Source organism: Phenylobacterium sp., assembly GCF_019636135.1.
Classification (GTDB): domain Bacteria; phylum Pseudomonadota; class Alphaproteobacteria; order Caulobacterales; family Caulobacteraceae; genus Phenylobacterium.
In genome coordinates this window covers 56,652-147,547 of the sequence record NZ_JAHBYD010000009.1, presented here as the reverse complement: position 1 = coordinate 147,547, position 90,896 = coordinate 56,652, and the positions used below count along the sequence as shown (strand labels likewise).

86 protein-coding genes and 1 pseudogene are annotated in these 90,896 nt (G+C 70.4%); 49 read left to right on the top strand and 38 right to left on the bottom strand.

Features of this window, described 5'->3' with window-relative positions:
* Window positions 1-733, top strand: a 733-nt coding sequence (locus KF737_RS08675; protein ID WP_296453090.1) for a DUF2155 domain-containing protein, incomplete at its 5' end; no start/stop codon positions are given.
* A gap of 11 nt (window positions 734-744) precedes the next feature.
* Here KF737_RS08675 and aat read toward each other — a convergent pair.
* Window positions 745-1,320: pseudogene (aat, locus tag KF737_RS08670) on the bottom strand (leucyl/phenylalanyl-tRNA--protein transferase); the annotation flags it as partial.
* Between the two features lie 116 nt (window positions 1,321-1,436).
* Here aat and KF737_RS08665 point away from each other — a divergent pair.
* From KF737_RS08665 to KF737_RS08645, 5 genes are read left to right on the top strand one after another with little or no spacing between them, the layout of a single operon-like run.
* A complete protein-coding gene (locus KF737_RS08665; RefSeq protein WP_296453088.1) occupies window positions 1,437-2,636 on the top strand; it encodes a glycosyltransferase in 1,200 nt (399 codons plus the stop codon).
* A 1-nt stretch (window position 2,637) separates the two neighbouring features.
* Window positions 2,638-3,135 (top strand): PepSY domain-containing protein, encoded by a 498-nt coding sequence (locus KF737_RS08660; protein WP_296453085.1) that lies wholly within the window; start codon window positions 2,638-2,640, stop codon window positions 3,133-3,135.
* A gap of 9 nt (window positions 3,136-3,144) precedes the next feature.
* Window positions 3,145-3,819 (top strand): response regulator transcription factor, encoded by a 675-nt coding sequence (locus tag KF737_RS08655; RefSeq protein WP_296453082.1) that lies wholly within the window; start codon window positions 3,145-3,147, stop codon window positions 3,817-3,819.
* The gene (locus KF737_RS08650; protein WP_296453079.1) at window positions 3,816-5,171 is read left to right on the top strand and encodes an ATP-binding protein; all 1,356 of its coding nucleotides are present in this window, start codon (window positions 3,816-3,818) and stop codon (window positions 5,169-5,171) included. The genes KF737_RS08655 and KF737_RS08650 overlap by 4 nt, the downstream gene beginning before the upstream one ends.
* 54 nt (window positions 5,172-5,225) lie before the next feature.
* Complete coding sequence (locus KF737_RS08645; RefSeq protein ID WP_367273220.1) at window positions 5,226-6,881, top strand: Na/Pi cotransporter family protein; 1,656 nt, start codon at window positions 5,226-5,228, stop codon at window positions 6,879-6,881.
* On the opposite strand, the gene KF737_RS08640 is transcribed toward KF737_RS08645, so the two are convergent.
* The 4 genes from KF737_RS08640 to aroQ all read right to left on the bottom strand — a co-directional run bounded on the left by KF737_RS08640 (window position 6,882) and on the right by aroQ (window position 9,588).
* Window positions 6,882-7,058, bottom strand: coding sequence for a hypothetical protein (locus KF737_RS08640; RefSeq protein WP_296453076.1), 177 nt, complete (start codon window positions 7,056-7,058; stop codon window positions 6,882-6,884).
* A gap of 211 nt (window positions 7,059-7,269) precedes the next feature.
* Entirely contained in the window at window positions 7,270-8,616 is a 1,347-nt protein-coding gene (gene accC, locus KF737_RS08635; protein ID WP_296453074.1) for an acetyl-CoA carboxylase biotin carboxylase subunit, read from the bottom strand.
* Window positions 8,617-8,620: 4 nt separating this feature from the next.
* The gene (gene accB / locus KF737_RS08630; protein WP_296453071.1) at window positions 8,621-9,103 is read right to left on the bottom strand and encodes an acetyl-CoA carboxylase biotin carboxyl carrier protein; all 483 of its coding nucleotides are present in this window, start codon (window positions 9,101-9,103) and stop codon (window positions 8,621-8,623) included.
* 47 nt (window positions 9,104-9,150) lie between these two features.
* A complete protein-coding gene (aroQ, locus tag KF737_RS08625; protein ID WP_296453067.1) occupies window positions 9,151-9,588 on the bottom strand; it encodes a type II 3-dehydroquinate dehydratase in 438 nt (145 codons plus the stop codon).
* A 259-nt stretch (window positions 9,589-9,847) separates the two neighbouring features.
* Here aroQ and thiS point away from each other — a divergent pair, with 259 nt between their 5' ends.
* From thiS to KF737_RS08610, 3 genes are all read left to right on the top strand, one after another.
* Window positions 9,848-10,048 carry a sulfur carrier protein ThiS gene (gene thiS / locus KF737_RS08620; protein WP_296453064.1) on the top strand — a complete coding sequence of 67 codons (201 nt, stop codon included), beginning with the start codon at window positions 9,848-9,850 and terminating at the stop codon, window positions 10,046-10,048.
* Window position 10,049: 1 nt separating this feature from the next.
* Entirely contained in the window at window positions 10,050-10,841 is a 792-nt protein-coding gene (locus tag KF737_RS08615; protein ID WP_296453061.1) for a thiazole synthase, read from the top strand.
* A 252-nt stretch (window positions 10,842-11,093) separates the two neighbouring features.
* A complete protein-coding gene (locus KF737_RS08610) occupies window positions 11,094-13,121 on the top strand; it encodes a TonB-dependent receptor (protein WP_296453058.1) in 2,028 nt (675 codons plus the stop codon).
* Between the two features lie 201 nt (window positions 13,122-13,322).
* Here the strand turns inward: KF737_RS08610 and KF737_RS08605 are convergent, their stop codons facing one another.
* On the bottom strand, window positions 13,323-14,726 hold the full coding sequence (locus KF737_RS08605) for an aldehyde dehydrogenase family protein (protein WP_296453055.1): 1,404 nt from the start codon (window positions 14,724-14,726) through the stop codon (window positions 13,323-13,325).
* A gap of 56 nt (window positions 14,727-14,782) precedes the next feature.
* Complete coding sequence (locus tag KF737_RS08600; protein WP_296453052.1) at window positions 14,783-16,279, bottom strand: NAD(P)/FAD-dependent oxidoreductase; 1,497 nt, start codon at window positions 16,277-16,279, stop codon at window positions 14,783-14,785.
* A gap of 120 nt (window positions 16,280-16,399) precedes the next feature.
* Between KF737_RS08600 and KF737_RS08595 the strand changes: the two genes are divergently transcribed.
* Both KF737_RS08595 and KF737_RS08590 read left to right on the top strand, forming a co-directional pair.
* Window positions 16,400-16,756 (top strand): hypothetical protein, encoded by a 357-nt coding sequence (locus tag KF737_RS08595; protein ID WP_296453050.1) that lies wholly within the window; start codon window positions 16,400-16,402, stop codon window positions 16,754-16,756.
* 3 nt (window positions 16,757-16,759) lie between these two features.
* Entirely contained in the window at window positions 16,760-17,275 is a 516-nt protein-coding gene (locus KF737_RS08590) for a putative toxin-antitoxin system toxin component, PIN family (RefSeq protein ID WP_296453046.1), read from the top strand.
* Window positions 17,276-17,487: 212 nt separating this feature from the next.
* Here KF737_RS08590 and KF737_RS08585 read toward each other — a convergent pair whose 3' ends face one another.
* Genes KF737_RS08585 through KF737_RS08575 form a run of 3 tightly spaced genes read right to left on the bottom strand, consistent with a single transcriptional unit; the run spans window position 17,488 to window position 22,395 of the window.
* Complete coding sequence (locus KF737_RS08585) at window positions 17,488-18,216, bottom strand: DsbA family protein (RefSeq protein WP_296453044.1); 729 nt, start codon at window positions 18,214-18,216, stop codon at window positions 17,488-17,490.
* Window positions 18,217-18,249: 33 nt separating this feature from the next.
* Entirely contained in the window at window positions 18,250-19,641 is a 1,392-nt protein-coding gene (locus KF737_RS08580; RefSeq protein WP_296453039.1) for a M48 family metalloprotease, read from the bottom strand.
* A 54-nt stretch (window positions 19,642-19,695) separates the two neighbouring features.
* Complete coding sequence (locus KF737_RS08575) at window positions 19,696-22,395, bottom strand: ribonuclease E/G (protein WP_296453037.1); 2,700 nt, start codon at window positions 22,393-22,395, stop codon at window positions 19,696-19,698.
* Between the two features lie 445 nt (window positions 22,396-22,840).
* Here KF737_RS08575 and KF737_RS08570 point away from each other — a divergent pair, with 445 nt between their 5' ends.
* The 3 genes from KF737_RS08570 (at window position 22,841) to prfB (ending at window position 27,825) form a co-directional block, all read left to right on the top strand.
* A complete protein-coding gene (locus KF737_RS08570; protein WP_296453035.1) occupies window positions 22,841-24,070 on the top strand; it encodes an N-acetylmuramoyl-L-alanine amidase in 1,230 nt (409 codons plus the stop codon).
* An 84-nt stretch (window positions 24,071-24,154) separates the two neighbouring features.
* Window positions 24,155-26,602, top strand: coding sequence for a penicillin-binding protein 1A (locus tag KF737_RS08565; RefSeq protein WP_367273219.1), 2,448 nt, complete (start codon window positions 24,155-24,157; stop codon window positions 26,600-26,602).
* Window positions 26,603-26,711: 109 nt separating this feature from the next.
* Window positions 26,712-27,825 (top strand): peptide chain release factor 2 gene (gene prfB / locus KF737_RS08560; protein WP_296453031.1). Its coding sequence is split into 2 segments (ribosomal slippage): window positions 26,712-26,780 and window positions 26,782-27,825, totalling 1,113 coding nucleotides; the frame shifts between segments, so codons are not numbered across the junction.
* A 154-nt stretch (window positions 27,826-27,979) separates the two neighbouring features.
* Here the strand turns inward: prfB and KF737_RS08555 are convergent.
* The 4 genes from KF737_RS08555 to tyrS form a co-directional block, all read right to left on the bottom strand.
* Window positions 27,980-28,396 carry a polymer-forming cytoskeletal protein gene (locus KF737_RS08555; protein ID WP_296453029.1) on the bottom strand — a complete coding sequence of 139 codons (417 nt, stop codon included), beginning with the start codon at window positions 28,394-28,396 and terminating at the stop codon, window positions 27,980-27,982.
* Window positions 28,377-29,531: a M23 family metallopeptidase gene (locus KF737_RS08550; RefSeq protein WP_296453026.1), complete on the bottom strand. Its 1,155-nt coding sequence runs from the start codon at window positions 29,529-29,531 to the stop codon at window positions 28,377-28,379. The genes KF737_RS08555 and KF737_RS08550 overlap by 20 nt, the downstream gene beginning before the upstream one ends.
* Before the next feature lie 99 nt (window positions 29,532-29,630).
* Window positions 29,631-30,092 carry a peroxiredoxin gene (locus KF737_RS08545; protein ID WP_296453024.1) on the bottom strand — a complete coding sequence of 154 codons (462 nt, stop codon included), beginning with the start codon at window positions 30,090-30,092 and terminating at the stop codon, window positions 29,631-29,633.
* Window positions 30,093-30,250: 158 nt separating this feature from the next.
* Entirely contained in the window at window positions 30,251-31,507 is a 1,257-nt protein-coding gene (gene tyrS, locus KF737_RS08540) for a tyrosine--tRNA ligase (protein ID WP_296453021.1), read from the bottom strand.
* Window positions 31,508-31,739: 232 nt separating this feature from the next.
* On the opposite strand from tyrS, the gene KF737_RS08535 reads away from it, so the two are divergent.
* The 6 genes from KF737_RS08535 (at window position 31,740) to KF737_RS08510 (ending at window position 39,516) form a co-directional block, all read left to right on the top strand.
* Complete coding sequence (locus KF737_RS08535) at window positions 31,740-32,864, top strand: anhydro-N-acetylmuramic acid kinase (protein WP_296453018.1); 1,125 nt, start codon at window positions 31,740-31,742, stop codon at window positions 32,862-32,864.
* 230 nt (window positions 32,865-33,094) lie between these two features.
* Window positions 33,095-34,912, top strand: a complete 1,818-nt coding sequence (locus KF737_RS08530) for an NAD(P)/FAD-dependent oxidoreductase (RefSeq protein WP_296453016.1) — start codon at window positions 33,095-33,097, stop codon at window positions 34,910-34,912.
* A 288-nt stretch (window positions 34,913-35,200) separates the two neighbouring features.
* Window positions 35,201-36,751: a DUF4173 domain-containing protein gene (locus KF737_RS08525; RefSeq protein ID WP_296453013.1), complete on the top strand. Its 1,551-nt coding sequence runs from the start codon at window positions 35,201-35,203 to the stop codon at window positions 36,749-36,751.
* Window positions 36,748-37,461 carry a response regulator transcription factor gene (locus KF737_RS08520; protein ID WP_296453009.1) on the top strand — a complete coding sequence of 238 codons (714 nt, stop codon included), beginning with the start codon at window positions 36,748-36,750 and terminating at the stop codon, window positions 37,459-37,461. Before KF737_RS08525 ends, KF737_RS08520 begins: the two co-directional genes overlap by 4 nt.
* 7 nt (window positions 37,462-37,468) lie before the next feature.
* On the top strand, window positions 37,469-39,046 hold the full coding sequence (locus KF737_RS08515; RefSeq protein WP_296453006.1) for a HAMP domain-containing sensor histidine kinase: 1,578 nt from the start codon (window positions 37,469-37,471) through the stop codon (window positions 39,044-39,046).
* 269 nt (window positions 39,047-39,315) lie between these two features.
* Window positions 39,316-39,516, top strand: a complete 201-nt coding sequence (locus KF737_RS08510; protein ID WP_296453005.1) for a hypothetical protein — start codon at window positions 39,316-39,318, stop codon at window positions 39,514-39,516.
* Window positions 39,517-39,570: 54 nt separating this feature from the next.
* On the opposite strand, the gene KF737_RS08505 is transcribed toward KF737_RS08510, so the two are convergent.
* Window positions 39,571-40,221, bottom strand: a complete 651-nt coding sequence (locus tag KF737_RS08505) for an alpha/beta hydrolase (protein WP_296453001.1) — start codon at window positions 40,219-40,221, stop codon at window positions 39,571-39,573.
* Window positions 40,222-40,384: 163 nt separating this feature from the next.
* Between KF737_RS08505 and KF737_RS08500 the strand changes: the two genes are divergently transcribed.
* The 10 genes from KF737_RS08500 to KF737_RS08455 all read left to right on the top strand — a co-directional run bounded on the left by KF737_RS08500 (window position 40,385) and on the right by KF737_RS08455 (window position 48,135).
* Complete coding sequence (locus tag KF737_RS08500; RefSeq protein WP_296452997.1) at window positions 40,385-40,816, top strand: Rrf2 family transcriptional regulator; 432 nt, start codon at window positions 40,385-40,387, stop codon at window positions 40,814-40,816.
* A complete protein-coding gene (locus tag KF737_RS08495) occupies window positions 40,813-41,940 on the top strand; it encodes a cysteine desulfurase family protein (protein ID WP_296452995.1) in 1,128 nt (375 codons plus the stop codon). Before KF737_RS08500 ends, KF737_RS08495 begins: the two co-directional genes overlap by 4 nt.
* Window positions 41,940-43,409 carry a Fe-S cluster assembly protein SufB gene (gene sufB / locus KF737_RS08490; RefSeq protein ID WP_296452992.1) on the top strand — a complete coding sequence of 490 codons (1,470 nt, stop codon included), beginning with the start codon at window positions 41,940-41,942 and terminating at the stop codon, window positions 43,407-43,409. Before KF737_RS08495 ends, sufB begins: the two co-directional genes overlap by 1 nt.
* Window positions 43,406-43,810 (top strand): hypothetical protein, encoded by a 405-nt coding sequence (locus KF737_RS08485; RefSeq protein ID WP_296452988.1) that lies wholly within the window; start codon window positions 43,406-43,408, stop codon window positions 43,808-43,810. The genes sufB and KF737_RS08485 overlap by 4 nt, the downstream gene beginning before the upstream one ends.
* A 2-nt stretch (window positions 43,811-43,812) precedes the next feature.
* On the top strand, window positions 43,813-44,562 hold the full coding sequence (gene sufC, locus KF737_RS08480; protein ID WP_296452985.1) for a Fe-S cluster assembly ATPase SufC: 750 nt from the start codon (window positions 43,813-43,815) through the stop codon (window positions 44,560-44,562).
* A 208-nt stretch (window positions 44,563-44,770) separates the two neighbouring features.
* Window positions 44,771-45,793 carry a Fe-S cluster assembly protein SufD gene (gene sufD, locus KF737_RS08475; RefSeq protein WP_296452983.1) on the top strand — a complete coding sequence of 341 codons (1,023 nt, stop codon included), beginning with the start codon at window positions 44,771-44,773 and terminating at the stop codon, window positions 45,791-45,793.
* A gap of 2 nt (window positions 45,794-45,795) precedes the next feature.
* A complete protein-coding gene (locus KF737_RS08470; RefSeq protein WP_296452977.1) occupies window positions 45,796-47,010 on the top strand; it encodes an aminotransferase class V-fold PLP-dependent enzyme in 1,215 nt (404 codons plus the stop codon).
* Window positions 47,011-47,023: 13 nt separating this feature from the next.
* The gene (locus tag KF737_RS08465) at window positions 47,024-47,386 is read left to right on the top strand and encodes an SUF system Fe-S cluster assembly protein (protein ID WP_296452974.1); all 363 of its coding nucleotides are present in this window, start codon (window positions 47,024-47,026) and stop codon (window positions 47,384-47,386) included.
* Window positions 47,386-47,781: an iron-sulfur cluster assembly accessory protein gene (locus tag KF737_RS08460; RefSeq protein WP_296452971.1), complete on the top strand. Its 396-nt coding sequence runs from the start codon at window positions 47,386-47,388 to the stop codon at window positions 47,779-47,781. Before KF737_RS08465 ends, KF737_RS08460 begins: the two co-directional genes overlap by 1 nt.
* Before the next feature lie 75 nt (window positions 47,782-47,856).
* The gene (locus KF737_RS08455; protein ID WP_296452968.1) at window positions 47,857-48,135 is read left to right on the top strand and encodes a 2TM domain-containing protein; all 279 of its coding nucleotides are present in this window, start codon (window positions 47,857-47,859) and stop codon (window positions 48,133-48,135) included.
* Window positions 48,136-48,311: 176 nt separating this feature from the next.
* Here the strand turns inward: KF737_RS08455 and KF737_RS08450 are convergent, their stop codons facing one another.
* The 7 genes from KF737_RS08450 to parE form a co-directional block, all read right to left on the bottom strand.
* On the bottom strand, window positions 48,312-48,983 hold the full coding sequence (locus tag KF737_RS08450; RefSeq protein WP_296452967.1) for a glutathione S-transferase: 672 nt from the start codon (window positions 48,981-48,983) through the stop codon (window positions 48,312-48,314).
* 65 nt (window positions 48,984-49,048) lie between these two features.
* Entirely contained in the window at window positions 49,049-49,855 is an 807-nt protein-coding gene (locus KF737_RS08445) for an enoyl-CoA hydratase/isomerase (RefSeq protein ID WP_296452965.1), read from the bottom strand.
* An 82-nt stretch (window positions 49,856-49,937) separates the two neighbouring features.
* On the bottom strand, window positions 49,938-50,993 hold the full coding sequence (locus KF737_RS08440) for a GGDEF domain-containing protein (RefSeq protein WP_296452963.1): 1,056 nt from the start codon (window positions 50,991-50,993) through the stop codon (window positions 49,938-49,940).
* A 49-nt stretch (window positions 50,994-51,042) separates the two neighbouring features.
* Entirely contained in the window at window positions 51,043-52,614 is a 1,572-nt protein-coding gene (locus KF737_RS08435) for a DEAD/DEAH box helicase (protein ID WP_296452960.1), read from the bottom strand.
* Between the two features lie 105 nt (window positions 52,615-52,719).
* A complete protein-coding gene (locus KF737_RS08430; protein WP_296452957.1) occupies window positions 52,720-53,016 on the bottom strand; it encodes a type II toxin-antitoxin system RelE/ParE family toxin in 297 nt (98 codons plus the stop codon).
* Between the two features lie 31 nt (window positions 53,017-53,047).
* Window positions 53,048-53,287: a type II toxin-antitoxin system ParD family antitoxin gene (locus tag KF737_RS08425; RefSeq protein ID WP_296452955.1), complete on the bottom strand. Its 240-nt coding sequence runs from the start codon at window positions 53,285-53,287 to the stop codon at window positions 53,048-53,050.
* A 44-nt stretch (window positions 53,288-53,331) separates the two neighbouring features.
* A complete protein-coding gene (parE, locus tag KF737_RS08420; protein WP_296452951.1) occupies window positions 53,332-55,404 on the bottom strand; it encodes a DNA topoisomerase IV subunit B in 2,073 nt (690 codons plus the stop codon).
* A gap of 91 nt (window positions 55,405-55,495) precedes the next feature.
* Between parE and KF737_RS08415 the strand changes: the two genes are divergently transcribed.
* Entirely contained in the window at window positions 55,496-56,401 is a 906-nt protein-coding gene (locus tag KF737_RS08415; RefSeq protein WP_296452948.1) for an alpha/beta hydrolase, read from the top strand.
* 4 nt (window positions 56,402-56,405) lie between these two features.
* Here KF737_RS08415 and KF737_RS08410 read toward each other — a convergent pair whose 3' ends face one another.
* From KF737_RS08410 to KF737_RS08400, 3 genes are all read right to left on the bottom strand, one after another.
* Window positions 56,406-58,337: a peptidase M61 gene (locus KF737_RS08410; protein ID WP_296452945.1), complete on the bottom strand. Its 1,932-nt coding sequence runs from the start codon at window positions 58,335-58,337 to the stop codon at window positions 56,406-56,408.
* 158 nt (window positions 58,338-58,495) lie between these two features.
* A complete protein-coding gene (gene glnA / locus KF737_RS08405; RefSeq protein ID WP_296452941.1) occupies window positions 58,496-59,905 on the bottom strand; it encodes a type I glutamate--ammonia ligase in 1,410 nt (469 codons plus the stop codon).
* 37 nt (window positions 59,906-59,942) lie between these two features.
* Window positions 59,943-60,281, bottom strand: a complete 339-nt coding sequence (locus KF737_RS08400; RefSeq protein ID WP_296452938.1) for a P-II family nitrogen regulator — start codon at window positions 60,279-60,281, stop codon at window positions 59,943-59,945.
* A 238-nt stretch (window positions 60,282-60,519) separates the two neighbouring features.
* Between KF737_RS08400 and KF737_RS08395 the strand changes: the two genes are divergently transcribed.
* Together KF737_RS08395 and KF737_RS08390 are read left to right on the top strand one after the other, a co-directional pair.
* The gene (locus KF737_RS08395) at window positions 60,520-62,061 is read left to right on the top strand and encodes an acetyl-CoA acetyltransferase (protein WP_296452933.1); all 1,542 of its coding nucleotides are present in this window, start codon (window positions 60,520-60,522) and stop codon (window positions 62,059-62,061) included.
* On the top strand, window positions 62,061-62,630 hold the full coding sequence (locus KF737_RS08390) for a histidine phosphatase family protein (RefSeq protein ID WP_296452929.1): 570 nt from the start codon (window positions 62,061-62,063) through the stop codon (window positions 62,628-62,630). The genes KF737_RS08395 and KF737_RS08390 overlap by 1 nt, the downstream gene beginning before the upstream one ends.
* Window positions 62,631-62,633: 3 nt before the next feature.
* On the opposite strand, the gene KF737_RS08385 is transcribed toward KF737_RS08390, so the two are convergent.
* Together KF737_RS08385 and KF737_RS08380 are read right to left on the bottom strand one after the other, a co-directional pair.
* Window positions 62,634-62,942: a type II toxin-antitoxin system RelE/ParE family toxin gene (locus KF737_RS08385; RefSeq protein WP_296452927.1), complete on the bottom strand. Its 309-nt coding sequence runs from the start codon at window positions 62,940-62,942 to the stop codon at window positions 62,634-62,636.
* Between the two features lie 10 nt (window positions 62,943-62,952).
* Entirely contained in the window at window positions 62,953-63,165 is a 213-nt protein-coding gene (locus KF737_RS08380; RefSeq protein WP_296452924.1) for a hypothetical protein, read from the bottom strand.
* Window positions 63,166-63,224: 59 nt separating this feature from the next.
* Here KF737_RS08380 and KF737_RS08375 point away from each other — a divergent pair, with 59 nt between their 5' ends.
* Entirely contained in the window at window positions 63,225-64,670 is a 1,446-nt protein-coding gene (locus KF737_RS08375; RefSeq protein ID WP_296452922.1) for an NAD(P)H-hydrate dehydratase, read from the top strand.
* Between the two features lie 5 nt (window positions 64,671-64,675).
* Here the strand turns inward: KF737_RS08375 and KF737_RS08370 are convergent, their stop codons facing one another.
* The gene (locus tag KF737_RS08370) at window positions 64,676-65,506 is read right to left on the bottom strand and encodes an HAD family hydrolase (protein ID WP_296452919.1); all 831 of its coding nucleotides are present in this window, start codon (window positions 65,504-65,506) and stop codon (window positions 64,676-64,678) included.
* Window positions 65,507-65,795: 289 nt separating this feature from the next.
* Window positions 65,796-66,839 (bottom strand): lysylphosphatidylglycerol synthase domain-containing protein, encoded by a 1,044-nt coding sequence (locus KF737_RS08365; RefSeq protein ID WP_296452875.1) that lies wholly within the window; start codon window positions 66,837-66,839, stop codon window positions 65,796-65,798.
* A 115-nt stretch (window positions 66,840-66,954) separates the two neighbouring features.
* On the opposite strand from KF737_RS08365, the gene KF737_RS08360 reads away from it, so the two are divergent.
* The gene (locus KF737_RS08360; protein WP_296452873.1) at window positions 66,955-67,467 is read left to right on the top strand and encodes a BON domain-containing protein; all 513 of its coding nucleotides are present in this window, start codon (window positions 66,955-66,957) and stop codon (window positions 67,465-67,467) included.
* Here the strand turns inward: KF737_RS08360 and KF737_RS08355 are convergent.
* Entirely contained in the window at window positions 67,464-67,880 is a 417-nt protein-coding gene (locus KF737_RS08355; RefSeq protein ID WP_296452870.1) for a hypothetical protein, read from the bottom strand. The two genes, KF737_RS08360 and KF737_RS08355, sit on opposite strands and share 4 nt — an antisense overlap.
* 68 nt (window positions 67,881-67,948) lie before the next feature.
* On the opposite strand from KF737_RS08355, the gene KF737_RS08350 reads away from it, so the two are divergent.
* Complete coding sequence (locus tag KF737_RS08350; protein ID WP_296452867.1) at window positions 67,949-68,266, top strand: polyhydroxyalkanoic acid system family protein; 318 nt, start codon at window positions 67,949-67,951, stop codon at window positions 68,264-68,266.
* A gap of 94 nt (window positions 68,267-68,360) precedes the next feature.
* Window positions 68,361-68,645, top strand: a complete 285-nt coding sequence (locus tag KF737_RS08345) for a hypothetical protein (protein WP_296452864.1) — start codon at window positions 68,361-68,363, stop codon at window positions 68,643-68,645.
* Window positions 68,646-68,714: 69 nt separating this feature from the next.
* Here KF737_RS08345 and KF737_RS08340 read toward each other — a convergent pair whose 3' ends face one another.
* A complete protein-coding gene (locus tag KF737_RS08340) occupies window positions 68,715-70,589 on the bottom strand; it encodes an ABC-F family ATP-binding cassette domain-containing protein (RefSeq protein WP_296452861.1) in 1,875 nt (624 codons plus the stop codon).
* A 156-nt stretch (window positions 70,590-70,745) separates the two neighbouring features.
* Between KF737_RS08340 and ndk the strand changes: the two genes are divergently transcribed.
* The 3 genes from ndk to KF737_RS08325 all read left to right on the top strand — a co-directional run bounded on the left by ndk (window position 70,746) and on the right by KF737_RS08325 (window position 72,407).
* Window positions 70,746-71,165 (top strand): nucleoside-diphosphate kinase, encoded by a 420-nt coding sequence (gene ndk / locus KF737_RS08335; RefSeq protein ID WP_296452857.1) that lies wholly within the window; start codon window positions 70,746-70,748, stop codon window positions 71,163-71,165.
* Between the two features lie 74 nt (window positions 71,166-71,239).
* A complete protein-coding gene (locus KF737_RS08330) occupies window positions 71,240-71,611 on the top strand; it encodes a DUF6481 family protein (RefSeq protein WP_296452854.1) in 372 nt (123 codons plus the stop codon).
* Between the two features lie 199 nt (window positions 71,612-71,810).
* Complete coding sequence (locus tag KF737_RS08325; protein ID WP_296452850.1) at window positions 71,811-72,407, top strand: sulfotransferase family protein; 597 nt, start codon at window positions 71,811-71,813, stop codon at window positions 72,405-72,407.
* A 13-nt stretch (window positions 72,408-72,420) separates the two neighbouring features.
* On the opposite strand, the gene KF737_RS08320 is transcribed toward KF737_RS08325, so the two are convergent.
* The 3 genes from KF737_RS08320 to nthA are packed head-to-tail and all read right to left on the bottom strand — an operon-like array spanning window position 72,421 to window position 74,007.
* Window positions 72,421-72,756, bottom strand: a complete 336-nt coding sequence (locus KF737_RS08320) for a nitrile hydratase accessory protein (protein ID WP_296452848.1) — start codon at window positions 72,754-72,756, stop codon at window positions 72,421-72,423.
* The gene (gene nthB / locus KF737_RS08315; protein WP_296452846.1) at window positions 72,743-73,393 is read right to left on the bottom strand and encodes a nitrile hydratase subunit beta; all 651 of its coding nucleotides are present in this window, start codon (window positions 73,391-73,393) and stop codon (window positions 72,743-72,745) included. The genes KF737_RS08320 and nthB overlap by 14 nt, the downstream gene beginning before the upstream one ends.
* Complete coding sequence (gene nthA, locus KF737_RS08310) at window positions 73,390-74,007, bottom strand: nitrile hydratase subunit alpha (RefSeq protein ID WP_296452843.1); 618 nt, start codon at window positions 74,005-74,007, stop codon at window positions 73,390-73,392. The genes nthB and nthA overlap by 4 nt, the downstream gene beginning before the upstream one ends.
* 98 nt (window positions 74,008-74,105) lie before the next feature.
* Between nthA and KF737_RS08305 the strand changes: the two genes are divergently transcribed.
* A complete protein-coding gene (locus tag KF737_RS08305) occupies window positions 74,106-74,744 on the top strand; it encodes a DsbA family protein (RefSeq protein ID WP_296452840.1) in 639 nt (212 codons plus the stop codon).
* A 70-nt stretch (window positions 74,745-74,814) separates the two neighbouring features.
* On the opposite strand, the gene KF737_RS08300 is transcribed toward KF737_RS08305, so the two are convergent.
* Entirely contained in the window at window positions 74,815-76,062 is a 1,248-nt protein-coding gene (locus KF737_RS08300; protein WP_296452835.1) for a glutamate carboxypeptidase, read from the bottom strand.
* Window positions 76,063-76,340: 278 nt separating this feature from the next.
* On the opposite strand from KF737_RS08300, the gene KF737_RS08295 reads away from it, so the two are divergent.
* From KF737_RS08295 to KF737_RS08285, 3 genes are all read left to right on the top strand, one after another.
* A complete protein-coding gene (locus tag KF737_RS08295) occupies window positions 76,341-81,014 on the top strand; it encodes a Calx-beta domain-containing protein (RefSeq protein ID WP_296452832.1) in 4,674 nt (1,557 codons plus the stop codon).
* 111 nt (window positions 81,015-81,125) lie between these two features.
* Window positions 81,126-81,746 carry an ATP-dependent Clp protease proteolytic subunit gene (locus tag KF737_RS08290; protein ID WP_296452829.1) on the top strand — a complete coding sequence of 207 codons (621 nt, stop codon included), beginning with the start codon at window positions 81,126-81,128 and terminating at the stop codon, window positions 81,744-81,746.
* Between the two features lie 360 nt (window positions 81,747-82,106).
* Window positions 82,107-83,060 carry a glycosyltransferase gene (locus tag KF737_RS08285; protein WP_296452826.1) on the top strand — a complete coding sequence of 318 codons (954 nt, stop codon included), beginning with the start codon at window positions 82,107-82,109 and terminating at the stop codon, window positions 83,058-83,060.
* Here KF737_RS08285 and KF737_RS08280 read toward each other — a convergent pair.
* Window positions 83,057-83,308, bottom strand: a complete 252-nt coding sequence (locus KF737_RS08280; RefSeq protein WP_296452824.1) for a hypothetical protein — start codon at window positions 83,306-83,308, stop codon at window positions 83,057-83,059. The genes KF737_RS08285 and KF737_RS08280 overlap by 4 nt on opposite strands.
* 11 nt (window positions 83,309-83,319) lie before the next feature.
* Complete coding sequence (locus tag KF737_RS08275; protein WP_296452821.1) at window positions 83,320-83,985, bottom strand: HAD-IB family hydrolase; 666 nt, start codon at window positions 83,983-83,985, stop codon at window positions 83,320-83,322.
* A 222-nt stretch (window positions 83,986-84,207) separates the two neighbouring features.
* Here KF737_RS08275 and clpX point away from each other — a divergent pair, with 222 nt between their 5' ends.
* The 4 genes from clpX (at window position 84,208) to KF737_RS08255 (ending at window position 87,175) form a co-directional block, all read left to right on the top strand.
* Window positions 84,208-85,470, top strand: a complete 1,263-nt coding sequence (gene clpX / locus KF737_RS08270; protein WP_296452817.1) for an ATP-dependent Clp protease ATP-binding subunit ClpX — start codon at window positions 84,208-84,210, stop codon at window positions 85,468-85,470.
* Between the two features lie 14 nt (window positions 85,471-85,484).
* Window positions 85,485-85,952, top strand: a complete 468-nt coding sequence (locus KF737_RS08265; protein WP_296452814.1) for a hypothetical protein — start codon at window positions 85,485-85,487, stop codon at window positions 85,950-85,952.
* A gap of 403 nt (window positions 85,953-86,355) precedes the next feature.
* Window positions 86,356-86,730, top strand: a complete 375-nt coding sequence (locus KF737_RS08260; protein ID WP_296453102.1) for a GreA/GreB family elongation factor — start codon at window positions 86,356-86,358, stop codon at window positions 86,728-86,730.
* A 58-nt stretch (window positions 86,731-86,788) separates the two neighbouring features.
* Window positions 86,789-87,175, top strand: a complete 387-nt coding sequence (locus KF737_RS08255; RefSeq protein ID WP_296452811.1) for a VOC family protein — start codon at window positions 86,789-86,791, stop codon at window positions 87,173-87,175.
* Between the two features lie 136 nt (window positions 87,176-87,311).
* On the opposite strand, the gene KF737_RS08250 is transcribed toward KF737_RS08255, so the two are convergent.
* Window positions 87,312-88,094, bottom strand: a complete 783-nt coding sequence (locus KF737_RS08250) for a methyltransferase (protein ID WP_296452808.1) — start codon at window positions 88,092-88,094, stop codon at window positions 87,312-87,314.
* 352 nt (window positions 88,095-88,446) lie between these two features.
* Here KF737_RS08250 and lon point away from each other — a divergent pair, with 352 nt between their 5' ends.
* Window positions 88,447-90,843 (top strand): endopeptidase La, encoded by a 2,397-nt coding sequence (lon, locus tag KF737_RS08245; protein WP_296452805.1) that lies wholly within the window; start codon window positions 88,447-88,449, stop codon window positions 90,841-90,843.
* Window positions 90,844-90,896: the final 53 nt, after the last annotated feature.

Below are 90,896 nucleotides of genomic sequence, written 5' to 3'. Positions count from 1 at the left end.
GGGCGGCGAGTTCCTCGATCACCTGGTAGCCGTTGCGAGGCTCCTCGGCGATCAGGAGCAGTGCGGCCAGGCGGACGTCGCCACGGGGACGGCGCCCGCGCCGGCCCCCGCCGCGCCGGTCGAGGCCAAGGACGTGGCGCCTGCCGCAGCGCCCAAGGAACAGGTGGCCGAGAAGCCCGCCGCCGCGCCGATCCGCCGCGCCCGCTACGACATCGCCGTGCTGCAGGCGCTGGACAAGGTCACGGCCGAGACGCTCCGCTTCGAGGCCCGCGTCGGCGCCCCGGTGCGCTGGAAGGGGCTCGTCTTCACGGTCAGCGCCTGCGAACGCTCGGCGCCGGACGAGGCCATCGAGGACTCGATCGCCTACGTGACCGTCGACTCCCAGCCGCGGCCGCAGCCGGGCCGGCCGACGCCCGCGCCGAAGCAGGCGTTCAAGGGCTGGATGTACGCCTCGTCGCCGGGCCTGCACCCGCTCGAACACGCGACCTACGACGCCTGGGCGATCAGTTGCAGGGCCAGCGCGCCCGCGCCGGCCGCCGCGCCCGCGCCTTCGCGGCCGCCCCCCGCCAGGGCGCCTGAGGCGGCGGAGCCCAAGGTGCTCGACCTGCCGCCGGCCAAGGCCGTGCCGCCGGTGAAGGCCGCCCCGTCGCCCGCGACGCCCCCGCCCGCGGTCACGCCGGCGCCGAAGGCCGAGCCGGCCCCCAAGGCCGAGCCCGCCGCGCCCGTCACGTAGAAGCTGGCGCTCGTCTCCATCGCCGCCGCCAGTCGCCGGTGATACTCGGCGCGCGCGATCTCCTGCGCGCCGAACCGGCCCAGGTGGTCGGTCATGAACTGGGTGTCGAGCAGCCGGAAGCCGCCCGCGATCAGCCGTGACACCAGGTGGACCAGCGCCACCTTCGAGGCGTCGGTGCGCCGCGAGAACATGCTCTCGCCGAAGAAGGCGCCCCGCAGCGACACGCCGTAGAGCCCGCCCACCAGCGCTCCGTCCTGCCAGCACTCCACGGAATGCCCGTGCCCGATCTCGTGGAGTTGCAGGTAGAGCTGCTCGATGGGCCGGTTGATCCACGTCTCCGTCCGGCCCGGACCCGACGCGGCGCAGGCCAGCACGACCTCGTGGAACGCGGTGTTCACCCGAACCTCGAACCGGTCCGAGCGCACCGTCCGCGCCAGCCGCCGCGACACGTGGAAGGCGTCGAGCGGGATCACGCCCCGCCGCTCGGGGTCGATCAGGAAGACGCGGGCGTCCTCCCGCGCATCGGCCATCGGAAAGACGCCGCGCGCATAGCAGTCGAGCAGGTCACGGGCGTCGAACGCGGACATGGCCCCACGTCTAGCGCCGCGGCCGGAGCCGCCGCTAGCCCGCGGTTCGGCCGAACATGGGCAAAAGCAAATGTTCCGGCGAAGCGGCCGCCATCCGCGCCCGGCAGGCTTGGCCCATGCATGCATCCGGTCCTGTCGTCCTGTTCGCCGGCGGTCTCGCGGGCGACGGTGTCGCGCGCAACACCGTCCACCTCGCCAACGCGTTGGCGCGGCGCGGCGTGCCGGTGGAGATCATCTGCCTGAAGGGCGGCGCGCTGGCGGCCGAACTGCGCGGGCCGACGGTGACCTGCCTCGGCCGGGGCCGCGGCCCGCGGGCGCTGGCGCTCGCGGCGGCCGTGCCCGCGCTGCACAGGCGCCTGAAGGCGCTGGAGCCCTCGGTCGTCCTCTCGATGGGAAATCACGGGCACCTGGCCTGCTGGGGCGCGCTGCGGGGCCTTCCGGACACGCCGCGGCTCTACCGGATCAGCAACGACCCGGCGCACGGCGGCGCGGCGCAACGCGCGCTGCGGGAGCTGGGGCTGAGCGTCGTGGCCGCCGACGCGACCCGGCTGGTCTGCGTCTCCGCCGGGATCGCCGCCGCCGAGCCGTTCCGCCGCGCCCGGCGCGACGGGCGGGTGCGGGTGCTGCCGAACGGCGTCGACGCCGACGCGATCCGGGAGCGCGCCGCGCGGCCCGCCCGCCATCCCTGGCTCGCCGACGGCCGGCCCTACCTGGTGGCCGTGGGACGGCTGCATCGGCAGAAGAACTACGAGGGCCTGATCGACGCCCTGGCGCTGGCGCGCCGCGAGCGCCCGGACCTGCGCCTCCTGGTGCTGGGCGGCGGCCCCGCCGGGCTGCGCCGCGCCCTGGAGGCGCGCGCCGAGGCCGCGGGGGTTTCCGGCGCCGTCCGGTTCGAGGGGGAGGTGGCCAACCCGTTCCCGCTGGTCGCGGCGGCCCGGGCCTACGTCCTGCCGTCGCTCTGGGAAGGCGCGTCGAACAGCCTGCTGGAAGCCATGGCGTGCGGCGTCCCGATCGTCGCGTCCCGCACCGCCGGCGCCGCCGCCGACGTGCTCGAAGGCGGCCGGCATGGCGTCCTCGTCGATCCCGCCGCGCCTGCGGACCTGGCCCGCGCGATCCTGCGCCAGGCCGACCCGGCGACGTGCATCCCGCCCGGCGGACGGGCCGCGGCCTTTCGGCTCGACGCCATGCTGGCCCGCCTCTGCGCCGTCGTCGCCAGCGCGCGGCTGCTGCATGACGAAAACCAAATGCTGGCCGAACGCCCGCGCCATCTCGCCCGGCTATCCCAGGCGGCGCGGGGGCAAAGCACGGAGTACTGACATGAAGATCCGCACAGCTCTCATCGGCGCCGCCGCCGCGCTCCTGGCCATGCCGGCCGTGGGCCAGGTGGTCCGCCCGAGGGTCACGCTGGCCCAGGCCGTCGCGACCGCGGAGTCCCAACTGGGGGCCCGCGCCTACGACGCCGAGTTCGACATGGACCTGGGCGACATGGTCTACGAGATCAGCCTGGTGAAGGACGGCAAGCCCGTGGAGGCCCTCGTCGACGCCACGACGGGCCGCCTGGTGCGCCAGTCCAGGCCCCTGAAGGCGCGCCTGCCGATCGTCGGCGACCACCTGAAGGCCGCCCAGACCGCGCCGCGCACCCTCAGCCAGACCATCGCCATGGTCGAGGAGGCCACCAAGGGCAAGGTCGCCGAGATCGGGCTGGAGCGCCGCGGCGGGCGGCACTACTACGAGGTCGAGCTGGTCGGCGCCGAGGATCGCGAAGTCCTCGTCGACGTCCGCACAGGGGCCATCACGCCGCTGATCGGAGACTAGTCTGACGCCATGCACGTGCTGGTCGTGGAGGATGACGAGCGGGTCGCGGGCCATGTGGTGAAGGGCCTGAAGGGCGAAGGCTGGCTGGTCGACCACGTGGCCGACGGCAAGAAGGCGCTCTTCCAGGTCGCCGCCGAGGCCTACGACGTCATCGTCCTCGACCGCATGCTGCCCAACGTCGACGGGCTGAAGATCCTGCAGACCATGCGGGCGTCGGGAGACGGCACGCCGGTGCTGATCCTCTCCGCGCTCGGCGACGTCGACAACCGCGTGAAGGGCCTGCGCGCGGGCGGCGACGACTATCTCGCCAAGCCCTTCGCCATCTCCGAACTGATCGCCCGTGTCGAGGTCCTGGGCCGCCGCAAGGCCCAGCCGGTGCAGGAGACGACCGAACTCGGCCTCGCCGACCTGCAGATGAACCTGCTCACCCGCACGGTCACCCGCCGCGGCCAGCCCATCGAGCTCACCACCCGCGAGTTCGCGCTGCTGGAGCACCTGTTGCGCAACGCGGGCCGCGTGGTCAGCCGCTCCATGCTGCTGGAGGCGGTCTGGGACTACAACTTCGATCCCCAGACCAACATCATCGACCAGCACGTCAGCCGCCTGCGCGCCAAGATCGACAAGGACTTCGAGCCGCCGCTCCTGCAGACGGTCCGCGGCATGGGCTACAGCCTGCGCGCATGAACCTCCGCCGCGTGCTGAAGAGCCTGACGCTCCGGCTCACCCTGGTCTACATGGCGCTCTTCACCGGGTCGGTCGGCCTGATGCTGGGCGTGACCTATGTCGCCGGCGTCTGGCGGCCCCTGCAGGAGGTCGAGGCCGCGATCCGGGCGGACAGCGCGCGGCTGGCCGCGATCTACGCCACCCAGGGGCGCGACCCCCTGATCCGGGCGCTCGAGGCGCGCGTGGCGGCGGCGAAGGGGCGGTTGCCCTATCATGTGCTCATCGCGCCGGGCGGCGCCGTGGTGGCGGCCAACCTCCAGGACTGGCCGGAGATCCATGCCGGCGAGTGGATCCGCTACGAGTTCGGCACCTACGCCACCGGAACCGAGGAGGAGCACGAGGCCGTCGTGCGCGACCTGGCGCTGCCCGGCGGCTACCGCCTGCTGATCGGCCTCGACACCGAGGACCTGGACGAGCGCGAGGACCTGATCTTCGAGGCCCTGTCCTGGGGCGCGGGCATGAGCCTGGTGCTGGGCCTCATGGGCGGCCTGATCATGACCTACGCCGTCTCGCACCGGCTGGAACGGATCAACCGCGCCGCCCGCGCCGTCATCGCCGGCGACCTCTCGGGCCGCGTCGAGCTGCACGGCAGCGACGACGACTTCGACCAGCTCTCGGCCACGCTCAACGAGATGCTGGCGCGCATCGAGGGCCTCGTCGCCTCCATCAGCCGCGTCTCGGACAACATCGCCCACGAGCTGCGCACGCCGCTGACGCGCCTGCGCGCGGAGCTGGAGGAGCTGTCGGTCGCCGACGATCCGGAGGAGGTCCGCGTGCGGACCGGCGCGGCCCTCGACGAGGCGGCGCGGCTCCAGTCGATGTTCGAGGCCCTGCTGCGCATCGCCCGCCTGCAGGGCGGTCGCCGCGACGGCGATGCGCCGGTCGACGTCTCGCGGCTGCTCGCGGACGCCCTGGACCTGCACCAGCCCGCCGCCGAGGACCGCAGCCTGGGCTTTGCGGCGCACATCGATCCGGGCCTGGCCGTCCAGGGCGACCGCGACCTGATCTTCCAGATGGTCAGCAACCTGCTCGACAACGCGATCAAGTTCACCCCGCAGGGCGGCGCCGTCCGCCTCGAAGGCCGGCGTCGTGGCGGCGCCGTCGAGATCGTCGTCTCCGACACCGGGCCGGGCGTTCCGGCCGACGAGCGGTCCCGCGTGCTGGAGCGCTTCTACCGGCGCGCCGGCGACGAGGTGGCGGGCTTCGGGCTGGGCCTGAGCCTCGTGTCGGCCGCCGCCGAACGGCACGGCGCCACGCTGCATCTCGAAGACGCCGACCCGGGACTGCGCGTCGTGGTTCGATTCCCGACTTGATGTGGCGGCCCGCCGGCCGCCTTATGTCCGGCCCCCGGATGGAGGCCTTCCGCCATAGACACCACGCTGGTCATCCTCGAACTCGCCGGCTTCGCCGCGCTGCTGATGTGGGGCGTCCACATGGTGCAGACCGGCGTGCAGCGGACGTTCGGGCCGCGGCTCAGGCGCTTCCTGGCGGGCGCGCTGCGCAACCGGGTCCGCGCGTTCGGCGCCGGCGCCGCGGTGACCGTCGCGCTGCAGAGCAGCACGGCGACCGCCCTGATGCTGACCGCCTTCACCGCGGGCGGGCTCGTCGAGCTGGCTCCGGCCCTGGCGGTGATGCTGGGCGCCAACGTGGGCTCCAGCCTGGTCGTCCAGGCGCTTTCGTTCGATATCGCGATCCTGGCGCCGATGCTCGTGCTGGCCGGGGTCGTGCTCTGGCGGCGCGGCCGCGAGGCCTGGCACGACTTCGGCCGGGTCCTGATCGGCCTCGGTCTCGTGCTGACCGCCCTGCACCAGTTCCTTCAGTTGCTGGAGCCGCTGGTGGCCCAGCCGGGCGCCGGCGAGATGCTGCGCATGCTGGGCCAGTACATCCCGCTCGTGGTCGTCGCCGCGGCGGTGCTGACCTGGGCGGCGCATTCGTCGGTCGTGACGGTCCTGCTCGCCATGTCGCTGGCGTCGAAGGGCGTCGTGGGCGTCGAGGTGGGCGTGGCCCTGGTCCTGGGCGCGAACCTGGGCTCGGCGATCAATCCGATGCTGGAAGGCGACGTCGGCTCCAACCCGGCCAATCGCCGCCTGCCGCTGGGCAACCTCCTGAACCGGCTGGCGGGCCTGGCGCTGGTGCTCGGCTTCTTCGCCCATGTCGCGCCGTGGGTCGCGAGGCTGGGTCCCGACCCGGCGCGCGCGCTCGCCAACTTCCACACGTTGTTCAACCTGGCGCTCGCGCTGACCTTCCTGCCGTGGCTGAAGCCCTACGCCGAGATGATCCGGCGTCTCCTGCCCAGCCCTGCCGCCGAGGCGAAGCCGGGCGCGCCGATCTACCTCGACCCGGCGTCGCGCGAGACGCCGCAGGTCGCGCTGGCCCTGGCGACGCGTGAGGGCCTCCGCATGGCCGACACCATCGAGGGCATGCTGAAGGGCCTGCGTGAGGCCCTGCAGTCCGACAGCCGCGAGCCGATCACCACCACCCGCCAGTTGGACGACGTGCTCGACGGCCTCAACAGCGCCATCAAGGGCTTCGTCCTCGGCCTGCCGCACGAGCGGCTCTCGCCCGCGGACCTGGAGCGTCAGACGGAGGTGCTGACCTTCGCCACCAACCTGGAGCACGCCGGCGACCTGATCGCCAACGACCTGCTGAGCGTCGCCCGGCGCCGTCAGGCCCGCGGCGTGTCGTTCTCGGAGGAGGGCGAGGCCGAGCTGGTGCGGCTGGTCGACCGGCTCATCGGCAATGCGCGGCTCGCCGGCTCGCTGTTCCTGAACCGGGACCCCGCCACGGCCCGCTCGCTGGTCGCGGAGAAGGACGCCTTCCGCGAGATCGAGACCGAGGCGGTGGCCGCCCACTTCGCCCGCCTTCGCTCCGGAAACGCCCGCACCGTCGAGACCAGCTCGCTGCACCTCGACGCGCTGCGCGACCTCAAGCGCATCAACTCCCACCTCGTGGAGGCCTCGGCCTACCCGATCCTGCGCACCGGCGGCGAGCTGCTGCCCAGCCGGCTCAGGACCGTGAAGTGATCAGCCGGCCGCGATGAGGTCCAGCACCTCGGCGGTCGCACGCACGTCGCCGAAGCTGCGGTAGACGGTCGTCAGCGCCGTCGTCGCCGGCTCCAGCCGCTCGAACGCATGCAGCCGCCCACGGCGCTCAAGCTGCCGCTGATACTCGCGCTCGGGAATCCGCCAGTCGTGCTGCATCCGGCGAGTGGGCGTGATTCGCGCGGCGGCCGTCCACTCACCGGTTGTCATCCCGGTTTCGCCGCAGGCGAAGACCGGGACCCAACCGTCCGGTGCTCTGAGGTTGTTATCTGGCCCCGCCCGCCAGGGCCGGCCCCCAACCATCGACGCGCCGGCGGGTTGGGTCCCGGTCTTTCGCTGCGCGAAAACCGGGATGACATGGGTTGGGTGGCTAGCTGCCTTGGCTCGCCATCCAGCGTTCCAGCCAGTGGATGTCGTAGTCGCCCTTCAGGATGTCGGGCTGGTGCAGCAGGTCCTGGAAGAGCGGGATGTTGGTGTCGATGCCCCCCACCACGATCTCGCCCAGGCAGCGGTTCAGGCGCGCGATGCACTCGGCCCGGTCGCGGCCGTGGACGATCAGCTTTCCGATCAGGCTGTCGTAGTAGGGCGGGATCGAATAGCCGGCGTAGAGCGCGCTATCCATCCGCACGCCCAGGCCGCCGGGTGCGTGGTAGTCGGTGACCAGGCCCGGCGAGGGGGCGAAGGTCTTCGGGTTCTCGGCGTTCACGCGGCACTCGATGGCGTGGCCCTCGAAGACCACCTCCGACTGCGTGAACGACAGCGGCAGGCCGGCGGCGATGCGGATCTGCTCGCGCACCAGGTCGATGCCGGTGATGGCCTCGGTGACCGGGTGCTCGACCTGGAGGCGGGTGTTCATCTCGATGAAGAAGAACTCGCCGTTCTCGTACAGGAACTCGATGGTGCCGACGCCCAGGTAGCCGATGGCCTTCACCGCATCGACCACGATCTTGCCGATCCTCGCCCGCGCGGCGGCGTCGATGGCGGGCGAGGGGGCCTCCTCCAGCACCTTCTGGTGGCGGCGCTGCAGCGAGCAGTCGCGCTCGCCCAGGTGGACGACGTTGCCGTGGCTGTCGGCCACCACCTGCAGCTCGATGTGGCGCGGGGTCTGGAGGTAGCGCTCCATGTAGACTGCGTCGTCGCCGAACGCGGCCTTGGCCTCGCTGCGGGCCGTCTGCACGGCCTCGACGAGGTCGGCCTCGGTCCTGGCCACCTTCATGCCGCGCCCGCCGCCGCCGGCGGCCGCCTTGATCAGGACGGGGAAGCCGATCTCCTTGGCGGCCGCGTAGGCCTCCTCCTCGGCGGTCACCGCGCCGTCCGAGCCGGGCACGACCGGGATGCCGGCGGCCTTCACCGCCTGCTTGGCGGTGATCTTGTCGCCCATCATGCGGATGTGCTCGGGCTTCGGGCCGATGAAGGTGAAGCCGTGGGCGTTCACGATCTCGGCGAAGCGGGCGTTCTCCGAGAGGAAGCCGTAGCCCGGATGCACGGCCTGGGCGCCGGTGATCTCGCAGGCGGCGATGATCGCCGGGATGTGCAGGTAGCTCTTGGCCGCGGGCGGCGGGCCGATGCAGACGCTCTCGTCGGCAAGTCGAACCCACATAGCGGATGAATCCGCCTCGGAATGCACGGCGACGGTGGCGATGCCCATCTCCTTGCACGCGCGATGGACCCGCAGCGCGATCTCGCCCCGGTTGGCGATCAGGATCTTGTCGAACATCGGCCTACTCGATGATGGCGAGCGGCTCGCCGAACTCCACGGGTTGGGCGTCGTCGACCAGGATCTCCACGATCTTGCCGCCGCGCGGGGCCGGGATCGGGTTCATGGTCTTCATGGCTTCCACGATGAAGAGCGTCTGGCCGGCCTCCACCGTGTCGCCCACCTTCACGAAGGGCGCGGAGGTCGGGTTCGGTTGCAGGTAGACGGTGCCCACCATCGGCGACTTCACCTCCTCGCCGGCCGCGCGGGCCGGGGCGGCGGCGGCAGGCGCGGCGGCCGGGGCCGGTGCGGGGGCCGCAGCGGCGGCCGGGGCAGGCGCGTAGTGAACCGGCGCGGCGGCGGCCGTCGCCTGCTTGGCGACGCGGATCTTCAGTTCGCCCTGTTCGACTTCGATCTCGGTCAGCCCGGTCTCGGTGAGGATGTCCGCCAGCTTGCGCACGAGGCGTGCGTCGAACGGATCGGCGGGCGCCTTCGAAGAGGTCGGCATGGGTGTTCGGCCCTTATCCTTCAAGAAACGGGGTCTTTCGGTCTGGTCTAGCGGGCGAGGCCCGCGGCGGCCTCGACGGCCAGTTCATAGCTCGCCGCCCCGAACCCGGAGACGACTCCGGTCGCGGCCAGCGACACATAGGTCTTCCTGCGGAACGCCTCGCGCGCGGCAGGGTTCGAGAGGTGGCACTCCACGATGGGAATGCTCAGCATCTTCAGCGCATCCAGGATGGCGATGGAGGTGTGCCCGTACGCCGCCGGGTTCAGGACCAGCGCCGAAGCCTTCCCGCGCGCCTCCTGGATCCAGTCGACCAGCTCGCCCTCGTGGTTGGACTGCCGGAACACGACCTCGAAGCCCCTGGCCTTCGCACGCGCCTCGCAAAGGGCCCGCACGTCGTCCAGGGTCTGATGTCCGTAAATCTCCGGCTCGCGGGTCCCGAGCAGATTGAGGTTCGGGCCGCTCAGCACATAGATCGGTTTCGGCATTGAGCTCCGCCGTCGATTCCGGCGCCCTTTTAGCCACCCAGCGCCGCACCCACAAGGACAGCGGCCCCATTCCCGCTCATCCCCATACCCGCTTATCCCCCATTTCCCGCTCATCCCCGCGCATGCGGGGACCCAGGCTTGCTTGAGGACCAAGACAACCGCTCCGAAGGATAGTCTGGGTCCCCGCATGCGCGGGGATGAGCGGGGGAGGGGGAGCGGCGCCCTTGTTTTCCCTCGCCGCCAGCCCCACAACCGCGCCATGCGACTGACCGTCAACGGAGAGAGCCGGAGCTTCGAGGGCGTCCGCGACGTGGCCGGCCTCGTGGCGGCGCTCGGGCTCAACACGAAGAAGGTGGCCGTCGAGCGGAATCTGGAGATCGTGCCGCGGTCGGTCTATGCCTCCACTCCGCTCGCCGACGGCGACCGGATCGAGATCGTGGCTTTCATCGGAGGCGGCTGACGTGGACGGCGCGACCCACACCCAAGACGATGCCTGGACCGTCGCCGGCCGCACCTTCCGCTCGCGCCTGATCGTGGGCACGGGCAAGTACAAGGACTACGGCCAGAACGCCGCCGCCGCGAAGGCGGCGGGCGCCGAGATCGTCACGGTGGCGCTGCGCCGCGTGAACCTCAGCGACACCGGCGCGCCCATGCTCTCCGACTACGTGAAGGAAGACGAGTTCACCTACCTGCCCAACACCGCCGGCTGCTACACCGGCGAGGACGCCGTGCGCCTCTTGCGCCTGGCCCGCGAGGCCGGCGGCTGGAGCCTGGTGAAGCTGGAGGTGCTCTCGCAGACGCCGCACCTGCTGCCCGACATGGAAGAGACGCTCAGGGCGCTGAAGCTGCTGATCGCCGACGGCTTCGACGTGATGGTCTACTGCTCGGACGACCCGGTCTATGCGAAGAAGCTGGAGGACGCGGGCGCCGCCGCGATCATGCCGGCCGCCGCGCCGATCGGCTCGGGCCGCGGCATCCAGAACACGCTGAACCTCGGCCTCATCATCGAACAGGCCAAGGTCCCGGTGCTGGTCGACGCCGGCGTCGGCACGGCCTCGGACGCCGTGGTGGCCATGGAACTCGGCTGCGACGCGGTGCTGATGAACACCGCCATCGCCGAGGCCAGGGACCCGATCCGCATGGCCACGGCCATGAAGCACGCCGTCATCGCCGGCCGCGAAGCCTACCTCGCCGGCCGCATGGCCAAGCGCCTGTACGCCGACCCGTCCTCGCCGCTGTCTGGGCTGATCTGACCTTCCCTCCCTTAATGGGGAGGGACAGGCCGCGAAGCGGCCAGGGTGGGGCAGTGTGGTGCGTGAACGCCGAGGGCGGGGATGATCCAGGCTTCCCCACCCTGCCCGCCGTCGGGCTGTCCCTCCCCATTAAGGGAGGGAAGGGGCCGTTACGTTATCCTGTAACGCACCCTGAAACCGTTCCGTACTCCCGCGTCCGCCGCCGGCTCGGGCACGACCCGCCCCGTCGTTCGGGAAAGGGCCGCCGGTTCCATGCGTCACGTCTGTCTCGCCGCGCTCGCCGTCTTCGGCGCGGGCCTCGCCTGCGCGCCTGCGCTCGCCGCCGAGGAGGAAGCCGTCGCCACGGCGGACGACGCCACCGGCGTGCAGGAGGTGGTCGTGTTCGGCCGCGGCGAGGCCAAGATCGGCGTCGCCCACGCCGCCAGCGAGGGCACGATCGCCGGCGCCGACATGCTGGTGCGCCCGCTGCTGAAGCCGGCCGAGCTGGTCGAGGCCGTGCCCGGCCTGATCGCCGCCCAGCACTCGGGCTCAGGCAAGGCCAACCAGTACTTCCTGCGCGGCTTCAACCTCGACCACGGCACGGACTTCACGACCTACATCGACGACGTGCAGATGAACTTCCGCACGCACGGCCACGGCCAGGGCTACCTCGACCTCAACGGCCTGATCCCCGAGGTCGTCAACCGCGAGGACTACCGCAAGGGGCCATACCGCGCCGACGGCGGCGACTTCGCCCTGGCCGGGGCGATCTACATGAGCACCATCGACGGCTACGACCGGCCGTGGGCCGCCGGCGAGGCGGGCTCGTTCGGCTACGGACGCCTGGCGGCCGGCGGCAGCGTGGGCGACGAGGCGGGCGGCCGGTTCACCCTGGTCGCCGAGGGCAAGGTCTACGACGGCCGCTGGCAGGAGGGCGAGCATCTGCGCCACTACGCGGCCTTCGCCAAGTACGCCCGCGACATCCCGCTGGGCCACCTGGAGCTGACGGCGCACGGCTACCACGGGACCTGGCGGCCGACCGAGCAGATCCCCGAGCGGATCGTGGGTTCGGCGGTCTGTAAGAGCGTCTTCTGCTCGCCCGACCCGACCGCGACCGGCGAGACCGACCGCCTGGTGGTGGGCGCCAGGCTGACGGGCGAGGGCTGGAAGGCCAACGTCTACGGCCAGGCCTACGACTGGGACATGTACTCGAACCCGACCTACGCCAACGCCGACGGCACGAGCGCCCAGATCCACCAGTTCGACCGCCGCGTGATCCTCGGCCTGCGCGCCGAGCGGACCTGGACGGTGAGCCCGCAGCTCCAGCTCCGGGCCGGGACCGAGATCCGCTACGACGACATCGGCAAGGTCGGCGTCCAGCAGACCTCGGCGCGCGCCTTCGTCAGCTCGTTCGGCCTCTACAAGGTCAAGGAGGCGTCCGCCGCCCTCTACGGCGAGGCGACCTGGGAGCCGCTCGACGGCCTGCGGGTCATCGGCGGCCTGCGCGGCGACTGGTACCACGCCGACGTCGCGGCCCGCGATGCGGCCGCCGCCGCCATCGGGACGGGCAAGGCCGGCGACGGCGTCGTCTCGCCGAAGATCGACGTGGCCTACAAGCTCGCCGACAACGTCGAGCTCTACGCCGACTGGGGCCGCGGCTTCCACTCCAACGACGTGCGCGGGCGCTTCACGGCGACACCCGTGCCGATCCTGGTGAAGGGGACCGGCCAGGAGGTCGGCGCCCGCTTCCAGCTCGGCCGGCTGACGCTCACCACCAACTACTGGAAGCTGAAGGTGGGCAGCGAGCTCAGGTTCGTGGGCGACTCCAACGCCGTGGAGCCCACCGGCGCGAGCCGCCGGCGGGGCTACGACGTCGTGGCCTTCTGGCGGCCGGTGGAATGGCTCGCCGTCGACGGGAGCTGGTCGGCCAGCCACGCCCGCTACGACAACGGCGACCACATCCCGAACGCCTTCGAGAACTCGGGCTCGGTCGGCGTCAGCTACGTCTCGGACGCGTGGAAGGCCAGTGTGCGCGTGCGCCACCTGGGGCCGTCGCCGCTGATCGAGGACAATTCGGTGCGCGACAAGGGCTCCACCGTCGTCAACCTGCGCGGCGCCCGCGTGTTCGCCGATTTCGAGGTCTACGGCGAGCTGCTGAACGTCCTCGACAGCCGCGACAAGGACATCGCCTACTACTACGAGAGCTTCATCCCGGCCTTCGACGCCGCCCCGGTCGAAGGCCGCTTGAGCCGCGTGGTCGAGCCGCGCACGGTGCGTGTGGGCGCGACCTACCGCTTCTGAAACGGGGCTGTAACGGCGCCGGAACCGTTCCGTACTCCCGCGCCGCCGCGTTGCGTCCGATGCTGCCCGCGCGTCGCAGCCGGTCCCCCAAGGCCACCGCGGCGTCGGGTCCCCGCGTCGCCCGCGCAGGGATCCACGATTGGCGGGCGGCGGTCCCCTTGCAGGGTCGCCGCCCGCGATTTTTCCCGTGTCGCCCGGCGCTTAGCGCGCCATGTTCAGCACCTGGACCTGGGTGAACTCCTTCAGGCCCTCCTCGCCTAGTTCGGAGCCGACGCCCGAGAACTTGGCGCCGCCGAAGGGCAGGTGGGGCTGCAGGTCGGCGTGCTTGTTCACCCACACCGAGCCCGACTCCATCTGCTCGGCCAGGCCCCAGGCCCTCTCGCTGTCCTTGGCCCAGATCGAGCCGCCCAGGCCGTAGATCGAGGCGTTGGCGCGCCGCACGGCCTCGGCCGGGTCGGAGTACTTGATCACCGGCATCACCGGGCCGAACTGCTCCTCGTCGACCAGCTTGGCCCCGTCGGCGATGTCGCGCACCACGGTGGGCTGGATGAAGTAGCCCTTGTCGCCCTTGCGCCCGCCGCCGGCGATGACCTTGCCGTCCTTCCTGGCGCTCTCGATGAAGCCCATCACCTTCTCGAACTGCTGCTTGTTCTGCAGCGGGCCCATCTGGGTGCCCTGTTCCAGGCCGTCGCCGACCACCATCTCGCCCGCGAGCCGCGCGAACTCGTCGCACATGGCGTCGTACATGCTCTCATGCACGTAGATGCGCTTGGCCGCGATGCAGACCTGGCCGGCGTTCTGCATGGCCGCGCCGAATACCTTGGGCGCGGTCTCCTTGACGTTGACGTCGTCCAGCACGATCAGCGCGTCGTTGCCGCCCAGCTCCAGCGAGACGCGCTTCAGCGCATCGGCGGCCGAGGCCATCACCTTCTTCCCGGTCTCGGTGGAGCCGGTGAAGCTGATCTTGCGGATGCCCGGGTGCCTGGTCATCTCGCCGCCCAGGTCGTTGGCGTCGGCGATGACGTTCACCACGCCCGGCGGGACGATGTCCTTGATGATCTCGCCCAGCTTCAGCGCGGTCAGCGGCGTGGTCGCCGCGGGCTTCACGATCACCGTGTTGCCGGCGAGCAGGGCCGCCGGGACCTTGAAGGCCATCAGGATCATCGGGAAGTTCCAGGGGATGATGCAGCCCACCACGCCCAGCGGCTTGCGGCGCACCTCCACCCGGCCCGCGTCGTCGTCCTGCACGACGCGCGCGTCGAGGTTCAGGCTCGCGAAGTAGCGGAAGAAGGCCGAGGCGCCGAACACCTCGCCGGTGGCGTCGGCCAGCGGCTTGCCCTGTTCCTGGGTGAGCAGGCGGGCGAGGTCGGCCAGGTTGGCCTGGATCGCGTCGGCGATCTTCACCAGCACCGCGCGGCGCTCGTCGATCGAGGTGGCGCTCCAGGCGGGGAAGGCGGCCTGGGCCGCGGCCACGGCCTGGTCGAGCTGGCCCTTCGAGGCGCGGGCGCAGGAGGCCACGGGGTCTTCGGTCGCCGGATTGACGACGTCCATCTGCGCGTCGCCGTCCACCAGCTTGCCGCCGATCAGGAGCTTGTAGTCGGACATGGGGATCCTCCCGGGATTATGTCGGGAGGAACACGACGCCCTTTACGCGAGGGGCGTCAAGCCGCGGCGCGCACCCGCTGCTCGTCGGCGGCGACGTCGAGGCCCAGCGCCTCGAACAGCGGCCGGCGATCGGGGCCCGGCTTGGGCGCGTAGAGGTCGGCGTTCCTGGCCTTCCCGCGGGCCCAGACGCGCAGGATCTTGATCAGGTTCGCCGGCCGCTTCAGCCACGCCTGCGGATGCTCCAGCATGTGGAAGCCCTTCAGGAACGCGCGCATCAGGTCGAGGTCGGTGCGCATGGCGATGGCGACGCCGTCCTCCATGAAGCTCTTCACCAGCCTGCCGCGCAGCGACGGCCTGGCCTGCGGCAGGAGGGCGGCGCGGGCGCGCCTGATCGCCGAACGGTCGGCCTGGCGCATGACGTCGTAGTAGGGCCGCAGCTCCCGCTCCACCCCGGCGCGGTAGTGCAGCAGGCGCGCTGCGGGATCGGCGCTGTGGCTGAGGGCGTCCAGCAGCAGGTGCGCCGAGACCGCCGCGAACGAGCAGCCGCGGCCGTAGAGCGGGTTCGTCCGCACCAGGCTGTCGCCCACGGCGAAGAAGCCCAGCGCCGCGGGCTTCCCTTGGGGCGCCAGCTCGCGCCAGCGGCTTTCGAGCTGGCCCATGCCGAAGACGCGGCTGGTGGGCCGGGCGCGCTCGGGGTCGATCCAGGGCACGAGGCCGGGCAGTTGCCGGCACGCCGCGTCGAACACCTCGGGGTCGACCAGGGCCTTGCGCAGCTCCTCCTCGACCTCGGGGGCGCACAGCGTGATCGAGAAGCAGCCGTTGTCGCCCGGGAAGACGCCGAACTTCAGGAAGCCCAGGTCGCCCGTGGCCGAGTTGCGCGTGCGCGGCGGCTCTGACTGGCCTTCCAGCAGGCGGTAGTGGCGGGTGAAGTAGATGATCCCGCAGGCCTCCGAACTCTCCGGGACCGGCGCGCCGGCGGCGGCGAGCTGCTCGTAGGCCTGGCTGGTGCGGCCCGTGGCGTCGACCACGATGTCGGCGGCGAGCTCGGTCCCGTCCTCCAGCGTCACGCCCGTCACGCGCGGCGGCGCGCCCGGCTGGATGATCAGGTCCTTCACGAAGGTCTGCGGCCGCATGGCGACGTTCGCCAGCCCCTCGGCGTAGAGGCGCATCACCAGCTCCAGCGTGGTGCGCCGGCTGGTCAGGATCGCGAGGTCGCGGTCGATGGGGGCGGGGACGTAGCCCTTCTTCAGGCTCTCGGGCAGGCCGCCCTCGAAGCCCAGCTCGCGCACGCCCTCGGCCATCAGGGCCTCCAGCAGCGCCGGGTGGCGGTCGCGGACCAGGGTGCGCAGGCGCGCCAGGAAGGCGTGGCTGTGGCGCAGGTGGCCCACGCCGCGGCGCTGCCAGTCCTCGAAGGCCGCGTCGGCCCCGCCGGCGGGCGGCGGCGGATCGCGGTCCAGCACCGTGACCTCGCGCTCCGGCCCGGCCAGCGCCATGGCGGTCCACAGCCCCGCCATCCCCGCGCCGATCACCAGCACACGTTCGACCATAGCCATCCCCGTCGTTTTACGCAGTCTAGCAGACGTCGGCGTTGACGTCGGGGAGCCCGCCCGCGCGCGCCGTCGCGTTGCGGAAACCTGCCCGTTGGAGTATCTCTGGATTCCAGAGGAATTCCGATGGCTGGACGCACCATCTCGGCCTATGCCGACGAACAGACCTACAGGCAGGTCTCCGAACTGGCGAAGGCCGAGGATCGGTCCACGGCGCAGATCGCCACGGCCGCGCTTCGCCTCTACATGCGGCTCCCGAGGCGGGCGCACGACGCCCTGCGCCGCCTGGAGGCGGCAGGACCTGACGCCGTGGAGGCCGCGGCCTGGGCGGCGGGCCGGGCGCTGCTCGATCAGCAGTACGAACAGGCGATCGCCCGTGGCTTGCGCGAGGGGGGCTTGCACGATGGCGGCCATGCCCCACGCGACCTCGACGAGGAGGCGTCGCTCCGGGAAGCGGCCGACCTGATTCGCAAGACCCCCTGAACGGTGCGGGTCTGCCTCGACCTGAACGTCTGGGTGGCCGACATCCTGGCGCGCCGGGACGGCCGCAGCGGCTCGGCGTCCCAGCTCATCACCGGCGCCGTGCGCGGCGTGGAGCCGGGCGTCGCGCTGCAACTCGTCGTGTCCTGGGGCATGCTCGACCGGCTGGAAGCCGTGCTCACGGCGCAACTGCGCTTTCCGCCGTCGACCGCCCGCGACCTGGTCGACGCCATCGCCAGCTACGCGGAGCAGGGTCCGTCGCTGACGCTCGGCGGCGTGGGCGTGATCCCCATCCACGATCGCGAGGATCGCCACGTGCTCGAAACCGCCTGGGCAGGGCGCGCAGACGCGCTCGTCACCCAGGACTTCGGCGGCTTCCTGTCGGCCGACGCCGAGGTGCTGGAGGACGGTCGGCTGGCGAGGCTCTCGCGCGGCGGACACGTCCTGCACCTCGCCCATCCCTTCCGCTTCGCGGCCTGGCTCCGCGGTGAGGCGATCGCTCCTCTCCCCTTGGGGGAGTAAGGCCAGCCGGCTGGCGTGGCCCGCGCCGCAGGCGCGCTATTCCCACCACCAAGAACACGAAGGTCACCAAGGCCCTGCAGATGACCGCAGCGCGTCCTTGGTGACCTTCGTGTTCTTGGTGGTCGCATCAACACGGCGCTGCCGCGCCATCGAGGCTGCGAGGTTTGCGCGACCTGTCATCCGGCAGACTACGCGCGCCACCTTCTGCCGCCTCAGGTCGGACGCTTCAGGTCCTTGGCGCGGGCGGCTTCGATGGCGGCGCGGACGCCCTGGATGTCGGCGCCGTGGATCACCTGGTCGCCCACGACGAAGGCCGGGGTGCCGTCGATCTGGAGCTGGGCGGCGAGTTCGCGCGCGTCGTCCATCTGCCGGGTGATCTCGGGCGACTCGGCGGCGCGCCGCGCGGCGGCCGGGTCGAGCCCGACCGAGACGAGGCTGCGGTCGATGGCGGCGGCGTCCAGCGGCTTCTGGGCCAACAGCGAGGCGTAGAGCGGCAGGGCCTTGCCCTTGGCGTCGGCGGTCAGCGCGATCCTGCCGGCCTGGATCGAGTAAGGGGTCTGGAAGGCGAACTGCTTCAGCACCAGCCGGACGTCCGGGTTCTCCTGCGCCAGCTTCACCACCTCGGGCGCGACCAGCTTGCAGTAGCCGCAGTTGAAGTCGAAGAACTCGGTGACCGTGATCGTGCCGGCGGGGTTCACCACCACGTCGCGCGGATCGTTCTCGATCTGGCGGCGGAGCTTGGCGATGGCGTCCTTCGACGCGGTCAGCGCCGCCTGCTGCTTCTTCTCCTGCAGCTTGCCGATCGCTTCCTCCAGCACCTCGGGGTGCGTCAGGAGATAGGCGCGGACCTTGGCGCCGAAGGCGGCGTCATCGGCCTTCTGGCAGGAACTCAAGGCGAGGGCGGCCGCGGCGATCGCGGCGAGGGGGGCGAGGCGTTTCATCGGGGGTCCAGATAGGTCGGCGCAGCCGGAGGCTCAACGCGTATTGCCGGCGATGGAGCCTTCACGGCCCAGTTGGCGGAGATCCTCGCGGGTGGGCTCGGCCGCCAGCACGATGTCGGTGGCGCGCCGCCAGTCGGGCGTGCCGCGGGTCAGCATCTCGCGGGCGCGCATGGCGAAGACGCGGGCCTGCTGCTTGTCGCCGATGTTGTAGTTGTATTCGGCGGTCGCCAGGCGGGCGAGGCCGTCCTCGCCCAGCTTGTCGTAGGCCTCGGCCAGCAGGCGCCAGGCGACGGCGTTGTCGTCCTCGCGGGTGAGGGCGCGCTTCAGCTCGGCCACGCCCTCGTTGACCTTCTTCTTGTCGTCGAGCGCGATCAGGGTCTGGCCGAGGTTGATGCGCAGGAGCGGCGCGTCGGGTTTCAGGGCCACGGATTTGCGCTGGGGCTCCTCGGCCTCGGCCGTGCGGCCGAACTCGAACAGGATCTGGCCCTTCAACTCCCAGAGGTACGGATTGTCCGGCTGTTCGACGAGCAGCGCGTCGACCAGCTTCAGCGCCCGGTCAGGCTCCTTGAGCTGGTAGTAGGCGATCGCGCGGGCGTAGCGGCTGGGGTAGTCGGTGGCCTTCTCGTCGTACTTGGTGATCGAGATCTGCGGGTTGATGAACCCGTCCAGCTTGGCCTTCATGATCGCGTGCTCGGCCATCGCATCCGGGCTGTCGGTCTTGTTGTAGTTCGGCTGGACCTCGACGCGCCGGCGCAGCGCCTCGATGCGGTCGGACGAGATGGGGTGGCTGCGGAAGTAGCCGTAGCGCCGCGCCTCGTCGAAGACCTCCTGGTAGCGGAAGTTGTCGAAGAAGTCGGCGAGGCCGCGGCCCGACAGGCCGGCTTTGTCGAGCAGGGTGGCCCCCGCCTGGTCGGCGCGGCTCTCCTGCTCGCGGCTGTAGCCCAGGAAGCCCAGCGTGCCGAAATAGCTGGCGCTGGAGGCCAGGCCCGCGGCGGCGTCCGGCGCGCCGGCGATGGCGGCCAGCACGCCCAGGCCCATCGTCAGCAGGAACGGCTTCATGCCGGCGCGGCTCATGTCGCCCGAGCGGGCCGAGTGACCCGCGGCCAGGTGTCCGACCTCGTGGGCGATGACGCCCTGGAGTTCGTTCGGGACCTTGGATTCCAGGATCAGGCCGGTGTTGAAGCCCATCACCCGCGGGGCCGCGAAGGCGTTCAGGTCCTTCGACCCCACCAGCACGATCTCGACATTCTTCGGGTCGATGCCGGCGGCGCGCAGGATGGGGTCGGAGTCGCGGGCGAGGATCTCCTCGATCTCGGTGTCGCGGATCAGGCTCTGGGCGGCGGCCTGGCCGGCGGCGAGGGTCGCGCTCGCCGCCACGGCGACGGCGAGCGCGAGACCTGAAACCGACCGGAATGGGGAGACCATGTGCAACTCTCTTGAAGTCCCGAGGTCCCCCATGACCTGCCGAAGCCTAACCCCTTAGCCCCGACGCCACCATCCCTTGCGCGGAGCTGCCGCAGGGCCGCTGATCTCGTTGGGATCGGGGGCCTTGGGCGCGGGCGGCGGCGCCGGTTCCGGCTCGGGCGCGGCGGCCGCCACGGGCTCGGGTTCGGGCGCGGCTTCCGCCACCGCTTCGGCCGCCGGCTCTGCGGCGGCCTTCCTGCTGCGCGAGCGCTTCGGCTTGGCCGGGGGCGCTTCGGGCTCGGCGGCGACGGGCTCGGGCGCAGGCTCGGGCTCCGGCGCAGGCTCGGGGGCCAGGGCGACCGGGTCCGGCGCGCTCACGGCCTCGGCGGCGGCCGCCACCTCCTCGCCGCCACGGCCACGGCCGCGACCGCGGCCACGACGGGCGCGCTTCGGCTTCTCCTCGGCCTCGGGCAGCTCGACCCAGATGTCCTCGTCGCCGTCGCGCGCCACGGCCGGCGACGGAGCGGGGGCGGCGGCTTCGGCCTGGGGCTGCGGCGCCTCGGCGGCCGGCGGCGCGCCCTGGGTGAACGGCTTCAGGTCCTCCGCCGGGTCGTACCAGACGAACGGGTCGTCGCCGTAGGGGACCCAGGGGCGGACCCACGAGAAGGCGTCGGTCGGCCGGAAGTCGTCGCGCATCCGGCGTCCGCCACGGCGGCCCCGGCGACGGCGGCGGCTGTCGCGGTCCTCGTCGCTCTCGGCGCGGGCCGGACGCGGTTCGCGATCGGCGCGCGGCTCGGCCCGATCGGTGCGTTCGCCGCGGTCGTCGTCGCGGCCCCGGCCCCGGCGGCGGCGCCGGCCGCGGCCCCGGCGGCCGCCGTCCTCGTCGTCGTCGCGGGAACGGTCTTCGTCGCGGTTGCGCGCGTGGGCGCTGTCGTCGTCGGTGTCCTCGCGCTCGAGGTCCTCCTCGTCCTCTTCGTCTTCGTCTTCCTCGAAGGCCTCGTCGTCGAAGTCGTCCTCCTCGGCTTCGGCCGGCTGGGCGGCCTGGACCGGAGCGGCGAGGGCGGCGTGGTCGGGACGCGTCTCCATCGAGGTGCGCTCGATGACGTGGTCGGCGTGCGCCATGTCGTCCTCGACGACCACGGTCACGAACAGGCCGAACGCCTGGAAGAGCCGCGCCAGATGCGCGCGCTTCTCGTTGAGGATGTAGAGGCCGACGGCGCGGGGCACGCGCAGGCTGGCTTCGCCGCCGCCCTTCAGGGCCTCGATCTCCAGCGCCCGCAGCGCGGCCAGCGCGCTCGACTCGACCGAGCGCACGCGCCCGGTGCCGCCGCAGTGCTCGCAGACGTGGGTGGTGCCTTCCAGCACGCCGGTGCGGCGGCGCTGGCGGCTGATCTCCATCAGGCCGAACGGGCTGATCTTGCCCATCTGGACGCGTGCGCGGTCGTCCTTCAGGCAGTCCTTCAGCTTCTTCTCGACCGCCCGGTTGTTCTTCGACTCGTCCATGTCGATGAAGTCGATGACGATCAGGCCGGCGAGGTCGCGCAGGCGGAGCTGGCGGCAGGCCTCCTCGGCCGCCTCCAGGTTGGTCTTCAGCGCCGTGGCCTCGATGTTCCGCTCGCGGGTGGAACGGCCCGAGTTCACGTCGATGGCGACCAGGGCCTCGGTCTGGTTGATCACCAGGTAGCCGCCCGAGCGCAGCGGCACGACCGGCGAATAGATCTGGCTGAGGTGGTCCTCGACCCGGTGCTTCACGAACAGCGGCGCCGGCTCGCGGTAGGCCATGACCTTCTTGGCCTGGCTCGGCATCAGCATGCGCATGAAGTCGCGCGCTTCCTTGTAGCTGGCCTCGCCCTCGACCCAGACCTCGTCGATGTCCTTGTCGTAGAGGTCGCGGATCGTGCGCTTCACGAGGTCTTCCTCCTCGTAGATCAGCGCCGGCGCGATCGAATGCAGCGTCTTCTCGCGGATGTTCTCCCAGAGGCGCAGAAGGTAGTCGTAGTCGCGCTTCACCTCGGCCTTGGTGCGCTTGGCGCCGGCGGTGCGCACGATCAGGCCCATGCCCTGCGGCACGTCCAGGCTGGCGACGACGGTCTTCAGGCGCTTGCGGTCGGTGGCGGTGGTGATCTTGCGGCTGATGCCGCCGCCGCGCGCCGTGTTGGGCATCAGCACGCCGTAGCGGCCGGCCAGCGACAGGTAGGTGGTCAGGGCCGCGCCCTTGTTGCCGCGCTCCTCCTTGACGACCTGCACCAGCATGATCTGCCGGCGGCGGATCACCTCCTGGATCTTGTAGCGGCGCATCAGCCGGCGGCGGCGGCGCGCCAGCTCCTCCTCCATGACGTCGTCTTCGTCCTCGCCGGTGGCGAGGTAGTCCGGATCGTCGTCGGGACGGTCGTCGCCGAGGGCTTCCGCCGCCTCGCCGGCCTCGGCCTCGTCGCCATGGCCGACGCGGCGCCGGCGGCCGCGCGCCGGACGCTCGTCGTCCTCATGGTCCTCGGCCTCTTCGCGCAGCAGCGCTTCGCGGTCGGCGACCGGGATCTGGTAGTAGTCCGGGTGGATCTCGTTGAAGGCCAGGAAGCCGTGGCGGTTGCCGCCGTACTCCACGAAAGCCGCCTGCAGCGACGGCTCGACGCGCGTCACCTTGGCCAGATAGATGTTCCCTCGAAGCTGCTTGCGGTTCTGGCTCTCGAAATCGAACTCTTCAACGCGGTTCCCGTCGACGACCACCACACGCGTCTCTTCCGCGTGGGCTGCGTCGATCAACATAGTCTTGGGCATAAGTCTCTCCGCGGCGCGCCACGAGGCTCTGGGCTGGGCGCTGCCGGCAAGTGGGACGAGCGCGCGCGGGGCCTGCGACGACGCCGGGGGCGCCGTGTGCAGAGGCCTTGGGGCCGGAAGAGGCTCGAGCTGCGCAGCTCATCGGGTGTGTTCCTAGGCGCGTCCCGAGGGGCGCGGATCGGATCTGAGCGTCGTCGCCGAGTACACGGTCGAGGCCGACGCTGGGTGGTTTTGTCGCGTGGCGTGCGGGCCCATACGGGCGCATCGACGTCGCGCGGCCGGACATTGCAACATGGGGCCTGAAAAGGAAAGCCGCCGCGTCATGCGATCGTCGCAGGCGGCAAGACCTCGTTAACCCTTTGTCCACGACGCCTGCAGCTATATGGGCATTCGGTTCGCTTCGTGCGAATCTCCGTGTTTTCGGGGCTTTAGGATGCTTCGGCGAGTGGCGGATGCTGTGGGGCGGAACCGGGGGCGGCTTGCGGCGCTCTCGGCGGCGCTCTGCGTGGGCCTCGCCGCCGTCGCCGTGGGCCATGCCGCCACCGAGCAGGCCGACCTCCTGAAGGTCCGCATGGGCGGCGACTCGGCCGAGACCCGGCTCGTCGTCGAACTGAGCGGCTCGACCAGCGCCAAGGTGCTTTCGGACGGCTCGGCCGACCGCCGCGTGGTCGTCCTGCTGTCGGGCGTGACCGCGGCCCAGGTCCAGCAGGGCGCGGGGCGGGGCGTCGTGAAGGCGTGGACGGTCGACCAGGTCCAGGGCGCCGCGCGCCTGCAGATGGACCTCGCCGCCGACGGCCGGCTGAAGCGCCGTTTCCTGCTGCCGCCGGCCGACGGCGTCGCCAACTACCGCTACGTGATCGACGTGGCCGCCGCCGCGCCGGGCGCGCAGGCCGTCGCGACGTCGGGCGCCTTCCAGGGCCCCGCGCCGCAGATCCGCACCCAGTTCCTGCCGGCGAAGACGGCGGCCGCCGCCGCCCCGGCCAAGGCCGCCCTGCCGCTCAAGAAGGTGGTCGTCATCGACGCCGGCCACGGCGGCAAGGACGCCGGCGCGCAAGGGGCGGGCGGCTATGAGAAGGACATCAACCTCGCCGCGGCGCTGACGCTCGCCGACCAGCTCGGCAAGACCGGCCGCTACAAGGTGGTGCTGACCCGCTCGACCGACGTCTATATCCCGCTGGAGGACCGCGTCCGCGTGGCCCAGCGCGCCGGCGCCGATCTCTTCATCTCGCTCCACTCCGACTCGGGGCCCGAGCCCGACCTGAAGGGCGCGTCCGTCTACACGCTGTCGGAGCAGGCCTCGCAGCGGGCGACACGCTTCGTCAGCAGCAACGACTGGTTCATGAAGGCCAGCCTGACCGGCGACCAGGGCGTGCGCGACATCCTCTTCGACCTGACCCAGCGCGCCACGCGCAACCGCTCGGCCGTCTTCGCCCAGACGCTGGTCTCCAGCATCGAGGGCCGCGCGCCGATGCTGCGCCGCAGCCATCGCGACGCCGGCTTCATGGTCCTGCTGGCGCCCGACGTGCCCGCGGTGCTCCTCGAAATGGGCTTCGTCTCCAACGTCGAGGACGAGGCGCGCCTGCGCGATCCCGCCCAGCGCGCCCGGTTGATGACGGCCGTCACCCGCGCCATCGACGCCCACTTCGGCGAGCAGGTCCGGCTCGCCTCCCGCTGATCCCGCCGCATTGGCGCCCGCTCCGACACAGGCTAGGACGACAGGCGATTTGCGCCCTCAAGGGTCCGCCGGAGCCGTCCAGAGTTGACCACCCCCGACATCCCGGATCCGGAGCTGCCGCCCCGACCGCGGGTCCCGCGCTGGGTGGGCGTGCTGGGCGTCGGCGCGCTGACGTTCATCGCGGTCGCCGCGCTGGCCGTCGGCGTCTACTCGGCGTGGCTGTTCCACGACATGCCGGATGCGTCCGACCTCATCGACTACCACCCGCCGACGGCCACGCGCGCCTACGCCTGGGACGGCACGCTGATCGGCGAGTTCTCGCGCGAGCGGCGCATCTTCGTGCCCTACGACGCCATCCCGAAACAGACGGCGCAGGCGTTCCTGGCGGCCGAGGACCACGGCTTCTTCCAGCACGGCGGCGTCGACGTGGGCGGCTTCGCCCGCGCCCAGATGAAGAACGTGGTCAACATCGCCCAGGGCCGCCGGCTCGAAGGCGGGTCGACCATCACTCAGCAGGTGGCCAAGAACATCCTGCTCTCCAACGAGCAGACCATCGGCCGCAAGCTGAAGGAGGCGATCCTCTCCACCCAGCTCGAACAGACGCTCTCCAAGGAGCGGATCCTCGAGCTCTACATGAACGAGATCTGGCTGGGGTACCGCTCGTACGGCGTCGGCGCGGCGGCCTACAACTACTTCGGCAAGTCGCTCAGCGAGCTGACCCTGGCCCAGAGCGCCTATCTGGCGGCGCTGCCCAAGGGCCCGGACAACTACCACCCGATCCGCCGCAAGGCGCAGGCGATCGCGCGCCGCAACTGGGTCATCGACCAGATGGCCGACCTGGGCTGGGTGACCCGCGCCGAGGCCAATGCGGCGATGGCCGAGGATCTCGTGGTCCAGGCCGCGCCGACGCGCTCGCAATACCGCGACGCCGACTACTTCGTGGAGGAGGTGCGCCGCATCGCCCTCGACATGGAGGAACTGGGCGACGAGCGGCTGAACGCCGGCGGCTACTACATGCGAACGACGCTCGATCCCGAGCTGCAGAGCGCCGCCAAGACCGCCCTGATGAACGGGCTGGAGACCTACGACCGCCGCCATGGCTGGCGCGGCGCCTTCGGTCACGTCGACGACCTGAACGGCTGGGAAGCGGTCTCGCGCAAGACCATACGCCCGCGCGAGCACGCCGACTGGCGCCGCGCCGTCGTGCTGAGCGCCTCGGGCGGCGCGGTGCGGGTGCGCAACATCGACGGCGTCGAGGGCAATCTCGTCGGCCAGGACGTCTCCTGGGCGCGGGCCGGGAAGGGGATCGGCAGCGGCGACCTGATCTTCGTGGCGCCGGCCGACGGCGGCGGCTTCCGGCTGAAGCAGGTGCCGGCCGCCAACGGCGCGCTGGTGGCGATGGAGCCCTATTCGGGGCGCGTCCTGGCGATGGTGGGCGGCTATTCGTTCTCGCTGTCGAAGTTCAACCGGGCCACCCAGGCCCTGCGCCAGCCGGGGTCCTCGTTCAAGCCGATCGTCTACGCCGCGGCGCTGGAGGCCGGCTATACGCCCGCCTCGACGGTGCTCGACGCGCCGATCACGCTGCGGGGCTACGGCGGCAAGGACTGGAGCCCCGAGAACTACCACCACGACTACCTCGGCGCGCTCACGCTCCGGAAGGGCATCGAGCTGTCGCGCAACACCATGACGGTGCGCCTGGCGCAGGGCATCGGGATGAACCGCATCTCGGCCCTCGCCGAGCGCCTGGGCGTGACCCGGAAGATGGACAAGGTGCTGGCCATGGCCCTGGGCTCGGGCGAGACCACGGTCTACCGGATGGCCGCCGCCTATTCGTCGTTCGTTAACGGCGGCAAGCTGGTCCAGCCCCACCTGATCGAGGTGGTCGAAGACCGCAACGGCAAGGTCATCTGGAAGGCCGACCGCCGCGACTGCGACCGCTGCGACGCCGGCTTCGGCGGGGCGGAGAGCCCCCGCATCCCGCGCGCCGGGGACCAGGTGATGGACCCCATCACCGCCTACCAGATCACCTCCTTCCTCGAAGGCGTCGTCCAGCGCGGCACCGCCACCCAGGCCTCCTCGATCGGCAAGCCCGTCGGCGGCAAGACCGGCACCACCAACGACTACCGCTCGGCCTGGTTCATGGGCGTCTCGCCCCACCTCGTGGTCGGCGTCTACATCGGCTTCGACGACAACCGCAGCCTGGGGAACAACGAGACCGGCTCGGTGGCCGCGGTGCCGATCTTCACCGAGTTCATGACTGCGGCCCTGAAGAACAAGCCGGCCGAGCCGTTCAAGGCCCCGTCCAACGCCAAGTTCGCCATGATCCGCGGCATCCGCGAGGCCTTCCGGCCCGGCACCGAGCCTTCGGTCTCGACCCAGGACCTGGGCGCCGCGGGCGCGCCTTCGGGCCCGCAGCCCTACGACAAGGTGTTCGGCAATGGCCAGTTGACCGGCGCGCCCAACGCCGCGGCCGCCGTCGCCCCGCCGCCGCCCCCGCCAAAGAAGAAGGACGACCTCTCCGATCTTTTCTGAGGCGTCTTGTCCCGGCCATGACGTTCGGGGGAGGAGCGGCGGCGCGCACCGCTTGTGCAGGGCGCCGCAGCAGGCTAGAGCCCGCGGCTCACGTTTTGGGAGTCTCTCCATGAGAGCGGATGTCGAGGCCGCCAAGGCCGACATCGAGCAGTCGATCGAACTGCTCAGGAGGCGTCTTTGACTGGGAACCGGCCCTTCGAAGACTCGACGAACTGAACGCGCGGGTCGAGGACCCGACGCTGTGGGACAACCCGGCCGAGGCCCAGGCGGTCAGCCGCGACCGCTCGCGCCTGTCCGCGTCGGTCGAGGCCGTGCAGTCGCTGGAACGCGACCTGGCGGACGCCGTCGGCTACGCGGAAATGGCCGACGAGGAGGGCGACGAGGCCAGCCTCGAGGAAGCCCGCGAGCAGTTGAAGGCGATCAGGGAGCGGGTCGGCCGCGCCGAGCTCGAGGCGCTGCTCTCGGGCGAGGCCGACGGCAACGACGCCTTCGTCGAGATCAACTCCGGCGCCGGCGGCACCGAGTCCAACGACTGGGCCGGCATGCTGCTGCGCATGTACACCCGCTGGGCCAAGGCCCACGGGATGGACGTGGACTTCCTGGAAGAGACCTCGGGCGAGCAGGCCGGCATCAAGTCCGTCACCCTGCAGGTGAAGGGGACCAACGCCTACGGCTGGCTGAAGACCGAGGGCGGCGTCCACCGCCTCGTCCGCATCTCGCCCTTCGACGCGGCGGCCAAGCGGCACACCAGCTTCGCCTCGGTCTGGGTCTATCCGGTGGTGGACGACACCATCGAGATCGAGATCAACCCGGCCGACGTGCGCACAGACACCTACCGGGCCTCCGGCGCGGGCGGCCAGCACGTGAACAAGACGGACTCGGCGGTGCGCCTGACGCACATCCCCACCGGCATCGTCGTCGCCTGCCAGAACCAGCGCTCGCAGCACCAGAACCGCGACCAGGCCTGGAAGCAGCTCAAGGCGCGCCTGTACGAGGCCGAACTGGCCAAGCGCGAGGCGGCGCAGCAGGCGCTGGAGGACCAGAAGACCGACATCGGCTGGGGCCACCAGATCCGCAGCTACGTGCTGCAGCCGTACCAGATGGTGAAGGACCTGCGCACCGACGTGGAGACATCCGACACCGACGGCGTCCTGGACGGCGACCTCGACCGCTTCATGGGCGCCGCCCTCGCCCAGAGGGTCGGGGCCACGCGGGAAGGGTAAGCGTCCTTCCCTCCCTTAATGGGGAGGGACAGGCCGCGAAGCGGCCAGGGTGGGGGAGTGTGGTGCGAAATCTGAGAGGTTGGGGTGAGCCCAGGCTTCCCCACCCTGCTCGCCTTCGGCGAGCTTTCCCTCCCCATTAAGGGAGGGAAGGGACCTACTCCGCCGCCACCACCGACAGCGCCGGCGCCTCCTCGGCTGGCGGGATGAGCGCCAGGCTGCGGCCCTCGAAGTGGGCGCCGGCCTCGATGGCGAGTTCGGTGTGGCTGATGTCGCCGTCGACGCGGGCGGTGGACCACAGCTTCACGCGGCGCGCGCAGATGACGCCCGTGACCCGGCCGCGGACTTCCACGGCGTCGGCATGGATCGCGCCGGAGACGCTGCCGGCCTCGCCGATCACCAGCAGGCCCACGCGCAGGTCGCCCTCGACGGCGCCGTCCAGGTGCAGGTCGCCCTGGGTCTCGACATTGCCGGCGATGCGGACGCCGGTGGCGACCAGCGAGGCCGGTTCCAGCTTGCGCGGCGCCGAGGTCGCGACCTCGTTCGCGGCGTCCTTAGTCGGCTTGGAGAACATATTGGCCCGCCTTCAGGAAGCGTCCGGGGTTCTGGGCCCGGCCGTTGACCCACACTTCATAGTGAAGGTGCGTGCCTGTCGAGCGTCCCGTGGAGCCCATGGCGGCGATCCGCTGCCCGACGGCCACGCGCTGGCCGGGACGGACGGCGAAGCCCGAAAGGTGGGCATAGCGGGTCTTCAGGCCGCGGCCATGGTCGATCTCGACCACGTTGCCGTAGCCCGAGCGCTGGCCGGTGAACGAGACCACGCCGGGACCGGTCGCATAGATCGGCTGGGCGTAGCCGCCGTTGAAGTCGAGGCCCGAGTGGTAGGCCGGGCGGCGGGTGAACGGATCGAAGCGCACGCCGAAGCCGCTGGTCTGCGAGCCGCCGTTGGTCGGCCGCGCGACCGGCAGGTCCCGCGCGGCTTCCGCCAGTTGCTTGGACTCGTTGAGGTCGCGGGCGGCGCGCTGGATGCGGACCGCGAAATCGTCGTCCACGTCGAGCACGGCGGCCAGGGCGCGGGGGTCCCCGCTGTCGATCAGCGGGCCGCCCAGCGAGCTGCCGCGGTCCACGAACGACGAGGGCGAGAGCCCGGCCATGCGGAAGGCGAGGCGCAGGCGGTCGGCGCGGCCCTTGGCGAAGCTGTCGGCGGCTTCCAGGAGCTGCTCCTGGCCGATGCGCACCATCTCGACGCGGCGCACGGGGCTCGAATCCTGGGCGGCGAGCGCGCGGTTGATGGCGGGCGTCAGGGCCTCGGCGGACCCGGGCGCGCCCTTGAGGTCGGTGAGCAGCATGGCGAGCGCGGCGTGGCGCTTCTCGATCGCCTGGGCCAGGTCGGCGTTGGAGCCGGAGGCGGCGTTCAGCCGGGCCATGGCGCTGTCGAGCCGGGCCTGGCGATCGGCGACGTAGCGCTCGGACTGGGCCTTGAGCTGCGCGATCTCGCGGTCGGCCGTCGAAACCGACAGCAGGTTCACCAGCATGGCGGCCGTGCAGACGCCCATCCAGAGCGCGCCCGCGGCCATGCCGCCGGCGATCATCAACTGCTTCTTCGTGGTGAGGACGAAGCCCTTCATCGCGCCGCCCGAGCGCACGTAGAGGTGCCGCTCCGGAAATAGCTCGACGAGCGAGCTTTTGAGCTTCGCCAGACGTTCCATGCGTACGTTTAAGTCCCTGCCCCCTGGACCCGCGCGATATGCGACGACTTTTTTGCGACAGGCAAGCCCTGGCGGCCCCGCGCAGGGGGGAAGGGGGCCTCAGAGCGCCCTGGCGGCCTCCAGGACCGCCTGGGCGTGGTTGGGGACCTTCACCTTGCGCCACATCCTCGCGATCCTGCCGTCCTTGATCAGGAAGGTGGACCGGTCGATGCCCATGTACCTGCGCCCGTAGAGGCTCTTCTCCACCCACGAGCCGTAGCGTTCGATCACCTCGCCCTGCGGGTCCGAGCCCAGCGGGATGCCGAGATCGTACTTGGCGATGAACTTCCTGTGCGAGGCGACGGAGTCCTTGGAGACGCCGATCACCGCCACGCCCGCCTTCGCGAACTCGGGCGCGAGCTCGGTGAACCCCTGGGCCTCCTTGGTGCAGCCGCCGGTGTCGTCCTTCGGATAGAAGTAGAGCACCACGGCCTTGCCGGCGTAGTCGGCGAGCTTCACCCGGCCGTCCGGCGTCTCGAGGTCGAAGTCCGGCGCCACGGCGCCTTCCACAAGGTCAGTCATCGCATCTCCTTTCCCTCCCTTGATGGGGAGGGACAGTTCGCCGGAGGCGAGCAGGGTGAGGGAGTGTGGATCATCCCCTCACGCCTGCGTTCCGGCCCATACTTCCTCACCCTGGCCGCTCACGCGGCCTGTCCCTCCCCATCAAGGGAGGGAACGGGTCAGACGGGCTTCACCAGCACGATCTTCTTCTTTCCGGCGCCGAGTTTCACCACGCCGTCGACGAGGTCGCCATGGGTGATCAGGCGGTTGGCGTCGGCTTCGGCCTTGTCGTTCACGCGCAGGCCGCCGCCCTGGGCCAGGCGGCGCGCCTCGCCCTTGGAGCCGGCGAGCCCCGCCGCGACCGCGAGGTCGGCGAGTTGCACGCCCGCCTCGAGCCCCGCCGCGGGCGTCTCGTGCGTCGGCAGGTCGGCCGAGAGCGCGCCGTCCACGAACGCCGCCTGCGCCGCCGCGGCGGCCTTCTCGGCCTCGGCGTCGCCGTGCAGCATCCGCGTGGCCTCGTTGGCGAGAACCTTCTTGGCCTCGTTGATCTGCGCCCCCGGCAGCGCCTCCAGCCGCGCGATCTCGTCCAGGGGCAGGTCGGTGAACAGCTTCAGGAAGCGGCCCACGTCGGCGTCCTCGGTGTTCCGCCAGAACTGCCAGTAGTCGTACGCAGAGCGCATGTCGGCGTTCAGCCACACCGCGCCCTGGGCGGTCTTGCCCATCTTCTGGCCCGATGCGGTCGACAGCAGCGGCGTGGTCAGGCCGAACGCGGGCTTGCCCTCGACGCGGCGGATCAGCTCCACGCCGTTGACGATGTTGCCCCACTGGTCCGAGCCGCCCATCTGCAACTGGCAGCCGTAGCGGCGCCACAGCTCCAGGAAGTCGGTGGCCTGCATGAGCATGTAGTTGAACTCGATGAAGGTCAGCGGCTGCTCGCGGTCCAGCCGCAGCTTCACGGAGTCGAACGCCAGCATGCGGTTGATCGTGAAGTGGACGCCGTACTCGCGCAGGAAGTCGATGTAGCCCAGCTTCGACAGCCACTCGTCGTTGTCGACCAGCATGGCGTCGGTCGGGCCGTCGCCGAACCGCAGGAACTTCGCGAACGCCTGCTTCTGCGTGGCGATGTTGCCCTGGATCTCGTCGTGCGTGCGCAACTGGCGCGTCTCGTCCTTGCCGGACGGGTCGCCGACCTTGGTCGTGCCGCCGCCCACGATGACGATCGGCTTGTGGCCGGTCTGCTGCAGCCGGCGCAGCATCATGATGGTGATCAGGTTGCCGATGTGCAGGCTGGGCGCGGTGGCGTCGTAGCCGACGTAGGCCGTGATCACCCCCTTGCTCGCCGCCTCGTCCAGCTCCTCCGGATGGGTGATCTGGTGGATGTAGCCGCGCGACTGCATCACCTGCAGGAACTCGGACTTGAAGGCGGTTTCGGGCATTCGGGGAATCTCGCGGTCGGGCGCGGCGGCCTCTAGCACAGGGCGGCCGAGGATTTCGAGGGACATGGCAGGCTCCAGGTGAGTTGGGGCCGGCGATCTCTGTTTGTCGGATGAGGCGCCGGCCGAGGTGGCAGGCGCGTGGGATCGGTCGCCTGCTAGGATCGCAGGCGGTAATAGCGGCCAGTGAGGGCGGCAGGACCGATCATGGCGGGCTAGCTACCGGGCGCGGCTCATGGCAGTCAAGGTCCCCATGCTCGCGCTGGGATTCATGACCGGGACCTCGCTGGACGCCGTCGACATGGCGGTCCTCGATACGGACGGCGAGAAGATCCTGAGCTTCGGCCCGGCCGGCGAGCGCAAGCTCAGCGACGCCACCCGCAACGTCGTCCTGGAAGCGACCCAGCAGGCGTTGAAGTGGCCGCGGGGCGAGCCGGAGCCACCGATCTTCCATCACGCCGCCGAGATGATCGCCGAGGAGCACCACGCGGCCGCCGAGGCGTTCCTGCAGGAGAACGGCCTGTCGTTCCCCGACCTCGACCTCGTGGGCATGCACGGCCAGACGGTGCTGCACGAGCGGCCGAAGCCGGGCGTGCCCGGCCGAACGGTCCAGTTGGGCGACGCGGCGCTGCTGGCGAAGCTCTGCGGCCGGCCCGTGGTCTACGACTTCCGCTCGGCCGACGTCGCGGCGGGCGGGGAGGGCGCGCCGATCGCGCCCGCCTACCATCTGGCCCGCGCCAAGGCCTCCGGCCTGAAGCCGCCGCTCGCCGTGCTGAACGTCGGCGGCGTGGCGAACCTGACGCTCTGGACCGGCGGCGATGACATCGCCGCCTTCGACACCGGCCCCGGCAACGGGATGCTCGACCTGCTGGTCCAGGCGCGCGGCGCGGGCCGCTACGACGCGGGCGGCAAGTACGCCAGCGTCGGCCGCGCCGACGAGGGCGTGGTGCGCGCGCTCCTGGCCCATCCCTACTTCACCGCCCGGCCGCCGAAGTCGCTCGACCGCCACGACTTCTCGCTGGAGCCGCTGGAGGCGCTCCAGTTGGAGGACGCCGCCGCCACCTTGGTCGCCTTCGCCGCAGAGGCCGTGAAGCGCGGCTTCGAGAGCCTGCGCACCGATCCGCGCGAGGTGATCGTCACCGGCGGCGGGCGGCACAATCCCGAGATCATGAAGGCGCTGGCCGAGCGCCTGCCCGTGCCCGTCCGCCCCGCCGAGGACCACGGCTGGCGCGGCGACGCCATCGAAGCCGAGGCCATCGCCTTCCTCGCCGTCCGCGTCCACCGCGGCCTGCCGATCTCGTTCCCGAAGACCACGGGGGTTCCCACGCCTATGACCGGCGGCAAGGTCGTGCGGCCCTAGCTAGCCCTCCTGATCGTCATCCCCCGGCTTGTCCGGGGGACCCACTGGGCTGTGAGCCTCATGTTGGAGCGCGGCATCGACGCCGCGGATGATCGCCAACTCACAGCCCAATGGGTGGCCCGGACGAGCCGGGCCATGACGAACTGGGGTGATCAGTGACCCCACGTCACACTTGCCCGTCAAACGATCGTTCGGCACGCTGATCGCTGATAAGTCAGCGGGAGGACGCGATGGCCGACGACAAGCCGGAGATCACGGGGGGCGATGACCTGGGCTTCGATCCGGGCGCCCTGCGCGACAGGTACCGCGCCGAGCGCGACAAGCGCGTCCGCCGGGACGGCAACGAGCAGTACGTCGAGATCGCCGGGCAGTTCGCCCACTACCTCGAGGACCCCTACGTCCGGAAGGTCGACCGCGCGCCCGTGACCGACGAGGTCGAGGTGGTGGTGGTCGGCGGCGGCTTCGGCGGCCAGCTCGCGGCGGCGCGGCTCAAGGAGGCCGGCGTCGAGGACATCCGCATCATCGAGAAGGGCGGCGACTTCGGCGGCACCTGGTACTGGAACCGCTATCCCGGCGCCGCCTGCGACATCGAGAGCTACATCTACCTGCCGCTGCTGGAAGAGGTCGGCTACCTGCCGGTCGAGAAGTACAGCCGCGCGCCCGAGATCCTGCGCCACAGCCGCGCCATCGGCGAGAAGTTCGGCCTCTACAAGGGGGCGTTGTTCCAGACCGAAGTCACCGAGATGCGCTGGGACGAGGCGGCCGCCCGCTGGACCGTCTCCACCAACCGCGGCGACGCGCTGAAGGCCCGCTTCGTGGTCATGGCCAACGGCCCGCTGCACCGGCCGAAGCTGCCCGGCATTCCCGGCGTCGAGAGCTTCAAGGGGCACAGCTTCCACACCAGCCGCTGGGACTACGACTACACGGGCGGCAATTCGGACGGCGGCCTCACCGGGCTGAAGGACAAGCGCGTCGGCATCATCGGCACGGGCGCCACGGCGGTGCAGTGCATCCCGCACCTCGGCGAGTGGGCGAAGCAGCTCTACGTCTTCCAGCGCACGCCCTCGTCGATCGACGTCCGCGCGAACCGCCCGACCGATCCCGAGTGGGCCGCAAGCCTCCAGCCCGGCTGGCAGCAGGAGCGGATGGACAACTTCAACGTCCTCGTCTCCGGCGGCTTCGCCGACAAGGACCTGGTCAACGACGGCTGGACCGACATCATCGGCAACATCCTGCTGCTCGCGCGCCGCAAGGCCGAGGCCGGCGAAGCGGTGGGCAACCCGGCCGAGCTGATGCAACTCGCCGACTTCAAGAAGATGGAGCAGGTCCGCGCCCGCGTGGACTCGACCGTGCAGGACCCGGCCGCCGCCGAGGCGCTGAAGCCCTGGTACAACCAGTTCTGCAAGCGGCCCTGCTTCCACGACGAGTACCTGACCACCTTCAACCGCCCGAACGTCGAGCTGGTCGACACGCAGGGCAAGGGCGTCGAGCGCATCGACGAGACCGGCATTTGGGCCAACGGCCAGCACTACGAGATCGACTGCCTCGTCTACGCGACGGGCTTCGAGGTGGGCACCAGCTACGTCCGCCGCTCGGGCTACGAGCTCTACGGCAAGGGCGGCCAGAGCCTGACCGGGAAGTGGTCGACCGGCGCCTCAACCCTGCACGGCGTGCTGAGCCGCGGCTTCCCCAATTGCTTCATCGTCTCGAACGTGCAGTCGGGCTTCACGGCCAACTTCCCGCACATGATCAACGAGCAGTCGAAGCATATCGCCTACCTCGTGACCGAAGCGCGGGGGCGGCAGGCGCGCACCATCGAGCCCTCCGAGGACGCCGAGGCGACCTGGGTGAAGACCATCGTCGACCTCAGCCTGATGCGCGAGGCGTTCCTCAAGGAATGCACCCCCGGCTACTACAACAACGAGGGCGCCCCCGAACGGATGGCCAAGCAGAACGGCTCCTACGGCGCCGGCCCCGTGGCCTTCGTGAAGGTGCTGGAGGACTGGCGCGCCGAGGGCTCGCTGAAAGGCCTGGAACTCAAGGCGTAGGCGCTTCCGCATCCCCTTCCGAACGTCATCCCGCGGCTCGTCCGCGGGACCCATGAACACAAGAGTCACGCGGTGATCCGCAGCGTCACCGCCGCAGTCTTGCTGGCGCCGGCGGCGTTCCTGGGTCCCGCGGACAGGCCGCGGGATGACGTTCATGGGGCGGGGTAGGGCGGATCGGCCGCCCTGCACCAAATCTGCACATGAACCGCGCCGCCTGAGGACGTCCGCTTGGGCGCTCGTCCTCGGGTCTTGGCGCACGATGTCCTCAGTTGGAGTGGGGACCACGGCATGGCGCTGCGACGCGGAAGCTTCTGGCTCAAGGCGGTCCTCCTGGTCGCCGTGGTCGCCATCGGCGACGTCCTGTTCTTCGACAAGGACGGGCTGGGCCTGAACTTCGGCGTCCTGCTCGCCGCCGCCACGCTCAGCCTGGCGCTCGCCAGCCCGGCGATCCGGCGCAGCCATCTGGCGCTGCTGGCCCTCGCCGCGGCGCTGGCCCTGGCGCTGCTGCCGTTCGAGCGGCCCAGCTTCATCGGCTTCCTGCTATGGGCGCTGGCGATGGCGGTCGCCGCCCTCGCGCCGCGAGCTCCTCGCGGCGATGACGGCTGGCGCTGGTTCCAGCGGCTGCTGATCGGCGGCCTCAAGGCCATCGTCGGCCCGCTGGTCGATATCCGCCGTGCGCTGAAGGCCCGCGCCCGCTCGCGGCCGCTGAAGATCACCGCGGTGCTGCTGGCCGCGGCCCTGCCGGCGGTCGGCGGCCTGGTGTTCCTCCAGCTCTTCGTCGTCGCCAACCCGGTCATGGCCGGCTTCTTCCGCGGCTTCAGCCTGCCGGCGTTCGAGCCGGGGCGGCTGGTCTTCTGGATCGTCTTGGGCCTGCCGATCTGGGCGGTGCTGCGGCCCCGCGGCCTGCGCCGCACCCTGCGCACCCCCGGCCTCGACCGCGACCTGACATTGCCCGGCGCGACCGCCGCCTCGATCACCGCGGCTCTGGCGGTCTTCAACGTGGTCTTCGCGATCCAGAACGGCCTCGACATCGCGTTCCTCTGGAGCGGCGCGGGCCTGCCGGACGGCGTCAGCTTCGCCGACTACGCCCACCAGGGCGCCTACCCGCTGATCGCCACGGCGCTGCTGGCCGGCCTGTTCGTGCTGGCCTTCCTGCGGCCCGGTTCGCAGACCGCAAGCCGCCCGCTGGTCCGCGCCCTGGTGATCGCCTGGGTGGCGCAGAACGTGTTCCTCGTCGCCTCCACCGCGCTGCGCACCCTCGACTACATCGACGCCTACTCGCTCACCCGCATGCGTATCGCCGCGCTGCTCTGGATGGGCCTTGTGGCCACGGGCCTCCTGCTGATCCTTTGGCGACTGCTGCGCGCCAGGAGCGCGGGCTGGCTGATCAACGCCAACCTGACGGCCGTGGGCCTGATCCTCGCCGTTTGCAGCGTCGTCGACCTCGGCAGCATCGCGGCCAACTGGAACATCCGGCACGCCCGCGAACTCGGCGGCGACGGCGTGAACCTCGACGTCTGGTACATGTACCAACTGGACGGCGCCGCCGTCGTGCCCCTCGCCCGGCTCGAACGCCGCGCGATGCCGCCCACGCTGCTCTGCCAGGTCTCTGACACCCGCGAGGATCTGGTGAAGGCCCTGCGCAAACGCCAGGCGCAGCCGCTGGGCTGGCGCTGGCGTGACGCGCGCCGCCTGCAGCAGGTCGACGCCATCCTCGGCCCGAACCCGCCGCGCCACGACCTCACGCCCTGCGGCTGCAACGCCTGCCCGCCGCCGCCGAAGCCCCAGCCTGTCCCGCCAAGCCCTCCATTGACCCCAGCCGCGAACCCGAGAACATGACCTTCATGCCCCAGGTCCTCGTCGTCGACGACGATCCGCACATCCGCCAGCTCCTCGTCTTCGCCCTCGAGAAGGCGGGGCTCAGCGCCCGCGAGGCCGAGGACGGCGAGGCCGCGCTCGTCCAGGTGGCCAAGGCCGCGCCGGACCTCGTGGTGCTCGACATCAACATGCCGAAGCTGGACGGGCTGGAGGTGTGCCGGCGGCTGCGCGCCCAGGGCGACCTGCCGATCCTGTTCCTGTCGTCCCGCGACGACGAGATCGACCGCGTGCTCGGCATCGAGCTGGGCGGCGACGACTACGTGACCAAGCCCTTCAGCCCCCGCGAGGTGGTGGCCCGCGTCCAGGCCATCCTGCGCCGCGCCCGCAACGCCGGCCCCGCCGCCAAGGCCGACGCGCCGATGAGCCACGGCCGCCTCACGCTCGATCCCGAGAGCTGGGTGGCGAAGTGGGACGACCGCGAGGCGCCGCTGACCGTCACCGAGTTCGGCATCCTGAAGATCCTGATGGGCGGGCCGGCGCGCGTCTTCACCCGCGACGCCATCATCGACCGGCTGCACGGTCCGGGCTTCGCCATCACCGACCGCACCATCGACAGCCACGTGCGCAACCTGCGCGGCAAGTTCGCGGCGCTGGGCGCGAACGACGTGGTCGAGACCCGCGCCGGGGTCGGTTACCGCCTGGGCGCCTGCCAGGGCGCCGCGCCGGCGTGACCGACACGTGATCGAGGCCTTCAAGGACTGGGTCGGGCGCTGGTGGCCGCCGCTGCGTCTGCGCTGGATCCTGTTCGCGGTGCTGCTGTTCGCCGCCGCCATGCCGGGGTTCGCGGCGCTCTACCTGCGGGTCTACGAGAACACCGTGGTGCGCCAGACCGAGGCCGAGCTGGTGGCGCAGGGCGCGGCCCTGGCGGCGGTGGCGGCCATCGAATGGCCCGGTGCGCCGCCGCCGCCGCCCAAGCCCGTCGACCCGCCCGAGGGCTACTACCGGCCCGAGTTCACCAGCATCGACCTCACGCTGGGCCAGGTGCTGCCCGAACGGCCCTGGATGCGGAAGACCCGCAACGCCCTGGACCCCGACGCCGTCTACGTGGCCCGGCGGATCAACCCGGTGATCGAGCGCACGCTCCAGACGACGCTGGCCTCCGTCTACATCCTGGACCGGCACGGCTACGGCGTGGCCGGGCAGGGGTACGGGCGCGACTTCTCGGGGCTGCCCGAGGTGCGCTGGGCGCTCTCGGGGCGGCCGTACACCGTGATGCGGATCAACGGCGACCTGGAGCGGCAGTCGTCGTTCGAGTGGCTCTCCAAGGCCTCCGGCATCCGCCTGCACCACGCCCGGCCCATCGTCGCCGGCGGCCAGGTGAAGGGGGTGCTCCTGCTCTCGCGCTCGCCACGGGCGCTGTTCCGGGGGCTCTACGAGGACCGCGGCAAGATCATCTTCGGCGCGGCGCTGATCCTCGGCATCCTGGTGATGCTGTCGGGCCTGGTCTCCCGCGGTGTCGCCGGGCCGATCGAGAAGCTGAGCGCCGCCTCGCGCCAGGTGGCGGCCGGCGGCGGCGAGATCCCGCCCACGCCGCGCACGGCGGCGCGCGAGATCCGCGACCTCTACGTGGACTTCCGCGCCATGGCCGAGCGGATCGAGCGGCGATCCGGCTACCTCCGCGACTTCGCCGCCGCGGTCAGCCACGAGTTCAAGACCCCGCTCGCCGGCATCGGCGGCGCCGTCGAGCTGTTGCAGGACCACTTCGAGACCATGTCGCCGGCCGAGCGCCGCCGGTTCCTCGACAACATCGCCGGCGACAGCGATCGCCTCTCGCAGCTCGTCACCCGCCTGCTGGACCTCGCCCGCGCCGACATGGCGCTGCCCGAGGCCGGCGTCTCGGCGGACCTCGCCGAGGCCGTCCGCCGCACCGTGGACGCCCAGGCCGCGGAGGCCTTCGCGGTCGCCGTCGACGCGCCCTCGGACCTTCCGGCCGTGGCCGCGCCGGCCACCACGCTGGAGAGCGTGCTGACCGTCCTGCTGCAGAACGCCCGCCAGGCCGGCGCGAAGCGGGCGCGGGTGCGGGCCGCGGTCGAGGGCGAGGATGTCGTCGTCACCGTCTCCGACGACGGTCCGGGGGTCCCCGAGGCTGACCGCGAGCGCCTGTTCGAGCCCTTCTTCACCAGCCGCCGCGCCCAGGGCGGCACCGGCCTCGGCCTGTCCATCGCCCGCTCCCTGCTGGCCGCCAGCCAGGGCCGCATCGAACTCGCCCCCGGCCCCGGCGCAACCTTCCGCGTGACCCTGCCGAGGGCTGCGTAGCCCTGCCTCTCCCGCTTGCGGGAGAGGGGAACCGCTCGCCGAGCGCAGCGAAGAGCGAGTGGTGGAGAGGGAAAGCCTCAAGCTCGGCGTTCAGTTCAGGCTGAAGGAACCGCCCTGCCGGCCGCTTTCCCTTTCCACCATCCGCTCTTCCCCCGGCCTTCGCCGGGGTCGGCGGACGGTCCCCCTTTCCCGCAGGCGGGAAAGGAAATGCACGAAATCTCCACATGCGCCTGCGGACCCCCTGCACGGCGGCGGCGCACGCTGGGATCATGGACGAGCCCCTCTCACCCACACCCGGCTACCGCCTCTCCCTCGCGGCGGCCGGCGAGGCCTGGTCCTGGCGGCTGACCACGCCTGAAGGCGGCGACCTCGGCGGTCTTGCCCCGGACCGCAGCGCCGCGCGTCGGTCAGCCGCCTTCACCGCCTCCGCGGTCTCGGCCCTGAAGCGGACGCACGCGCGGCGGTTCTAACTAAGCGTTGCGATGCCTGCCCGACAGATAGGGCGAGTTGCTCGGCGACCCTGCTCAGGCCGGGTTGGCTTCCAGGCGCTTGTCGAGATAGGCGCCGACGCGGCTCTCCACGTCGGGCAGGTTCTCCATCCAGAAGTGGCTGGCGCCGTCGACCACGTCGTAGTCGATCACGATGCCCTTCTGGGTGCGCAGCTTCGAAACGACGCGCTCCACGTCGACCGGCGGGACCACGCTGTCGTTCTGGCCGTGCAGGATCAGGCCCGAGGCCGGGCAGGGGGCCAGGAAGCTGAAGTCGTAGGCGTTGGTCGGCGGCGAGACCGAGATGAAGCCGTCCGTCTCCGGGCGCCGCATCAGCAGTTGCATGCCCACCCAGGCGCCGAACGAGTACCCGGCCACCCAGCACTGCGAGGCGGCCGGGTTGGTGCTCTGAAGCCAGTCCAGCGCCGTCGCCGCGTCGGCCAGCTCGCCGATGCCGCCGTCGAACTCGCCCTGCGAACGGCCGACGCCGCGGAAATTGAACCGCAGCACCGAGAAGCCGCGCTTCATGAACAGGTGGAAGAGCTGCACCGCGACGGGATTGTTCATCTGCCCGCCGGCCCTCGGGTGGGGATGCAGGATCAGGGCGACCGGCGCGGTCTCGCTCTTGCCCTGGGAATAACGGCCCTCGATCCGGCCGGCTGCACCCGTCAGCACCACTTCAGGCATGCGAACCCTACCTCCCGCATAATACTTGACTGTTTTACTCGGTCTTCCTAAGTCGCAACCATCCGGCGCGACCCGGTCCCCGCAGGGCGGGGGCTCATAACATAGGACGCCCCGGATGCGCGCGAAAACTGCATTGGCCCCCCCAAGGGACAAAAGGACTGCCATGCGTCTCTCCACGAAAGGCCGATATGCCGTGATGGCGATGGCCGACCTGGCGCGCCGCGAAAGCGAGGCCGTCCGCGCCGTGGCCCTGGCCGACATCGCCGCGCGGCAGGAGATTTCGCTCAGCTACCTGGAGCAACTGTTCGCCCGCCTGCGCCGCAAGGGCCTGGTGAAGAGCGCGCGCGGCCCCGGGGGCGGCTACCGCCTGGCGCGCGAGGCCGCGGCGACCTCCATCGCCGAGATCGTCCACGCCGTGGACGAGCCGCTGCGCGCCACCCGCTGCCACGCCGGCAAGGGCTGCATGATCCGGGGCGAACGCTGCCTGACCCACGACCTCTGGGCCGCCCTGGGCGACAGGATCGAGGACTACCTGGCCTCGGTCACCCTCGCCGACGTCGTCGGCGGCCGGCTGCGCGGCAGGGCCGCCGCATGAGCGTCTACCTCGACCATAACGCCACCGCGAAGGTCCGGCCGGAAGCCATCGCCGCGATGACGAAGGTGATGGAGAATGTGGGCAACCCGTCGTCCATCCACGCCGCCGGCCGCACGGCCCGCGCCGTCATGGAGCAGGCGCGCGAGCATGTGGCGAAGCTGATCGCGGCGCCGACCTCGACGGTGATCTTCCTGAGCGGCGGCACCGAGGCCAATGCGCTGGCCATCGAGAGCGCCGTGGCCGCGGGGACCCGCCGCCTGATCGTCTCGGCCGTCGAGCATGACTCCATCCGCGAGAGCGCCGCCGCCTCGGGCGTGGCGTTCGAAGTGCTGCCCGTGACCCGCGACGGGACCGCCGACCTCGACTGGCTGCGCGAACGCCTGTCCCGCTGGGACCCCGCCGACGGCAAGCCGTTCGTGGCCCTGATGCTGGCCAACAACGAGACCGGGGTGATCCAGCCGGTGAAGGAGGCGTCCGGGATCGTCCGCGCCGCCGACGGCTGGCTGCACGTCGACGCGATCCAGGCCGCCGGCAAGATCCCCGTCGACAGCCGCGCGCTGGGCGCCGACACGCTGGCGATCTCCGCGCACAAGATCGGCGGGCCGCAGGGCGTGGGCGCGCTCACCTTCGGCCCCCGCGCCACGCTGTCGCGCCGCCAGCACGGCGGCGGGCAGGAGCGCGGCCGGCGCGGCGGCACCGAGAACCTCCCCGGAATCAGCGGCTTCGGCGCGGCGGCTCAGATCGCGGTCGAGGGTCTGTCCTCGCAGGCGGCGTTCCGTGACGCCGCCGCCCGGCGCCTCGAGGCCGCCGGCGCCGTCGTGATCGGCGAGGGCGCCCCGCGCCTGCCCAACACCCTCTGCGTCGCCGCGCCCGGCTGGACGTCGGACCTGCAGGTCATGGCCCTCGACCTCGCGGGCGTGATGATCAGCGCGGGCTCGGCCTGCTCGTCGGGCAAGGTGAAGGCCTCGCCCGTGCTCACCGCCATGGGACTCGAAGACCTCGCCCCCTGCGCCATCCGCGTCTCGGGCGGCTGGTGCTCCACCGCCGAAGACTGGAACGGCTTCGCCGACGCCTGGCTCGAAGCGCATGCCCGCCACGCCGCGCGGCGGAAGGAAGTCGCGTAATGGCCGCCGTCAAACAGACCGTCGAACACGTCGCCAGCCTGGAAAAGTACAAGCACGGCTTCGTCACCGACATCGAGCAGGACTTCGCGCCCAAGGGCCTGAACGCCGACATCGTCCGCTTCATCTCGGCCAAGAAGGACGAGCCCGAGTGGATGCTGCAATGGCGCCTCGACGCCTTCGAGCGCTGGCTGGCGCTGGAGGAGCCCGCCTGGGCCAAGGTCAGCTTCCCGCGCATCGACTACCAGGACAGCTACTATTACGCGGCCCCGAAGGCGAAGGAGGGCCCCAAGAGCCTCGACGAGGTCGATCCCGACCTGCTGGAGACCTACAAGAAGCTCGGCATCCCGCTGAAGGAGCAGGAAGTGCTGGCCGGCGTGCAGGGCGCGCCGCGCTATGCCGTGGACGCCGTGTTCGACAGCGTCAGCGTGGTCACCACCTTCAAGAAGGAGCTGGCCCAGGCCGGCGTCATCTTCTGCTCGATGAGCGAGGCGATCCGCGAGCACGGCGACCTGGTGCGCCGCTACCTGGGCTCGGTCGTGCCGGTCAGCGACAACTATTTCGCCTGCCTGAACAGCGCGGTCTTCTCGGACGGCAGCTTCGTCTACGTGCCCCCGGGCGTGCGCTGCCCGATGGAGCTCTCGACCTACTTCCGGATCAACGCCGAGAATTCGGGCCAGTTCGAGCGCACCCTGATCGTCGCCGACAAGGGCGCCTACGTCAGCTACCTGGAGGGTTGCACCGCCCCGATGCGCGACGAGAACCAGCTCCACGCCGCCGTGGTCGAGCTGGTCGCCCTCGACGACGCGGAGATCAAGTACTCCACCGTCCAGAACTGGTACCCGGGCGATCCCGAGACCGGGAAGGGCGGCATCTATAACTTCGTCACCAAGCGCGCCGACTGCCGCGGCGACCGCTCGAAGGTCTCCTGGACCCAGGTCGAGACCGGCTCGTCGATCACCTGGAAGTACCCGTCCTGCGTCCTGCGCGGGAACGAGAGCTCGGGCGAGTTCTACTCGATCGCCATCACCAATGGCCGCCAGCAGGCGGACACCGGCACCAAAATGATTCACCTGGGCGCCAACACCCGCTCGCGCATCATCTCCAAGGGCATCAGCGCCGGGAAGAGCACCAACACCTATCGCGGCCTCGTCTCGGCCCACCCGAAGGCGAAGGGCGCGCGCAACTTCACCCAGTGCGACAGCCTGCTCATCGGCAAGTCCTGCGCCGCCCACACAGTGCCCTACATCGAGGCCCGCAACGGCCAGGCGGTGTTCGAGCACGAGGCGACGACCACGCGCCTCTCCGAAGACCAGCTCTTCTACGCCATGCAGCGCGGCCTCAGCCAGGAAGAGGCCGTCCAGCTCCTCGTCAACGGCTTCGTCAAGGACGTCCTGCAGGAACTCCCCATGGAGTTCGCCGTCGAGGCCCAGAAGCTGGTCGCGATCTCCCTGGAAGGGAGCGTGGGATGACGATCAAGGCGCAGAAGTCCAAGGCGCTCACGCTGAAGGACGCGTTCGAGACCGAGTTCGCCCGGCGCGAGATGGAGCGGCGCGCCCGCGACGAGGCCGAGCGGCGCCAGCAGGAGCAGGACCTCGCCTCGGCCAGGGCGCTGCACGAGGCGGTGAGCGCCGACGGCGACTTCCTGAAGGCGCGGGCGCTTTCGGCGGACCTGCGCCGCTACACCGTCTCGCTCGACCACAAGGCCTATCGGATCGCCGCCTACTTCGAGGCGGGCAAGGCGAGCGTCACCCTGTCCGACAAGCGCACCGCGAGCCCCGGCTCCACCGCGCCCCGCAAGCAAGAGACCGTCGAGGGCGTCGAGGACGCGCTGAAGGTCATGGCCCAGTTCCTCGCCGACGAGACCCGCTGAAGATGCTTTCCGTCCAAGACCTGCACGCCTCCGTCGACGGCAAGGAGATCCTGAAGGGCCTCAGCCTGGAGGTGCCCGCCGGCGAGGTCCACGCCATCATGGGCCCGAACGGCGCCGGCAAGTCGACGCTGAGCTACGTGCTGACGGGCCGCCAGGGCTACGAGGTCACCCAGGGCTCCGCGACCCTGGACGGCGAGGACCTGCTGGCGCTGGAGCCGAACGAGCGCGCGGCCAAGGGCGTCTTCCTGTCGTTCCAGTATCCGCTGGAGATTCCGGGCGTCCCGGCGCTCACCTTCATCCGCACGGCGCTGAACGCCCAGAAGAAGGCGCGCGGCGAGCCCGAGGTCAGCGCGCCGGAGTTCCTGAAGCTGGCCCGCGCCAAGGCCGCCGAGCTCCGGATCGACTTCGACATGCTGAAGCGCGCGCTCAACGTCGGCTTCTCCGGCGGTGAGAAGAAGCGCATGGAAATCCTTCAGATGGCGATGCTTTCGCCGCGCTTCCTGATCCTCGACGAGACCGACTCGGGCCTCGACATCGACGCCCTGCGGATCGTCGCCGATGGCGTGAATGCGCTCCGCTCGCCCGACCGCGCCATGCTGGTGATCACCCACTACCAGCGCCTGCTCGACTACATCAAACCCGACCGCGTCCACGTGCTTTCGGCCGGCCGCATCGTCGCCTCGGGCGGCCCCGAGCTGGCCCTGGAGCTGGAGCGCGAGGGCTACGACAAGTACGCGAGGGCCGCGGCGTGACGCCCTTTTACCAAACCCCGATTGTCATCCTGGTTTCGCCGCAAGCGAAGACCGGGACCCAACGCGCCACGAAACGTCGATCTCTCCAGACCAGGCGCGCCGCCGGGGTCGTTCTCGTCCTGCCCCATCGACGCCAGGCCCCGGGTTGGGTCCCGGTCTTGGGCTGCGCCCAAACCGGGATGACAGCTTTTGTTGGCGGAGCCGCCGCATGAGCGTCGCCTCCGCCATCCGCATCCGCGACGCCGCCGAACTGCCCGGCAAGCGCGACGAGGACTGGCGCTGGACCGACCTGCGCGGCCTGATCCGCGAGGTGCCGCCCGCCTCGGCGCCCACCGGCGCCGTCGGCGCGGGCCCGTTCGACGCCTTGGCCGACGAGGTCGTGGTGGTCGCCAACGGCGAGGGCGCGGCGCACGTCAGCGTGGAGCCGCACGGCAAGCGCATCGTCGCACTGCGCATCGTCTCCCGCGGCGACGGCAGCCACGCCGCCCGCGTGTCGATCGACGTCGAGGCCGATGCGAAGCTTCGCCTGCTGGAGAGCTATGAGGGGCAGGGCGGCTACCTCAGCCAGACGCAGCTCGTCTTCAGCCTGGGCGCCGGCGCGCAGGTGGAACGGATCGTGCTGGCCTCGGACGACGCCGAGGGTGTGACGGTGAGCCAGGCCGAGGTCCAGCTCGCGGCCGGCGCCGAGTTCGGCCAGACCGTGGTGACCGCCGGCGCCCGCCGCCAGCGGATCGAGACGACGGTCCACCATCCAGGCGGCCACGCGGCCCTGCGCCTCGACGGCGTCTACCTGCTGGCCGACAAGCGCCACGCCGACCTCACGACCGTGGTCACCCACGAGGGCCTCGACGGCGTCACCGGGCAGCTCACCAAGGGCGTCGTGCGCGACCAGGCGCGTGGCGTCTTCCAGGGCCGCATCGTGGTCGCCGAGGGCGCCGACAGGACCGACGCGCGCATGGGCCACCACGCCCTGATCCTCTCGGACCGCGCCGAGGTCGACGCCAAGCCCGAGCTGGAGATCTACGCCGACGATGTCTCCTGCGCCCACGGCAATACGGTGGGCCGGCTGGACGAGGATGCGCTGTTCTACGCCCGCCAGCGCGGCATCCCCGAGCCCGAGGCCCGCGCCATTCTCACGGAGGCGTTCGTGGGCGAGGTGGTCGACCGGATCTGGTTCGAGGGCGCGCGCGACGTCGTCCGCGCCTGGGTCGCCGCAAGGCTGGGAGGCTGAACATGGCCTTCGACGCCGAGGCGATCCGCGCCGACTTCCCGATCCTCTCGCGCCAGGTCAACGGCAGGCCGCTGGTCTATCTGGACAGCGCCGCCTCGGCCCAGAAGCCGCGCGCCGTCATCGAGGCGATGACGCACGCGATGGAGCACTCGTACGCCAACGTCCACCGCGGCCTGCACACGCTGGCCAACGAGACCACCGACGCCTACGAGGCCGCGCGCAACAAGGTGGCCGCGTTCGTGGGCGCCGCGCCCACCGAGATCGTCTTCACCAAGGGCGGCACCGAGGCGGTGAACCTGGTGGCGGCTGGGATCGGCGCGACGCTGGAGCCCGGCGACGAGATCGTGATCTCGGAGATGGAGCACCACGCCAACATCGTCCCCTGGCACTTCCTGCGCGAAAAGAAGGGCACGGTGCTGAGGTGGGTCCCGGTCACCGACGACGGCCGCCTGGACCTGGCGGCCTTCCAGGACCTGCTGGGTCCCAGGACGAAGGTCGTGGCGCTCAGCCACATGTCGAACGTGCTGGGCACGATCAACGACGCCAAGGCCCTGGCGCGGATGGCCCACGAGGCGGGCGCGCTCGTGCTGTTCGACGGCTGCCAGGCCATCGTCCACAAGCCGGTGGACGTGAAGGACCTCGACGCCGACTTCTACGTCTTCTCCGGCCACAAGCTGTATGGCCCGACCGGCATCGGCGTCCTCTACGGCAAGGCCGAGCGCCTGGCCGCCTTGCCGCCGTACCAGGGCGGGGGCGAGATGATCGGCGTCGTCAGCAAGGACGAGATCACCTACGCCGACCCGCCGCACCGCTTCGAGGCCGGCACGCCGCCGATCCTGGAGGCCATCGGCCTGGGCGCGGCCGTCGACTGGCTGTCGGCCCAGGACCGCTTCGCCATCGCCGAGCACGAGCACGCGCTCTACGCCCGCGTGCGCGAGCGGCTGGCGGGCGCGAACTGGCTGCAGGTCATCGGCGAGGCGCCGGGGAAGGGGGCGATCCTGTCCTTCACCGTCGACGGCGCGCACGCCCACGACGTGGCCCAGATCCTCGACCGCTACGGGGTGGCCGTCCGAGCCGGGACCCACTGCGCCGAGCCCCTGATGCGGCGTTTCGGCGTGACGTCGAGCGCGCGCGCCTCCTTCGCCCTATATAACACCCTGGAAGAGGCCGACGCCTTCGTGGATGCGCTCACGAAGACTCAGGCATTCTTCGCTTAGCCTCATGAGCCCGATGGACGACGCGACCGCCATAGAGCCGACCGCCACCCCGCCGCTTTCCCAGGCGGAGCTGGACGCGCTCACCGATCAGCTCATCGAGAAGCTGAAGACGGTCTACGACCCGGAGATCCCGGTCGACATCTACGAGCTGGGCCTCGTCTACAAGGTCGACGTCTCCGACGACAAGGACGTGGCGATCGACATGACCCTGACCGCGCCGGGCTGCCCGGTGGCCGGCGAGATGCCGGGCTGGGTCCAGGATGCCGTCAACGAGATCCCGGAGGTCCGCTCGGTGAAGGTCGAGCTGGTCTTCGACCCGCCCTGGGACCCTTCGAGGATGAGCGACGAAGCCAAGCTCGCGCTCAACATGTTCTGATGACCCACATCGACATCAACCCGGCCCCACGCCCGCGCCGCCCGCGCCCCAAGGTGGTCAGCCTGACCGACGCCGCCGCCGAACGCGTGCGCGAGATCATGGGCAAGGCGGAGAAGCCCTACGCGGGCCTGCGCGTCGGCGTGAAGAACGGCGGCTGTGCGGGGCAGGAATACGTCCTGGAGTACGCCGAGACCGCCGGTCCGCTGGACGAGGTGGTCGAGGACAAGGGCGTGACCATCCTGGTCGAGCCCAAGGCGGTGCTGTTCCTGCTGGGCACCGTGATCGACTACGAGGTCACCAAGCTCTCCGCCAAGTTCGTGTTCCGCAATCCCAACGAGACCGACGCCTGCGGCTGCGGCGAGAGCGTCACGATCCAGCCGGCCAGGCTGGACTGACCTGACCATTACACGAGTGAAACTCGACGGATCGCCCGAACGGGGTATCCTGCGTCCAGCAACTCGGGACACCCCATGACCGACGACGTCGAACTGCGCCGACTGGCCATCCGCCGCGCCGATATGAAGCTGGCTTTCCGCAGCCACCTCATGGCCTACGTGGTGGTCAACGCCGGCCTGACGGCGATCTACGTCATGACCTCGTTCGGCGATTACTTCTGGCCGATCTGGCCGATGCTGGGCTGGGGCATCGGCCTCGGCGCGCACGCCGCGTCGGTCTACATGAACGGCGAGGGCATCCGCGACCGTCTCATCGAGGAAGAACTCGAGAAGCTCCGCCGCTCGCGGCCCTAGGAACGCGCGCAACCTGCCAGCTCAGCATGCGCCGCAGGCGCGCTATTTCTCACCACCAAGAACACCAAGATCACGAAGGGTCCGGGAAGTGCGCCGCGCTCATCCGTGGCGGCTTGGTGGTCTTGGTGCTCTTCGTGGTTGAATCGACACGGCGCTGCCGCGCCCAGCCCAGGGTCCTAATCCCCGGCGTAGGCGTAGGGGCCGCCGCGCTCCAGCGCCCGCCGGTAGGCCGGCCGCTGGTGGATCCGCTTCAGGAAGGCCGCCAGCCTGGGCCGCCCGACGCGCGCCGCCGCCCGCTCGGCCGCGGCCTCCAGCGGGAAGCTCATCATGATGTCGGCGGCGCTGAACTCCGGCCCGGCGAACCACTCGGCCTTTTCCAGTTCGCCCTCGATGTAGTCGAGGTGCGCGGCCACCTGGGGGTCGATGAAGCCCTGCTGCGCCTGCCTGGCGATGGTCCGGACCAGCGGCCGCACGATGGCGGGCGAGCGCGGCGCCATCTCGCCGAACACCAGCTTCAGCAGCAGCGGCGGCATGGCCGAGCCCTCGGCGTAGTGCAGCCAGTAGCGCAGGCGGCGGTACTCGGGCGTGCCCACGGGGGCGGCGAGGCGACCGGCGCCATAGCGCTCCAGGATGTACTCGATGATCGCGCCGGTCTCGGCGACCGTCTCGCCGTCCTCCGTGACCACCGGCGACTTGCCCAGCGGATGCACGGCCTTCAGCTCCGGCGGCGCCAGCATCGTCTTCGGATCGCGCGCGTAGCGGACGATCTCGTAGGGCGCCTCCAGCTCCTCCAGGAGCCACAGCACGCGCTGCGAGCGGGAGTTCTCGAGGTGATGGACGGTCAGCACGAATGGACCCTCGCAAACGGCGGCGTCGCCCGCGAGGGTCCTTACCCTGTAAGCGGAAGCGGCGGCTAGCGGCCCGTGAACTTCGCCGGGCGTTTCTGGGCGAAGGCCATGATGCCTTCGCGGGCGTCGCCGGTGCGTGCGGCGACGCCTTGCGCGTAGGCTTCCGCCTCCAGTTGTTCGTGCCAGGCGGAGTCGAGGGACTCCCAGACGAGGTTGCGGGTCAGCGCCAGGGAGGCCGGGCCGTCGGCCAGGGCGCGGGCGTACTGCATGGCGGCGTCCATCAGCTCGGCGTCCGGGACGCACCTGTTGATCAGGCCCCATTCGGCCGCCGTCCTGGCCGGGAGCTTCTCGCCCAGCAGCATCAGCTCCATGGCCCGCGCCTTGCCGATCAGGCGCGGCAGCATCCAGGTCGCGCCGCCGTCCGGCACCAAGCCGATGCGGCGGAAGGCCAGCAGGAAGTAGGCGCTTTCGGCGGCCACGACGAGGTCGGCGGCCACGGCGAGTGAGACGCCCACCCCGGCGGCCACGCCGTTCACGGCCGAGACCAGCGGCTTCGGCGACTTGCGGACCGCCGCCACGAACGGGTTGAAGGTGCGCAGCAGCGCCTGGTTCGGGCCCGTCGTCGCATCGGTCGCGCGGCTGGCGGAATTGCCGCCCGACAGGTTCGCGCCCGAACAGAAGCCGCGGCCTTCGCCGGTGATGACGATCGCGCGGGCCTTGTCGCCATAGGCGAAGTCGTCGAACGCGGCCTGCAACTCGCCCATCAGGTCGATGCCCGCGGCGTTCAGCGTGCCGGGGTCGGAAAGGGTGATGACGCCGACGCCGTCCTCGACGCTCGTCTTCACCTTGGCGGGGGTCTGCGCGCCGTCCATGGCGTCCTCCGTTGAGCTTTTGTCGCGGTCAACGAAGCCAGAATACCCTCGCGTCAGCCAAGGGCGAAAACGCGGTGCGGCCCTAGGCGGCCCTGGGCTTGGCCTTCGAGGCCTCGTCCAGCCCGGCCAGGGTGTTGCGGTTGCGGCCGGCGTTCTTCGACGCGTAGAGCGCCTCGTCGGCCCGCTCCAGCAGCATGACCGGCGTCTCGCCGGGCTGCTTCTCGGCGATCCCGCCCGAAATGGTGATCGCGCCCAGGTCCTCGTTGGTCGAGCGGCGCTTCAGGATGCGCGAACTGATCTCCTCGCGGGCCTGCTCCAGCGCCTGCAGCGCGACCCCAGGCGCTTCGCCCGGGAAGATCACGGCGAATTCCTCACCGCCGTAACGCGCGGCGAATCGCTGACCGGCTTCGGCGATGCGACCTATGACGCTCGCCACATAGCGAATGACCTGATCGCCCGTCTGGTGGCCCCAGGTGTCGTTGAACGACTTGAAATGGTCGATATCGACGATGGCCAGCGTGACCGGGCCCTGGCAGGCGGCCTCCAGCGCCTCGTCGAAGGCCTTGCGGTTCGCGAGGTTGGTCAGGCCGTCGGTCATCGCCTCGCGGCGCACCTGCTCCAGGTGTTCGCGCAGCTTGCCCAGTTCGTCGGTGGTCTCGGCCAACTGGTTTTCCAGCGCCGAGTTCTCGTCCCGGACTCGCCGGGTGGCCTGCGACAGGGTCTCGACCATCACGCGGACGGCCTCGGCGTCCTCGCCCTGCAGCGACTCCGACGCGGTGGCCAGTTGCTGGCCGTAGGCTTCGCTGGTCTCGCGGGCCGACTCGATGGCGCGGGAGACGCTGTCCAGTTCCTCGGTCAGGCTCTTGCCGGCGTCGATCAGCTCACCCGACAGCTTGCCGCTGGGCAGGTGCTTCGCGGCGAGCTCCTCGCCCATGTGTTCGGTGAACTGCTCGCCGGACTCGATGACCGAGGCGATCTGCTGCGTCACCTCGCTGTCCTTCGAGGACACGTAGTGCAGCCAGAGTTCGAAATTGACCGCCGTCGGCCAGACGCGATGGGCCTCCATCGCGTCGATCGCCCTCTTGGCCAGTTCGTAGGCCTTGGCGCCTCTCAGCAGGGAATCGATATCCGACGACATAGGCCGGGACCCTACGGGCCGACCCCAAACGACCCGTTAAAGGCGCCGGTTAATCATCCGTGGATCGCGGCGGCGGGCGCATCAGGAACGCCGGCGTATCGCCGCCGAACCCGCGGACGCCGCGGTCCTCCCGATCCTCGCGATCGCGGCGCCGGCCGTCGTCGCGGCGGGGCTCGTCGCGGCGTGGGCGATCCTCGCGCGGCGGGCGCTCGTCGCGCGCCGGACGTTCGGCGCGGGCAGGGGCCTCGGCGTCACGCTCCCGGCGCTCGCGGCGCGGGCGCTCAGGGGCGTTCCGGGCGCTCGGGCCGCTCGGGCCACGCCTCGACGGCCTCGGCGCCGCTTCGGCAGCCAGCGCCTCGGCGCCGGCGGGGCGGCCTTCGCGGGGACCGCGGTCCCGGTCGCGTCCGCTGCGCTCGCGCCCGCGGCTGCGATCGCGGTCGCGCCCGCCGCCACGGGGGCTGCGGGGCTCGTCCTTGATCGAGGCCCAGTCGATGCCCTCCAGCGTCGTCTCTTCAGGCGTCTTGCCGATCAGCTTCAGCACCTTGTCGAGGTTGCGGCTGTCGGCCGGCGTCACGATCATGAACGCCTTGCCCAGGCGACCGGCGCGCCCGGTCCGGCCGATCCGGTGGACGTAGTCGTCGGCGTGGTGCGGGACGTCGTAGTTGAAGACGTGGGTCACGTCGGGGATGTCGAGCCCGCGGGCCGCGACGTCCGAGGCGCAGAGCAGTTTCAGCTCGCCCTTGCGGAACGCCTCCAGCGTGCGCATCCGCGTGGCCTGGTCGAGATCGCCGTGGATCGGGGCCGCGTCGAAGCCGTACTTCTTGAGCGACTTGGCGACGATATCGACCTCGCTCTTGCGGTTGCAGAAGACGATGCCGTTCTTCACGTCCTCGCCCTCGATCAGGGCGCGCAGCGCCGTGCGCTTGGCCTTCGGATCGGCGGTCGGGATGCGGACCAGGTGCTGGGTGATCGTCTCGGCGGTGGTCGCCGGGCGGGCGGCCTCCAGGCGGGTCGGGTTCTTCAGGAACTGCTGGGTCAGCCGTGTGATCTCGGGCGGCATGGTGGCCGAGAAGAACAGCGTCTGCTTCTTCGGCGGCGTCAGCTTGAAGATGCGCTCGATGTCCGGGATGAAGCCCATGTCGAGCATGCGGTCGGCCTCGTCGACCACCATGATCTGCACGCCGGTCAGCAGGAGCTTGCCGCGTTCGAAGTGGTCGAGCAGGCGGCCCGGCGTGGCGATCAGCACGTCGACGCCGCGGTCCAGCTTCAGTTCCTGGTCGGTGAACGAGACGCCGCCGATCAGCAGCGCCCACGTCAGCTTCTGACCCCTGGAGTACTTGTCGAAGCTGGCGGCCACCTGGTCGGCCAGTTCGCGGGTGGGGGCGATGACGAGAGCGCGCGGCATGCGGGCGCGGGCCCGGCCGGCGGCCAGCTTGTCGATCATCGGCAGGGTGAAGGCGGCGGTCTTGCCGGTGCCGGTCTGGGCGATGCCCAGGACATCCTGGCCCGCCAGGGCGACCGGGATCGCGCTCGCCTGGATCGGCGTTGCGGTGGTGTAGCCGGTCTCGGCGACGGCGGCGAGGGTCGCGGGCGAAAGCCCCAGGTCTGAAAATTCGGTCATTCGGTACTTAAGATGCGGCGCGCTCCCGGGATCGGGCAAGGCGCATCGCGGCGGCGCGGACGGAGATCGCCGCGCGCGCGGAACATACGTTTCGCCGCCCTCGTGTCAACGCATGCTCCAGCCTGCGGGTGCATGCGCCGCAGGACGGCTACCGAAAGTGGCGCCGGGCGTCCATTCGATCATGGAGAATCCGGGCGACGGCCACGCCATAGTCGGTGACGCGAAATAGATCAGATGCCGTTCGACCGGCCAGCGACGATAGCCGCGTCGGATGTGGTCGCAGGTCGGCGCGATGAGCGGATGCTGGGCGAGGGCGACCAGAGCATCCGTCACGTTGTCGACGTACCGATCCGCTTGCGCCAAACCCCAACGTTCACTCGTGAAACGCCAGATCGCCTCCAAGTCCCTGCTCGCTGCCGGGGCGAGGCGATATTCAGCCACGACGCATGGAATGCTTGAACGCTTCCCTATCGAACGGCTCGGGCGGCCCGCTGCGTTCGCCCTCGATCAGCGCGTCGCGGATCGCCTGAAGATCGTCCTCGTGCTCCTGCTCGCGGCGGATCAGGTCGCGCAGGCATTCGCTGTCGTTGGTGTAGCGGCCAACGTCGATCTGACGCTTGATCCAACTGTCCTGCGTGTCCGTGAGGGTAATGGTCTTGCGCACGGTCGCCACGACGCCCTCCATGTATATGCGTGGATGATCATACTTTCGATGCGCTAAATGTCCAGGTCGGCCGCGGCGAACTCGGCGTTTTCCTGGATGAACTGGAAACGCGCCTCGGGCTTGCGGCCCATCAGGCGCTCCACGAGGTCCTCCACCTGCTCCTCGGCGCGGGGTAGGGTGACCCGCGCGAGCGTGCGGGTCTTCGGATCCATCGTGGTTTCCTTGAGCTGGCCGGGCATCATCTCGCCCAGGCCCTTGAACCGGCTGGTCTCGGGCTTCTTGCCCCTGAAGACGGTCGCCAGCAGTTCGTCGCGGTGTTCGTTGTCCCGCGCGTAGACGGCCTTGCCGCCGTGGCTCAGGCGGTAGAGCGGCGGCAGGGCGAGATAGAGCCGGCCGGTGCGGATCAGGTCCGGCATGGTGCGCCAGAAGAAGGTGATCAGCAGGCTCGCGATGTGGGCGCCGTCGACGTCGGCGTCGGTCATGATCACGATACGGTCGTAGCGGAGGTCTTCCTCCCTGAACTTCGCCCCCGCCTGCGCGCCCAGCGCCAGCAGTAGGTCCGACAGTTCCTTGTTGCCGCCGAACTTGTCGATCGAGGCCGAGGCCACGTTCAGGATCTTGCCCCGGAGCGGCAGGATCGCCTGGGTCTTGCGGTCGCGCGCCTGCTTGGCCGAGCCGCCGGCCGAGTCGCCCTCGACCAGGAACAGCTCGGTGCCCTCCGTGGACGAGCCGGCGCAGTCGGCCAGCTTGCCCGGCAGGCGCAGCTTGCGCGTCGCCGAGGCGCGAGCGACCTCCTTCTCCTTGCGCCGCTTCAGCCGCTCCTCGGCGCGCTCCACGACGAACTGGAGCAGCGCGCTGGCGGCCTTCGGCTGCGCGGTCAGCCAGTGGTCGAAGGGGTCGGCGATGGCCTTCTCGACCAGCCGTTGGGCCTCGGACGAGGACAGCTTCTCCTTCGTCTGGCCCTGGAACTCCGGGTCGCGGATGAAGACGCTGACCAGGGCGCCGGCCTGGGCCGTCACGTCGTCGGCGGTGATCAGGCCGCCGCGCTTCTCGCCCACCAGTTCGGCGTATTGCTTCAGGCCGCGGGTCAGGGCCGCGCGCAGGCCGCTCTCGTGCGTCCCGCCCTCCGGCGTCGGCACGGTGTTGCAGTACGACTGCATGAAGCCGTCGGCTTCGCCGAAGCCGGCGGGCGTCCAGGCCACGGCCCACTCGACCTTGCCCGTCTCGCCGGGGCGCTCGTAGCGGCCGCTGAACGGCTCGGGCGTCGTGGTCTCCAGCCCCTTGATCCGCTCGGCCAGGAAGTCGGCCAGGCCGTTCGGGAAGCGGAACGTCGCCTCGGGCGGGGTCTGGTCGTGGATGCGCCCATTTTCAGAGAGAAGTTGGGGATCGCATTTCCAGCGGATCTCGACGCCACCGAACAGGTAGGCCTTCGACCGCGCCATCCGGTAGAGCCGGGCCGGCTTGAACGCGACGGTCTCGCCGAAGATCACCGGGTCGGGCGTGAAACTGATCTGGGTGCCCTTCTTGCGGGTCGGCCCCAGCTTCTCGATCGGCCCGATCGGCTTGCCGCGGGTGAAGGCCTGGCGCCACTCGAAGCCGTCCTTCCAGACGGTCACCTCGACGCGCTCGGAGAGCGCGTTCACCACCGACACGCCCACGCCGTGCAGGCCGCCCGAGGTCTCGTAGGCCTTGCCCGAGAATTTCCCGCCCGAGTGCAGGACGGTCATGATCACTTCCAGCGCCGACTTGCCCGGATGCTTCGGGTGCGGGTCGACGGGGATGCCGCGTCCGTCGTCGGTGACCGAGAGCTGGCCGTCGGCGTCGAGGCTGACGGTGATCACCTTGGCGTGGCCGGCGACGGCCTCGTCCATGGCGTTGTCCAGCACCTCGGCGAACAGATGGTGCAGCGCCCGCTCGTCGGTGCCGCCGATGTACATGCCCGGCCGCTTGCGGACGGGCTCCAGCCCTTCGAGGACCTCGATGTCCTTGGCCGAATAGCCGCCGCCCTTGGTCACCGCCGCGTCGGCGCGCGGCTCATGGCTCTCGGCCAGGGGCGCGGCCGGGACGGGGTTCAACGCATCGTCGCCGAAGAGGTCGGGAGCGGGCTGGGCGGAAGACTTGGGCATGGAGCCTGAAAGGTGGTGCGATTCTGAGGGGCTCCGGTATGAATCGGGAGCCTCGGGAAGGCAATGCGGCGAGTCGCGGGGGATGAGCGGCGTGAGCAGCTGGAAGGATCCGCAGATCGCTGGCGTGCGGGCCCTGCTCGCCGCGCGGGCGCCCGACCCGGCCGCGCCGCCGACGTTCGCAGAGCGCCGGGCCGGCATGGACGCGGTGGGCGAGGCCGGGGCGCTGCCGACCGGCTGCTACCACGAGCCGCACGCCCTGGCGGGCGTGAAGGGCGAGCGGGTCGTGCCGCAGGGCGTGGTCGAAGGCCGCCGCCTCCTCTACCTGCACGGCGGCGGCTACACGATCGGCAGCCCGCGCAGCCACCGCCCGATGGTGGCCCGCATCGCCGAGGCCGCGAAGGCGATCGCGCTCGTGCCCGACTACCGCCTCGGCCCCGAGACGCGTTTCCCGGGCGCGGTGGAGGACGCCACCGCCGTCTACCGCGCGCTGCTGGAGGCGGGGACCGATCCCGGCCAGGTCGCCGTGGCGGGCGACTCCGCGGGCGGCGGGCTCGCGATGGCGCTGGCGCTCTCGCTGAAGGCCGAGGGGCTGCCGCAGCCGTCGAGCTATGTCTCCATCAGCCCGTGGGCCGACCTCACGCAGTCCGGCGCCAGCTACAGCGCGAAGCGCGAGACCGATCCGGTGATCACCAAGGCGGGGCTGGACCAGATGGCGCTCGCCTACCTGGGCGGCCTCGATCCGCACGACCCGCTGGCTTCGCCGATCTTCGGCGATTTCGAGGGCGTGGCGCCGGTCCTGATCCAGACGGGCTCGGAGGAGGCGCTGCTCTCCGACAGCATCACGCTCGCCGACGTCCTGGCCCACGCCCGCGTCGAGGTCCGCCTCGAGGTCTGGCCCGAGATGATCCACGTCTTCCAGGCCTACGGCGCGGTGCTCAACGCCGCCCGCCGCGCCGTCAGGGTCGCCGGCGCCTGGATGGACGAACGGTTCGCCTGACCGGCTATTTCAGTGGCTTGTAGATCTCACTGAGCAGGTCCGGCTTGCCGGCCACGCGCTGCAGGCGAGGGTAGCGGAGGCCGCCCCTGTAGTCGATGTCGAGCACGCGGAAGTGGTCGCCGTCCTTCACGATCAGCCGGATCGGCTCCTTGCCGTCCTTGGCCGCCGTGATCGCGTCCCGCAGCCGGTCGGCGTCGTAGGTGAAGCCGTTCACCGCGATGATCCTGTCGCTGACCGACAGCCCCGCCTTGAACGCCGGGCCTTCCCACAGGACGCTGGTGATCGCGCCCTCCCGGTTCAGCACGAGGCCGACGGAGTAGGTGAGGTCCACCTGCTTGCGGCCGGCGTCGTTGTCCTTCCAGTACTTGGTCGGCGTCTCGGTATAGACGAGCTGGTAGCCGCCGCGGGCGACGCCATCCAGCGGGAAGGCCGGCGCGACATCGCGGAAGCGCCGGGTCAGGAAGTCGGCCCAGTCGTACGGCGTCACCGCGTTCAGGCCCTTCACCACGTCGTCGAAGGTGTAGGTGAGGGGCTGCTTCCACGCCCCGTCGTTCACGCCGAAGAAGGCGCGGGCGAAGTCGTCCAGCGACTTCCGGCCGTTGGTGCGCTCGCGGATCAGGGTGTCGGCGTCGAGCCAGACGAGCTGGCCCTCGGAATAGTAGTCCTCGCTGCGCTGCCAGCTCGTCCAGGGGATCGCGCGGCGGCTGGCGATGATCGGATCGTTGGTGGTGTCCTCCACCGAACGCCACTGGCGGCCCGGCCGGCCCGCGGAATAGGCCGCCGCCGTCATGGCCAGCGCGTCCAGCGTCTGCTCCCTGGTCACCAGGCCCGAGCGGGCGCCCAGCACGAAGCCCCAGTACTGGTCCTGGCCCTCGTAGACCCACAGCAGGCTGTCGCGCATCGGCGTGTTGAAGTTGGGCGTCCAGAGGTCGGCCGGGCGGCGGTACTTGCCGTCCCAGCTATGGTTGTACTCGTGCGGCAGCAGGTTCCTGCTCGGCGCGCGGTTGTCCCAGTCGACGAAGTAGTCGGTCGTGGTCCCGTTCTCGCTCGACCGCTGGTGTTCCAGGCCGATGCCGCCCATGCGGTCGGTCAGCGCCAGCAGGAAGTCGTAGTGGTCGTAGTGCCGCGCGCCGTACAGCCTGTCGGCCTGCCGGATCAGCTCGCGGTGCTGCTCGATCTGCTCGGGCGTGGCGTCGAGGAGCTCCGGCCGGTCGGCCACCACGTTCAGGCGGACGGGCGACTTGCCCGAGGTGTCCAGGTCCCAGCGCCTGAAATAGCGGCCGGCGAACATCGGCGAGTCCATCAGGGTGTCGAAGTCGACGGTCTTGAAGCGGATGGTGTTGTCGACGTTGGAGACCGTCTCCAGCGCGGTGCCGTAGCCCCAGCCGGCCGGCAGCCGGATCGTGGCCTCGATGGGGATGCGCCGCGTGAAGTAGCCGGCCGGGTACATCGCTAGGTTCAGCCACTGGGCGTTCAGCATCTCGGGCGTCATCACCACGCGGCCCTGGTCCGTGGCGGTGGGCGAGAGGTGCTGGAACTCCACGTCCAGCGCCGTCGCGCCGGCCGGCGGCGTCACGTGGAAGGCGAACACCTGCACCGGGTCGCGCGTCCAGGGGATCACCTGGCCGTTCGCCCGGATGGTCAGGCCGGCCATGTTGTAGAGCGCATTCCTGGGCGAATGCCCGCCCGGAACCCACTGCGGATAGAGCAGCGTGACGGGGCCGGGGCCCGCCAGCGGGATCGTCTGGCGGACGCGGAAGATGCGGCGCTCCACGTCCGTCGCGTCGACGGTGACCTTCAGCACGCCCGGATAGGCGATGTCCCGCGGCGCCGCGACCGGCGGCGGCATCGGGTAGGGCTGGGGACCCTCGGACGGCTGGGCGAGGGCAGGCGGGGTCACGGCGAGCAGGGCTGCGACGAAGAGCGCTGATTTCAAGGAGACAGGCCTCGAAGGACGGGGGTGACTGGCCCCGTTCTAGTGCGGGTCGCCGGGCCGGCTCAACTACCGCTCGGCGCAGTGGGGCGCGCGCTCGCGCCCGAATGAAAAGGCCGCGGATCGCTCCGCGGCCCTTCCATCACCTGAGCATCAGGCGGCTAGCATTTGAAGTACATGTCGAATTCCACCGGGTGAGGGTGGAGCTGGAGGCGCATGACCTCCTCCATCTTCAGCTCGATGTAGGCGTCGATGAAGTCGTCGTCGAAGACGCCGCCCTTCTTCAGGAAGGCCCGGTCCTTGTCGAGCGCCTCGAGGGCCTCGCGCAGCGAACCGCACACTTCCGGGATCTTCTTCTGCTCGCGCGGGGGCAGGTCGTAGAGGTTCTTGTCGGCCGGGGCGCCCGGATCGATCTTGTTCTCGATGCCGTCGAGGCCGGCCATCAGCAGCGCCGTGAACGTCAGGTAGGGGTTGCCCATCGGGTCCGGGAAGCGGGCTTCGATGCGCTTGCCCTTCGGGCTGTCGACGTGCGGGATGCGGATCGAGGCCGAGCGGTTGCGGGCCGAATAGGCCAGCTTCACCGGGGCTTCGTAGCCGGGCACCAGGCGCTTGTAGGAGTTCGTCGTCGAGTTCGAGAAGGCGTTGATCGCCTTGGCGTGCTTGATGATGCCGCCGATGTACCAGAGGCACATGTCGCTCAAGCCCGCGTACTTGTCGCCCGCGAACAGGGGCTTGCCGTTGCTCCAGATCGACTGGTGGACGTGCATGCCCGAGCCGTTGTCGGCGAACATCGGCTTGGCCATGAAGGTGGCCGTCTTGCCGTAGGCGTGGGCCACGTTGTGGATCACGTACTTATAGAGCTGCAGGCGGTCGGCCATGGTGATCATGGTGTCGAACTTCAGGCCCAGCTCGTGCTGCGCCGGCGCCACCTCGTGGTGGTGCTTCTCGGGCTTCATGCCGAGCTCGCCCATCACCGCCAGCATCTCGCCGCGCAGGTCCTGGCCGCTGTCGACCGGGTTCACCGGGAAGTAGCCGCCCTTCGGGCCCGGGCGGTGGCCCATGTTGCCTTCCGGATAGGCCTTGCCCGAGCTGACCGGCAGTTCGGTCGAGTCATACGAGTAGAAGGTGTTGTGCGGGGCGGTGTCCCAGCGAACGTCGTCGAAGACGAAGAACTCGGCCTCGGGGCCGAAGTAGACGGTGTCGCCGATCCCGGCCGCCTTCACGTAGGTCAGCGCCGCCTTGGCGATCGAGCGCGGGTCGCGGTTGTAGGGCGTGTTCGTGTCGGGGTTCACGATGTCGCACATCAGCGCCAGCGTGGTCTGCTGGTAGAACGGGTCGATGATCGCCGTGTCCAGGTCGGGACGCAGCTTCATGTCCGACTCGTTGATGGCCTTCCAGCCGGCGATCGAGGAGCCGTCGAACATGGTCCCGTCGGTGAGGAACTCCTCGTCGACCAGGTCGATGTCGAAGGTCACGTGCTGCATCTTCCCGCGCACGTCGGTGAAGCGGACGTCGACGTATTTGACGTCCTTCTCCTTGATCATATCCAGGATGTCTTTGGCGCTGGCCATGTTGGTTATCCCCTTTCGATAGTCTCGATGTTCGACGTCAGATGGCGATGGAGCCGGATTCGCCGGTGCGGATGCGCACGACGTCCAGCACCTCGGAGACGAAGATCTTGCCGTCGCCGATCCGGCCGGTGCGCGCCGCGGCCGAGATGGCCTCGATCGCCCGATCCAGGTGGTCGTCGGCGATCACCACCTCGATCTTGATCTTGGGCAGGAAGTCCACGACGTACTCGGCGCCGCGGTAGAGCTCGGTCTGCCCCTTCTGACGCCCGTAGCCCTTGGCCTCGATGACGGTCATGCCCTGGACGCCCAGCTCCTGCAGGGCCTCCTTCACCTCGTCGAGCTTGAAGGGCTTGATGATGGCTTCGATCTTTTTCATGCGCTCGACATTGCACTCCGGGCGGTGTTGCCCCGCCGCTCGGGGGCGAACCAGCACGCCGCGGGATGGGGTCACAAGCGACCTTCCGTTGCTTGCCGTTGCGGCTGGCTGTGAAACTAGACGAGCGCTCAAGAAATAGGCGCCGAAAGTTCAGAAAATGGTCAGGTCGGAAATCGCCTTGTGAGGCCGGGTTCGGACCCTAGGATCGCCGCAAAACAGGTTCGGGAACGAGGCAGGCATGGACGAACGGAGCCCCGTGCTCATCGGAGCGGGCCAATTCACGTACCGCGGCGATCCCGCGTCGTCCCCGTCTCCGAGCGTTTTGCTGAAGATTGCGGCGGAACGGGCCGCAGCCGACGCGGGAATCGGCGCCGCGGGGCTCGCGGCCATCGACAGCATCGTCGTGGCGCCCTCCGCGATCGCCCAGCCGGGCGCGTCGCGCAGCCGCGGCGCGCCGTTCTCCAGCAACGCCGCGATGCAGCTCGGCGCGATGCTGGCCGCCAGGCCGCGGTGGGCGGCGCTGTCGGCCATGGGCGGCAACAGCTCGCAGTACATGATCAATGTGCTGGCCCAGCGGATCGCGGAGGGCGAGACCGGCCTCGGCCTGGCGGTGGGCTGCGAGGTGCTGGGCTCCGTGGCCAAGCGGATGGCCAGGGGCCTGGGCTTCGAAGACTGGGATGCGGCCGAGGACCTGTCCCTGGATGCGCCGCCGGTCGTCGGCGACACGCGGCCGGGCGTCAGCGCCTACGAGGCCCGCCACGGCCTGGACCGGCCGATCAACATCTACCCCATCTTCGAGAACGCGCTGCGGGCGCGGGACGGCCGCTCTCTGCCCGACCATGCGGCGCGCATCGGCGCCCTGTTCGCGCGCTTCACCGAGGTGGCGGCCGGGAATCCCCACGCCTGGTTCCCGATCCGCCGCTCGGCCGGGGACCTGACGACGGTCGGCGACCGCAACCGCATGATCGGCTTCCCGTACCCCAAGTTCCTGAACGCCATCATGGAGGTCGACCAGTCGGCGGGCGTGCTGATCGCGAGTGTCGCGAAGGCCCGCGAGCTGGGCGTGCCGGAGGACCGTTGGGTCTACCTCCACGGCTGCGCCGACGCGCACGACATCTGGCACGTGCTGGAGCGCCAGGACTTCCACTCCAGCCCCGCCATGCGCCTGACCGGCCGACGCGCGTTCGAGATGGCGGGGATCGGCCCGGACGACCTCGGCCACATCGACCTCTATTCGTGCTTCCCGTCGGCGGTGCAGGTGGGCGCCGAGGAACTGGGCCTGTCGCTCGACGATCCGCGCGGCTTCACGGTCACCGGCGGGTTGCCCTACGCGGGCGGGCCGGGGAACAACTACGCCATGCACGCGGTGGCCACGATGGCGCAGCGGCTGCGCGACGCGCCGGGGTCCTGGGGCCTGGTCACCGCCAACGGCTGGTACCTCACCAAGCAGTCGACCGGCGTCTATTCCACGACGCCGCCGCAGAAGCCGTTCGAGCGCCAGGATCCCGCCGTGATCCAGCGCGAGATCGACGCCTTGCCGCACCCCGACGTCATCGAGGCGCCCCAGGGAGCCGGCACGATCGAGACCTACACCGTCGTCCACAAACGCGAGGGACCCTTCATGGGCATCGTCATCGGCCGTGATGCGAACGGCCGCCGCTTCGTCGCCAACACGCGGAACGATCCGGCGACCCTGGCCAGCCTGGAGGCGTCCGAGCAGGTCGGCCGCAAGGGGACCGTCCGCCAGTCGGGCGGCCTCAACATCTTCGAGCCCGCCTGATGGCCCGCCTCTATCTCATCCGCCACGGCAAGCCCTCGTCCGGCTGGGGCGGCCACGACGACGATCCCGGCCTCGACGAGACCGGGCAGGGGCAGGCGAGGGCGGCCCGCGACTGGCTGCTGAGCCGGCCCGAGGCCGAGCGTCCGCGCCGGGTCGTGAGCTCGCCGCTCCGCCGTTGCCGCGAGACCGCCGGGCCGACGGCGGAGGCCCTGGGCGTCCAGGCCGAGATCGACCCCATCGTCGGCGAGATCGCCACGCCGTCGGGGCTCAGCGCCGAGGCAAGGCCCGCCTGGCTGCGCAAGGCCTTCGAAGGGACTTGGCAGGCCATCGAGGGCGACCTCGACTACGACGCCTGGCGCGCCGACATCGTCGCCGCGCTGGCGAAGCGCGGGCACACGGCGGTCTTCTCGCACTATGTCGCCATCAACGCGGCCGTCTCGCGCCTGCTGGGCGTGGACGAGGTGCTGGCCTTCCGGCCCGACCACGCCTCGATCACGGTGCTGGAGACGGACGGGACGACCGTGCGGCTGGTCGAGAAGGGCGCGGAGGCCGCGACGCAGGTGCTGTAGGAGTCAGATGTCGCTGCGGTCCTGGTGGGGCCCGAAGACGCGGAGGACATGGACATCGCCCGCCGTGGCGTCTCGACCCGTGTCGGGCGTCACCTCGTAGAGGATGCGATAGCCCTCGATGGAACGCTCGCGCACGCCACGGTGCTCGCTCTCTGGCCAGCGGCAGGGATGCCGCCTCAGGTCGGATAGCGCCTCGGCGATGCGGCGAAGGCGGGCAGCCGCCCTGATCCCCGCGCCCGGTTGCCGCAACCATCGCTTCGCGGCTCCGAGCTCGGCCTTCGCCTTGTCGGATAGAACGAGAGACCGCAGCAAGGCGGAGCGACTATTTCATGGGTTTGAAGGCGTGCTCGGGCGAATCCGCGGCCCAAGCCTTGAGCCAGGCTTCCAACTCGAGTCCGGAGATGCAGCGCCCCGCGCGAATATCCTCGCGCGCGGCCTCAAGCATTTCATGCTCACGTGCGAGTCGCGCCTCGCGCTGCGCCGATGTTTCGCGTTGGCGCCTGGGGCCGCCTGTCATGAAGCCGCTGGTGGTCATGTGCCGTGCAATATATGGCGCGACTCGACGAAGTCCTAACGCGTTTGCCGGAGTTCCATGTGCCCTCCCGCCCGATCCTGACCGTCGCCGAGATGGCCGCCGCCGACCGCGCCGCGATCGTGGCGGGCGCGCCCGGCCTCGCGCTGATGGAGCGCGCCGGCGAGGCGGTGGCCGACGCCGTGATGGACCGCTTCCCCATCCAGCCGACGCAGGTCCTCTGCGGCCCCGGCAACAACGGCGGCGACGGCTATGTGGTCGCCCGCCTGCTCGCAGAGCGCGGCTGGCCCGTGGAGGTCCGCGCGCTGGCCGGGCCGGCCACCGAAGACGCGCGGGCCATGAGCGCCCGCTGGACGGGCGAGACGAAGCCGCTGAACGGCAGGCCCGACGCCGGCCTCGTCATCGACGCCCTGTTCGGCGCCGGCCTCTCGCGGCCGCTCACCGGGCCTGCCGCCCAGGCCGCCGCGGCCCTGTCGGAACGGCCGGAGAGCGTCGTCGCCATCGACATCCCCAGCGGCGTGCCGGGCGACACGGGCCAGCCGGCCGGCCCCGCCGTCTGCGCCGGCCTCACCGTCACCTTCCACGCCCGCAAGCCGGGCCTCGTGCTGGAGCCGGGCCGCAGCCTCTGCGGCGAGGTGGTCGTCGCCGACATCGGCCTGGGCGACACGCCCTCGAAGCTGGTCGAGAACGGCCCCGAGGTCTGGCTGCCGCGCTTCCCGTGGCCCACGGCCGCCTCGCACAAGCACGCCCGCGGCCGCCTGATCGTCATCTCCGGCGACGCCTGGAGCACCGGGGCCGCGCGCCTCGCCGCCCGGGCCGGCCTGCGCATCGGGGCCGGCCTCGTCACGATCTACGCCGGCGAGGACGCGCTCGCCGCCAACGCCGCCCATCTCGAGGCGGTGATGCTGAAGCCCTTCGCCACCGACCTGGAGCTGGAGCAGGCCGCGGGCATCGCCGACGCCGCCGTCATCGGCCCCGCCGCCGGCGTCACCGAGACGACGCTCCTCAACGTCCTGGCCCTCGCGCGCACCGGCGCGGCATTGGTGATCGACGCCGACGCCATCACCGTCTTCCGCGACGACCCGGAGGAACTGTTCTCGGTCCTCGACCGCGACGACGTGCTGACGCCCCACGCCGGCGAATTCGAGCGGCTGTTCCCCGGCCTGCTGAAGGCGTCGCCCGAGCGGATCACCGCCGCCCGCAAGGCCGCCGTGAAGGCCGACGCGGTCGTGCTGCTGAAGGGGCCCGACACCGTGATCGCCGCGCCGGACGGGCGCGCCGCCGTCAACGTCAACGGCTCGCCCTGGCTCGCCACCGCCGGCTCCGGCGACGTGCTGGCGGGCTGCATCGGCGGCCTGGTCAGCCAGGGGATGGAGAGCTTCGAGGCCGCCTGCGCCGCGGCCTGGATCCACGCCGAGGCGGCCGAACTGCACGGCCCCGGCCTGATCTCGGAAGACCTGCCGGGCCTGGTCCCCACCGTCCTGCGCCGTCTCTACGACGAACGCTGAGGCTCTCAGGCGAACAGGTTCGTGGTCACGCCCCGCGCCATCTCGCGCAGGATCTCGTCGGCCAGGTCGTCCAGCCTGGAGCCCTCGCGGTAGTCGCCGCCGGCGGCCAGGCGCGAGCGGCCGTCGGCCAGCAGCTTCGCCGCCGCGGCCTCGGTGTAGGGCTTCTCGGGATCGTAGACGGCCACCGGGTGGCCGCGGTGGTCGGTCATCACCCGCATCACCGGGATGTCGGTCAGGCCGTCGCCGAAGAAGGCGATGCGGTCGAACGGCACGGGCCGGTCACGCTCGACCTGCACGGCGTTGATCGCGTCGTTGTCCCACTCGTTGAGCGTCCACTTGTTGATGCGGAACAGGTACTGCGTCTTGCCGGTGTAATTGATCGCGAGCGCCGGCCCCACGGCCTCCAGCCGGTCGTTGAACATGAAGGCCGAGGCGTAGATGCGCTCGAACTCGTGCGCGATCGGCGAACCCTCGATCAACTCTCGGTTGCCGGATGAGATGATGAAATGCCGGAGGTCGAGGCCCAGCGCCTCGGCCCGCGCGTTCTGCCGCGCGAACCAGTCGGCGACGCCCGGGAACAGCCGCAGGCTCGCGCCGCGCCGCCGCCAGCTATCCAGCGTCAGCTCCAGGCCCTTCTCGCGCGCCTTGGCCAGCATCAGGTGCATGTAGGCCAGGATGCCGTCGCCCCGCTGCGCCTCGGCCAGACGCGCCGTCTCGGCCCAGAAATCGGCGTGCTTCATGCCCAGTTCGTCGGGGATGAAGGCGTGCTCCTGCATGTTGCCGGGCGCGAGCGTGCCGTCGAAATCGTAGGCGAAGACGGCGAGGGGGCGGGTCATCCGGCGACCAGTAGCGCTTTTGCGAAGCGCCGATAAGGGTACGCCCCGCGCTGGCCGGGTGGGCGCTGCAAGGGTCGCCCCTCCTACCTATCGAAAGTCCGGGGCGACCCGATAGGGTCGCCCCGGTCCCCGCGACGGGAGGCGGGGGACCGGGGCGTACGGCGGTGGTTGTCGGGGAACAGGGCCGCCGCCGCGTTTTTGTCCGTGTGTGTGGGAGATGCGCGGACAGCGCAGTTACGTGCCCGGATGCGGCCCGGATGCAGCGGATGCATCCAGCAGTAGAATTTTTTCAGGAGCGCGCCTTTTCCGACCGTCGCGCGCGCTCCCCGACGGTGTCGATGGCGAGGGAGATCCCGGCGACCATCAGCGGGATGAGGAAGAAGAAGAGGCGGTAGCCGAGGAAGGCCGCGGCCAGCGCCGCGGGACTCAGGCCCCGGGTCAGGGTCGAGACCGCGCCCTCGAACACGCCCACGCCGCCGGGCACATGCGAGATCAGGCCCACGATCACCGACGGGGCGTAGGCGCCGACGAAGGCGAAGTAGCTGATCGCGCCGGCCGGCAGCAGGATCCAGAGGATGGCCGCGGCGACCGCGTTGTCGACCGTCCCGATGGCGAGCTGGGCCAGCGCGGTCCGCCACGAGGGCAGCTTCACGGAATGGCCGAAGACCCGCAGCGGCCGGTGCAGCACCGCGCAGAGGGCGATGTAGCCGGTGACGCCGGTCACCAGGATGCCGCCCATGGCGTCGGCGACCGGCTTGGCGATCCGGCTCACCTCGGCGATCTCGTGGCCGCGCGCCAGCAGCAGGCTGACGCCGGCCAGCGTCGAGATGCCGACGGCGAAGGTGAAGCTGTTGAACACGGTGGCCGCCGCGACCTGGCGCAGCGTGATCCCGTGCTTCGCATAGAACCGCGCCCGCACCGCGCCGGCGACCAGGAGGTTGGCCCCCAGGCTGTGCGAGATCGCGCAGGCGATGAAGCCGCCGGCCAGCGCCGAGCCGGCCCCGATCCTCGCGCCCGCCCAGCGCAGTCCCATCAGTTCGACGACGCCCATCAGGAGGAAGCTCGTCGCCGAGAAGCCGATGGCCAGCAGGGTCGAGTCCCATCCCCACGCCCGGATCGCCGCCGCGAGGTCCGCGGGGCTGAGCTCATGGAACTCGCGCCAGAGGATGGAGGCCGCCACCGCCAGCAGCAGCACCGCCACGAAGTGCCAGATGGCGCCGGTCAGGAACCGCCCGAACCGCGAGCCCTGCGTCTCGGGCAGGACGGCCGCCAGTTCCTCCTCCACGTCCCCGGGGAGGCGGTCGGCCTGCGTGTCGGGGTCGAGGCTCGGCACGGCTTCGCTCGTCTCCCCGGGAATCGGGCGCGCCCCATCCTTGCGCTCTGGAACCGAAGGGCAAGGCGAAGGTTTCCCCCTGAACGCGAGAACCGGCAGATTCAAGGAGACGCCCATGGCGCGGGAAGACTGGCGCGACCTGGAGGCCGATCGGCTGCGGCGGCTGCGCGACCGTGACGACGACGACCGCGGCCGAGACCGCGACGACTACGGCCAGGCCGACTACTCCAGCCTCTACGGCTACGACCCGGTGAACCGGACCGGCTACCGGGCCTATGACGACGGCCGCCCGCACGACGAGGCGCGCCGTTTCGACGACGAGGGGCGGCCCTATTACGACGATCGCGCCCGCCGCGACGCGTGGGACGACGAGCATCGCCGCGCCCGCCGCGACGGCCCCTCGGACCGCGTACTCTGGGCGGTGATCATGGAACGGCTGGACAGGGATCGCCGCGTCGACATGCGCGACGTCCGGATCGAGGTCCACGACCGCGAAGTCTTCCTGGACGGTACGGTGCGCCGCAAGGACGACAAGCGCCGGATCGAGGACATCGCCGACATCGACGGCGTGCGCAACGTGCAGAACAACCTGCGCCTGCGCGAACACCGCCGCTGGTTGTTCCTCTAGACGCCCTCGGTCGGCCGCTCGAAGCGCCGCCGGAACCGCGCCACCGCGATCGGCGCCAGTGCGGCCGCCAGCCCGCCGACGTCGGCCGCCCAGTTGTCGATCAGCGGACGCACCCGCGCGCCGGTGAGCAGGTGGAAGCTCTCCATCACCGTCGCGAACGCGACGACCCGGAGCGCGATGGCGCTGATCCGCGTCCGCGGCGAGGCCGCGAGATGGAGCAGGCTGACCACATAGAAGGCCGCGAAGTGCTGCAGGTACAACGAGTGGACGAAGTCCGGCACGAACCGCGGCGGCAGCACGACGGCCAGGACGATCGCCAGCACCGCGATCAGGAACCCGGCGCGCGCCAGCACCGCGAGCGGCCCGGTCGACGGGTAGGGGCCCCGGCCCATGAGGCTGCGGTCAGGTTCCATTCGGCCCGAGGCTAAGGCGCTGGCCCCTCCGCGGGAACCCCGGCCACGGCCTCGGTCGTTTCAGTCGCATGAGCAAGCCCGTCGTCGTCTCGATCCCCCACGAACTCGGCCGCGCCGAGGCGCGGCGGCGCATCGAGGAGGGCGTGGGCCGCCTGACCAGCCAGATCGGCGCGGTGGGCGACCTCGAACAGGGCTGGCAGGGCGACACCCTGCATTTCTCCCTGCGGGCCATCGGCCAGACCGTCACCGGGACCATCGGCGTCGCCGAGCGCGAGGTGCGTCTGGAGGTCGATCTGCCGGGCGTCTTCGCGATGATCGCGGGCAAGGTGAAGGGCCGGTTGCGCGACGAGGGGCGGCTCCTCCTGTCGGGGCCGAAGGCGCGCTGAAGCCCGCCGCGCGATCGCCGAGTGCATCCCGAGCGGCGGAGGCAACCTCGATCCCCGTTCCGCGTTGTCTCGTGGACCGTTTCAGGAGCGCCCGATGCATACCCGCAGGCACGACGAAGAGAAGAAGCGCGCTTTCAGCCATGGCTCCGGCCAGGCCGCGTCCGACATGGCGTCGGACCCGCAGAAGGCGATCGAGGAGCACCGCCATATCGAGACGCCCACGACCCGCCCGGTCGCGCCGCTCCCCGAGGGCCAGAAGCACGACCACATGGCCCAGCGCGAGGCCGAGGCCGAGGACCGTCAGGAAGCCCTGCTCGACGAGGCCATCGAGGAGACCTTCCCGGGTTCTGACCCGATCAGCCCGAAGCACATCACCTGATCGAGCAGGCTCCCCCTGATCATCGGATGACGACGGCCCTGCGGCGACGCAGGGCCGTTCCGATTCGACCTATGCTTTCAGCGCCTCGTAGGCCTCCTGCGCCTCGACCCACTCCAGCTCGGCGGCTTCGAGGGCGGCCTGGGCCGTCTGGCGCTTGCGGCCGAGGTCCGCGGCCTTGGCGGCGTCGGCGAAGGTGGCCGGGTCGTTCAGCGCCCGGTCGATGATCGCCACCAGTTCGGTCGCCCTGGCGAGCGCGGCCTCCGCGGCCTCGGCGCGCCGCCGTGCGGTCCCCGTAGGCGCCTTCGGCCTGGCGGCGGGCGGAGGCGGCGGAGGCGCCGCGACCGGCTCGGCCTTCACCTGGGTCGGGCTGCGCGCCGCCTGGCGGGCGCGCTCCAGCACGAAGGCGGCGTAGTCCTCGAGGTCGCCGTCGAAGGGTTCGATCCCGCCGTCGGCGGCCAGCCACAGCCGGTCGGCGACCAGCTCCATCAGCGAGCGGTCGTGGGTGATCAGGATCACCGCGCCCTCGTAGTCGTTGAGGGCGTCGAGCAGGGCTCGGCGGCTGTCGATGTCGAGGTGGTTGGTCGGTTCGTCGAGGATCAGGAGGTGCGGCGCTTCCTGGGCGACGAGGTTCAGCAGCAGCCGCGCACGCTCCCCGCCCGACAGGTTGGCGACGGTCGTCTCGACCTTCTCGAACCCGATGCCGAACTGCGCCAGGCGGTTGCGGCGCGAGGCCTCGGACGCCTCGGGCATGACGCGCCGGATGATCTCCAGCGGCGTCTCGTCGGGGTCCATCGCCTCGATCTGGTGCTGGTGGAACCAGCCCACCTTCATCCGCGGCGAGCGATGCAGCTTGCCGGCCTCGGCCGTCAGCGCGCCGGCCACCAGCTTGGCGAAGGTCGACTTGCCCGCGCCGTTGACGCCCAGGAGGCCGATGCGGTCGTCGACGTCGAGCCGCAGGTTCAGCTTCTTCAGGATCGGCGGCCCGCCGTAGCCCACCGACGCCTCCTCCAGCCGCAGCAGCGGCGGCGCCAGCGGCCGGTCGGGGGAGGGCAGGACGAAGGGCTTCACATGTTCTTCGACCAGGGCGGCGACGACCGGCAGCTTGGCGATCATCTTCAGGCGCGACTGGGCCTGGGTGGCCTTCGAGGCCTTGGCGCGGAAGCGGTCGACGAACGACTGCAGGTGCGCCCGCTGCGCCTCGATCTTCACCCGCGTGGCTTCCTGCAGCCGCAGCTTCTCGGTGAGCTGGCGTTCGAAGTCGTCGTAGCCGCCCGTGTAGAGCACGAGCTTGCCGTCCTTCAGGTGCAGGATGTGGTCGCAGGAGTTGTTCAGCAGCTCGCGGTCGTGGCTGATGACGATGGTGGTGTGCGGGTACTTCTTCAGCCGCGCCTCCAGCCAGAGCGCGCCTTCCAGGTCGAGGTAGTTGGTCGGTTCGTCCAGCAGCAGCAGGTCGGGCTCGGCGAACAGCGCCGCCGCCAGCGCCACGCGCATGCGCCAGCCGCCGGAGAACTCGGCCATCGGCCGCGACAGGTCCGCCTGGCTGAAGCCGAGGCCGGCCAGGATCTCCGCGGCGCGCGACGGCGCCCGGTCGGCGTCGATCTCGATCAGCCGCGCGTAGATGTCGCCCATCTCCTCGGGCTCGGCGGTTTCGAGCCGCTGGAGGAGCGTGTGCCGTTCGACGTCGGCCTCCAGCACCGTGTCGATCAGGCTGACGGGCGTGGCGGGATGCTCCTGGTCGACCGAGCCGATTCGCGCCTGCCGGGGCACGCCGACGTCGCCCGAGCCGTGGGCCATCTGGCCCAGGATCACCTTGAACAGCGTCGACTTGCCCACGCCGTTGCGGCCCACGAGGCCGACCTTGGCGTCCTTGGGCAGGGTGACCGTGGCGCGGTCGAAGAAGCGGCGTCCCCAGGCGTCGAGGACGAGGTCGTTGATCTGGAGCATGGGAAATCCGTCGCGGCGGGCCGTCTAGCAGACGCGCGAGGCTGCGTCATGTCGCGGTGCGGGTTGCGTCGGGCACGAGGATGACGATATAGAGCCCGCCACCCGCGCGGAGCTGCTTCGCGCACCTCCCACATCGTCAGTAGCCCCTCGGAGCCCATGACCGAACGCACCTTCTCGATCATCAAGCCGGACGCCACGCGTCGTAACCTGACCGGCAAGGTCAATGCGGTGATCGAGGATGCCGGCCTGCGCATCGTGGCCCAGCGCCGGATCAGGATGTCCGAGGCCCAGGCGAAGACGTTCTACGAGGTCCACGCCGAGCGCCCGTTCTACGGTGAGCTGGTGGAGTTCATGACCTCGGCCCCGGTTGTGGTGCAGGTGCTGGAAGGCGAGAACGCCGTCGCCCGCTACCGCGAGGTGATGGGCGCCACGAACCCGGCGCAGGCCGCCGACGGCACCATCCGCAAGCTCTACGCCGAGAGCGTCGGCGAGAACTCGGTCCACGGCTCCGACAGCCTCGAGAACGCCCGGATCGAGATCGCCCAGTTCTTCACCGACGCGGACATCGTCGGCTGAGCCGGCGCAACCGTTCGGGCCTGCGGGGCTCTCCCCGCGGAACCCTCCAAGTTCCCCAACAGTAAAAAGTGAACATGCGAGAATCCAAGGTCATGCCTGGCTTCTCCGATCGCCTCGCCGCTCAGGCCGAGGCCCGGAAAGCCCTCCTGGCGAAGTTCAAGCCCAAGCCCACCGTCCAGGCCGTCGAAGCCGAAGGCGCGTTCGAGACGACCGCGCAGAAGAAGGCCCGCGAACTCGAGGAGGTGCGCGCCCGCCGCGCCGCCGAGAAGGAAGCCCAGCGCCTGGCCAAGGAAAAGGCCGAGGAAGAGCGCCGCATCGCGATGGAGAACGACGAGGAGCTGATGCTCCAGCTCAAGCGCGACGAGCGGAAGGCCCGCAAGGCCGCCGCCAAGGCCGACGCCCGCGCCAAGCGCGAACTCAAGGCCCAGACGCGCCGCGCCGGCTAGGATGCGTCCCTTCGGGCGCCCCTTGTTGCGGGCGCTCCGGCGGCGCGGACCCGCGCCGCCCGTCTCCGCCAGACATTGAGATCGAGGCGTTCAGGGCTTCGAACGGCCCGTCGAGCGGGCGCGTTCTCGCGACGCGCGGGCGCCGAGTTGCGCCACATGGTGCAAGTGATTATCATTTGCATATAACGTGGAGGGCGAGATGGCGATCAAGGTCATTGGCGCAGGCTGGGGGCGGACCGGCACATATGCGCTCAAGATCGCGCTCGAGCAGATCGGCTTCGGGCCGTGCTATCACATGGCCGAGGTGATCGCGAACGGGGAGCGCCGCGGACACTGGGAGGCCATCGCCCGCGGCGACAAGCCCGATTGGTCCAGGGTGTTCGAAGGTTTCGGCGCGACCGTCGACTGGCCGGCGTGCAACTACTACCGCGACATCATGGCCGCCTATCCGGACGCCAAGGTGCTGCTGACGACGCGCCCCGCGGCGGACTGGTACGACTCGGCGAGCACGACGATCTTCACGGACAAGGTCCGCGCGTTCGGCGGGCCGTTCCTGGAGAGGCTGTTCGCGGATTCGGTCGGCGCCGACCTTTCCGATCGGGCCGCGTCGATGGCCGCCTTCGACCGGCACAACGCCGAGGTGCGCGCGTCTGTGCCGGCGTCGCGCCTGCTCGAGTTCAGTCCCGCCCAGGGCTGGGCGCCGCTCTGCGCCTGGCTGGGCGTCCCGGCGCCCGAGACGCCGTTCCCGAGACTCAACACGAAAGAGGAATATCAGGCGCGGCTCGCGGCCGTTTAGGGCGTTCGACCGTCTACAGATCCACAGGTTTGCCGTGGGGCGTGCGCAGGTAGGCGTCTTTCCACGCGGTCTTGCGCGTTTCGAGCTCGTCGGCCCCGGCCAGGTTCCGGCCCGTGACCAGCCCCTCCAGCGCCGCGACCCAATGGTCGTAGTAGCGCGTCCCGTCGTCGGCCGGATCGGCGGCCAGCTCCCGTGACAGCGCCGCGGCCCAATCCGGCCAGGTGAAGGCGCCGCGCTCGTGCAGCTTCAGGGTCAGGGCGAAGGCCTGCGCCTGCCAGGGCTCGGCGAAGACCGGCCCTTCTGCGTCGCGCGGCAGGCGGGGCAGGCCCAGGACGTCAGGCGCGCTCAAGGTAGGGCTCCCACAGGTCGAGGCCGACGCCGTCGCCGGCCCGCGCCTCGGGGCCCCAGATCTCCTGCGCGTCGAAGCGGACGCCGTAGAGATGGCGGGGGTCCTCGCCGAGGTCATGCGCATTGGAGTCCGGCAGCACGTGTGCGCCATGCAGGCGTTCGACGACGCCGACGCGGCCGCGGACGTAGCGGGGCAGGCGGGTATGGCCGGTCGGGTTGAGGGTCTTCGCCCGCACCTTGTCGCCGACCGCGAACGCGGCCGGACCCGTTTCGCGGATATAGGAGTAAGGCCCGGTGAGCGCTGCGTGGACCGTGCCCGCGGGCCGCACCGGCGTGGCCCTGGGCGCCTTCGGATCGGCCTTGCCGCCCGCCAGTTCCTCGGCCGTCACATGGCCGCCCGCGACCAGCAACTGCTCCAGCCGCGTCAGCCACTTCTCGTAGTAGCTCATGCGCAGGTATTCGGCCGGCGGCAGCAGCTCCAGGCGGTGGCGGCCGGCGTCGATATTGCCGCGGGTGGGCGAGGCCAGGGTCAGCGCATGCACCCGCGCCTCCCAGGCGTGGTGGAAGACGGGCTCGTCGGCTTCCGGCGCGATGGGACCCATGCCGTGCATCCCGCCCATGTCGTGGACGCCGTTCACAGCCGCGTCGTCCCGATCATGCCGTCGCGGGTGACGAGGGCGGCCAGCGCCGCCTCGCTCAGCCCTTCGGTCCCGGCGGGCCGTTCGGGGATCACGAGGTAGCGGACCTCGGCGGTGGAATCCCAGACCTTCACCTCGACGTCGTCGGGCAGGGTGGTCCCGAACTCCGCCAGCACGCCCCGCGGGTCGATCACCGCGCGCGAGCGGTAGGGCGCCGACTTGTACCAGACCGGCGGCAGGCCCAGGACCGGCCACGGGTAGCAGGAGCACAGGGTGCAGACGACGAGGTTGTGGACGCCCGGCCCGTTCTCCACGGCCACCATGTGTTCGCCCTGGCGGCCGGTGAAGTCCAGTTCGGCGATGGCGGCCGTCGCGTCGGCCCGCAGGCGTTCCAGATAGGCCGGATCGCTCCAGGCCTTCGCCACCACGCGGGCGCCGTTCCGCGGCCCCACCTTGTGCTCGTAGTGGTCGACGATGGCGTCCAGCGCCGCGGCCTCCACCAGGCCCTTCTCGACCAGCAGCGACTCCACCGCCTTCACCCGCAGCGCGATGTCGGACGGCGGCTCCTGCCCGTGATCGTGGTCATGATCGTGGTCGTGATGGTCGTGCGCCATGGCGCCGACGTTGGCGCCGCGGAGGCTCCGCGTGAAGACCGCGCGTGACCGGCGGCCCGTTCGCTGCGATCATCCGTGGCGAAAGAGGAGGCCGCGCGATGGATGGCCCGCACCTGATCTACTTCTCCGACCCGATGTGCTCGTGGTGCTACGGCTTCTCGCCGGTGATCGAGCAGATCCGCGCCGCCTACGGCAACGCGCTGCCGATCCGCCTCGTCATGGGCGGCCTGCGCCCCGGGACCACGGACCCGATGACCGACAGGGCCAAGACCGAGATCGCCGGCCACTGGCATCATGTGCATGAGGCCTCGGGCCTGCCGTTCGACGCGGCGGCGATCAACCGGCCCGGCTTCGTCTACGACACCGACCCGGCCGCCCGCGCCGTCGTGGTCGTGCGCCGCGAGGGCGAGGACGTCGCCACGCGCTTCCTGGGCGCGGTCCAGCGCGGCTTCTATGCCGAGGGCCGCGATGTGACGAAGGGCGAGGTGCTGGCCGACTTCGCCGCCGACTTCGGCCTCGACCGCGACAAGTTCCTCGCCGACTGGTCGACCGAGGAGGCCCGGCAGGAGACCTGGCGCGACTACGCCACCTCCCAGCGCGCCGGCGTCACTGGCTTCCCGACCCTGGTCGGCGGCCCCAACGCCGAAGGCGTCTACGGCGTCGTCACCCGCGGCTACGCCCCGCCCGAACAGGTGCTGGGCGTGCTCCGCCAGTGGATCTCGGGGATCGCGGCTTAGCCGCTGCTCCCAACCCCCTCGTCACCCCCGGACAAGCCGGGCCATGACGTTCGGAGGGGAGGCGTCGGCGCTACTTGATGCGGGCCGGCGGGTTCCGGCCCACGTCCATGATCAGCTTGGTCAGCAGGTAGAGGCGGGGCGTCACGCTCTTCAGGTCGATCCACTCCTTGTCCGAGTGGAAGTCGCCGCCGACCGGCCCCAGGCCGTCCAGGGCGGGGACGCCCGCCTCGTTGGCCAGCGCGGACTCCGAGGCGCCGCCGTTGCCGCCGCGGCCCAGCTTCAGGCCCAAGCCTGCGTAGATCGCCTCGGCGCGGTCGGCCAGCGCGTCGGTGGCGGCGTTGTTCGGCAGCGGCGGGTACGAGGTCTGCTGGCCCACGGTCACCCGGGTGTCGGGGATCGTCGGCTTGGCCGCGCTGGCCTCCAGGGCCCCGATCACGCGGTCCACCTCGGCCTTCTCGCGCACCCGCAGGCTCAGGGTCGCCCTGGCGTCCTCGGGGATGATGTTGTTGCGCGTACCGGCGTCCAGGATCGTGAGGTTCAGCGTCGTGCCGTCGCCGGCCTTCGGGAACGGGTGCGTGGCCTTGAGCTGGTTGATCAGTTCCTCCGCGGCGTTGCGGCCCTCCTGCGGCGCCACGCCGGCATGGGCGGCGCGGCCCTTCACCGCGATCTCCAGCACCGTGGAGCCCTTGCGCCAGACCGTGATCACGTCGGGCGCGTCGCCCGGCTCCAGGTTCAGCTCCACGTCCGCGTCGGCCAGCAGCCGGTCGATCAGCTTGCGGGTGCCGGGCGAGCCGCGCTCCTCCGAGCTCTCGATGAGGAAGACGATCTGCTTGAAGTCCCTGAAGCCCAGGTCCTTCAGGATCTGGATCGCGGTGATGCCGCCGACCACGCCGCCCTTCTCGTCGCCGACGCCGGGGCCGGTCACGCGGTCGCCCTTCACGGCGTAGGGCCACCTGGCCGTCGTGCCGGGGCCGAACACGGTGTCGAGATGGCCGATCAGCAGGATGCGGCCCTTGCCGGTCCCTTTCAGCGTCGCGACGATGTTCTCGGGCAGGTCCGGGGCCTCGGCCGGGACCTTCTCGATGGTCATGCCCAGGGCTTCGAGGCGGGGGACCAGGACCGCGGCGACCCTGCGCCCGCCCTCGACGTCGCCGGTGCCGGAGTCGATGTTCACCACCTCTTCCAGCAGCCTGAGTTGCGCGGCCTGGGCCTTCTCGGCCGCCGCCCAGACCTTGGCGTCGCGCGCCACGGGCTTGGGCGCTGCGCCCGCCGACCCCGCGGCCAGGACCGCCGCCGCCACCACCGCCGCAAACCTCATCCCGACCCCCGTCTTGAACTCGCGCGTCGGGCGAACTTTTCCCGGCGCGCACGAACCCATCCGCAGTTTGAACAGACCGTCGCAACGGTGTCACGGGGCGCGGCTATTCCGAGCCCGAACCTTGCGCACTTTTGCCCACGGGAGGGCGGCGTCGGCCGATCTCCGCATCGCCTGTGGGTGAATCGTCCGCGACGCTTGCGCCGGGGCTCCGACAGGGCTTCGGTGATCGACCGGCCTCTGGGGAGGGGCCGTATTTACTCTGGGATGTGGGGGTCTGAATGCCGATTGTCTTCCAGGAGAACTTCACGGGCTTCACCGGGGCCGGCTTCGCGCCGACGCCCGGGGCGGGTCAGCTCGATTCGGACATCTGGAGGGTCGTCGGCGCCAGCGACAACCTGAACCCGGCCTTCGGCTTCACGGGAACCACCGGCGACTTCGCCCGCGGCGTGCTCAGCGGCGACCCGACCACCGGCGGCGTCTATGCCCTGAACGCCTCGACGCCGACCTTCGGCGCGGCCCTCATCCTCCAGCCCAGCGCGGCCGACTTCGATTCGAACGGTTTCATCGAACTGCGCATCCAGAACACCACCGGCGCGACGCTCACCAACATCACCGTGGACTTCGACTGGGTCTATCGGAACAACGCCGACCGGGCGAGCAGCCTGGCCTTCTCGTTCTCCGGCGACGGGACGACGTTCACCAACGTGCCCGACGGCGCCTTCACGACGCCGCAGGCCCTGCAGGCGGGCGCGACCTTCGTCGCCGACACCAACACCGGGCTGACGCTGACGGGCCTCAGCGTGAACGCGGGCGACTACCTCTACCTGCGCTGGACGCACCAGAACGCGGCGGCGGGCTCGGGCAGCCGCGATGAGGTCGGCATCGACAACGTCGTGGTGAACGCCACCCAGGCGGGCGCCGGCGGTTCGACGATCGGCATCGACGACGTGACCGTCACCGAGGGCGACTCCGGCGCGAGCGTCGCCACCTTCACGATCACCCGCACCGGCGGGACGGAAGCGTTCTCGGTGGACTACGCCACCGCGCCCGGCACGGCGAGCGCCGGCTCGGACTACGTCAGCGCCAGCGGCACGGTGATGTTCGGCGTCGGCGAGACCAGCAAGACGATCACCGTCACCATCAACGGCGACACCGAGTTCGAGGCCGACGAGACCTTCTTCGTGAACCTCGCCAACGCCACGAACGGCGTCACGATCGGCGACGCGCAGGGGCAGGGCACGATCGCCAACGACGACGCCCCGCCGCCCAGCGTCAGCATCGACGACGTCACCGTCGCCGAGGGCGATTCCGGCACGACCATCGCGACCTTCACCCTGACGCGGACCGGCGGCGACGGCGCCTTCAGCGTCGACTACGCCACCGCCAACGGCACGGCGACGGCCGGCTCGGACTACGTCGCCGCCAGCGGCACGGTGAACTTCGGCGTCGGCGAGACCAGCAAGACCGTCACCGTCACCATCAACGGCGACACGACGAGCGAGCCCGACGAGACGTTCTTCGTGAACCTCACCAACCCCACGGGCGGCGCGGTCATCGGCGACGCCCAGGGCCAGGGCACGATCGCCAACGACGATGGCGGCCACTTCTTCCAGGAGAACTTCACCGGCTTCACGGCCGCCGGCTTCGCGCCGACGCCGGCGGCGGGTCAGCTCGACTCCGACATCTGGGTCGTCACCGGCTTCAGCGACGGCGCCAATCCGGCGTTCGGCTTCACCGGCGCGGCCGGGACCGACTTCGGCCGCGGCGTCATCAGCGGCGACCCGGTGACGGCGGGCATCTACGCCACGGCCGCCGGCACGCCGACCTTCGGCGCGGGCCTGCTCTACCAGCCCACGGGCGCCGAGGGCGACAACGACGGCGCGATCATCGCGCGCCTCCAGAACACGACGGCCCAGACGCTGACCGACTTCACGGTCGGCTTCGACTGGATCTACCGCAACACTGGCGACCGCTCGAGCGTCCTGGTGTTCGAGTATTCCACCAATGGCGCGAGCTGGACCGTCGTCGCCGACGGCGCGTTCAACACGCCCGCCGCGCAGACCGGCCAGACCGTGCTGGGCGACAGCCATGCCGGCCTCACGCTCTCGGGCGTCATCCTGAACCCCGACGACTACGTCTACCTGCGCTGGCGGCACGACATCTCGACGGGCAGCGGTAACCGCGACGAGGTCGGCATCGACAACGTCGTCGTCGACGCCAGCCCGGTCACCGGCGGCGTGGTCGGCATCTCCAGCCCGACGATCACCGAGGGCGACTCCGGCACGAAGCTGCTCACCTTCACGGTCACACGCACCGGACAGACTGACGGCGACTTCACCGTCGACTACGCCACCGCCAACGGCACGGCGACCGCCGGCAGCGACTACGTCGCCCAGGCCGGCACGCTGCACTTCACGGCCGGCGGCCCGAACGTCCAGGAGGTGCAGGTCGTCATCAACGGCGACACCGCCTTCGAGGCCAACGAGACCTTCACGGTCACGCTCTCGAACCTGGTCAACGCGACCGGCACGGCCGTGATCCAGAACGGCGGCGTCGGCACGGGCACGATCCTCAACGACGACGTGACGATCGTGAAGACCTACGAGATCCAGGGCGCGAGCCACACCTCGCCGCTGCTGGGCGCGCACGTGACGACCGAAGGGATCGTGACCGCGATCGACACCACCGGCGCGCAGGGCTTCTGGATCCAGGACCCCACCGGCGACGGCGACGACGCCACCTCGGACGCCGTCTTCGTGTTCACGGGGACGACGCCCACGGTCTCGGTCGGTCAGTTCGTCCGCGTCGAGGGCAATGTCGGCGAGTTCAACGGCGGCGTGGCCAACAACCTGACGATCACCGAGATCGAGAGCCCCGTCGTCACGGTCGTCTCCTCCGACAATCCACTGCCGGCGGCGGTCGTGCTGGGGACCGGCGGCCGGCTGATCCCGACCTCGGTGATCGACAACGACAACTTCTCGGTCTTCGACCCGCAGCAGGACGCCATCGACTTCTACGAGTCGCTGGAAGGCATGCGCGTCACCCTGCCGAACGCCCAGGCGACGGGCCCGACCATCAGCAACGCGACCTGGGCCGTGGGCGATCTCGGCGCCAACGCCACGGGCATGAACGCAGGGGGCGGCATCACCGTCAGCGCCGGCGACTTCAACCCCGAGCGGGTGCAGATCTTCTACGACTCCGGCGTCTCGCCGGCCGGGGCCCAGATCAACGCCGTCACCGGCGACCACCTGGGCGACGTCACCGGGATCATGACCTACTTCGGCGGCCAGTATGAGCTGATCCCGACCGCAGTGGGCTCCACCGGCAGCGGCCCGATCGTGCTGCCGAAGGAGTCGACCACGCTGCGCGGCGACGCCGAGCACATCACGGTGGGCGCGCTCAACGTCGAGAACCTCGACCCGACCGACCCGCAGGCCAAGTTCGACGCGCTGGCGGTCAACATCGTGACCAACCTGGGCGCCCCCGACATCGTGGGCCTGGAGGAGGTCCAGGACGCCGACGGCCCCGGCTCGGGCGCGAACTACTCGGGCCAGCCGACCGCGGCGAAGCTGATCGCGGCCATCCAGGCGGCGGGCGGACCCACCTACGTCTACGTCGAGATCGCGCCGACCGCGAACAACCAGAACGGCGGCGAGGCCAACGGCAACATCCGCCAGGGCTACCTCTACAACCCCGACCGCGTGGACTTCGTCTCGGTGAGCCAGATCACCGACACCACCCCGGCCAACGGCGACACCTACGCCAACAGCCGCAAGCCGCTCGTGGGCGTCTTCACCTTCCAGGGCGAGCAGATCACCCTGATCGACGTCCACAACACCTCGCGCCTCGGCAGCGAGGAGCTGTTCGGCGCGCACCAGCCGGCCACCAACGCCGGCGACGAGCGCCGCATCGAGCAGACGTCGTTCATCAAGACCTTCGTCGAGGGCCTGGTGGCGGCCGACCCGTCGGCCCGCGTCATGGTGATGGGCGACTTCAACGCCTTCCAGTTCGAGACCTCGCTCACGCAGCTCGAGAGCGGCGGCGCCCTGACGAACCTCGCCAACCTGCTGTCCGTGAACGAGCGCTACTCGTACAACTTCGACGGCAACAACCAGCTCCTCGACCACATGCTGGTCTCGCCCGAGCTCTATGCGGGCGCGCAGTTCGACATCGTCCACATCAACTCGAACCAGGCGCCGGTGAACCAGACGTCGGACCACGACGGCTCGGTGGCGAAGCTCTTCATCAACTTCGATCCGGTGGCGGCGGCCGACGCCGCGACCGTCGCCGAGAACCAGTCGGTGACCATCGACGTCCTGGCCAACGACACCGACCGCAACGCGGGCGACACCCTGACCCTGGTCGGCGTCACCGCGGAGACCGCCGCCGGCCACGCCTCGATCGTGAACGGCAAGGTGGTCTACGTGGCCGACGGCGACGCGGCCGACGCCCTGAAGCAGCCGCAGACCCTGGTCGACACCATCACCTACCAGGTGCAGGACAGCCACGGCGCGGTCTCGACCGGCACGATCAGCGTCACCGTCCGCGGCGTCGCCGACGCGCCCACGAAGAACGGCACGGCCAACGCCGACACCCTCAACGGCACGGTGCTGGACGACGTGATCAACGGCCTGGGCGGCAACGACAAGCTGACCGGCGGCGTGGGGACCGACACGCTGAACGGCGGCGCCGGCAACGACACGCTCTCGGGCGGCGTCGGCGTCGACCGGTTCATCTTCTCGGGCGCCTTCGGCAAGGACGTGATCACCGATTTCGAGAGCAAGGACGTGATCCAGCTCGACGCCGCCCAGTTCGCGGACTTCGGCTTCGTCGTGAGCCACTCGGCCCAGGTCGGCGCCAACGTGGTGATCACGCTCGACGCCACGCACACGATCACCCTGCAGAACGTGGCCCTGGCCAGCCTGCAGGCCGACGACTTCCTGTTCGTCTAGGGCGGGGCGGGCGGCGCAGCCCTCCGCGCCGCCCGCGTCCGCGACATCGGCCGCCTTGCGCCGAACCGTCCGGCACGCGATATCGGGGGTTCAGCCTAAAAGGACTCCCCAATGCGCGATCCCGTCACCACCGCTCTCGGCCTCGTGCCGATGGTCGTCGAGCAGACCAGCCGCGGCGAGCGCGCCTACGACATCTTCTCGCGCCTGCTGAAGGACCGGATCATCTTCCTGGCCGGCCCGGTGGAAGACGGCATGGCCAGCCTGATCTGCGCCCAGTTGCTCCACCTCGAGGCGGAGAACCCGAAAAAAGAGATCCAGATGTACATCAACTCGCCGGGCGGCATCGTCACCAGCGGCCTCGCGATCTACGACACCATGCAGTACATCAAGAGCCCGGTGATCACGCTCTGCCTCGGCATGGCGGCCTCCATGGGCTCGTTCCTGCTGATGGCCGGCGAGAAGGGCCAGCGCATCGCGCTGCCCAACAGCCGCATCATGGTCCACCAGCCGTCGGGCGGCTACTCGGGCAAGGCGCAGGACATCCGCCGGCACGCCGAGGACATCCTCAAGACCAAGGCCCGCCTGAACGAGATCTACGCCAAGCACACCGGCCAGCCGATCGAGGTGGTCGAGGAGACGCTGGACCGCGACCACTTCATGACCGCCCAGGAGGCGAAGGACTGGGGCCTGGTCGACCACGTCTGGGAAAAGCGCGACGGCGAAGACGAGTAGGCCTCGGCGCCGTTCTCCCCGATGGGCAAGGTGTCAGCCGCACGCTGACGCATGAAGGGTGCGCAACCTGTCGGCGCGGCGTGCGCCGCAGGCGCCCTGATTCCCACCACGAAGACCACGAAGATCACGAAGGCGCGCGGATGAGCTGAGCGCAACGCGCTTCCCGGTCCCTTCGTGAACTTCGTGGTCTTCGTGGTTGAATCGACACGGCGCTGCCACGCGCTCGAAGTCGACAGGTCCGCGCAACTCTTCATCCGGGGCGCCGAATGTCGCTTGGTCATGAGCTTCGCCGGCCGCCGGGCGCCCTTTTCGTTTGCCGGCGGTTCCGCCACGGTGCGGGCGAGGGGAGGGCGGCGGGCCTTGCGGATCTTCTACGTCACCCAGGGCGTCCACCGGACCGGCGGCCAGTTCGTCAACCTGGACCACGTCGCGGCGCTGCGGCGGATGGGCTACGACGCGCGCTTCCTGTTCATCCGCCCGGACGACGAGCCGCCGGGCGTGTTCACGCCCGAGTTTCCCTACGGCTATGAGCCGCCGCCCTGGCAGACGACGCTCGCGGGGCTGACGGCCGACGACGTCCTGTCGGTCGGCGAGATGTTCGGCGCCGGCGCGCTCGCCGTCGCCGACACCCCGTGCCGCAAGGTCATCCACAACCAGGGCCCCTACTACAGCTTCGCCGCCTTCGGGGACGTGTCGGCGATGGCCGCCTGGGGGGCCGAGGCGATGATCCTGCCGTCGGGCTTCGCCGCCGACATGCTGGCCCGCCTGGGCTGGACGCGCCCCTCCCATGTCGTGCGGCCGGTCCTGGATCCGGTCTTCGCCGCCGCGCAGGGGCCCAGACGGCTGCAGATCGCCGCCACCCCCAATCGCCGGCCGCAGGAATGGCGGCTGATCCGCGGGGCGGTCCGCTCCCTGCGCCCCGACCTCGGCGCCGTGCCGTGGGTGGAGATCAAGGGGCTCGCGCGGCCGGGCGTGGCGCGCCTGATGGCCTCCAGCGAGATCTTCCTGGCGCTGGGCCAGCTCGAAGGCCTGGGCCTGCCGCCGCTGGAGGCCATGGCCACCGGCGCCTTGGTCGTGGGCTTCGACGGCGGCGGCGGGCGCGAGTACGCCACCCCGGACAACGGCGACTGGTTCCCGGACGGCGCCCACCTGGAGATCGCAGAGACGCTGGCGCGGCGCGTCGACGAGTTGCGCGCCGGCGAGACGTTCGAGGCCCGCCGCGCCGCCGGCCGCGCCACCGCCGCCCGGTTCAGCCAGGACAACTTCGAGGCCCAACTCGCCGCCGCCTGGGCCGCGATCGCGGGCCCGCCCTAGGCCCTCGCCCGCGCGACCGCCAGCAGCGCCGCCCGGCCGTCCGCCGTGGTGACGTCGAACCGCTCGAAGTCGCGGCCGTCCGTGTCCCGCACGTCGGCGAACAGGCCCTTCGGGTCCTCGTGGAAATGCAGGAACGCCCGACCTTTCCGGTAGAAGACGCCCCGCGACGTCTCGCGCAGCCCCAGGGCCCGGATGTCGCCGAGCAGCGGCTCCAGCAGGTCCAGCGTCGCGGCGGAGGCATGCTTCATCGCCCGACCCCTCAGGGCTTGCCCGTGAAGACCCGGAAGTACGGCTCGGCGGCCATCGCGAGCATCTCGGTGTCGCCCGAGGTGTCGCCATAGGCGGCCTTCACCTCGACGTCGTCGCCATAGGCCGCCCTGATCCGCACCACCTTCTCCGGCCCGCGGCAGTTCGGCGAGGCGAACGCGCCGGTCACCCGGCCCTGCGCGTCGTAGGACAGCGGCGTGCCCAGGATGCCGTCGGCCGCCAGCCCGCGGGCGAACGGCGCGACCACCACGTCGGGCGAGGCCGTGACGATCACCAGCTTCACCCGCTTGGCCCGCCAGCGCTTCCAGGCGATCACCGCGTCGGGCCGCAGCAGCTTGCGCGAGTGGAGTTCGGCGAAACGCCGCGCATCCGCCTCCAGGCGCTCGCGGGAGACGCCGCCCAGGTACACCTTCGTGGCGGCCGCCTTGATCCGCCCGCGGTCGCGATGGATCAGGTAGGCGAGGGCGGCCGGGAGCAGCCGCACCCCGCCCAGCCACCACCGGATCGCCGGCGTCCGCCACTTCAGGAACGCCGTATAGCTGTCGCGCACGGTCAGCGTGCCGTCGAAGTCGAAGGCGACGATGGGCGGCTCCCACCCCTCCTCGACGACGGGGTCGCCCCTCAGGCCGGGATCGGACGCTTCACGCTCTTGTGCCATTTCGGCCCGTTTCCCACTTGTCGGGCGCCGCCGCCCGAGGCGGCGTCTACGCGCCTCACATTGTCGCTCCCGCAAGCGAATGCTTGTGATCCCGGCGCGGATCGGGGAATGTCAAGACTTGGACAACCCGCGGCGCGTATCCTGCAAGACAGGGCATTTGAGGCCCCGGGGCGAGGCCGACCAGACCACCGGCCGGATTCGCTGGAACAGTGAGATGAGACCATGACCAAGGCGGCCAGCGGAGATTCGAAGAGCACCCTGTATTGCTCTTTCTGCGGCAAGAGCCAGCACGAAGTCCGCAAGCTCATTGCGGGCCCGACCGTGTTCATCTGCGATGAATGTGTCGAACTGTGCATGGATATCATCCGCGAAGAACACAAGATCTCCTTCGTGAAGTCCAAGGACGGCGTGCCGACTCCGAAGGAGATCCGCGAAGTCCTCGACGATTACGTGATCGGCCAGGACCACGCCAAGAAGGTCCTCTCGGTCGCGGTCCACAACCACTACAAGCGCCTGAACCACGCGACGAAGAACAACGACGTCGAACTGGGCAAGGCCAACATCCTGCTCATCGGCCCCACGGGCACCGGCAAGACGCTGCTGGCCCAGACGCTGGCCCGAATCATCGACGTGCCGTTCACCGTCGCCGACGCGACCACGCTCACCGAAGCCGGCTATGTGGGCGAGGACGTCGAGAACATCATCCTGAAGCTGCTGCAGGCGGCCGACTACAACGTCGAGCGTGCGCAGCGCGGCATCGTCTACATCGACGAGGTCGATAAGATCAGCCGCAAGTCCGACAATCCGTCCATCACGAGGGACGTGTCGGGCGAGGGCGTGCAGCAGGCGCTGCTGAAGATCATGGAGGGCACCGTCGCCTCCGTGCCGCCCCAGGGCGGGCGCAAGCATCCGCAGCAGGAGTTCCTGCAGGTCGACACCACCAACATCCTCTTCATCTGCGGCGGCGCCTTCGCGGGCCTGGAGAAGATCATCTCGGCGCGTGGGCAAGGCACATCGGTCGGCTTCGGCGCCAAGGTGTCGGACCCCGACTCGCGCCGCACCGGCGAGATCTTCCGCCAGGTGGAGCCGGACGACCTGCTCCGCTTCGGCCTGATCCCGGAGTTCATCGGCCGCCTGCCGGTGATCGCCACCCTCGACGACCTGGACGAGAAGGCCCTGGTGAAGATCCTCACCGAGCCGAAGAACGCCTTCGTGAAGCAGTACGTCCGCCTCTTCGAGATGGAGAACGTGGGCCTCACCTTCACCGACGACGCGCTGATGGCGGTGGCCCGCAAGGCCATCCAGCGCAAGACCGGCGCCCGCGGCCTGCGCTCGATCCTCGAAGGCGTGCTGCTCGACACCATGTACGAGCTGCCCACCTACGACGGCGTCGAGGAGGTGGTGGTGAACCAGGAGGTCATCGAGGGTCGCGCCCAGCCGCTCATCATCTACGCCGAACGCCGCGACAAGGGCGGCGCGGCCTGAGCCCGGGCCGGCGCATGCTCGCACGCGCCGCCTCCGCACTCCTGATCCTCGCCGCTGCGACGGCGCCGCTCTCCGCGACTGCGGACGAGGCCGTCGTCCTGCGCGTGAAGCCCACCAAGGCCTGCACCGCCAAGGCCGCCACGCCGGCCGACCTCGGCGAGGTGGCCTATGCGCCCGACGCCTTCGCGGGCAGGTGCGTCAGCCTGCAGGGCTACTGGCGCGACGTGGCGGTCTATCCGACGCGGGCCGAGGCGGCCCAGCCCGATGCGCTCTCCATCCCCTTCCTGGATCGCCGTCGCGTCGGCCTCTACGCGTCCGCGAAGGACGAGGCCCGCGCCCCGGCCGCGCCGGCCGCCGTCCATGTGGTCGGGGTCGTGGGCAGTTGCGCCACGCTCCTGGCCGGCGGCGCGGACGTCACGGGCTACTGCCACGACAAGGCCGGCGCCTACCTGGCCGTCTCCGGCATCAGCCTCGACAAGTAGGCCTCGGGCGGACGGCGGGCGCCAATCGTCGCCATGGCGGGGCCGCCACGGTTTGACATTCGCCCCGGCCGCACCCATGTTCGAACCACGATGAGCAAGTCCGCTTCATTCGAACGTCGACATCATCACGCCGGGCGCTTCGTCGCAGGATAGCGCCCCCGAGCTCGTGTAAGCGGAAAGCTTAGAGCTCGGGGCAAGCCCCGGAACTGCTCGGACTTCACCTCCGGCGCGCGGCTCGCATCGAGCCCGCGGATATGAACGTCTGGGCCAATCCCAACAAATCCGCCTCGCGGTCGGGTCAACACCTGACCGCGCGGAGTCCGGCTCGCCGTGGCCGTCGCCCGGCGCACGCCTGAAAGGAAACGCGATGTCCCTTCGCGCCCATCAACACCGCTTGCCGCCCGTGTACGTCACGGAGGACGACCACGAGCGCCTGACCAACCTTGCCGGCACGACCGACACCCGTGGCGCGCGCCTCCTCGCCGAGGAGATGGAACGCGCCGTCATCGTGGACGAGGGTGAGGCGCCGCGCCCCTTCGTACGCCTCAATTCGAAGGTCGCCTTCACCGACCTGACCTCGGGCCGCACCCGCGTCGTCGAGGTCGTGCCGCCCGACGCGGCCGACATCGATCGGGACCGCCTGTCGGTGCTCACGCCCGTGGGCGCCGCGCTCATCGGGTTGCCGGCCGGCGAGTCCATCGGGGTGCTGACCGACGACGGCCGCGCCCGCGTGCTCATCGTGGTCGACGTCGAACAGCCGCAGCCCGCGGCGGCATGACCGCTGCCGGGGCGCCGAAACCCTGGCCCGGCGGGCTTCGGCGCGGCAGACTGGCGGGATGGCGCTGATCAACGGCCTCGACCACGTCAACATCCGCACCGCCGACCTCGCGGGGACCAAGGCGTTCCTGATCGACGTCCTGGGCCTGGCCGAGGGCTGGCGGCCGCCGTTCCCGTTCCCGGGCGCGTGGCTCTACGCCGGCGACAAGGACGTGGTCCACCTGGTCGAGGTGGAGGCGCCGGCCGCCGCCTCCGCCGGTTCTTCGCTCGACCACTTCGCCTTCGACATCGCCGACTACGACGACGCGCTCGCCCGCGTCGAGAAGACGGGCTTCAGGTTCCGCGCCACCACCACGCCCGGCACGACGGTGAAGCAGATCTTCGTCCGCGACCCCAACGGCGTCACCATCGAGCTCAACTGGAAGGGCGACCGCCCGAAGGGGTGAACGACACCCTTCCTTCCGCTCATCCCCGCGCATGCGGGGACCCAGGCTTCCCCTTGACCGCGAGGCGCCAGCGTCGGCGCGGCTGGAAAGCAAGTCTGGGTCCCCGCATGCGCGGGGATGAGCGAGTGGGGTGGAGCTATCTCGGCTTGCGGAACTTCAGCACGAACTGGTCGGTCCTGCCGCGGATCGCCTTGCCGAACACGTCGCCGGTTCGCGGGTCGTCCGGGTTGGCCAGCATGTCGCTCTCGCCTTCCAGCACGAAGCCCGCCGCCGTCACCTGGCGCTTCACCGTCGCCACGTCGATCCGGTGCAGGGTGTCGGTCTCGGTCATGCCCGTGCCTGGCCGCCCGGAGTGGTCGACGATCACGAAGAGGCCGCCGGGCTTCAGCGCCCTGAACACCGCCGCGTTCAGCACCGCCGGGTCGACCTTGCCCATGAACGGGTCGGGATAGTCGTGGTAGTTCTGCGAGGTGAAGACGAGGTCGACCGGTTCGGGCGCGCTGAACGCCCTCGCCGGCTGGGTCAGCACGGTCACGTTGGTGAAGGGGGCCGCGCCGGCCATCTTCCGCATCACCTGCGAGTCCGGCTGCGAGACCTTGTCGTACTCGTCCGGCCACAGCGCGTAGACCCTGCCTTCCGGCCCCACGGTCAGGCTGAGGAGGCGTGTGAAATAGCCGGCGCCCGGGATCAGTTCGACCACCTTCTGCCCGGGCTTCACCTCGGCGAAGGCGACCAGTTCCGGCCCCTTGCGCTGGGCGTCCTTCGCCACGTCGGCGGCGCGGGCCGGGTTGCTCGCCGCGTCCGGCGCGGCTGCCGCCGTGGGCGCGGCGGCCGTGGCGGCGGACCTGGCCGCGGGCTCGGACGGGGCGCAGCCGGCCGCCAGGGCGGCCGCGGCGAGGGGGATGAGAAGCGGGCGCATCGGCCAGGTCTCCGGATCGCGTTGCGCGCCGAAGCTAGACCGGGCCGCGGCCACGTCGATGCTCTTGAGACGAACGGGCGTTCTTCCTATCTAGACGGCCGTGTCCGGGGCATGGCTTTGCGCGCGATCCCGGCGTCCTCCCGCTCAAGCTGGTTCATCCGAGGCGATGGGACGCAGTGTCGCGCACGGGTCTTGCGGCGCTTGAAAGGCGTTGGAAACCGTCCACATAAATCGTCGACAACGCCGCCGGGGTCCGGCGGACGGGTCGTCCGACTCAAGCGCATCGTTTGAGTGACTGCGATCCGACAGGCGAGGCTGCCACTAAAGGGGCCCGCCAGGAGTTTAGAGCATCATGTCAGAGATCAAGATCCTGCCGATCCTGCCTTTGCGGGACATCGTGGTCTTCCCGCATCAACCGGTGCCGCTGTTCGTGGGCCGGGAGAAGTCCGTGCGCGCGCTCGAAGAGGCGATGCGCGACGAAGGCAAGCAAATCCTGCTGGCAACGCAGAAGGACAAGGACGACGACGATCCGTCGCCGGGCGCCATCTACGACGTCGGCGTCGTGGCCACCATCCTGCAACTGCTGAAGCTGCCCGACGGCACCGTGAAGGTGCTGGTGGAAGGCAAGGCGCGCGCGGGCATCACCCGCTTCACCGGCCGCGACGACTACTATGAAGCCGAGATAGCCATGATCCAGGAGGACGGCGTCGGGTCTCCCGAGGCCGAGGCCCTGAGCCGCGCGGTCGTCGAGCAGTTCGAGAACTACGTCAAACTGAACAAGAAGGTACCGCCCGAGGCGCTGGCCGCGATCCCGCAGATCGACAACCCCTCGGAGCTGGCCGACCGCATCGCCGGTCACCTCAGCGTCAAGATCGCCGAGAAGCAGCAGCTTCTGGAGGTCTTCAACGTCGTGAAGCGCCTGGAGAAGGTCTACGCCCTGATGGAGGGCGAGATCTCGGTCATGCAGACCGAGAAGAAGATCCGCAACCGCGTGAAGCGGCAGATGGAGAAGACCCAGCGCGAGTACTACCTGAACGAGCAGATGAAGGCGATCCAGCGCGAGCTGGGCGAACAGGACGACCATCGCGACGAGCTGATCGAGCTCGAGAAGCGCATCAAGAAGACCAAGCTCTCCAAGGAGGCCCGCACCAAGGCGGAAGGCGAGCTGAAGAAGCTGCGCAACATGAGCCCGATGTCGGCCGAGAGCACGGTCGTGCGCAACTACCTCGACTGGCTGCTCTCGATCCCGTGGGGCAAGGCCAAGCAGAAGCCCATCGACCTGCAGAAGGCCGAGGACATCCTGAACGAGGACCACTACGGCCTCGACAAGGTGAAGGAGCGGATCCTGGAGTACCTGGCGGTCCAGGCCCGGGTGGGCGCCCTGAAAGGCCCGATCCTGTGCCTCGTGGGGCCTCCCGGCGTCGGCAAGACCTCGCTCGGCAAGTCGATCGCCAAGGCCACCAGCCGCGAGTTCGTCCGGGTCTCCCTGGGCGGCGTGCGCGACGAGGCCGAGATCCGCGGCCACCGCCGCACCTACATCGGCTCGATGCCCGGCAAGGTCATCCAGTCGATGAAGAAGGCGAAGACCACCAACGCCTTCTTCCTGCTGGACGAGATCGACAAGATGGGCAGCGACTGGCGGGGCGACCCGTCCTCGGCCCTGCTCGAGGTGCTGGACCCGGCGCAGAACTCGACGTTCGGCGACCACTACCTGGAAGTCGACTACGACCTGTCGCCGGTGATGTTCGTGACCACCGCGAACTCGCTCAACATGCCCCAGCCGCTGCTGGACCGCATGGAGATCATCCGCATCCCCGGCTACACCGAGGACGAGAAGGTCGAGATCGCCAAGCGGCACGTGCTGCCGAAGCTCACCAAGGACCACGGCCTGACGCCGGAGGAGTTCGTGGTGCCGGAAGGCACGATCCGCAGCCTCATCCGCTACTACACGCGCGAGGCCGGCGTCCGGAGCCTGGAGCGCGAGCTGGGCAACCTGGCGCGCAAGACCGTGCGCGACCTGGGCCGTGAGAACCTCACGACGATCACCGTCGACGAGGAGCGGCTCGCCAAGTACGCGGGCGTCAGGAAGTACCGCTACGGCGAGACCGACGCCGAGGACGCCGTCGGCATCATCACGGGCCTGGCCTACACGGACTTCGGCGGCGACATCCTGACCATCGAGGCGGTCAAGATGCCCGGCAAAGGCCGCATGTCCATCACGGGCAACCTGAAGGACGTGATGAAGGAGTCGATCTCGGCGGCGAACAGCTACGTCCGCAGCCGCGCCACGAAGTTCGGCATCGAGCCGCCGTCCTTCGAACGGACCGACGTCCACATCCACGTGCCGGACGGCGCCACGCCCAAGGACGGCCCGTCCGCCGGCGCGGCCATGGCCACCGCCATCGTCTCCGTCCTGACGGGCATCCCGATCCGCGCCGACATCGCCATGACCGGCGAGGTCACGCTGCGGGGCCGGGTGACCGCCATCGGCGGCCTGAAGGAGAAGCTGCTCGCGGCCATGCGCTCCGGCGTCAAGACCGTGCTGATCCCGCAGGAGAACGAGAAGGACCTGGCCGACATCCCGGAGAACGTGAAGTCGACCATGGAGATCATCCCGGTCACGACGATGGATGAAGTGCTGGCCAAGGCGCTGACCCGCCAGCCGGTCGCCATCGAATGGAACGAGGTGGAACCCGTGGCCGTGGCGCCCGTCGAAGACGACGCGTCCGACCAGGTCGGCATCCACTAGGTTCGAAGGACGGGTATCCGCCTGCGTTTTCGGCGGACCTGATCAAATTCTGT

What these genes read in the sequence shown, in the direction of transcription:
- KF737_RS08665 (WP_296453088.1), top strand. Translation starts at nt 1,437, where the DNA reads ATGCATGCATCCGGTCCTGTCGTCCTGTTCGCCGGCGGTCTCGCGGGC.
- KF737_RS08660 (WP_296453085.1), top strand. Translation starts at nt 2,638, where the DNA reads ATGAAGATCCGCACAGCTCTCATCGGCGCCGCCGCCGCGCTCCTGGCC.
- KF737_RS08655 (WP_296453082.1), top strand. Translation starts at nt 3,145, where the DNA reads ATGCACGTGCTGGTCGTGGAGGATGACGAGCGGGTCGCGGGCCATGTG.
- KF737_RS08650 (WP_296453079.1), top strand. Translation starts at nt 3,816, where the DNA reads ATGAACCTCCGCCGCGTGCTGAAGAGCCTGACGCTCCGGCTCACCCTG.
- KF737_RS08640 (WP_296453076.1), bottom strand. Translation starts at nt 7,058, where the DNA reads ATGCAGCACGACTGGCGGATTCCCGAGCGCGAGTATCAGCGGCAGCTT.
- accC (WP_296453074.1), bottom strand. Translation starts at nt 8,616, where the DNA reads ATGTTCGACAAGATCCTGATCGCCAACCGGGGCGAGATCGCGCTGCGG.
- accB (WP_296453071.1), bottom strand. Translation starts at nt 9,103, where the DNA reads ATGCCGACCTCTTCGAAGGCGCCCGCCGATCCGTTCGACGCACGCCTC.
- aroQ (WP_296453067.1), bottom strand. Translation starts at nt 9,588, where the DNA reads ATGCCGAAACCGATCTATGTGCTGAGCGGCCCGAACCTCAATCTGCTC.
- thiS (WP_296453064.1), top strand. Translation starts at nt 9,848, where the DNA reads ATGCGACTGACCGTCAACGGAGAGAGCCGGAGCTTCGAGGGCGTCCGC.
- KF737_RS08610 (WP_296453058.1), top strand. Translation starts at nt 11,094, where the DNA reads ATGCGTCACGTCTGTCTCGCCGCGCTCGCCGTCTTCGGCGCGGGCCTC.
- KF737_RS08605 (WP_296453055.1), bottom strand. Translation starts at nt 14,726, where the DNA reads ATGTCCGACTACAAGCTCCTGATCGGCGGCAAGCTGGTGGACGGCGAC.
- KF737_RS08600 (WP_296453052.1), bottom strand. Translation starts at nt 16,279, where the DNA reads ATGGCTATGGTCGAACGTGTGCTGGTGATCGGCGCGGGGATGGCGGGG.
- KF737_RS08595 (WP_296453050.1), top strand. Translation starts at nt 16,400, where the DNA reads ATGGCTGGACGCACCATCTCGGCCTATGCCGACGAACAGACCTACAGG.
- KF737_RS08585 (WP_296453044.1), bottom strand. Translation starts at nt 18,216, where the DNA reads ATGAAACGCCTCGCCCCCCTCGCCGCGATCGCCGCGGCCGCCCTCGCC.
- KF737_RS08580 (WP_296453039.1), bottom strand. Translation starts at nt 19,641, where the DNA reads ATGGTCTCCCCATTCCGGTCGGTTTCAGGTCTCGCGCTCGCCGTCGCC.
- KF737_RS08575 (WP_296453037.1), bottom strand. Translation starts at nt 22,395, where the DNA reads ATGCCCAAGACTATGTTGATCGACGCAGCCCACGCGGAAGAGACGCGT.
- KF737_RS08555 (WP_296453029.1), bottom strand. Translation starts at nt 28,396, where the DNA reads ATGTTCTCCAAGCCGACTAAGGACGCCGCGAACGAGGTCGCGACCTCG.
- KF737_RS08550 (WP_296453026.1), bottom strand. Translation starts at nt 29,531, where the DNA reads ATGGAACGTCTGGCGAAGCTCAAAAGCTCGCTCGTCGAGCTATTTCCG.
- KF737_RS08545 (WP_296453024.1), bottom strand. Translation starts at nt 30,092, where the DNA reads ATGACTGACCTTGTGGAAGGCGCCGTGGCGCCGGACTTCGACCTCGAG.
- tyrS (WP_296453021.1), bottom strand. Translation starts at nt 31,507, where the DNA reads ATGCCCGAAACCGCCTTCAAGTCCGAGTTCCTGCAGGTGATGCAGTCG.
- KF737_RS08535 (WP_296453018.1), top strand. Translation starts at nt 31,740, where the DNA reads ATGGCAGTCAAGGTCCCCATGCTCGCGCTGGGATTCATGACCGGGACC.
- KF737_RS08530 (WP_296453016.1), top strand. Translation starts at nt 33,095, where the DNA reads ATGGCCGACGACAAGCCGGAGATCACGGGGGGCGATGACCTGGGCTTC.
- KF737_RS08525 (WP_296453013.1), top strand. Translation starts at nt 35,201, where the DNA reads ATGGCGCTGCGACGCGGAAGCTTCTGGCTCAAGGCGGTCCTCCTGGTC.
- KF737_RS08520 (WP_296453009.1), top strand. Translation starts at nt 36,748, where the DNA reads ATGACCTTCATGCCCCAGGTCCTCGTCGTCGACGACGATCCGCACATC.
- KF737_RS08510 (WP_296453005.1), top strand. Translation starts at nt 39,316, where the DNA reads ATGGACGAGCCCCTCTCACCCACACCCGGCTACCGCCTCTCCCTCGCG.
- KF737_RS08505 (WP_296453001.1), bottom strand. Translation starts at nt 40,221, where the DNA reads ATGCCTGAAGTGGTGCTGACGGGTGCAGCCGGCCGGATCGAGGGCCGT.
- KF737_RS08500 (WP_296452997.1), top strand. Translation starts at nt 40,385, where the DNA reads ATGCGTCTCTCCACGAAAGGCCGATATGCCGTGATGGCGATGGCCGAC.
- KF737_RS08495 (WP_296452995.1), top strand. Translation starts at nt 40,813, where the DNA reads ATGAGCGTCTACCTCGACCATAACGCCACCGCGAAGGTCCGGCCGGAA.
- sufB (WP_296452992.1), top strand. Translation starts at nt 41,940, where the DNA reads ATGGCCGCCGTCAAACAGACCGTCGAACACGTCGCCAGCCTGGAAAAG.
- KF737_RS08485 (WP_296452988.1), top strand. Translation starts at nt 43,406, where the DNA reads ATGACGATCAAGGCGCAGAAGTCCAAGGCGCTCACGCTGAAGGACGCG.
- sufC (WP_296452985.1), top strand. Translation starts at nt 43,813, where the DNA reads ATGCTTTCCGTCCAAGACCTGCACGCCTCCGTCGACGGCAAGGAGATC.
- sufD (WP_296452983.1), top strand. Translation starts at nt 44,771, where the DNA reads ATGAGCGTCGCCTCCGCCATCCGCATCCGCGACGCCGCCGAACTGCCC.
- KF737_RS08470 (WP_296452977.1), top strand. Translation starts at nt 45,796, where the DNA reads ATGGCCTTCGACGCCGAGGCGATCCGCGCCGACTTCCCGATCCTCTCG.
- KF737_RS08465 (WP_296452974.1), top strand. Translation starts at nt 47,024, where the DNA reads ATGGACGACGCGACCGCCATAGAGCCGACCGCCACCCCGCCGCTTTCC.
- KF737_RS08460 (WP_296452971.1), top strand. Translation starts at nt 47,386, where the DNA reads ATGACCCACATCGACATCAACCCGGCCCCACGCCCGCGCCGCCCGCGC.
- KF737_RS08455 (WP_296452968.1), top strand. Translation starts at nt 47,857, where the DNA reads ATGACCGACGACGTCGAACTGCGCCGACTGGCCATCCGCCGCGCCGAT.
- KF737_RS08445 (WP_296452965.1), bottom strand. Translation starts at nt 49,855, where the DNA reads ATGGACGGCGCGCAGACCCCCGCCAAGGTGAAGACGAGCGTCGAGGAC.
- KF737_RS08440 (WP_296452963.1), bottom strand. Translation starts at nt 50,993, where the DNA reads ATGTCGTCGGATATCGATTCCCTGCTGAGAGGCGCCAAGGCCTACGAA.
- KF737_RS08435 (WP_296452960.1), bottom strand. Translation starts at nt 52,614, where the DNA reads ATGACCGAATTTTCAGACCTGGGGCTTTCGCCCGCGACCCTCGCCGCC.
- parE (WP_296452951.1), bottom strand. Translation starts at nt 55,404, where the DNA reads ATGCCCAAGTCTTCCGCCCAGCCCGCTCCCGACCTCTTCGGCGACGAT.
- glnA (WP_296452941.1), bottom strand. Translation starts at nt 59,905, where the DNA reads ATGGCCAGCGCCAAAGACATCCTGGATATGATCAAGGAGAAGGACGTC.
- KF737_RS08400 (WP_296452938.1), bottom strand. Translation starts at nt 60,281, where the DNA reads ATGAAAAAGATCGAAGCCATCATCAAGCCCTTCAAGCTCGACGAGGTG.
- KF737_RS08395 (WP_296452933.1), top strand. Translation starts at nt 60,520, where the DNA reads ATGGACGAACGGAGCCCCGTGCTCATCGGAGCGGGCCAATTCACGTAC.
- KF737_RS08390 (WP_296452929.1), top strand. Translation starts at nt 62,061, where the DNA reads ATGGCCCGCCTCTATCTCATCCGCCACGGCAAGCCCTCGTCCGGCTGG.
- KF737_RS08380 (WP_296452924.1), bottom strand. Translation starts at nt 63,165, where the DNA reads ATGACCACCAGCGGCTTCATGACAGGCGGCCCCAGGCGCCAACGCGAA.
- KF737_RS08370 (WP_296452919.1), bottom strand. Translation starts at nt 65,506, where the DNA reads ATGACCCGCCCCCTCGCCGTCTTCGCCTACGATTTCGACGGCACGCTC.
- KF737_RS08360 (WP_296452873.1), top strand. Translation starts at nt 66,955, where the DNA reads ATGGCGCGGGAAGACTGGCGCGACCTGGAGGCCGATCGGCTGCGGCGG.
- KF737_RS08355 (WP_296452870.1), bottom strand. Translation starts at nt 67,880, where the DNA reads ATGGAACCTGACCGCAGCCTCATGGGCCGGGGCCCCTACCCGTCGACC.
- KF737_RS08350 (WP_296452867.1), top strand. Translation starts at nt 67,949, where the DNA reads ATGAGCAAGCCCGTCGTCGTCTCGATCCCCCACGAACTCGGCCGCGCC.
- KF737_RS08345 (WP_296452864.1), top strand. Translation starts at nt 68,361, where the DNA reads ATGCATACCCGCAGGCACGACGAAGAGAAGAAGCGCGCTTTCAGCCAT.
- KF737_RS08340 (WP_296452861.1), bottom strand. Translation starts at nt 70,589, where the DNA reads ATGCTCCAGATCAACGACCTCGTCCTCGACGCCTGGGGACGCCGCTTC.
- ndk (WP_296452857.1), top strand. Translation starts at nt 70,746, where the DNA reads ATGACCGAACGCACCTTCTCGATCATCAAGCCGGACGCCACGCGTCGT.
- KF737_RS08330 (WP_296452854.1), top strand. Translation starts at nt 71,240, where the DNA reads ATGCGAGAATCCAAGGTCATGCCTGGCTTCTCCGATCGCCTCGCCGCT.
- KF737_RS08325 (WP_296452850.1), top strand. Translation starts at nt 71,811, where the DNA reads ATGGCGATCAAGGTCATTGGCGCAGGCTGGGGGCGGACCGGCACATAT.
- nthA (WP_296452843.1), bottom strand. Translation starts at nt 74,007, where the DNA reads ATGGCGCACGACCATCACGACCACGATCATGACCACGATCACGGGCAG.
- KF737_RS08305 (WP_296452840.1), top strand. Translation starts at nt 74,106, where the DNA reads ATGGATGGCCCGCACCTGATCTACTTCTCCGACCCGATGTGCTCGTGG.
- KF737_RS08300 (WP_296452835.1), bottom strand. Translation starts at nt 76,062, where the DNA reads ATGAGGTTTGCGGCGGTGGTGGCGGCGGCGGTCCTGGCCGCGGGGTCG.
- KF737_RS08295 (WP_296452832.1), top strand. Translation starts at nt 76,341, where the DNA reads ATGCCGATTGTCTTCCAGGAGAACTTCACGGGCTTCACCGGGGCCGGC.
- KF737_RS08290 (WP_296452829.1), top strand. Translation starts at nt 81,126, where the DNA reads ATGCGCGATCCCGTCACCACCGCTCTCGGCCTCGTGCCGATGGTCGTC.
- KF737_RS08280 (WP_296452824.1), bottom strand. Translation starts at nt 83,308, where the DNA reads ATGAAGCATGCCTCCGCCGCGACGCTGGACCTGCTGGAGCCGCTGCTC.
- KF737_RS08275 (WP_296452821.1), bottom strand. Translation starts at nt 83,985, where the DNA reads ATGGCACAAGAGCGTGAAGCGTCCGATCCCGGCCTGAGGGGCGACCCC.
- clpX (WP_296452817.1), top strand. Translation starts at nt 84,208, where the DNA reads ATGACCAAGGCGGCCAGCGGAGATTCGAAGAGCACCCTGTATTGCTCT.
- KF737_RS08265 (WP_296452814.1), top strand. Translation starts at nt 85,485, where the DNA reads ATGCTCGCACGCGCCGCCTCCGCACTCCTGATCCTCGCCGCTGCGACG.
- KF737_RS08255 (WP_296452811.1), top strand. Translation starts at nt 86,789, where the DNA reads ATGGCGCTGATCAACGGCCTCGACCACGTCAACATCCGCACCGCCGAC.
- KF737_RS08250 (WP_296452808.1), bottom strand. Translation starts at nt 88,094, where the DNA reads ATGCGCCCGCTTCTCATCCCCCTCGCCGCGGCCGCCCTGGCGGCCGGC.
- lon (WP_296452805.1), top strand. Translation starts at nt 88,447, where the DNA reads ATGTCAGAGATCAAGATCCTGCCGATCCTGCCTTTGCGGGACATCGTG.